Consider the following 115,343-nt stretch of genomic DNA (forward strand, 5'->3'; position numbering starts at 1 on the left):
CCTTAAAAGTCTAAAAAATAAATAATTTATTATATAATTAAAAAGTTTTTATTATTTGTGGTTAAAATCTAACTTGTTTTGCAAAATCTTTTTTCCAAGCAACATAGCCATAAATAGCCATAATCGCGAAAATGAAATATTGTACAGAAGTTATTCCCAAACCTTTATAGACCATCATTGGAACGCAAATAAAATCCCCTACAATCCAAAAAATCCAATTTTCAATTTTTCTTTTTGCCATAAAATACATTCCCACTAAAAATAATGAAGTGGTGAAAACGTCCATCCAATTTGCCCAATCTAGATGATAAAGTCCAAGATTGACGTTATTTATAGAAAAACGATTGTCTATAAAAGGTTTAAAATAATAAACTAAAGTTACTAAACCGAGACTTAGAATAAAAAGAAAAGTTACCAAATACCAATCTTTCTTGCTGGTTTTAGAAATTGAAACATGGATATTATCTTCTGAATTTTTCGACCATAAAATCCATCCATAAATACTCATTACAGTATAATAAAAATTAATCATCATGTCTCCTAAAAGCCCAAAGTCAAAGAGAATATACACATAAAGAATGGTGCTTATAATTCCAGTAGGATAGACCCAAATATTCTTTTTTACAGAAAAGTAAACACTCAATATTCCGAAAATTGCAGCTGTAGATTCTAAAAATATTTGGAAATGCGTATAACTTTCATAAGGTTTTAGGAAAAGGTCATAAAAATTCATAGCATCAAAGATAAAACTTTTAACGAATGGCAAATAAATTTTATAAATAAAGATTTTTAATTAATTAAAATTGGATAAAATTTGCAATAAATTGGTTAAAAAAAGTTAATAGTTGTAATTTTTTCCTATTTTCGTAACTTCTAAAATTAAAATAAAAACAATTATGTCGAATATCTGGAAGACAAAGCCATTATCACAATTATTAGATGAATCAGCAGAATCTGAGGAAGGATTAAAAAAAACGCTTTCAGCAGGTGCTCTTGTAGCACTTGGAATTGGTGCAATTATCGGAGCTGGATTATTTTCAATTACAGGTTTAGCTGCTGCAGATTATGCAGGACCAGGAATTATGATTTCCTTCGTAATTGCTGCAGTGGGTTGCGCATTTGCGGGATTATGTTATGCGGAATTCGCATCCATGATTCCAGTTGCAGGAAGTGCTTATACTTATTCTTACGCCACGATGGGTGAATTTATCGCTTGGATTATTGGTTGGGATTTAGTCTTAGAATATGCCGTTGGTTCCGCAACAGTTGCATCGAGTTGGTCGGGATATCTTGGTAAATTATTTAATGCTTTCGGAGTTGCACTACCACAAGAATTAATGATGACACCTTTTGATACTTACACTTTGAATGGTGTGGTTCATAGTGGATTTGTTAATTTACCAGCGGTCTTTATTGTTACAATAATGTCTTTGGTGTTAATTAAAGGAACAAGTGAATCTGCAATGGTTAACAATTTTATTGTTTTTCTGAAAGTTGGAATCGTTTTCGTATTTATTTTTGTTGGATTTAAATATGTAAAAGCAGAAAATTTAACACCACTTATTCCAGAAAATACAGGGAAATTTGGTAGTTATGGTTGGTCTGGAATAATTAGAGCAGCTGCAGTAGTCTTCTTTGCCTATATTGGTTTCGATGCGGTTTCAACTGCCGCACAAGAAACCAAAAACCCTAAAAAAGCAATGCCGATTGGAATTATGGGTTCGCTTATTATTTGTACGGTTTTGTATATTATATTCGCTTATGTAATGGTAGGTGTGGTAAATTATAAAGAATTTACTGCAGGATCTGGAGGAGATCATTTAGCGCCAGTTGCTATTGCAATTGAACACATGGGAAGTGTTGTAAATGGAACTGTAGTTCCTGAATATCCATGGTTGAATACTACTATTATTTTTGCGATTTTATTAGGATATTCATCAGTAATTTTAGTAATGTTAATGGGACAAAGTCGTGTATTTTATTCCATGAGTAAAGATGGACTTTTACCAAAAGTTTTTTCAGAAATTCACCCAAAATTTAGAACACCTTATAAATCCAATTTATTTTTCTTGGTTTTTGTAAGTCTTTTTGCAGCACTCGTTCCGGGTAGAGTTGTTGGTGAAATGACGTCCATCGGGACTTTATTTGCATTTATTTTAGTCTGTATTGGAGTTTTAGTTTTAAGAAAAACCCAACCAAATGCACCACGTGCTTTTAGAACACCTTTGGTTCCATTAATTCCAATTTTAGGAGTTTTAACTTGTCTCGGAATGATGGTTTTTTTACCAATTGATACCTGGATCCGTTTGGTTGCTTGGATGATGATTGGTTTAGATGTTTATTTATACAGAGGAATTAAAAACAGTATTTTAGGAAATGCAGATGGAAATGGAAACGATAATAAGACCTACAGAATTACATCTTATTGTGGTTTAGCTCTTACAGTTTTATTGGGAATTTTAGCTTATTTCCACCACTTAGATATTGAAGCAGGCGGTGCAGATACAGGTTTAATTGCTTTTTCAGTATTAATGGTAATTGTTCATTTGGCAATTTATATTTTCTATCTCGTTAAGAAGAATAATAATTAATATATTTAATCCCGCTTAATTGCGGGATTTTTAATTTAGAAAACTATGAAAACAAAAATTTCGATATTAATATTTTTAAGTTCGATCACTTTTTTAAAAAGTCAAACATTAAAATTTGAAACTTTACTGCAAGATAAAATCAGCATTCGAGCTCTGCAGGTTTTTAATAATAAAGTTTATTATTCGGGAACAGATTCTAAATTTGGCTTTGTAGATTTAAAAAATACTGAAAGTAAAAAACAAGTTATTTTATCCGATAAAAAACTACAGTTTAGAACTTTAGCTCAAGATAAAAATAGTTTTTACACAATAAATATAGAAAGTCCCGCGTATTTTTTTAAAATTGATAAAAAAACTTTAGACTCTAAAATTATTTTTATAGATACTACAAAAACTGCTTTTTATGATGCTTTGCAATTTGAAAATGATGGAAATGGAATTGCGCTCGGTGATCCAAATGGAAAATGCATGTCTTTAGTAAAAACAAAAAATTCAGGAAAAACTTGGGAGAAATTAAGATGTTCTGTTGTTCCGAAAGTAATTAATGGAGAAGCTGCTTTTGCGGCAAGCAATTCTAATATTTTTCTTAAAAATGGTGAGTTTTGGTTTGTGACAGGCGGAATGGTTTCCAGACAATATTATTCTCACGATTTTGGAAAAAGAATCAATGTAAAAAAATTAGATTTTGTAGATGGAACAAGTTCCACAGGAATTTATTCTTTAGATTTAAATTTTAATAATAGATTTGGAATTGCAGTTGGAGGCGATTACACCAAACAAGCCGATAATATTAATAACATTGCAACTACATTTAATGGTGGAGAAACTTGGCAAATTCAAGCTTCTGGAAAAAACGCTGGTTATATGACTTGCGTTAAAATTCGTCCAGGTTCAAATGGAAAAGAAATCATCGCAGTTGGTGATCAACATATTTCTTACTCCGATGATTTTGGAAAAACTTGGACCAAAATTTCAGATGAAAAAAATCTTTATGTTGTAGATTGGGTGGATAAAAATAATTTGGTTTTTGCGGGAAAAGACAGAATTCTAAAAGCTTATTTTAATAATTAAATTTTTCAAAACCACAAAAATCACAAAAGTTTTGGTTTTTTTTTAACTTAAATTATTTCTTATTAAAGTTGAAAAAAGTCTGAATACTTAAATAATTCTTTTTTTGAGTTTAATATTATTTGGTTAACATTTTTTTATCTTTAAAAAGTATTTTGTAATTCTTAAAACATTAAACTTTTGTTCCTTTTGACATCGTCGAATATTCGATTTGTAGTTAAAAGAATCTCCTAAAAAGTGATTTTTAACATTTAGCACCCGAAACATATTTCGTAATTTTGCTTTATGAAAAAGTCATTAGTAGATAAATATAATATTCCCGGTCCACGTTACACTTCTTATCCAACTGTTCCTTATTGGGACGAAGAAGGTTTTAGTGAAAATGCTTGGGAAAAATCAGTCATAAAATCTTTTAAAGAAAGCAATTCTGAACAAGGCATTTCAATTTACATCCATCTTCCGTTTTGTGAAGCGCTTTGTACATTTTGTGCGTGTCACAAGAGAATTACAAAGCAACATTCTGTAGAAACACCGTATCTTGAAAGTGTTATAAAAGAATGGCAACTTTATTTAAATTTATTTGATGAAAAACCGAAACTAAAAGAACTTCATTTAGGCGGTGGAACTCCAACTTTTTTTTCTCCGGCGAATTTGAAAACACTTTTAGATGCTTTATTTTCTACCGTAGAAATTGCAGAAAATCAAGAATTTAGTTTTGAAGGACATCCGAATAATACGACAAAAGAACATCTTCAAGTTTTATTTGATTTAGGATTTACGCGTGTAAGTTTTGGTGTTCAAGATTATGATCCAGTTGTTCAGAAAGCAATTAATAGAATTCAGCCCTTTGAAAATGTAAAAAATGTAACAGAATGGGCGAGAGAAATTGGTTATAAAAGCGTTTCTCACGATTTAATTTTTGGATTGCCGCACCAAAATTGGGAAAAAGTAGAATTTAGTATTAAACGAACTTTAGAATTGAAACCTGATCGTTTGGCGTTTTATTCTTACGCGCACGTTCCGTGGATAAAAGGAGTGGGACAAAGAGGTTTTGATGAAAATGATTTACCAAGTGGTGAAGAAAAAAGAATTCTTTACGAAAATGGAAAAAAATTATTAGAAGAATTAGGTTATATAGAAGTAGGAATGGATCATTTTTCTTTAGAACATGATGATCTTTATCAATCTTTAAAATCTGGAAATATACACCGGAATTTTATGGGTTATTCTTCCAGTAAAACGCAACTTATGATTGGTCTCGGAATGTCTGCAATTTCTGATTCTTGGTACGCTTTTGCGCAAAATGACAAAACCGTAGAAGCTTATCAAAATAGAGTAGAAGAAGGCAAAATCCCTGTGGTAAAAGGACATATCTTAAATGAAGAAGATTTAAAAATCAGACAACATATATTAAATTTAATGTGTAGATTAGAAACTTCTTGGGATGTACAAAGTGCGTTTCCAGAATTAACGAATGCCATAGAAAATTTAAAAGAAATGGAAAGCGATGGTTTAATAGAAATCTCCGAAAATAAAATAAAAATCACTGAAAAAGGACGCGCTTTTACCAGAAATGTAGCGATGACTTTTGACCTTAGAATGTTACGAAATAAACCAGAAACACGCATATTCTCTATGACTGTATAAAATATTAAACTTAAATACAAATGCCATGAAAAAAATTATCTATTTTCTATTCTTAATTCTTTTTACGACAAGCAAGGCGCAAACAATCGCAGAAACAGTAGATTGGTTGAATACCAAAAAAAGTGAAATTACAAGTACAGAAAGTTACACTATTGAAAAAGGAACAAGTTCTAACATTACATTTACAAAACAACATATAAAAATTGAAGGAAATTATAAAAGTACTAGTTTTAAATGGGCAACTATTGTAGATTTTAGAGTTAATGAAAATGTTGATAAACCAAGTCTTTATCTTATATCAGATGAAATGGAGAAAGGTTTACCGCTCTATATAATTTTAAAATTTGAGACAGAAGACACAAGAGATCGTTTTATAAAAGCTATAAAAAACATTACAAGAACGAATGGTAATGAACTTGTAAATCCTTATTCTGAAAATCTTGCAGAAAATATACAATGGCTTAATGCAAAAGCGATTGATGTTTTTGAAGGAAGTGTAAAACAACGAGTGAATTATAGCAATTCTGGTATAAAAATTTATAATTTGAATAATAGTGAATCTTACACAATCAATTGGGGAAATATTAAGAGTTTATCTTATAAATTATATGATAAAAATAAAAAATATTATATAATTACTTTAAAAAGTTCCGATGCATCTTCTGGTTCCGCTAAAGAGAAAAAAATATATGTTTCTAAATTTGTAGGAGAAACCTATGGACGGATTTTAAAAAATTTAGCCTTAAAGAAAGGTGCTAAATTTATTGATGAAGATTTGTTTTAAGTTAAAGTTGCTTCTTCCACTCAAAAATACTTTTTATAATTAAAAAAGGAAGTGCAGAAAGCATATAAAAGCAAATGGTATTCTGAAAAGATTCATCTAAATAATGCTTGCTTCCAAAATGTAAAACCGCACCTAATATAATAGAAACGTGTAAAATTATCATTCTGGTGGAAAAAACTCCGGTATTGTGAAATAGTGTAGTATTCAGTTTTTCAGAATTAAAATTAAGCATTGCAAAAAACAACATAAGAAATATATTTATATTAAAAGTAGTATTTCTAAATCCTAAAACTTGAAAGTTTATTATCATTATATCATCATTATTGTATGAAAATACAAAGCCGAAAAGCACGATGATAAAAACAAAATAAATCCCCATCAAAAAGAGAGAATCTGAAATTAATTTAAAAGATAAAATAAATTTCCCAGTCTTTTTCCAACTTATTGCAAAGAGCGTTAAAATTTCTACTAAAGCCTGCCACCAAAAAAGATATAACATGTAGAACACAGAAACTTCACGGTTTGCGAGTGCGTAAATTGTAAGAATCAATGTTCCTAAAAAACTAAAATGGCGAAGGTTTAAATTCTCAATTATTTTCATCAATTCATATTCTAAAACAAAATAAATACAAATATTTTTAATTAAAAATAGGGCATTTGCCGTATTCTAAAATTGAAATCTCATTTGTAAGTTTGGAATATTAAAAATGATTATTATGATACAGAAAATAATTTTTACCGCGGTATTTCTTTTAAGTTTCCAATTTCTATTGAGTGCAGTTACAGAAACAAGATATTATAATGCGGGACAGACAAAAGCACAAGTGAAAAGTGTATTAAATGAATTTGAAACTGCTTATAAAAATAATGGTAAGTACCAAGTAATTTATTTAAACAAAGTTTCTGATGATGATTACACAATTGATTATACTTTAAGTTCAAAAGGTGCGCAAACTAAATCTGTAGTGCGTTATCAGTTATTCGCTGATCGTCTTATTATATGTATTTTGGATGCTACTTTTGTTTATGAAAATGGGAAAATTATAAAATTAACCCCAAATCATGCAAATAATAATGTGGTACAACTTTATAATATTTCAAAAAGCCAGTTTATAGATGACGTTTTTAAATATTTAAAAATTTCCGAAAATAAAACAAGTAGAGGAGAAAATAATATAACTGCGCTTTCAACACAGGTATCTGTAACCAAAAAATACAGCATTGGAGAAAATATTAATAATGCAAAAGATTATTCTAAAATGTATTTTGATTATGTTTTAAAATTAAGATCTACTATAAAATATTTTGGAGATAAAAACTCCAATTCATACGACGTAGAATATACGCAAGACGAGCCAGAAGGAACTGCAACAATTTTAATGAATTTTAAATTCACACCAGAAAATTTCACTTTGACTTTAAAATCCGTCAATTATTATGATAAAGCGAGTAAAACATCATTTCCGCTTACAGAAGACAATTCTGTAGCGTGGCGAAAAAAATCTTACGAAACTGTAAAGAACTTTTATCTGGATAAACAAGCTGGTTTTATGGCACCTGCAGCAAAATAGTTAAACTTAGCTGTTTTCATAAATACTGCAAATGACGTATTGAATGGAAAGCTTTCTAATTTTAAATTTGAAAACATTAAAATTTGAAAAAAAATAATCTGAAAAAATTAAACAATGAAAAAATTAATATTTCTTTTTAGCTTCTTTGTATTTACGGTAAGTTTTGCCCAAGATTTTGCAACTAGAAATTACTTAAGTACAGATACAAGAGAAGTAGCAAAAGGTTTCGCTAAAAAATATTCTGACAATGTTTTAACAAAAAAATACACCATCAGAAATATTGGAAATCCTGAAAGTAATAATTACGATGTAGAATATAGAGTAGAAGATAAAAGTGGCTATGTTTTAACGATTGTTAATTATGATTTTAGACCCACAGATTTTACTTTAACAATGAAATCTATGAACTATCACAACAAAAAAACAGGTGATATAACTTTGGTTAAAGGTAATAATTCCATAGAATCTGTAGCAAAATATTATGCAACTACTCAAAAGCTTTTGATCACACTTCAATCGCTTTATATTTCACCAGAAATGAACAAATAAATTTTTATAATAAATCTTAACTTTAAAATAAATTATCATGAAAAAATTATTATTACTATTAATTTTAATATCCGTTACTTCTTTTGGGGCAACCAGAACCGGTTATTATACAACGGGACAAACCAAAGCACAAGTCTTGGAAAATGTAAAGACTTTTGAAAAAGATATGATAGATTATAAATACGTAAAAAATTCTGAGAACAAATCAAATCAATATGATTATACACAAACATGGTCTTATGAAAGTAAAGGTGCAGTGAGTACGGCGAGTTTACGTTATCAGTTTTTTGATGATAAAGTTTTAGTAACGATGTATGATGCCGCTTTTATCTCCAAAGAAGGGAAGAGAATTCCATTACAAGAAAATGATCCCACAGAAGCAAAAAGAAATGTTTATAATAGTTTGGAAAATATAATGATTACGGTGTTTTTTAAATATCTCAAAGTTTCTGAAACAAAAGGAGGGTCTGCAAATACTTCTGCGAGTGGAGCAACTTATGATATGATTACTAAAAATTACGCAGTGGGTGATAACAAAGAATCATCAAAAAAAGTTTCTAAACAATTTATTGATACAGTATTGAAAATTGCTTATAAAGTAACTTATTTGACTTCAGAAAATGAAGACAATCAAGAAATAAAATACACTTTAGAAGATGAAACGGGAATTGCGACAACTATTATTGATTATCAATTTAGAGATAAAGATTTTACCATTAAAATAAAATCTATTAATTATTATCATAAAGGGAACAAAAGCAATACAGTAATCTCTAAAGAAAGTAGTTCAGAAGCCACTTCAAAATTTTATAATTTAATTAAAACCTACTTCTTAGAAAAGCATTCCGATTATATCTCACCTAATATTTAAAAAATAAATTACGGTTAAAAAGTTGATTAATAAAAATTTTTCGACAATTTATAGCAATCTGCACCAAGTTTTCATCAAAGGAAACACTTAAAAGTTTGAGATTTCTCTCAAACTTTTTTAATAAAAACAAAACATAAAATAATAAATAAGATTATTTTTCAACTCAAAACATGAAAATAATTCATATTTAATAAGATTTTAAGTATATTTGCGCCCTATAATTTTTAATGTTGTAAATACAAAACAATGCAAGGAAAAGGACTTATTGTTACTATCGCGGTTATTTTGGGGCTTATTTGCTTAAGCGCACTCGCACCTACATTTTATGCAAGTAGAATAGAAAATCGCGCACAAGCAATCGCTGGAAATAATCCAATTAAATACAAAAAAACTTTAGATAGTCTTGCAAAAGACACACTAAATTTAGGTTTTAAGAAATTAGATTACAATACAGCCAAACTGAATGAAATGAAGCTTGGATTGGATTTAAAGGGAGGAATTAATGTTTTATTAGAAATTAATCAGAAAGATTTAATTAATGATTTAACAAATTATTCTGTAAATCCAGTTTTAATTGAAGCATTAGAAAAAACTGATGAGGTTCAAAAAAAATCTACCAATAATTATATTGATGATTTCTTCATAGAATTTGCGAAAGTAAATAAAGAAAAAGGAACCAATTTAAAATTAGCTGATCCAGAAATCTTTGGTAATCAAGGTTTAAGCGAAATTAAATACAATACAACAGACGATCAAGTAAAAGCGATTGTTAGAAAAAAAGTAGAAGCTTCTATTGCAACGGCTTATGAAGTTATTAGAACTAGAATTGATAAACTAGGCGCTGTTCAACCCAATGTACAAAGAGTTCCAGGAACTGCTCGTATTTTCGTGGAAATGCCAGGAATTAAAGACATTGATCGTGTTAAAAAATTATTGCAATCTTCTGCTAAACTTCAATTTTGGGAAGTTCAAACAATACAAGAGGTTGCTCCATATTTTCAACAATTAGCACAAGTTATTGCTATGAAAGGAGATTCTATGGGTGTTCCTAAAAATACAAATCTTGTTAATATTTTACAATTAAATACTTCCCGTTCTCAAGGTGCAGCAAATGTAAAATTATCAGATACAGCAATTGTAAACAAAGTTCTTAATAGTAAAATTGCACAAAATTTAAGACCTTCAAATATAAAATACACTCAATTTCTTTGGGGTTACAAACCAGAATCTAGTGATCCTAAGAATTTAGTTTTATACGCTATTCGTGGAAATATCACACAAAGAGCGCCAGTTGATGGAGCTGTAGAATCTGCACGAGTAAATTATGATGAATTAGGTAGAGTAGTTGTAGATATGCAAATGGATCCGAAAGGGTCTAAACAATGGAAAACATTAACGGAAAAAAATATTGGTAAACAAGTAGCTGTAACTTTGGATGGTAAAGTTTATACCGCACCAAATGTTCAAGGCGCAATTCCAAATGGTAGAACACAAATTTCCGGAAGTTTTTCTCCTGAAGAAGCAAAAGATTTAGTAGATGTTTTAAGCGCAGGTAAATTACCAGCAGGTGCAAAAGTTGTTCAAGCAGATGTTGTAGGACCATCTTTAGGTGCAGAATCTATTCAAGCAGGTGTACTTTCCTTTATTATTGCATTCTTTATTATTATTATTTATATCATTTTCTATTATGGCGGTGCAGGTATTTATGCTGTAATTGCGATGATTATCAATTTATTTTTCATTTTTGGAATAATGGATTCCATTGATGCGACTCTAACTTTACCCGGAATTGCAGGTATCGTTTTAACAATGGCGGTCGCCGTTGATACAAATGTGATTATTTATGAAAGAACAAAAGAAGAACTCTTTGCTGGTAAAAATATTTTAGAAGCTTATAAAGATGGTTTTAAACACGCTTTATCTGCGATTATTGATGGTCACTCTACAACTTTATTAACAGCCGCAGTTTTATTTTTCTTTGGAACTGGTCCAATTAAAGGTTTTGCTGTTACATTAGGAATAGGTTTAATTATGACTTTCTTTACTTCTGTTTTACTATCTAGAGTAATGATTTTTAATCGTTTAAATAAAGGTAAAAAACTATCTGTTTGGACTGCTGCTTCTAAAAATATCTTTAGAAATGTTTGGATTGACTTTATTGGAAAAAGAAAATACACTTATATATTTTCAATTATTTTAACAGTAGGAAGTATAGTTTCTATTTACATGAACGGTTTTAAATATGGTATTGATTTTACAGGCGGTAGAAATTATGTGGTGAAATTTGAAAAACCGGTTGAAGCTTCTTCTGTCCAAAAAAATCTTGTACAATTATTTAAAACTGAAGACGGAAAAGATAGTTCTGTAGAAGCAAAAACATTTGGTAATAATAATCAACTTAAAATTTCTACAGATTATTTAATTGATGATTCTTCATTAAAAGCAGATCAAACTATTGAAGCTAAATTATTTGAAGGTTTAAAACCAAATCTTCCAGCTAATTTAACCTTGCAAGAATTTAAAGCTGCAGATGTAGATCACGCCGGAATTATTTCTTCTACCAAAGTGGGACCAACTGTTGCAGATGATATTCGATCTGGTGGAACAAAAGCCTTCTTATTTGCAATTGTCGGAATTTTCGTTTATATTTTATTAAGATTTAAAAAATGGCAATTCTCATTAGGTGCAATTTTATCACTAATTCACGATTCAATTATTATTTTAGGAGCTTATTCTTTATTTTATAGATATGCACCATTTAATATGGAAATTAATCAAGATTTTATCGCTGCAATTTTAACAGTCATTGGTTATTCCATTAATGATACGGTAATTGTATTTGACAGGATTCGAGAATATTTGCGCGAGAAAAAATCCATTTCTTTGGCGGGATTATTTGATGATTCTATTTCAAGTACTTTGGGTAGAACTTTTAATACTTCATTTACCACTTTACTTGTGATTTTAGCCATCTTCATTTTCGGAGGTGAAAACTTACGCGGATTTATGTTTGCGTTGCTTTTAGGTATTGGTTTTGGAACTTACTCCTCAATCTTTGTGGCATCTGCAATTGCCTACGATTTATTGAAAGGAAAAGGAAAATCTTCCGATGAACATTTACACGGAATTACTACTTCTGCCAAAGAAGTTCCACTAAAAAAATAAATTAAAAAAAATCATAAATAAAAACACCATTTCAAATTTTGAAATGGTGTTTTTTTATAACTGACAACTTTACAACTTTAGAATTTCTCCCATAAATGCGTCAATTCCAAAAACTCACTCACAGAAAGTTCTTCTGCTCTTTGCTTCATAAATTTGTGATCTAGTAATATCTCTGGAATACCAATGACTTTTAAAGAATTACTTAATTTTTTTCGTCTTTGTCCGAAACCAGCTTTCACTATTTTTTTGAATAAAATTTCATTACCAGCTAAACCTTCAGTTAAATTTCGTTTAAGTTTAATAACGCCAGATTTCACTTTTGGAGGTGGATTAAACACATTTTCATGAACTGTAAATAAATATTCTACCTCGTAATAAGCTTGTACTAAAACCGACAGAATTCCATAATCTTTTGTGCGTGGGACTGCGGCAACTCTCTCCGCAACTTCTTTTTGAAACATTCCCACCATTTGCGGAACTTGCGTATAATTATCTATAATTTTAAATAAAATCTGAGAAGAAATATTATAAGGAAAATTTCCAATTACGGCGATTTGTTCTTCAATTTCAGAGAAATTAAATTTTAAAAAATCACCAATAAAATTGCTTTCATTTAAATTTAAATAATGCTGTTTTAAATAAACAATAGATTCTTCATCTATTTCTGCTAAAGCTATTTTCTGATTTTTTTTAATTAAATATTTTGTCAAAACGCCCATTCCAGGACCTACTTCTAAAATCACTTCATCTTTATTAAAATCCAAAGATTCTACAATTTGTTCCGCAATCGCTTCATCGGTTAGAAAATGTTGCCCTAAATGTTTTTTCGCTTTTACGTTCAAAATGATTTATTTTAATTAATTAAGAAATTTAGATTTCTAAAACTCAATATTTATGATTTCTTAACACTCATTTTTAGAATTCTGGCGTAAATTTCGGAAGATTTTTTCTAATTTAGCGCAAAATTCAAGATTTAATGGCAAAGACGGTTGAAGATTTTAATAAAAGCAGACTTAGATCCAGTAATATTACAGTTGTTGTAAGTATTGCATTGGTTTTATTTCTCGTAGGACTTTTTGGTTTAATTTTGTTAAATGCACAAAAATATTCAGATTACTTAAAAGAACAATTGGTTGTTAATGCCTATTTTGATCAGAATTTCAATGCAAAAGATTCTATAAAAGTTGCCGCTCAAGAACAAGAAGCTTTAAAGAAAATCGAAATTCTTCCAAGTGTAAAGAAAGCCACTTATATTTCTAGAAAAAAAGCCAGCGCAGAAGCTAAGAAAAGTTTAGGTGTTGATAGCGAAGCATTATTTGATGCCGATATTTTTCCTTCTTCCGTAGAGGTTTCTCTTAAACCAGAATATACGGATTCTTTAAATGTTAAAACAGCAATTAAACAACTCAAAAGTATTCCTGGAATTGTCGATGTAAAAAACGATTCAGACTCTGCAAAAGTGTATAGCAAATTAGACACAATCTTAAAATGGGTTTTGGCGTTATCACTTTTATTTTTAGTTTTAGCAATTGTTTTAATTAATAATTCTATCAGATTAAAAATATTTTCAAAAAGATTTATTATTAAAACTATGCAATTAGTTGGTGCAAAAAGACGTTTCATTTTAAAACCATTTATTTTAGAAGCCGCAATTTTGGGAGCGGTTGGTGCAATTTTAGGTTTATTAGCTTTATTTGGAGTTTGGTATTATTTCACAACCAATATTAAAACACCTTTCGTGCAAGAAACCAATCAATATATTTATTTAATTGCAGGCGTTTTTGTACTTGGAATTTTCATTACAGTTCTCAGTACAATTGTGGCGACTTGGCGTTTTCTTCGTTCTAATGCAGATGATTTATATTATTCATAATGGCAAAAAATAAAAAATTTTCCGCAAATCAATACGGTAAAAAAGAAGTAAATAAAGTTGAAAATCAAAACTTTTACTTTGGTACTAAAAACTTCAAATGGATGATTATTGGTTTAATTGTTACAGTTTTGGGTTTCTTATTAATGATGGGTCCAGACGCAAATACAGTTGATGGAAAATACGATCCCAATGTTTGGAACGAAGCTATTTTTTCAATCAGAAGAATTAGAATTGCACCATTATTTGTAATTGCAGGTTTTGTAATTCAAATTTTCGCTATTCTAAAAAGAAATAAAAATTAAAAACATTATTAATTAGAGACATTTCACTTTGTCAAAGTTCCAATCTTTGACAAAGTTTTTTTTCACAAGCACTTTTTTAAATAAACTATGAATACAATACAAGCAATAATTCTCGCAATCATTGAAGGATTAACAGAATTTCTTCCCATTTCTTCCACCGCACATATGGGTTTTGCAGCCAATTTAATGGGAATGCAAGAAACGGAATTTCTAAAAATGTTTCAGGTTTCAATACAATTCGGAGCAATTTTAGCCGTAGTTGCAGCATATTGGAAAAAGTTTTTTAATTTTTCTAATCTCAAATTTTACTATAAATTAGGTTTCGCAGTTTTACCCGCTCTTGGTTTAGGATTTTTATTTGATGATAAAATTGAAGCCATTTTAGGAAATCAAATTGCTATATCTTCGATGTTGGTTTTGGGCGGAATTGTGTTATTATTTGTAGATAATTGGTTTAAAAATCCAGTTGTTCACGATGAAAAAGAAATGTCCATTAAAAAAGCGGTCATTATCGGCTTTTGGCAATGTCTCGCAATGATGCCCGGAACGAGTAGAAGTGCCGCTTCAATCATCGGTGGAATGACGCAAAAATTAACTCGAAAAGCTGCCGCAGAATTTTCATTTTTTCTTGCTGTTCCTACAATGTTGGCGGTTACAGTTTATTCTGTTTTTGTAAAAACTTGGGGGAAAGAAACTTTAAATCCGATGAAGGGTTACAAAATGATAATGGCAGATAATCATCATATTTTATTATTTTTCTTGGGAAATATTATTGCATTTATTGTGGCTTTAATTGCTATCAAATCTTTCATTAGTTTACTTAATAAATACGGTTTCAAACCATGGGGATGGTACAGAATTATCGTTGGAATCACACTTTTGGTTTATTTTTATTTTTTTAATTGATCAAATCTTTTTATTGAATTTAAAAAGAAAGTTTGTCATTTCGTAGCAATTGTATAGATTTCAATGTAATGACAGAAACAAAGAAAATTGTATCATTCATAACTATTTACAATTACTTATTTGAATATTTTTAAATAATGACAAAAGAAAACATTTTAGACGGACAAATCTTTCTACTTGATAAACCTTTGGATTGGACGAGCTTTCAAGCTGTCAATAAATTAAAATATAAATTAAAACATCAATTTGATTTACCTAAAAAATTTAAAATTGGGCACGCTGGAACTTTAGATCCGAAAGCAACAGGTTTATTAATTGTTTGCACAGGGAAATTCACCAAAAAAATTTCAGAAATACAAGATGCGCCGAAAGAATACCTCACAGAAATAAAACTCGGCGTACAAACGGAAAGTTACGATTCTGAAAAACCTGAAATTTTACAAAAAGATATTTCATATTTAAATGAAGATAAAATATTAGAAATTTTAAATGATTTTGTGGGTGAAATCGAGCAAAAACCACCGGTTCATTCAGCTGTAAAAATTGAGGGAAAAAGAGCTTATAATTTGGCAAGAGCAGGTGAAGAAGTAGAAATGAAAACACGGAAAATTTCAATTACTTACATCGATGAAATTGAAATAGATTTCCCTTACGTTCGTTTTAAAGTTGGTTGTAGCAAAGGAACTTATATCAGAAGTTTGGCGCACGACATCGGACAGAAATTGGAAGTTGGTGCCTATTTAACCAATTTACGTAGAACAAAAATTGGAGATTATTTAGTAGAAAATGCAAATAAAGAATATTTGGAAAATGATTTTATTTTTAAATAACTATAAAATTTTAGATTATTAAATCTTTGTAATTCAAACGGAATTATTATAAACTATTCATTTAAAAATTGTTATTTTATAATTCTATGTCATCTCAAATTCACCATTTTAATTATAATTTACTATTATTGTATTTAATTTAAACTTATACTTATGAAAAAACTTTTATTTTCTTTATTTGCAACTGCGGGAATTGTATTTTCCGTAAATGCGCAAACTACAAAAATTTCATTTGAAAGTTCTGAAGGTTATGTTTTAGGCGAATTGGTCGGGCAAAATAATGATGTTTCTAGTTTTTATGATACTGATATTGATGTAATGGATACTGCTGAAATATCAGATGAAAAGGCTTCTGATGGGACATATTCTGTGAAAATTATCGATTATAGTGATGGCGGATTTGGTGGTATTTTTCTTACAAGTCTTAATTCTTATGATAGAACATCCATTTCTTTTAATGTATTTGTTCCATCTTTAAATGGTTCAGATAATATTTTTGACTTATATGATGAAGATGGAAATTTCGCTGTTGAGATAAATTTAGATCCAGATGGTAATTTTCAATTTGCCGGTGCGAATGATACAGATTATACCCCAATTGGAACTTATCTCGCAAATAAATGGAACAAAATTGAATTAAAAATTGATTATACTGCTTCCACAATGAAAATTCTTTTGAATGGTGTTGTAATTCATACAACTTCTTATGATTCTGGTGGAGTGGGGATTGGAGAAATTGATTTAGCAAATACTAGTGGCGGAACAGATACTTATTATGACAATATTGTAATCCAAGATTTAGACGCTCTTGCAACAAGTGAAGTTTCAAATTCTAAAAATAAAGTTAGAGTCTTTCCAAATCCGGTTTCAGATGTTTTAAATTTAGATTCTACGGATAAAGTTGAATTAATGCAATTATTTGATGCTTCAGGAAAATTGATAAAAACTTTTAGAAATCCTGAAAAATCTGCAAATGTTTCTAACCTTAAAAAAGGAATTTATGTTTTAAAAGTAAAAACAGATAAAGGAACATCTTCAACAAAAATAATTAAAAAATAAAAATTTGATTTTTCTTTAATTAAAGACACTTTATTTTCAAAATAAAGTGTCTTTTTAAATTTAAAATTATCCCGTATTTTTGCATTAATTAAATTTAATAAAATCAATTTTGGAAAAAACACGCATCAATAAATATTTATCAGAAGTTGGGTTTTGTTCCAGACGCGCCGCAGATAAACTTTTAGAAGAAGGAAAAATTACCATCAATGGAAAAATTCCAGAAATGGGATCGAAAGTTTCTGATGAAGATGAAGTACGAGTTGAAGGTAAATTAATTAAAGAAAATACTGAGAAACCAATTTATATCGCTGTTAACAAGCCCATTGGAATCGTTTGTACAACAGATCAAAAACGTGAGAAAAATAATATTGTAGATTTCGTAAATCATCCAAAAAGAATTTTTCCAATCGGAAGATTAGATAAACCGAGTGAAGGTCTAATTCTTATGACCAACGACGGCGATATTGTGAATAAAATTTTACGTGCAAGAAACAACCATGACAAAGAATATTTAGTTCGTGTAGATAAACCAATTACGCATACTTTCATTGAAAAAATGAAAAATGGCGTTCCAATTTTAGATACAATAACTAAAAAATGTGAAGTTGAAAAATTAGATACTTTCCAATTTAGAATTGTTTTAACGCAAGGTTTAAACCGACAAATTCGCAGAATGTGTGAATATCTTGGTTACGAAGTAAAAAAGCTAAAACGTTTACGTATTATGAATATTAAACTGGATTTACCTTCTGGACAATGGCGAGATTTAACAGAAGAAGAATTGCAAGAATTAAATTTACTTTTAACAGATTCTGAGAAAACTGTAAATTAATATTTATCTATTAAATATTGATACGCTTTCAAATATTTATTTAATCTTTTGAAATCTCTTTCTGTCATTAGATTTGTGAATCTCACTAAATCCATATTATCTTTCAAATCATTTATTTTTACAGCAATGGCGAGTGGAGATTGCTCCACTTTTTTCACAAAATCATCGTAATCCATTAATTCACTAGTTTTTGAAAGACATTCAATTGCAAAAATTTGATGTTCTGCAAAACCCTCTTGGCGAAGAGTTTCGGAAGTTATTTCTGGACAATCTTCCAAAACATCATGTAAAATACCCACAATTTTTTCATCAATTGTTTTTCCAGCGTTCATTACGCGCATCACATGACCAATGTATGGCGCATCAAATTTATCGGTTTGCTTTCTGTGCGCTTTTTCCGCAATTCTAATGGCTTTGTAAAGTAGTTTTTCTTTCATATATTAAAATTATTAAAAAGCTTTTAATAGAGCAAATTTTTAAAAAAATTAATGAAAATTATGCATTTTGTAATCTATTATTTCCTGTTCTTTTTAAAACGCCCCAATTTTGAATTTCACCTTTCAAAGCTTTTCTGATGGATTTAATTAAAATATAATACATCATTTGACGATAAACCAAACGCTGCGGAATCATCCAAATTAATTTTTTAAAATCTTCTCTTTCAAACGCGAATGCAATTGCAGCGCCCAAAATATCAACCAATGAGAAAATAATGTAATATAAAACAATGTGATAAGGATCTGCGACAATTAAACCAAAACCAGATAAAATTAAACTCATCACCAAAAGTAAATCTGCTAAAGGAGCCAAAAATGGCAGAAGAATTTGATAGAGAAGAATATTTGGTAAAGCAACGCGTCCGAAATTTTTAAATTCTTTTCTGAAAATCGCATCTCTATGTTTCCAGAAACTTTGTAAAATTCCAAAACTCCAACGAAATCTTTGTTTTAAAAACTGACCAATCGTTTCTGGTGCTTCGGTAAAAGAAAGTGCGTCATTACAATTTCCAATAATATATCCAGCTTTGTGCAATTTCATTGTTAAATCACAATCTTCCGCCAAAGTATCGGTTGTAAATCCGCCAGTTTCTAAAACTGCTTTTCGGCGAAATGCCCCAATTGCTCCTGGAACTACTGTGATGCAATTTAACAAACCAAAAGCGCGTCTGTCAAAATTTTGTGAGGTAATATATTCTATACTTTGCCATTTCGTAATCATATTTATTTCATTCCCAACTTTCACATTTCCTGCAATTGCGCCAGTTTCTTGCGGTTTATCTTCCAAATAAAAAGCGTCCATCAAACGAGAGACTGCATCTTCTTGCAATTGTGTATCTGCATCGATGCAAACAACAAATTCTGAATTTGTTTGGGAAATTCCATAATTTAAAGCCGAAGCTTTTCCACCATTTACTTTGGTGAAAACTTTTACTTTCTCATTTCCCTCAAAAGCATTTTTTACATTTTCAAAAGTGGAATCTTTACTTCCGTCATCTACAAAAACGATATCTAAATATTTGTAATCTTGTTTTAATAAAGAATTTACAGTTCGCACCGCATTTATTTCTTCATTATAAGCTGGAACAATCACGCTCACTTTTAAACCATCGGGAATTCCTTTAAATTTTGATTTTAATTTTTTTTCCTTTTTAGATTGTAAATAAGCCAAAACTCCCATAAAAATCATTCTTGCAATTGAAAGAAAAATACCTACTAAAAATAAAACATAAATAAATTGTCCCAACCAATAACTGGAAGAAGCGAAAATAAAATTGATATTATTTTTCCAGCTTCGTTTCACAGGCGGCATTAATTCGCTGTCTTTTACGTGCATTAAATCTGCAATCGTAGTAAATTTACAACCTTTACTTCTAAAATATTTTATAATTCTTGGAAGCGCATCTACAGTTGGTTGTCGCGTATCACCGCCAGAATCGTGGAGTAAAATGATACTTGCATTATTTTGATTTGCAAATCTTATCGTTCGGTTTACAATAGAATCTGCGTTCATTTTTGGATCCCAATCATTTGGATCTATACTTTCTCCAACTGTTATATAATTACTTTTTTTACTGCGTGCAATCGGTTCTAATTCTTCATAAGTTTGTGGTTCAGAATCAGCGTTATATGGCGCTCTAAATAAAATTGTAGATTTTCCTGTAATACATTCTAAAAGTGAACGTGTAGTTTTCAGTTCTAAATCTGCTCTTTCAGGTGACATTTTTGCTAAATTTCCGTGAGTGAAAGTGTGATTTCCAAACTCAAAACCATCTCTATTTATTCTTTGTACTAAAGGAATATTTGATTCTGCATTTTCTCCAATTAAAAAGAAAGTCGCCGGAATTTTTTCTTTTTCTAAAATATCTAAAATTTTTGGTGTCCATTCTGCACTTGGTCCATCATCAAAAGTTAAAATGATTTTATGACCAGGTCCTAATTTTGTAGTGTCTTCAGCAAATTTTTCATACAAAAATCCTGAAGGAAGTTGTGTGTAATGTTCTTCAGAAATTAAATTTTCATTTTTATCAATTTCAATTTTCGTACGTCCTTGTTCTGGAGAATAAAGAATATTTAAAATTTCACCGCTTCCAACAGAAGTTGGTTTCGCGTTGAAATTTGGCGGCATCATTGTTAAAAGTATATAATTAAACGGTTTTTTTGCAATTGCCGTAGAACTTAAATCTCGCATATAAAAATTCCAAATCCGCGGATCTTCACTTCCTAAACGCCAAAGCGCAGTTCCCGCATTTCTGTAATCATCAGAATAGCGCAAAATATTAAAAGTTGTAGCGGCATCTGTAAACCAAACAGAATTTTTCGTGGCTTCATCAGATTCACTTCCAGAGAAATTATAATCGTAATGTAAATTATAAGTATCATCATCATAATTAATATCAGATTTACTTATTTTTGCGCGATCTACCGCTTGACTGTAAGTTATATCTTCTGTGTGAGTTCCGTCGCTATCGGTAATCCATTGTCTTCCATAACCTGCAACTCCAAGAATTATTTTATTTGAGGGAACGTTTTTCGCAACATCATCCATTTGTTTTTCAATCCATTTTTGCGAACTAATTGGTCCAGCTTGTGAAGAATCATTGTATTGATCATAAGCCATAATGATGAAATAATTTGTAAAATCTTTTAGATATTTTAAATTAAAATCCGAATTATCGGGCATTACATCAATTGAAACTATTAAATTATTTTGTTTAAAAGCCAAATATAATTTTTTTTGAAATGCATTTAAATATTCATCAGAACTCTCATTCATTTCTTCAAAATCAATGTTGATTCCTTGTAAATTATTTTTTTTAATGGTATTTATTAAATCTGAAATTAATTGATCTTGAATTTTAGGATTATGCAAAATGGTTTTAATTAAATTTGCATTAAAATTCCCTTGTTTCCCAGGAATTGAAATGAAATTATTTAAAATTGGTTGAATACTCAAACCAAAATGTTTCATCACAGAAAGTGCCTCTTTGTCAATTCTACTGTCTAATCTGTAAGTTTTTGGATTGATAAAAAACCATTCTGGATAAATGGTATTTAATTTATTTCCGTTAGTTCTTAAATCTATTAATGAAAGCGGACTCCACGGAACGTAAAACGCAGCTCTAATTAATTTCGCATCTTTTATGGATGAACTTTTACTTTCTAAAGCAATTCTTTTATTTAAAAAATCTTTGAAACCTTTAAATTTTTTATTCAGTTTTGTTTCAAAAGTAAAAGGTGAGGACGGATCGAGTTTTGTTTTATATGCATTACTCACAGAATTCATTTGTGGTAAAGTGGGATTTTTCCCACGTAAAACTGTGAAAATTACCAAAATTATAGCCGTAATTAGTACGGCTGTAATAATTCTAAATGTCCATTTAGTGCGCTTATAACGCTTGTTGTTTTGAGTTTGGAATATTTGATTTCCGTTGTCTGACATTTGACGAAATTTTCTTCAAATGTAAAACAGATTTGTGAAAAAAAAATCGGTGAAAGTATTAAATATTTCACAAATTTTTAAGATTACAATAGTGTGAATTTCTGAATTTCTGGTAAGATTTTTGATTGATACAATAAAATGAGAATGAAATATTTACAACAAATATTCTTAAAATAGTGGGATAAAAAAGACTTCTCAATCCTGCTGTTTTAAAAGAAAAAGAGGGAAGTCAAAAGTTCACAATGTACACTAATATTTATGATTATGTGATGCTAATTTCTCTAATTCTATTTATTTTAGTTTTAATTTTTAGCATAATAGAAATAATAATGAGTTCTAGCTATTCAAAACCAGCAAAATTATTTTGGTTTTCTATGTGTTTGTTTATGCCTTTTTTAGGTTCAGCTTTATTTCATATTTATAGAAAAGATAAATTAGAATAAAATTGTTTCAAAATCGAGAAACTTTGGGAAGCAATTAAATTATTTCACATAGGAAATTGCGAAAATGAAAAAATGTCATTTCATCTGAAAAAGTGTCAGTTTTTTTAATATAAAAATTGAAAAAATTTCTTAATAATTTACAGTTTTTAATTTGGTATTTTATTTGTAAAATTAATAACGAATTCAGGAATGAATTTAGATTTAAAATAAAATAATTGTTTAATTTAAAATTTTGTAATTATGAACACTTTAGTAACTGTTCCTAAAAACGGAACTTTAACAAAAACAAATTCTAACGCAAATTATAGAACTTTGAGTAATTTGCTTGATGACATTTTTAATAGAGATTTACCTTCAGTTTTTAATTCAAATTTTAACACAGGTATTTCACTTCCAAAAGTTAACATCAAAGAAACAGCGAATGATTTTTCTTTAGAAATGGCTGTTCCTGGTTTTAAAAAAACCGATTTCAAAATTGACGTAGAAAATGGTATTTTATCTATTTCAACTGAAAAGACACAAAATGTAGAGGAAAATGAAGAGAATTACACATTTCAAGAATTTGGTTTTTCATCTTTCAAAAGAACGTTTACTTTACCCGAAACAGTAGAAGATGAGTTTATCAATGCAACTTATATTGATGGAATTCTTAAAATCTCATTGCCTAAAAAAGAAGAGGCCAAACAAAAACCACCAAGAAGTATTGAGATTTCGTAATACTTTTAATCACTTAAAAATTGGAAAAAGAGACTGAGAAATCAGTCTCTTTTTTATTTTGAAAAAACGCTCGCATTTAAACAAAAAAAAACGCTCCGAAAACTCAGAGCGTTTGATTAAAAGTACAGATTGTATAGCTTCTCGCAATAAATTTAATACGAACCTTTCTCCACATAATGCGCTGCAATCTTTTCAGTTAAAGCAATCACATTTGGATTATTGGTATATTTTGTAAATCTGCGTAAACCAGAAAGCATCATTCTTTGTTCATCGCCTTCAGCAAAGGAAATGATTCCTTCTTTGGCTGCTTCTATAATTTTTTCTGTGGCTTTGTAAAGATTTAATTTTGCCATTGCAGCTTGTACAGAATTGGCATCAAAACTTTTTTCTGCTCTTAAAATTGCAGATTCCGCCATATAAATTTGGTTTAAAATTTCTGAAGCGTTTAATAATAAATGTTGTTGTTTCTCAATTTCTGTCATATATTTTTGCAAAGCTGCACCAGAAACCATCATAAATACTTTTTTCAGATTTTCTAATAATGCTTTTTCTTCTGACATAAATGCAGAATAATCTGGAGCTTCAAAAGATGGAATTCCCATTAATTCTTTGCTCACCTCCATTGCAGGTCTCATTAAATCTAATTGTCCTTTCATTGCTTTTTTAATGAGCATTCCAACCGCTAAAAGTCTATTTATTTCATTTGTTCCTTCGTAGATTCTGCCAATTCTTGAATCTCGCCACGCGGCTTCCATTGGTGTATCTTCAGAAAATCCCATTCCACCGTAAATCTGAATTCCTTCATCCGCGGTATGTTGTGTAAGATCTGAAACGAAAACTTTTAGAATAGAACATTCAACCGCGAATTCTTCCACACCTTTTAATTCTGCTTCTTGATGACCCATTCCGCCCGAAATTAATTCATCAATTTTATCTTGAACATCTTTTCCAGCGCGATATGTCCCAGATTCACTTACAAAAATTCCGGTTGCCATTTCGGCAATTTTTTTTCTGATGGCACCAAAAGTTGAAATAGAAACGCCAAATTGTTTTCTCTCATTGGCATATTTAACGGCGTGACCAAAAATTCGTCTTTGTCCATCAATATTAGCTGCAGCTAATTTAATTCTACCAACATTTAAAGAATTTAAGGCGATTTTAAAACCGTTATTTCTTTCGCCTAAAAGATTTTCAACCGGCACTTTCATGTCATTGAAAAAAACCTGTCGGGTAGAAGAGGAACGAATGCCGAGTTTATGTTCTTCTTCACCAAAAGTAAGACCTTCAGTTCCTTCTTTTTCTACAATAAATGCGGTGATATTTTTATCATCATCAATTTTCGCAAAAACGATAAATATTTCAGCGAAACCTGCGTTTGAAATCCACATTTTTTGTCCGTTGATGATATAATTTTTCCCATCTTCAGATAATTTTGCTCTTGTTTTCCCTGAATTTGCATCAGAACCTGCATCTGGTTCAGTCAAACAATAAGATCCGAATTTTGTTCCCGTTGCTAAATCTGGTAAATATTTATTTTTTTGTTCTTCAGTTCCATACAATAAAATTGGTAAAGTTCCAATTCCTGTGTGCGCTCCGAAAGCCGTTGCTAAGGAACCATTTCCACCAGAAATATAATCACAAGTTAATAAGGTCGTGATGAAACCCATTCCTAGTCCGCCATATTGCTCGGGAACAGTTACGCCAAGAAAGCCCATTTCACCGAGTTTACGCATTGTTTCTTCCGTTAAAGCATAATCTTTATGTTCAAATCTGTCATGCTTTGGAACGACTTCGCGGTCGATAAATTCTTTCGCAGAATCGCGCATCATTTTTTGTTCTTCAGATAAATTTTCTAAAGTGAAAATTTCTGCTGCAGGAGTTTGCTTGATTAGAAACTCGCCGCCTTTTAAAGTTTTTGTATCGTTCATTATTTTTGTTTTAGTAATTTTAGATAAAAGAATAGAGAGAAAAGAATAAAGATTTAAAGATTCAATGTTTTTTTAAAACCAGAAATCATTCTTTGTAATTCTTCAATTTTTATTTCTAATTCTTTTAATTTTGATTCATTAAAAAAGTTTCTATTTGCTGATATAATTATTTGTGTTTGTAATTCTTAAAGTGAACCAAGACTAATTTCTAAAAATCTATTGAAATCTTTATTTGAATTTCTGCTTGAACCTTCTGCAATATTTGAAGGGACAGAAACTGCACATCTTCTAATTTGAGAGGTTAAACCGTAATTTTCTGTTTTAGGAAAATCATCAGTTATTTGATAAATCTCATTTGTTAAAGCAAGAGATAATTTCCAAATATTAAGACTTTTAAAGTTATGTTTCATAAAACTTAGATTAATAGATTAAAGAATTAATTTGGTTTTTATAATTCTTTATTCTTTTCTCTTTGTTCTTTTCTCTACAAAAGTTCAAATATGCTCGCCGCTCCTTGTCCAGTACCCACACACATTGTGACCATTCCGTATTTCATATTGCCGCGTTTTTTCATTTCATCTAAAATTTGGACGGTTAATTTTGTTCCTGTACAACCAAGCGGATGTCCGAGTGCGATTGCTCCTCCATTTACATTTAGAATATCTGGATTAAGATTTAATTCTCTTGTAACTGCAACAGATTGTGAAGCGAAAGCTTCGTTTAATTCAATTAAATCAATATCTTTTAGATTTAATCCTGCTTGTTTTAAAGCTTTTGGAATTGCATAAAGCGGTCCCATTCCCATAATTCTTGGTTCAACTCCAGCTGCTGCATAAGCAACTAATCTTGCTATAGGTTCAAGTCCTAATTCTTTAATCATTTCTTCGCTCATTACAATTACGAAAGCTGCTCCATCACTCATTTGTGAGGAATTCCCTGCTGTTACACTTCCTCCATTTGCAAAGACGGGACGCAATTTTGCCAAAGCTTCTATTGATGTTCCCGCTCTTGGACCTTCATCTACAGAAAAATCGAATTTTTTGGTTTGCATTTTTTGGTTCTCATCTAAAAAAGTATATTCTACAGTAATTGGAACAATTTGATCTTTAAATCTTCCATCAGCGTTTGCTTTCAAAGATTTTTCGTGAGAGTGAAAAGCAAATTTATCCTGATCTTCTCTGGAAACTTTATATTGTGTTGCAACAGCTTCTGCAGTATAACCCATTCCCCAATAATAATCAGGATTAGTTTTTGCCATATCCGATTGGGGAACTGGTTTGTAACCGCCCATCGGAATATAACTCATGGATTCTGTTCCACCTGCAATGATGCAATCGGCCATTCCTGCCTGGATTTTTGCTGATGCAATTGCAATCGCTTCACTTCCGGAAGCGCAATATCTGTTAACTGTAACGCCTGGAACTTTTTCGGTATTTAATCCCATTAAAGAAATTAAACGCGCGACATTTAAACCTTGTTCGGCTTCCGGCATTGCATTTCCGACGATTAAATCATCGATTCTGTTTTTGTCCAGTTGTGGAACTTCTGCCATTAATTTTTCAATGACAGTTGCCGCCATTACATCGGGTCGCGTAAATCTTAAACTTCCTTTCGGCGCTTTACCAACGGCAGTTCTAAACCCTTTTATTATATATGCTTGTTTTGACATTTTTTTACTTTTTTAATTAAATAATTCCAGATCTTATTTATTTCAAATTAGTTTCTCAAAGGTTTTCCTTTTTGAAGCATAAATTGAATACGCTCTAAAGTTTTTCTTTCTCCACACAATTGCAAGAAAGTTTCACGTTCAAGATTTAATAAATATTGTTCGGTAACTAAAGTTGGTTCGGATAAATTTCCACCAACCATCACGTAAGCCAATTTATCTGCAATTTTTTTGTCGTGTTCAGAAATATAATTTCCAGCAACCATTTGGTCTGTTCCTACATAAAACATTCCCAAAGCATCTTTTCCAACCACTTTCACTTTTTGTTCAATTGGTTGGGTGTAACTTTGTTCAGCCATTAATTTTGCAACTTTTTTGGCTTCAGCAATTTGTGTCATTTTGTTTACAACTACGATATCTTTTCCGTGTTCTAAAATTCCCATATCGTAGGCTTCGTAAGCGGAAGTCGCTACTTTTGCCATCGCAATATTCATAAAAGCATCGCGCAAACGGTTATTTTTAACATCATCATTGTGGAAATCTCTGGAAGTTCGAAGCGTCATTTCCTTCGTTCCACCACCTCCAGGAATTACACCAACGCCAACTTCTACCAATCCGATGTAAGTTTCCGCTGCTGCAACAACTCTGTCTGCGTGCATTGTCATTTCACAACCACCGCCTAAAGTCATCCCGAAAGGAGCAACAACTACTGGAATTGAAGAATATCGAACACGCATCATTGATTTTTGGAAATAAGCAATTGCCATATTCAAATCGTCCCAATCCTGGTCAACCGCCATCATCATTATCATCGCAAGATTTGCGCCGACGGAAAAATTAGTTCCCTGATTGGCGATAACTAAACCGTCGTAATCTTTTTCGGCTAAATCTATCGCTCTATTCAAACCATCTAAAACGCCGCCACCGAGGGAATTCATTTTAGATTTAATTTCAAAATTGATGATTCCGTCGCCTAAATCCTGAATTTGTGCTTCAGAATTGCTCCACAATGTTTTGTTTTTTCTAATATTATCTAAAATAATGAAAGAATCTTGCCCTGGAATTTTTGAATATTCTCCAGAATCTTTATTCACGAAAGTACTTTGACCTTCATCATTTATTTTGTAGAAAGTCTGATCTTTTGAAGCTAAATTTTTAACCCAATCCGAAACTTCATAACCTTCGGCTTTTGCGAGTTCAATTCCTTTTTCTAAACCAACGGCATCCCAAATTTCGAAAGGTCCATTTTCCCAACCGAAACCAGCGCGAAGAGCGTCATCAATTTTATAAATATCATCAGAAATTTCCGGAACTTTATGCGAAACATAAGCGAACAATGCACCTAAAGATTTTCTATAAAGTTCGCCCGCCTTATCTTTTCCGCCAATTAAAACTTTAAATCTATCTAAAGGTCGATCGATATTTTTTGTTAATTCTAAACTTGGAAAAGAATTTTTTTCCTGCAATTCATATTCTAAAGTTTCAAGATTTAAACCTCTGATTTCAGATTTTCCTAACTCATTTTTAACTTTTTTGTAGAATCCGCCGTCCGTTTTGGAACCGAGCATTTTCTTTTCCATCATTAAATTAATGTAGGACGGCATCGCAAACCCTTTCTGGAACATTTCCTGTTCTGTTCCGCTTTGTTCCACGCCATTTGCAACGTGAACCAAGGTATCTAAACCAACAACATCGGCTGTTCTAAAAGTGGCAGATTTTGGACGACCGATAATTGATCCGGTTAATTTATCTACATCGGAAACATTTAAACCTAAATCTTTTACGCTGTGAAGTAAATTCATCATTGAAAATACGCCAATTCTATTCGCAATAAACGCGGGCGTATCTTTGGCTAAAACCGTAGTTTTACCTAAAAATTTTGCGCCGTAAGACATATAAAAATCTATGACTTCTGGATCAGTATTTTTTGTTGGAATAATCTCTAAAAGTGGTAAATATCTTACCGGATTAAAGAAATGCGTTCCCGCAAAATATTTTTTAAAATCATCACTTCTTCCTTCAACCAATTGGTTAATTGGTATTCCGGAAGTGTTAGAAGAAATTAAAGTGCCCTCTTTACGCACAGTTTCAATTTTTTCATACACCGATTTTTTGATGTCTAATCTTTCAACTACCACTTCAATTATCCAATCGGTGTTTTTTATTTTCGCTAAATCATCATCAAAATTCCCTATAGAAATTCTGTCTGCAAATTTTGGCGAGTAAAGTAGAGCAGGACTGGATTTCTTCAATTTTAAAAAATTCTCCGTCGCAATTCTGTTTCTTACGATTTTATCTTCTTTTGTCAGACCTTTTTTGATTTCTGCTTCCGTTAACTCAACAGGAACAATGTCTAGCAAAAGCACTTCCACACCAATATTAGCAAAATGTGCCGCAATCCCAGAACCCATAATTCCAGAACCAAGGACGGTCACGTGTTTTATGCGTCTTTTCATTATAATATATTATTTTTTAATTATTTGAATAATGTAACCTTATGGTCTCATTCTAATTTTTTTTTATTATTAATTTCATTCGCAATATTTAAAATTTGCGACATTACTTGTTTAAAAGTTTCCAACTTTTCTGGTGATATTTTATCTATCACTTTTTTATTAAAATTTACCACGACTTCTTTGGACAAGTTTCGGCTTTCTATACCTTTTTCAGTTAATTTGATGATGACTTCTCGTTTATCAGTAGTGGTTTTTTCTTTGTATATATAGCCGTTATCTTCTAATAATTTAATAATTCTAGTTAAAGAAGTGGGTTCAATTGCCATTTTTGGACCTAAATTGGTGCTTCTTGTGCCTTCTTTTGGATCAATTTTTAATAAAGTTAATGCTTGAACAGCAGTAGAATCATAAACTTGCGCCATCTCACTGTACATTTTTGAAACAGCGAGCCAAGTAGATTTTAGAATTAAATCTACATTTTCTACCTTTTCATTATTTTTTATATCCATTGGTTTCAAAATATCTGTTTCTCAAATATACAAAATATTATGCATGCATAGTACTTATAATAAATAAAAAAAATTAAAACACTGTAAATGTGTTATTTAATTAATATGATTTGCATAATATTATGCATGCATAACAAATTAAGAAAGTACAGAGATTGTAGTATTAATGATGCTTTGAGAGTAATACGAGAATATCTTCAAAATTATTGATATTTTCTTGTTTATCTTTCAAATTTATTTCCCAAAAACCGTCTCTCCAAGTAAATTTTAAATGTTTCAAATTTTTCGGAAAGTTTTTTTGAAGAAAAGAATAGAGTAATTCTTTCTGTAATTCTGGTGCTAAAATTTGTGGTGAAACAAATTCTGAATTAATTTTGTATAGATTTGGTTGGGTTAAATCTGAATGTTGCAATAAAATATCTTCTGAAATTCCAGAAAATAATTGTTCATCTTTTAACAAACAAATTTTATCAGAAAATTCTTTTGCTAATCTCCAATCATGGGAAGAAAATAGAATAATTTTTTCTTTATTTTTAGCAATATTACGCATCAAATTTAGAATCATTAATTTATTTTTTTCATCTAAATGCGTGGTTGGTTCATCCAAAATAATCATTGGTGTATTTTGCGCTAAAGCACGACCAATAAATACTTTTTGCAAATTACCATCTGATAATTGTTTTAGTTGGAAATTTTCATATTCTTTTAAACCAAGACTTTCTATAATTTCATCAACTTCCTCTAAATCAAATTTATTTAATTTAAAATAATATGGATAATGAATGTATTTTCCGAAAGCAATTAAATCTTTAACTGTGAAATGATTTGGAACTTCAGATTTAGAAAACACTACTGAAATTTTTTTTGCAATTTCTTTAGAATTTAGTAGATTCAGATTAAAATTATCAATAAAAATTCCTCCCTTAATTAAGGAGATTTGACCTAAAATTGTTTTAATTAAAGTGGTTTTTCCTACACCATTATCACCAATAATTAAACAAACATCACCAGTTTCTAATTCCATATTTCCATCAGAAATTAAAGGTTTGGAATAGCCGATTGTAATGTTTTGTAGTTTTAAATTCATTTCAAATTAGGCTTTTGCAAATTTATTTTTACTCATCAACATCATCAAAATTACGGGAATTCCAAAGAGGGAAGTGATAATATTTAAAGGCAATTGCGACATTTCTGAAATTACAGAAAATACTTCCATAATGCAAATTCCCAGAATCATATTTAAAATCCACTGATGCCACAATTTTGACGGATTATAAAGTAATCTAGCAAAATGCGGAACTACAATTCCAATGAATAAAATTGGGCCTAAAAACGCAGTAATTGATGCAGAAAGTACAGAAGAACCTAGAATAATTAAATATTTTAAATGCTTTAAATTCACTCCAAAACTCTTTGCATAAGCCGTTCCCAAACTATTTCCAATTAAAGGTTTTAAACTTTTAAAACTTAAAATTAATCCTAAAATTATTAGAAATAATAAAACTAAAATTTGGCTAAAACTCACTTGATTATTAGCACCAAAACTCCACAAAACAAAATTTTTTAAACTTTGACTTTCTGCATAAAACTGTAGAATTGCAATTACAGCTCCCGCCAAAGCAGAAATTAAAAAACCAAAAATAATAATGAAACTTTTATCCTGAAATTTCCCAGATAATAAAAGCAAAATCAGCATTAAAATAAAACTCCCAGTAATTGCAGAAATACTTAAAAAACTATTTTGCAAAAAATCTGGAAGCAACCAATTTTGTGAGAAAAAAATATAAAAAGCAACCGATAAACTTGCCACAGAAGTTATTCCTAAAACAGAAGGTCCTGCAAGGGGATTTTGAAAATATTCTTGTAACAGAAAACCAGAAGTAGGAATAGAAATTCCTGCCAAAACCATTATGATAACTCTATTTACACGTAATTGAGCAATATCAAAATTAGGAGAGTTTGATGAAAAGAAATCTGAAAAATTTAAATTAATAAAACCCGTAAAAAGATTAATAATAATTGCACAAAAACCAATTAAAATTAAAAATAATACGAGAAATTTAAAGTTTAATTTCATCTAAAAAAAAGCTTAGAAATTAGATTTTTAAAAAATTAAAAAACCGTCTAAACTAATTTAAACGGCTTAAAATTAAAAATTATTTAAAAGAAGCCAACTTTTCTGCAAGCATTTCTTTGCTCATACTTCCTAAAGTTTCATCGCTTTTTTTACCTTTTTTCATAATGGTATATGGAATTGCGCCGCCGTCCCATTTTTCAAAGTTATTTTTAAAAAAATCTGGATTCAGTTTTGAATTATCAAGTAAAACAATATGATCTTGTAAATTATTTTTTGCTGCAAAATCTTTCACAGCTGTATTCCAATCTTCTTTTGCATCAATATCAACAAAAGTAAACTTCACCGGTTGACCTTTTAATTCTTCCATTTTTTCTTTAAAATGAGGAATTTCTGCCATGCACGGACCGCACCAAGTTGCGAAAAAATTGGTAACATACAAAGTGTCATTATCTTTACTTTTCAAATATTCTGCTGTTCGCGCTACAGAAAATTCTTTTAAATTTATAGCTTCGGGAGAAACAGTTTTTTCAGTAACTGTTGCCACAGAATCACTTTTTGTATTTTCATTTTCTACACTTTTCGTTTCTTTTTTACAAGCAGAGAGTAATGATAAAATGAGAAGTGGCAAGATTAATTTTCGCATAACTTATTTTTTACTTATTTTTGATTGATTACTATGGAGCAACTTTTAACAAAGGCAAAAAAGCCCGTTTTTCATTCGTTAAAAATAGCGAAAAAAGAAAGACTGACCAAAAATACATTTTCTTTAGAATTTGAAATTCCACTTAATTTAAAAATAAATTTTCACTATCAATCAGGACAATATGTGAGTTTTAAAAGTTATTATTTAGAAGAAGAAATTTTAAAAGATTTTTCTATCACAAGTGCACCATTTGAAGATAAAATTAGTTTGGGATTAAAAATTGGAAAAGAAAATAGTTTTACAGCTCATTTATTTGAAAATTATAATGTTGGAGATTTTTTAGAAATAAGTGAACCGCGCGGAAGATTTACTTTAAAAAGTAAACCAAATGAACACCGCACAATTTTAGGTTTTGCTGCAGGAATTGGAATAACACCAATTTTAAGTCATTTAAAAAATATTTTGAAGGAAGAAAGTAGAACGCGTTTTTTTCTGTTTTTTGGTAATGCTACTTCCACAGAAATCCCTTTTAAAAATGAACTGGATAATTTGCAAAAAAAATTCAGTAACCGACTAAATATTTACTATTTTTTTTCCCACGAATCGGTTGACTTATTGTTCCAAGGAAGATTAAATGATAAAAAATTACATCTCATTATTAATCAAATTTTACATCTAGACGAGACTGATGAAGAATCTACGATTTGGGATGCAGTTGATGAAATTTTAATTTGTGGTCCAGGCGAAATGATAAAATCTTTGGCGAATGAATCTTTTAATAGAGGAATTCCGAAAAAGAATATTCATTTTGAGTTGTTTGAAAGTTTTAATGAAGACATTTATCCGACCGAAAAAGTTTTTCCATTAATAGAAAATATTGAAGTAGAATTTAAACTTTATGGAGAGAAAATTAAAACTCAACTTCAAAATAATAAATATAAATTGTTGCAACAACTTTTAGAACAAGGTTACAAAGTGCCTTATTCTTGCAAATCCGGTATTTGTGGGATTTGCGAATGTCAATTAGAAGAAGGCGAAATAGAATTAGTAGAAAATGAATATTTAACGGAAAAAGAAGAAGCTTCAGGAAAAATTTTAGCTTGTCAAACAATGGTTTTGAGCAAGAAAATAAAAGTTAACTTTGATGTAGTTTGAGAAAAATATTCAACATAATTAAAGCTTTTTTTAATCTAATTGAACTTGGGTTATTATTAATGATTTTTGCAAATATTTGGGTTTTTGCACTCACAAACGGTAGAACTTACACCAAAGTTTCACAGATACCTGCGAGAGAAGTGGCTTTGGTTTTAGGAACATCACCGAAAACGATGTCTGGAAATGCAAATCCTTACTTTACGAAAAGAATGAACGCTGTTTCCGCTTTATACCATTATGGAAAAATAAAAAAAATAATTGTGAGTGGCGAGAAAAGTGAGCATTATGATGAACCTAATGCAATGAAACAGTTTTTAGTTTACCAAGAAGGTGTGCCAGAAAATATAATTATTGAAGATCCAAAAGGTTTTAACACTCGAAAAAGTATCTTAAGATGTAAAAACACTTATAAAAAAAACAATATAATTATTGTTTCTCAAGGTTATCATAATCTTCGCGCTTTATTTTTTGCTAGAAACCAAAATATGAATGCGCTCGGGTATGATGCACAAGATGTTTTCACAAATAAAAGTTTTTACCGCAATCAATCTCGAGAATTCTTAGCGAGAGTTCAAGCTGTGGTTTATTTTATTTTAGGAATTGCACCAAAAGAATAGAGATAATGAATGTTAAAATGTGAGAATTTGAAGATTTTAAAAATTGACTATTCACAATTATTCACTTTTAAAATTTTATATTTGTAAAAAATAATTTATGCTCGTTATAGGTATTGCAGGTGGAACTGGTTCTGGAAAAACCACCGTTGTAAATAAAATTCTTCAGCAACTCAATGCGGAAGGTGTAAATGTACTTTCTCAGGATAATTATTACTATGATAACCAACATCTTACATTATCTGAGCGCGAAATGTTAAATTATGATCATCCGAAATCTATCGATTTTGAACTACTTCTAAATCACGTTCGTTCTTTAAAAAATAATAAGGCAATTGAGCAACCTGTTTATTCTTTTGTAACCCATTCAAGATCAGGAGATTTTGTTTCAATTGAACCAAAAAATGTTTTAATTGTTGAAGGAATTTTGGTATTAACAAATCCTGAATTATTAAAAGAATATGATTTAAAAGTATTTGTTCATGCAGATTCTGATGAAAGATTAATTCGTAGAATCCGGCGTGATACGCAAGAAAGAGGAAGAGATTTGCAAGAAGTTTTGCACCGTTATCAAACGACTTTGAAACCGATGCATCAAGAATTTATAGAGCCTTCAAAAAATGAAGCAGATTTAATTGTTCCGAATATGAAAAGAAATTCGGTCGCCATTGATTTTTTAACAACAGTGATAAATAATTCACTCAAAAAAACGCAATAATGGAAAATCTTATAAAAAAAATTAAAAAACCAAGTAAAATTCTCAGATTTTTAAAAAAATATGTGATAAATAAATATGTTATAACCATATTTTTATTTTTAATTTGGATGATATTTTTTGACAGTACTTCATTTTTAGTTATTAATGAATTGGATTCTAATATTAGTAAAAACGAAAAACAATTAGCACATTACAAAAGCGAATACGAGAAAAACAATTCTTTTTATGAGAAATTGATGAACAATAAATCTGAAAAAGAAAAATTTGCACGAGAAAATTATTTTATGAAAAAACCAAATGAGGAAATTTTCATCATCGTTGTAGATAGTTCTAATGTTGCAGATAAATCTAAACCTTAATTCTTCTTTAATTTAAAATTCATAAATCTTGGGAAATTCCTCAAATTCAGATTGGGAAAATCTGGTAAAAAAGCAATTGAAAACGGAAGAAATTTATAGTATTCTGCAGGTAGAGAATTTGGAAAATTTGGATGTAAAACCTTATTATTCTGAAATTAGAGTCCCTATTAAAAATTTGCCCAAAGTAGAAGAAAATACACATTTAGTAGCAAATTACGAGGAGTCTTTAGAAGAAGATGTTTTTGCTTTTTTATTAGAGAAAAATATCCCAAATCTTACTGAAAAGGTTTTGTTTATTGATGATAAAGATTTAGCAGAATATATTAAAATAGAAGATGAAGATATTTATTTTTCCTTAATTGATGTTTTTGATGACCTAGAAAATACAGGTTTTTTAAATAAACAATTAGCTAAAGAATTAATTCAGAAAAATTTTAAAAGAAATATTTGCATTGATATAAGTTTTCATCAAAATTGTGGTGCAGGAATTTTACAAGAATTAGCAATTGCACTTTCAAAAACAAAAGATTTAGTTGAAATTTTTGGTTCAGATATTTTAAATAAATTAATTTTTAGAATTGCAGTTGGTGGAAATTATTTTTTTCAAATCTCAAAAATCAGAGCATTTAAATTAGCTTTTAACCAATTGTCCAAAGAATTTGGAAAAGATGAAATTCCTTATATTTTTGCTGAAACATCTCTCAGAAATAAATCAAAAAACAATCCTGAAAACAATTTAATTCGCTCCACGTTAGAACTTTCTGCAGCAATGATTGGCGGTGCAGATGCTGTTTTTTCTAATAATTATTTAATAGAAAATAGCACAAAACTTTCGGAAGAAATTTCTTTTAAACAACAAATTGTTTTAGCGTATGAAAGTTTAATAAATATTTTTGAAGATGCTTCAAATGGAAGTTTTTACATTGAAAATCTTACCCAACAAATCGCGGAAAAATCATGGAAATTATTTTTAGATTTTGAAAAAAAAGGGGGTTATTCTGAAATGATGAAAAATGGCGAACTTCAAGAACTAATTTATAATCATGCAATTGCAGAACAAAATTGGGTAAAAGAAGGAAAGATAAAATTAATTGGCGTTAATCTTTATCCAAAATTAAATCAGACGAAAGAGATTTCAGATTTGTATGATGAAAGAGTTTTAAAACCGGTTCGATGGTCGGAAATGTTTGAGTAAAAAAGCGCTGAAATTTATAGTAAAGACGCAAATTTTTCTTAAAAGCAAGAAAATAAATTTTGCGCCTTTGCGTTAAAACTCAAATGATAAAAAATTTACTGCATAAAGAAACTCAAAACTTCATCAATGCAAATCTAAAGACAGATTTACATTCTTTATTATTAAAAAAATCACCGTTTCCAGAAGTTTCAATGTTGGAAATTGTGGAACAAATAAAAGGAAAAAATGTAGCTACAAAGAAATTTCCATTTTTACTAACAGACAAAATTATTTTTCCACCTCATTTAAATTTAGAACAAAGTTCTTCAGAATCCACTTCAAAATATAAAGCGAAACTTTTTAAAGGTGAAAAATTTCTGGATTTAACCGCAGGTTTCGGAATTGATGCTTATTTTCTTTCTCAAAATTTTAAGCAAACGACATTAATTGAAATAAATTCAGGACTTTTAGAGATTGTAGAACACAACTGGAAAATTTTAAATAAAAAAGCCACTTTTAAAAATCAAAATTTAGAAGATTTTTTAGATAAAAAAGAAGAAAAATTTGATTTAATTTATCTTGATCCAGCAAGACGAGATTCGCAAAAAAAGAAAGTCTTTCTCTTAGAAGATTTGTCACCAAATATTCTGGAAATTCAAGAAAAATTATTAGAGATTTCAACAAAAGTTTTAATTAAATTATCGCCTTTAATTGATTTATCTTATTTAATTTCAGTTTTAAAAAATGTAACTAAAATTTACATTATTGCTCTTAAAAATGAAGTAAAAGAAGTAGCAATTCTTTTAGATAAAAATAATTCAGAAGAAAAAGTAAAATGCATTTGTACCAATTTGGAAAGTGAAGAAGCAGATTTTGAATTTAATTTTGAAGAAGAAAAAAATGCAAATGCTGAATTTTCAGATGTACTTCAATATCTTTATATTCCGAATAATTCTGTGTTGAAATCGGGTGCATTTAATTTAATTTCACAGCAATTTAATTTAAAAAAAATTCATCCAAATTCACATTTTTACACCTCAGAATTTAAAATTTCTAAATTTCCAGGGCGAGTTTTGAAAGTAAAAAAAGTAGATTCAAAAGAAATTAAAAAAGGAGAATATTTTAATATAGTTAGTAAAAACTATCCACTGAAACCCGATGATATTAAGAAGAAATATAAAATAAAAGACGGTGGAGAAAACTATCTCATATTTACTCAAAGTATTAATTCTAAAATTATTTTAAAATCTTTCTAAAAATAAAATTTAAAAATTTTGTTAAAATCTTAATATTTCCTACTTTTGATGCATTAAATAATCTTATGAAAAAATATATTTTATTGCTTGCAGTTGCTGCATTTGTTACGTCTTGCCAAAAAATTCAACCAGGTGGTAATAAAGATGTCTTAAAAAAAACAGACGATATTGTGAGATACAATGATGAAAATGCGCCGAAACCAACTTATGTAGCGACGCCAGATTCTATAAAAAACGCAAAACCAGTGTTAGTTGAGCCAGTTGTAGAAGTGAAAAAAGAAGCAGTTGCAGAACCAAAAGTAAGTGAATAATCAAATCATATTTATTAAATAAACTATGAAATGTCTTGTGTTTGCAGGGCATTTTTTTTATTTTTACCAATAATAATTATAAAATTTAAAATGAAAAATACTTTAGAATACATTGAGGAAAATAAACCACGTTTTGTAGAAGAATTAATTTCTCTTTTAAAAATTGCTTCAGTAAGTGCAGATCCCGCTTTCAAAAATGAAGTTTTAAAATGTGCAGATGAAGTGGCGAAATTTTTAAAAAGCGCCGGTGCAGATTCTGTTGAAGTTTGTAAAACTGCTGGAAATCCAATTGTTTATGGAGAAAAATTTTTAAATAAAGATCTCCCTACAATTTTAGTTTACGGTCATTATGACGTTCAACCAGCCGATCCAATTGAATTGTGGACTTCGCCGCCGTTTGAACCAGTCATTAAAAAAACGGAATTACACCCAGAAGGTGCCATTTTTGCACGTGGTTCTGCAGATGATAAAGGACAATTTTTCATGCATTTAAAAGCTTTTGAAGCAATGATGCAAACCGATTCCTTACCTTGCAATGTGAAATTTATTATTGAAGGTGAAGAAGAAGTTGGTTCAGAAAACTTAGGCGTTTTTGTGAATGAAAATAAAGAAAAATTATCTTGTGATGTTATTTTAATTTCAGATACTCACATTTATTCAAATGATCAACCAACTGTCACCACCGGTTTAAGAGGACTAAGTTACGTGGAAGTTGAAGTAGAAGGACCAAATAGAGATTTACATTCCGGACTTTACGGCGGATCAGTTCCAAATCCAATTCACGTTTTATCACGAATGATTGCAAAATTAATTGATGAAAATGGCAGAATTACCATCGACGGATTTTATGATAATGTAGAAGAAGTTTCGCTTGAAGAGCGCGGAAAAATGAATGAATTAAGAGATGATCAAGAACATTTTAAAAAGTCAATTGGTTTAAATGGAGTAGAAGGTGAAAATGGTTTTACAACTTTAGAAAGAACTTCTATTCGTCCCACTTTAGACGCTAACGGAATTTGGGGTGGTTATATTGGTGAAGGTGCAAAAACGGTAATTCCAAGTAAAGCTTATGCGAAAATTTCTATGAGATTAGTTCCGTATCAAACTCCAGAAGAAATTACTGAAAAATTCACAACTTATTTTAAAAAAATTGCACCAGAAAATGTGAAAGTAAAAGTTACGCCACACCACGGTGGAATGCCTTACGTTTTGCCGAGCGACACAAAAGAATTTTTAGCAGCTAAAAAAGCAATGGAAGAAGCTTTTGGAAAAGAAGTTTTACCTTATAGAAGTGGCGGAAGTATTCCAATAACTTCAATGTTTGAAAAAGTTTTAAATGCAAAATCAGTTTTAATGGGATTTGGTTTAGATTCAGATGCAATTCATTCGCCAAATGAACATTATGGTTTATTTAATTTTTATAAAGGAATCCAAAGTATTCCACTCTTTTTTGAATATTATACCAAAGGTTAAAGTTTTCCTAAAACTAAATAAAACGCTTCTTTTTGGAGCGTTTTTTATTAAATTAGAGCAAATAAATATTTAAAAAATGAAAGATAAAAAAACAGCATATATTACTGGTGGAAGTAAAGGAATTGGTTTTGGTGTTGCAAAAATATTGTTAGAAAATGGCTACAATGTCGCTATAAGTGGTAGAAAAGAAAAAGATTTAGAAGATGCACTTCTTCAACTTTCAGATTATAAAGATTCTGTTGCAGGAATTGTTTCAGATGTTCAGAATTTTAAAGACGAAGAAAAAACGGTTTCTAAAATTGTAAAACACTTTGGGAGTTTAGATATTGTAGTAGCAAATGCGGGTTTAGGGCATTTTGAATCCATCGACAAAATGAGTATAGAAAATTGGAATGATATGATTGAAACCAATCTTACAGGTGCTTTTCACACATTAAAAGCAAGTGTAGAAGAATTAAAAAAATCTGAAGGTTATTATATCACAATTTCTAGTTTAGCAGGAACTAATTTTTTTGAAAATGGCGCTGGTTACAACGCCTCAAAATTTGGCGTTGTAGGTTTCACACAAGCTGCAATGATTGATTTACGAAAATTTAATATTAAAGTTTCTACAATAATGCCTGGTTCAGTTTCTACAAATTTTAACGGAAACAAACCTTCTAAAAAAGATGCTTGGAAAATTCAACCAGAAGATATTGGTAATTTAGTTTTAGATTTATTAAATATGAATCCAAGAACATTACCAAGTAAAATAGAAGTTCGACCATCAAAACCAAATAGTTAAATATTATGCAAAAAATATATTTTTCTTAAAATATGTTATGCATGCATAGTAAATTATTATTAACTTAGCAAAAATTAAAAATATTATTTAATATGAAAATATTAGTTTGTATAAACAGTGTTCCAGACACTACTTCAAAAATTAATTTCACTGCAGACAAATCTGCTTTTGACAAAACAGGAATTCAATGGGTAATTAATCCATTAGACGAATTCGCTTTAAGCAAAGCTGTGAAATTACAAGAATCTCAAGGCGCAACAGTTACGGTTGTAAATGTAGGAGATGCAACAACTGAACCTGTAATTAGAAAAGCACTTGCAATTGGAGCAAATGATGCAATCCGAGTAAATACAGAAGCAAAAGATAGTTTTTCTGTGGCAAAAGAAATTGCCACAGTTGCACAAAACGGAAATTATGATTTAATTCTTTGTGGAAAAGAATCCATCGATTATAATGGAGGTTCAGTTCCGGGAATGGTTGCTCAACTTTTAAATCAACCTTTTATAAATGCTTGTGTCGGTTTAGATGTAAATGGTGAAGAAATTAGCGCAATCCGTGAAATAGAAGGCGGAAAAGAAACGGTTTCTGTAAAATTACCTTTAGTAATCGCAGGGCAAAAAGGTTTAGTTGATGAGAAAGAATTAATTATTCCAAATATGCGCGGAATTATGTCCGCAAGAACAAAAACTCTAAATGTTGTAGAACCTACAAATTCGGATGTAAAAGTAGATTCAATCTCTTTTGAAAGTGTTCCTGCGAGAGCCGCTGTAAAAATGGTGAGTCCAGATAATCTGGATGAATTGGTAAGACTTCTTCACGAGGAAGCAAAAGTAATTTAATTCATTATTTAATTTTAAAATTTAAAAAAAATGGCAATATTCGTATATGCAGAAAATATAAACGGAGTCTATAAAAAAGCGGCGTTTGAAGCGGTTGCTTACGCAAAATCAATCGCAGAAAATGCGGGTGATTCTGTAACGGCAATTTCAGTAAATCCAACAGATTCTTCAGATTTACTTTATAAATATGGCGCTGAAAAAGTAATTAATATTAAAGATGAAGGTTTAAAAAACTTTAGCGCAAAAGCTTTTGCACAAGCCGTAAATGAAGTATTCGAGGGTAAAATAATCGTTTTTCCACACACCACAGATGCTTCTTCAGTTGCACCCATGCTTTCAATTTTAAAGAATTATTCTTTAATCACCAATGTTTTAGAAACTCCAGAAAATCTTTCACCATTTCAAGTAAAAAGAAAAGCGTTTTCAGGAAAAGGATTTATGCATGCAAAATCTGAAACTGAAGGTGTAATTTTAACCGTTTCACAAAATTCTTTTGGTGCAAAAGAAAATCCAGTTTCTGGAACTGAAGAAATTAAAAATTTATCTGTTTCCAATGATGATACTAAAGTTTTATCACACGAACAATCCACTGGAAAATTAGATTTAAAAGAAGCTGAAATTGTAGTTTCAGCTGGCCGTGGAATGAAAGCTGCAGAAAACTGGGGAATGATTGAAGATTTAGCTAATGTTTTAGGCGCTGCAACAGCTTGTTCTAAACCGGTTTCAGATATTGGTTGGAGACCTCACTCAGAACACGTTGGACAAACTGGAAAAGCAATTGCACCAAATTTATATGTAGCAGTCGGAATTTCTGGCGCAATTCAGCATTTAGCCGGAGTGAATTCTTCCAAAACAATTGTTGTAATTAATAATGATCCAGAAGCACCTTTTTTCAAATCTGCAGATTATGGCGTAGTTGGAGATGCTTTCCAAATTATTCCTGCTTTAACAGAAAAAATAAAAGCTTTAAAAGGAGCTTAATTTTTAATAATAAATCTTAAAAACCTGAAATTAATTTCAGGTTTTTTTATTTTCATTTTTTAAAACTCAAATATTTTTTATAATTTTAATAAAAATAAATATAAAACTATGAAATTCATAATTCGTCTTTTAGTAACTGCAGCTGTTGCTTTTGTACTTTCAAAATATTTTTTGTCAGGCGTTCACATTGCAAGTTTCGGAACTGCAGTTATTTTTGCAATCGTTTTAGCATTGTTAAATATTTTTGTAAAACCAATTTTGTCCATTTTAGGATTGCCTTTAACTATTATTACTTTCGGACTTTTTTCTTTTGTAATTAATGCATTAATTATACTTTTAGCAGGACATTTTGTAACAGGTATGATCGTCGATGGTTTTTGGTGGGCTTTAATTTTTAGTATTGCACTTTCCATTGTCACTTCACTATTAGATGGTTTAATTTCTTCAAAGGAATAATCTTTTTTAAATATTTAAATAAATGGCTTTCTTCGGAGAGTCTTTTTTTTAATTAAATTCATAATTTAATGGATTTTGATATTTTAATTTTTAAATTTGAATAAAATATTTTTAAAATGAAAAATTTCCTTTTTGTAGCCGCAATTTTATTCTCACTTCAAGCGTATTCCCAGAAAATATATACGCCAAGAAACATTAAAAATGCAATTGAAAAAGGAACAAGGACAGAAAATGGAACTCCCGGCAAAAATTATTGGCAAAATACAGGGAATTATGTTATGAAATTAAGTCTGAATCCCGATACTAAAATAATTTCAGGCGCAGAAACAATTGAGTATTTCAATAATTCACCAGATAGTTTGAAAACTGCAGTCATTCGTTTTGTAAATAACGTGCACAAACCAACTTCAGCACGTGCAAGTGACACTTCAAAAGATTTTTTAGACAAAGGTTTAACAATAAAGTCATTTAAAGTAAACGGTGAAACTTACAATGTAAATAGTGAAAATTGGGGAACTGTCGGAAACGTAAAGTTAAAAAGTCCAATGCTTCCAAAATCAAAAACTACGTTTGAAATTGTTTGGGAATATCCGTTATCAAAAGAAAGCGGAAGAGAAGGACAAATCAACGAAACTACTTTTTTTGCTGCTTATTCTTACCCAAGAATTTCCGTTTATGACGATTATAACGGTTGGGACAGAATTCCGCACACAGGAAGAAATGAATTTTATCATGATTTTAATAATTACAATGTGGCAATCACAGTTCCGAAAAATTACGTGGTTTACGCAACTGGTGTGATGCAAAATCCACAAGAAGTTTTACAAGCAAATGCTTTAAATGATTTTAAAAAATCTCTCATAAGTACGGACATAATTCACATTGCAAAAGAAGGCGAAATTGCAGCGGGAAAAATCACACAGCAAAACGACCAAAATACTTTCAAATTTAAAGCAGAAAATATCACGGATTTTTGTTGGGCGGCAAGTTCCACTTATGTTTGGGATGCTTCAAGTGTGCAATTAGATTCAAAAAAAGTGAGCGTTCAAGCGGCTTATGAAAGTGGAGCGAAAGATTTCGAACATTACACTGAATGGGAACAATATAATATCGCTTGGTTTTCTAAAAATTGGCCGGGAATAGAATATCCATTTCCAACTATGACGGCTTTTCAAGGTTTTGCAGATATGGAATATCCGATGATGGTAAATGATTCTACAATTCCGAATGATTTAAATGATTCCAGACTAACCGTGGATCACGAAATTGCGCATACTTATTTTCCGTTTTATATGGGAATTAATGAAAAACGTTACGCTTATATGGATGAAGGTTGGGCAACAACTTTTGAATATTTAATTGGAACCGCAGAACACGGAAAAGAATACGCTGATAAATTTTACAAAGATTTCCGCGTAAAACGCTGGATTTTTGATCCTTCTTCGGACGAAGATCAACCTGTGATTTCTGAAAGTACGCAAGTTTCTGGCGCAGGTTATGGAAATAATTCTTATGTGAAAGCAAGTTTATCCTATTTGGCTTTGAAAGATTATTTGGGCGATGCGTTATTTAAAAAAGCACTTCATCATTATATGGAAACTTGGCACGGAAAACACCCAATTCCGTGGGATTATTTTTACGCGATGGAAGCGGGAAGTGGTAAAGATTTAACTTGGTTTTGGAAAAACTGGTTTTATAGCAATAATTACATCGATTTAAAATTGAGTTCCGCGAAGATGAACGGAAAAAATTTAAGTTTAAATATTGAAAATTTGGGCGGTTTTGCGATTCCGTTTGATGTGGTTACAGAATTCTCTGACGGTACAAAATCCACCAAACATTTCACGCCAGAAGTTTGGAAAGTAAATGAAAAAGAATTTAAAACCAATATTTCATCTTCAAAAAGAGTAAAATCTGTAACTTTGGATAACGGCATTTATATGGATTATAAACCAAAAGATAATACTTTAAATCTCTAAAAAATAGATATGAAAATAAAACATACATTTCTCGCAATTGCAGCACCCTTTCTTATGAATGCACAAAACCTAATGACACCCGAAACACTTTGGACGCTCAATAAAATGTCTGTTTCTGCCGTTTCTCCCGATCAATCTTCATTGATTTACAAAGTCGGAAAAGTCGATTTAAAAACGGAAAAAACAAATTCTAAATCCTACTTTTTAAATTTAAAAACTTCTGCTGCAGAAAATTTAGATTTAGGCAAAAAATCAATCGTTCAATGGGATAAAAATGGGATTTACGCACAAGAAGGCGAAATGATTTATCTTTCAAAAGATGGCGGAAAAACCTGGACAGATTTTTACAAATTTGGCGAAGTAGATAATATCAGAATTTCTCCTGACGGTAAAAAAGTCGCTTTTAGCAAAAATGTGCATTTAGAAAATATTTTAGGAAAAGACTTATATAAAGACACGCCAAAATCTACTGCACAAGTTTACACAGATTTAGATATAAGACATTGGGACACGTGGAATGAAGGGAGTTTTGATCACGTTTTTGTTGCAAATATTTCAGAAGATTTTTCGAAAGCAACAGATTTGCTTAAAAATGAAAAATTTTATTCTCCACAAAAACCATTTGGTGGAACAGAAGATTTTATTTGGAGTCCAGATTCTATGAGTATAATTTATGTTTGTAAGAAAAAAACTGGGGCAGAATACGCACTTTCTACCAATACAGATTTATATTCTTATGATTTAAAATCCGGGAAAACCACTAATCTAACGGAAGATAATAAAGGTTACGATGTTAATCCAAAATTTTCTCCAAACGGACAATTTCTTACATGGCAAAGTATGGAACGTGACGGTTATGAAGCGGATAAAAACCGTTTGATGGTGATGAATTTAAAAACAATGCAAAAAACTGATTTAACAAAAAACTGGGATGAAAGTGTTGCAGGTTCTATTTTTTGGAGTTCAGATTCTAAAACTATTTATTTCAGCACGGCATTTCATGGTACTTCACAATTGTTTTCAGCGGATTTAAAATCCTCTAAAATTACTCAAATTACAAATGGTGATTTTGATGTTAACGATATTATTGCTCAAAACCAAAATCAATTATTTGTTACAAGAACAGATTTTAATCATAATGCAGACTTGTTTTCCGTAGATCCAAAATCTGGAAAAATGTCGCAAATTACAGAAGTAAATAAAGACAATTACGCAAAAATTACTCCATCCAAATCTGAACTAAAAATGGTGAAAACCACCGATGGTAAAGAAATGGGCGTTTGGTTTATTTATCCACCAAATTTTGATCCTGCTAAAAAATACCCAACATTATTATATTGTCAAGGTGGTCCACAATCTGCTTTAACACAATTTTTTAGTACCCGATGGAATTTCGCTTTAATGGCAGCAAATGGCTATATTATTGTTGCACCAAACCGTCGCGGAATGCCCGGTTGGGGAACGAAATGGAATGAAGCTATTTCCAAAGATTGGGGCGGTCAACCGATGAAAGATTATCTTTCTGCGGCAGATTTCGCAAAAACTTTACCTTATGTGGACGGCGACAGAATGGGCGCGGTTGGCGCAAGTTATGGCGGTTACAGCGTTTATATGCTCGCAGGAATTCATCAAAATCGTTTCAAAACTTTCATCGCGCACGACGGGCTTTATGATATGAAATCTTGGTACGGAACCACAGAAGAACTTTGGTTTGCAAATTGGGATTTAGGAGGTGCGCCGTGGGACAAACCAACGCCAAAATCTTACACAGAATATAATCCAAGTAATTACGTGCAAAATTGGAATAAACCAATTATGATTGTGCAAGGTGGAATAGATTTCCGCGTTCCTTACGAGCAAGGTCAGGAAGCATTTCAATCAGCGAAATTACGTGGTTTGAAAACTAAATTTCTCTATTTTCCAAATGAAAACCATTGGGTTTTACATCCTCAAAATGGTTTGGTTTGGCAACGAGAATTTTTCAGCTGGTTGAAGGAAACTTTGTAGATTTTTTAGGAGCAAGACGGTTTTGTTTTTTTCGAAATTTCGTCTCCGTCTTACACTATATCTTTTCACAGGAAATGTGCCTTTCGGCGCATTCCCTATGAAAAAGGATGCCGTTTCAACCGGGGCTAAAAAGACGTTTTATTTTTTCTTTCAATTGTTGCTCACAATACGTAAGAACGCGCCTCAAGGCAGTTCAGATTTATAAAACATTGGTTACATTTTATAAAACAAAAAACTATGAAAAAAGTAATTGGAATTGGCGGAATTTTTTTCAAAACAAAAAATCCAGAAACTTTAAGAGAATGGTACAAAATACATCTTGGTTTTGATATAAACGATTATGGCGCAACTTTCGATTGGAAAGAATGCTCAGATTCAGCAAAAAATGGCGCCACACAATGGAGTCCTTTTAAAGAGGATACAAAATATTTTGAACCTTCCAACAAAGAATTTATGATTAATTACATCGTAGAGAATCTGGAAAAATTAGTAGAAGAATTAAAAAAATCTGATGTCATTATTTTAGATGATATAGATGATTCGGATTACGGAAAATTTATCCATATTTTAGATTGCGAAGAAAATAAAATCGAGCTTTGGGAACCCAGTAAATAATTACAAAAATAGTTTTTAAACTAATTTGCTCATTTACTTGACAAACGCCTTTTCAAAATCGTATATTTGCACCCCGAAACAGAAAAACTGTATCGTTTAATTATTTTTAAATAAAACTATGTCGAAATTAAAAACTTCAGACTTCAATTTTCACTTACCAGAACATCTTTTAGCAGAACATCCTTCTGCAAACCGCGATGAGGCGAAATTGATGGTTCTTCATCGTAAAACACAAACCATTGAACACAAGCTTTTTAAAGATGTGATTAATTATTTTGAAGAAAAAGATTTATTTATTTTTAATAATACAAAAGTTTTTCCTGCACGTCTTTATGGAAATAAAGAAAAAACAGGAGCGAAAATTGAAGTTTTTTTACTTCGAGAATTAGATAAAGAAACACGTGTCTGGGACGTTTTAGTGGATCCAGCTAGAAAAATAAGAATCGGAAATAAATTATTTTTCAATGAAGATGAAAGTTTAGTAGCAGAAGTAATTGATAATACAACTTCCCGCGGAAGAACTTTAAGATTTTTATACGATGGTTCTTATGAAGAATTCCGTGCAAAACTGAAAGAATTAGGAGAAACGCCGCTTCCAAAATATATTAAAAGAGAAGTAGAGCCAGAAGACGCAGAACGGTATCAAACGATTTATGCAAAAAACGAAGGTGCTGTTGCAGCGCCAACTGCAGGTTTGCATTTCTCCAAACATTTAATGAAAAGATTAGAAATTAAAGGAATTGATTTCGCAGAAGTAACTTTGCACATTGGTTTAGGAACTTTTAATCCTATTGAAGTGGAAGATCTTTCTAAACATAAAATGGAATCTGAAGAAGCTATTATTGATCAAATTAATGCAGATAAAATAAATTTAGCAGTAGAACAAGGTCGCCAAATTTGCGCTGTTGGAACAACAACAATGCGTGCCATTGAAACTTCCGTTTCTTCTAATAAAAAAATTGGACCTTATACTGGTTGGACAAATAAATTTATTTTTCCACCACACGATTTTGGTGTTGCAACTTCTATGATTACCAATTTCCATATGCCCAAATCTACATTAATGATGATGATTGCTGCATTTGCAGGTAAAGATTTTCTGATGCATGCTTATGAAGAAGCTGTGAAAAACGAGTATAAATTTTATTCTTACGGAGATGCGATGTTAATACTCTAAACAATTTTAAAATAGTAATTTTAAATTTTAGATTAATATCTTTTTAAAGTTATTAAACTAAAATTTTTTATTTAAGCTTAAATCAAAAAATAATTAAAATCTAAATTTTTGCGCGATTTACGAACTTTATCACTTTCAGAACTTCAAGATTATTTTTTAAGCTTAGGTGAAAAACCATTTCGTGCGAAACAGGTTTATGATTGGTTGTGGTCAAAAAACCTTCATTCTATTGAGGAAATGAACAATCTTTCAAAAGAATTAAGAGAGAAAATTTCTAAAGATTTTATAATAAAACCAATTTCTGTTGATCAATTACAAAGAAGTTCTGATGGAACTATTAAAAATGGTGTAAAATTACACGACGGACTTTTAGTAGAATCTGTTTTAATTCCTACAGAAACTCGAACTACAGCGTGTGTTTCTTCCCAAGTTGGTTGTTCTTTAAATTGTGAATTTTGTGCAACTGCACGTTTAAAACGAATGCGAAATTTAGAAGTTGCAGAAATTGTAGATCAAGTTGCATTAATTGATCAGCAAAGTAAAATGTATTTTGATAGACCGCTTTCAAACATCGTTTTCATGGGAATGGGAGAACCAATGATGAATTATAAAAACGTAGTAGAAGCCATCAGAAAAATTACCGAACCAGAAGGTTTAGGAATGTCTCCGAAAAGAATTACAGTTTCAACTTCGGGAATTCCGAAAATGATAAAAATGTTGGCTGATGAAAATATTAAAGTAAAATTAGCACTTTCTCTTCATTCTGCAATTGAAAAAAAGCGAAATGAAATCATGCCTTTTTCAGATAAATTTCCTTTGACAGATATTTTGGATTCATTAAAATATTGGTATCAAAAAACGGGAAATATCGTCACTTTTGAATACTGCGTTTGGAAAGGAATTAATGATGAAGATGAAGATATTAAAGCTTTAATAAAATATTGTAAACAAATTCCAAGCAAAGTCAATTTAATTCAGTACAATCCAATTGGTGACGGAAAATTTGATCAATGTAATAAAGCTGCGGAAGAAAATTACGTTCGTCAATTAGAGAAAAGTGGAATTACAGTTATGATTCGGCGAAGTAGAGGAGGCGATATTGATGCAGCTTGCGGACAATTAGCCAATAAAGCAGCAGAATAATTTATTATTTTTTACTAAGTTCTTAATGCATTAACTTTGCAATAAATTAAATTTCTATGAGTATTTTTATTGGCGAAGATGGCCTTCAAAATATTTATACATGGGCAATCCCGCTTCATGCAACTGTTATTTTATCAGAAATGATTTACAGTCATTATTCTGAAAGTAAATTATACAGCGGCAAAGATTTAGCTCAAAATATTTATTTGGCTCTCGCTAATTTTGGTTTGGATCTCGCAATGAAAGTTACGGCAATGTTCGTGATGTTTTTCTTTTATTCTTATCGTTTATTTACTTGGGAATTTACTTTATTTTATTGGGTAATTTGCTTTGTTATAACTGATTTAGCTTATTACGTTTTACATTATGTAGATCACCATTCGCGTGCGTTTTGGGCAGTTCATATCACACATCACAATTCAGAATATTTTAATTTAACCACCGGTTTTAGAAGTTCAGTTTTAGAACCACTTTATAGATATTTATATTTTGCGCCACTCGCTTTTTTAGGATTTAATCCGTGGCATATAATGGTGGTTTATGCAATCGGACAAGTTTATGGAACTTGGGTACATACACAAACGGTAAAAAAAATGGGATTTTTAGAACATATTTTAATTACGCCTTCTCATCACAGAGTTCATCATGCATGTAACATTAAATATTTAGATAGAAATATGGGAATGGTGCTCGTTTTTTGGGATAAAATATTTGGTACTTTTGAAAAAGAAGATGAAAAAGTTCCTGTAAAATATGGAATTTATCCGAAAATGCCGGATGATAAACCTTTAACAGTTTTTGCTTATGAATGGCGAAAAATTTGGAAAGATTTAAAACAACCTAATTTAAAATTTACCGATAGAATTAATTACATTTTTAATTCTCCTGGTTGGAAACATGATGGAACAGGAAAAACTGTGAAACAATACCAAAAAGAATATTTTGAGAAAATGAAACTTAAAACTTAGATAATTCTATAAAATTTTCAATGAAACAATTATTATTAGTTTTTACAATTCTATTTTCTCCAAGTTTTTCAGCACAAAAAACGGAAACTTTTAAAATTAAAAAATACCAAATTGCCATTTTGGGAGATAGTTTAAAAGAAAGTTCTGGACTTAATTTTTTTAATGGAAAACTTTACACTTTCAATGATAGTGGGAATTCTGCGGAATTATTTCAAATAAGTTTAGATAGTGCGAAAATTCAAAAGAAATTAAATACAAAACTTCGGAACGAAGATTGGGAATCTTTGACAAATGATGGTGAAAACTTTTACATAGGAGATTTTGGAAATAATTTAGGAAGTAGAAAAGATTTAAAAATTTACAAAATTCCGTTTCGTGATTCTTTGGTTTTAGATTCTACAAAAACCATTTCATTTTATTATCCTGAGCAAAAAGATTTTACGCCAAAAAATTTAAATAATGATTTTGATGGCGAAGCAATGATATTTTTAAATGGAAAAATTCACATTTTTACCAAAGAATGGAAATCAAAAGAAACCACTCATTATATAATTAATCCTGAAAATTTTGAAAATCAAGCAGCTGAAAAGATTGAAACTTTTAAAACTGATTTTGTAGTAACAGATGCTTCTTACTTTGAAGATAAACTCTATTTAATTGGCTATACAAAATTGGCAAAAGTGTATTTAATAGTATTTAAAAAATCTGAAAATGATACTTTTTTTAGAGAAACGCCAAAAAAATATTATTTGGGAAGTGCATTTTCATTGAGCCAAATAGAAGGAATTGCAGTAAATAAAGACGGAATATATATTTCAGGTGAAGAATTTCACTCACCTTTAGGAATTAAAAAAGGACAATTCTTTTTCATTCCTTTTTCTGATTTTGATTAATTTTCCTGCTTTTTCTCAGCTTATTTCTACGCAAAAAATAGCTTATATTTGCTTATCATTAAATTCTAACTTTTTAGTTCTGTGTCTCAGATTGTAGAAGAAATAAAAAAACCAATTATGGAAGAAATGAAACTTTTCGAGCAAAAGTTTTATGAATCTATGACCACAAAAGTGGCGTTATTAGACAAAGTAACGCGTTTTATTGTAACTACAAAAGGAAAACAAATGCGCCCAATGTTTGTTTTTTTGTGCGCAAAATTAGTGGGTAAAGTGAATGAAAAGACTTTTCGAGGTGCTTCAATGATTGAGTTAATTCACACCGCAACTTTAGTACATGACGATGTTGTAGATGAAAGTTTCAAACGTAGAAATTTTTTTTCAATTAATGCTTTATGGAAAAATAAAATTGCAGTTTTAGTAGGTGATTTTTTACTCTCAAAATCTGTTTTACTTTCTACTGATTTTAAAGATTATGATTTACTTTCGGTGATTGCGAGAACCATCAGAGAAATGTCTGAAGGTGAATTGTTGCAATTAGAAAAAGCCAGAAAACTAGATATTACAGAAGATGTTTATTATGAAATTATTCGCCAAAAAACGGCAACTTTAATTGCAGCTTGTTGTGAAATTGGCGTTTTATCTAATGATGTAAATGAAGATTTAGCTAAAAAAATGCAGAGTTTCGGAACATTAACTGGAATGGCTTTCCAAATAAAAGATGATCTGTTTGATTATTTAAGTGAAAATTTCATTGGAAAACCTGTTGGAATTGATATTAAAGAACAGAAAATGACTTTGCCGTTAATTTATTCTTTAAAAAATGCTTCAGAAAAAGACCGAAAATATCATTTCCAGACGATTAAAAGATTTAAAGAAGATAAAAAAAGAGTGAAAGAATTAATAGCTTTTGTGAAAAAAACTGGTGGTTTAGATTACGCTATTTCTGTGATGAAAAATTATCAGCAAAAAGCAAAATTAATTTTAAATGAATTTCCAGATAATGAAGCAAAATATTCTTTAAATTTAATGCTTGATTATGTTATAGAGCGGAAGTTTTAATTTGTTCTTTCATTAATTTTATAAAAACACTTGGTTTCATATCAAATTTTCTTTGAAAGTTTTTACTAAAACTATCCGTACTACTAAAACCTGCAATTAGAGCCAATTCTTTAACATCTTTATGTAAATATTTTCTTTGAGATTTAAGTTGAGAAAGAATATAATCTACTCTTAAATCATTAATATAATGATTGAAATTTTTATCTTTATAAACATTAATAACTCTCGAAAGATAGCTGGAATTTGTACCAAAAGTTTCACTTAAAGATTTTTGAGAAATTTGAGGATCTAAATACAATTTATTAGTCTCTAAATTTTCCAACTCTTTTACAATATGTTCTACAATTTGTGGATTTATACCGGGAATATCATCATAAAAAATTTCTTCAACTTCAGGACTGTCTAATCTTGAATTTGTTTTTAAGTTGAAATTACTTTTATTTCCATCGAAATGAATAATGTTTTCAAACCTTTCTCTATATTGTTTTTTCAATTTCAAAAAACGGTAAACAAAAAATAAAGCACCAAATAATACTAAAATAATTAAAATACTGTAAAATATCTGCTGTTGTAAAAGAGAATCTTCTAAGCGGTCTTTTTCTTGTTGAAGTTTCTTTGTGTCGTACTCTTTATTTATAGTAGTGTAGAGATATTTATAATTTTTCTCATAATTCCGATCAAGATTCATTAACTTTTTTACATATTGTAATTGTAAATTTTTGTTTCCTGAATTTTGATAATATTTAATTAAATATTCATAGGTAGGTCGGAAATGAGGATCGAGTTTTCCAGTTTTAGAATATTCTGTATCTATTAATTTAAAAAAATAGATTGCTTTCTCTTGATTACCTTCTTCCCAATAAGAAAGACCTAAATAAAAATTCTCTGTAAAATGAAAACCTTTATCCTTATATAAATTTAACGCTTGATTTAATTTTAAAATTGCAATGTTATAATTTTTTTCAAAATAAGCATCTGTTCCTTCTGAAGATATGAAATAAGGTAAATATTGTTTTAAATTATTTTTTTTTATATAATTGAATGCTTCAGCGAGTAATGTTTTATTTTCTTTTTGTTTATATAGTTTCGTATTTGTATCTATATAACTCATTAAAGAATAGAGATAAAACATTTCATTATCCTTACCAAGAATATTAGAATTTATATTTTTCTTAAAATAACTAATACATTGTTTTAACTCTTCTTGAGCTTCACTGTAAAGTCCTAAATAAATTTTATTTTGTGCAATATAATATTTGATTTTATAGGTAGTATAATCATCTCCGGTTTTATTAGAAAATTTTATAGCCTGTAAAAAATCATTTAAAGATTTCTGATATTTTATTTCTTCCATCCAAGTCTTGCCTCGATTAATATAAGCGCTACTCAAAAGGCTTGCTTTGCCACTTTTTTTTGCAATATTTAAAGCGCTATCCGCAAAAGCAATATTTTTCGGAAATTTTGAATTTGTTGTGGAATATCTGTAAGCATAAATAAGTGTTTCGTAATTTTTTTCTTTTTTAGATTTCTGAATATAAAGATTAATCATTTTCCACATTTTTGTAGAATCTGAATGTAAATGATCTATCTTTTCTTCTATTTGTTTGTAAGTTAAATCACTATTAGAAGCTTTTTGGGCTTCAATATTTGGTAATAAACAGAAAAGAAAAAATAGAAAAAGAAAATATTTAGAGTTAATCATAAGTTCTTGAAAATCAAACAAATATCAATTTATTTTTTGTTTTTAAAATTGAGATTTACAAAATTAATGCTTTTATTTTTAAAATGAAGTTCTTTTTTTTTGATATAAGAGTCATTTTTTATGATATAGCAGTTCAAACTGGTCTTGTCATTTGGAAGCAATAATGTAATGTTTATAGATTTGGCATAAGTTAAAATAACAACATAACAATTTAACACTTATTTATTATGAAAAAAATTATTTACCTAAGTATCGTTTTAGTTACTTTATCATTAACATCTTGTAGAGATCAAGAAGATATGGTACAATTAAACGATGTAAAACCTACCAATGTTGCAGCAAAAAATGCAACAAATAATGATTCTACTAATTATACAGAATTCAATTCTTCATCTGAAGAGCAAGGGGATCCAACCAAACCACCAAAATTGTAAAATTTCATTAGTTAAATTATTTAATAAAATAAAACAGTTAAAATATAATAATCATTATGAAAAAATTTATTTATCTATGTATTGTATTAGCAACTTTATCATTAAGTTCATTCAGAACACAAGAAGAAATAGTACAATTAAAGGACATAAAATCAGTTGCAAAAACTTTAAATGAATTTACAAGTAATAAAATTGATTCTAAAAATTATGCTGCTTTTGATTCTTCTTCTACGGAACTAGATAATCCTACAAGCCCACCAAGAGACTAAAGTTTGTTAGAAGTGAACTGTAATTATTCTTCACTTTTTAAAATAAGAAATTTTTTTTCATCATTTGTGTTGATCTCTTCCGTTTCTAAACGGACGGAAGGGATTTTTTTAAAATCATGAAAAACTTTAGAGCAATCTAAAAAACGACTTTTTTTTCATCATTTGTGTTGATCTCTTCCGTTCATTCGGATGGAAGAGATTTTTTTTAAAATTATGAAAAACTTTAGAGCAATCTAAAAAACGACTTTTTTTTCATCATTTGTGTTGATCTCCTTTGCAAATTGTAAAGGGGATTTTTTAGTGAAATAATTTTATAAATAACATTCCTATAGCAAGAAAAATACAAATCAAAGCACCTAAAAACAAAAAATCCGCAAAAGATTCATACTTTATTTTATACTTTTCATTTTCACTTCGGATAGCTAAGAAAGAAAAAATACAGCTCATTGTGAAAAGCAGAGCTGCAATTCCCACAAATTCATCTAAATAAGTAGATTTATCAGTATTGGTAATTTTGAGAGAAGTAATTATCAATAAACAAAATCCTAATAAATTAGAAGAAGCGTTCAAAATATGTGGAGATTTCTCTCTCATTTTTATATTTTTTATACAAATTAAGAACTTGTATTGCAGTTATAAAAATTTGATTTTATAAAATTCTATTAATTATAATATTTTAATATTCTTTAGTAATTAATTATCTTTGTAGAAATCCATTGTATTATGCAAAACACCTATATAGAAACGCAGCAAATCTCTTTTCAAGATTTTAAAAATAATATTTTAGAAGATTATAAATTAGGTAGGATTTCCCGAGAAATGTCTTATTTAGGAAGAAAAGAAGTTTTAACAGGCAAAGCAAAATTCGGTATTTTTGGTGATGGAAAAGAATTACCTCAATTAGCAATGGCTAAAGTTTTTAAAAATGGAGATTTTCGTTCTGGTTATTATAGAGATCAAACTTTTGCTTTAGCGATTGATGCTGTTTCTATAGAAAGTTTTTTCGCACAACTTTACGCCGATACAAATACAGAAAGAGAACCAGCTTCTGCAGGAAGACAAATGAATGGTCATTATGGAACCCGAAGTTTAAACGAAGATGGAAGTTGGAAAAATTTAACAGAACAAAAAAATAGTTCACCAGATATTTCTCCAACTGCAGGACAAATGCCGCGATTATTAGGTTTGGCTCTTGCTTCTAAAATATATAAAAAAGTAAAATTTGAAGGTTCAGAAAAATTTTCTAACAACGGGCAAGAAGTTGCTTTTGGGACAATTGGCGACGCTTCAACAGCAGAAGGACATTTTTTTGAAACATTAAATGCAGCTTGTGCGCTGCAAGTTCCGATGGTCATTTCTATTTGGGACGATGGTTACGGAATCTCCGTTCCTACAGGTCAACAAAGAGCAAAAGCAGATATTTCAGAAATGCTTTCTGGTTTTCAAAGAAAAGAGGGAGAAAATCAAGGGTGTGAAATTATACAAGTTCAAGCCTGGAATTATCCACAGCTTTTAGAAGCTTACGCAAAAGCAGAACATTATGCGAGAACGGAAAGTGTCCCTGTAATTATTCATGTAATAGAAGTAACGCAACCGCAAGGACATTCTACTTCTGGCTCTCACGAAAGATATAAAAATGAACAAAGATTAAACTGGGAAAAAGATTTTGATTGTCTTAATAAATTCCGAGAATGGATTTTAAATTATTCTATTGAAATTGAAAATAATGAACAACTTCTGGCAAGTGTGGAAGAGTTAGATTCAATTGATTTAATGGCAAAAAAATTAGTAAAAGAAGGTCAAAAAAAAGCATGGGAAAATTATCAAAGGAGCATTAATGATTTAAAATTAGAAGTATTTCCTTTAATAAAAATTTTAAGTGAAAATAATTCAAAAGTTGCTTCTTTATTAGAAATATTTGATAAAAAGGTAACTGTTAGTAAAAAGGATATTTTCCATTTAGTACGACAAAGTTTATTAGTAACAAGAACTGAGAATTCTGAAAATAGAAATAATTTATTAAAAAGATATTCTCAAATATTTGGTCAAGAAAAAGATAATTATTCTTCACATTTATATTCTCAATCTCAATGGAAAGCAACGAATGTAAAAGAAATTGCACCTATTTTTTCAGACAATTCTGAAACGGTTGATGGAAGAGTAGTGGTGCGAAATAATTTCGATAAAATTTTTGAAAAATATTCAGAAGCTTTGGTTTTTGGTGAAGACGCTGGAAATATTGGAGATGTAAACCAAGGATTAGAAGGTTTGCAGGAAAAATATGGAGATTTAAGAATTGCAGATACAGGAATTCGTGAAGCAACGATTCTTGGACAAGGAATTGGTTTGGCTTTACGCGGATTAAGACCAATTGCAGAAATACAATATTTAGATTACGTCTTGTATTGTTTGCAAGGAATGAGCGACGATTTAGCGACCGTTCAATACAGAACAAAAGGCGGACAAAAAGCGCCGGTAATTATTAGAACTCGAGGTCATAGATTAGAAGGAATTTGGCATTCTGGTTCTCCGATGGCAGGAATTTTAAATCTATGTAAAGGAATTTTAGTTTTAACTCCAAGAAATTTGACAAAAGCCGCAGGTTTTTACAATACAATGTTGCAAAGTGACGAACCTTGCATTATTATTGAGCCTTTAAACGGTTACAGATTAAAAGAAAAACAGCCCGATAATTTGGGCGAATTCACTTTACCAGTTGGGCAAATTGAAGTAACAAAAGAAGGAAAAGATGTGACTTTAATTTCTTATGGTTCCACTTGGAGATTAGTTATGGATGCAGCAGAACAATTAGAAAAATTAGGAATTTCTGCAGAAGTGATCGATGTTCAATCTTTAATTCCATTTGATTTAGAAAAAAATATTTTAAAAAGTCTTCAAAAAACAAATCGTTTGGTTATTATTGACGAAGACGTTGAAGGCGGTGCATCGGCGTTTATTTTGCAACAAATTTTAGAAGTTCAAAAAGCTTTTAAATATTTAGATTCAGAGCCAATCACTTTAACAGCAAAAAATCATCGTCCTGCTTACGGAAGTGATGGTGATTATTTTAGTAAACCTTCTGTAGATGATATAATAGAAACTATTTATAATTTATTTAATGAAGTAAATCCAGATAAATTTCCGACGATTTATTAGAGTTTATAAATGGAATATGTAAACTTTCAAAATCAGATTTGAAAGGTCTTTTTTGATGTTTTTGTTAAGAATTAGAAGGTTTAATTCTAATTTTTAAAATCATTATTTTTCACTAAATTTGCTTAAATTTTTTTACAACATTATGAACTACGATATTATTGTTATTGGAAGCGGTCCGGGAGGATATGTTGCAGCAATTAGAGCAGCACAATTAGGTTTTAAAACTGCAATTATTGAACGCGAAAGTTTGGGTGGAATTTGCCTTAATTGGGGTTGTATTCCAACGAAAGCACTTTTAAAATCTGGGCAGGTTTTTCATTACATAAATCACGCAGAAGAATTTGGTTTAAATAAAGTGGAAGCCAGTTTTGAATTTCCGAATATCATTAAAAGAAGTAGAGGCGTAGCTAATAAAATGAGCAAAGGCATTGAATTTTTAATGAAAAAAAATAAAATCGATGTTATTTTTGGAACAGCAAAAATTGCAAAAGGGAAAAAAGTAAATGTTACAGATAAAGATGGAAAAACTACCGAATATTCTGCTACAAATATTATTTTAGCAACTGGCGCAAGATCACGAGAACTACCAAATATTCCCCAAGATGGCAAGAAAGTAATTGGTTATAGACAAGCAATGTCACTTCCAGAACAACCAAAATCTATGATTGTAGTGGGTTCTGGTGCAATAGGTGTGGAATTCGCAGATTTTTATAATTCTATTGGAACTAAAGTTACAATTGTAGAATTCATGCCAAATGTGGTTCCTGTGGAAGATGAAGAAGTTTCTAAACAATTAGAAAAATCTTTAAAAAAATCAGGAATTGATATCATGCTAAATTCTTCTGTAGATTCAATCGACACTTCTGAAAACGGAGTTAAAGCAAATGTAAAAACCGAAAAAGGAAATATTACTTTAGAAGCTGATATTTTACTTTCCGCTGTGGGAATTGCTTCAAATCTTGAAGGACAAGGTTTAGAAGAAGTAGGAATTAAAACAGATAAAGGTAAAGTTTTGGTTAATGAATGGTATGAAACTTCTGTTCCTGGTTATTATGCAATTGGAGATTTACTACCTACACAGGCTTTGGCGCATGTTGCAAGCGCAGAAGGAATTACTTGTGTTGAAAAAATTAAAGGTTTGCATGTAGAAGCAATCGATTATGGAAATATTCCTGGTTGCACTTATTGTCATCCAGAAGTGGCAAGCGTCGGAATGACGGAAAAACAAGCCAAAGAAAAAGGTTACGAATTAAAAATTGGAAAATTTCCTTTCTCCGCAAATGGAAAAGCCACTGCAAATGGTGATACAGAAGGTTTTATTAAAGTAATTTTCGATGCAAAATACGGCGAATTTTTAGGTTGTCACATGATCGGAACTGGGGTTACCGAAATGATTGCCGAAGCTGTAGTTGCAAGAAAATTAGAAACTACAGGACACGCTTTGTTAAAAGCAATTCATCCACATCCAACATTATCCGAAGCAATGACAGAAGCAGTTGCTGCAGCTTATGGTGAAGTAATTCACATTTAAGAAATATTCAAATTACTAAAAGGCGGTTTTATAACCGCTTTTTTTATAAATTTATTCAATGGAAAAAGAAATAAAATTTGAAGACCATTTTATCAACCGAAGCAACTGGATTCGCGCTGCAGTTTTAGGCGCAAATGACGGGATTGTTTCAGTTGCAAGTATTGCAGTAGGAGTTTCAGCTGCAGGTTCAAGCAGAGAAATTTTAATTTTAGCAACTTTGGCAGGTTTAGTTGCAGGTGTTTTTGCAATGGCTGCAGGAGAATTTGTTTCCGTAAGTTCACAAGCCGATATTGAAGCTGCAGATTTAAAAAGAGAAGCCAAAGAATTAGAAGAAATGCCAGAACATGAAATGCACGAATTGGCAAAAATTTATCAAAAACGAGGTTTAACTGAAAAATTATCTTTAGAAGTTGCACATCAATTACACGAACACGATGCTTTAGGAGCGCACGCAAGAGATGAATTGGGCATTAATGAAATTATGAAAGCGCAACCTTTTCAAGCCGCATTTGCAAGTGGTGCTGCATTTGTCGCAGGTGGAATTCTACCACTTTTAGTGAGTGTATTTTTACCTTTAAAGGAAATGATGTATTATCAATACGGTTTTACGATTATATTTTTAATTATTTTGGGTTACCTTTCCGCTCGTGGCGGCGGTTCACATATTTTTAAAGCCATTGTTAGAATTACCATTTGGGGAACTTTAGCAATGATTGCTTCTGCTTTTGTTGGATATTTATTCGGAGTTAATGTAAATTAAATGAAAAATTTAGGCTTGGTTTTATCCGGAGGCGGAACGAAAGGAGTTGCTCATGCGGGTGTTTTAAAATTTTTAGAAGAGAAAAATATAATTCCAGAAATTTTGGCTTGTTGTAGCGCAGGTTCTATTGTCGGAAGTTTATATGCCGTTGGAAAAAAACCAGAAGAGATTTTAGAATTTTTTAAATCTGTTTATTTTTTTAATTGGCGACATTTTACCATTAATAAACCGGGTCTGGTTTCATCCTCGATTTTTAGTGAATATTTATTACCTGTTTTTGGAGAACTTACTTTGGGAGAATTAGAAAAGGATGTTCGCATTATTGCTACAGAATTAATTACCGGTGAGCAAAGAATTTTTGGTAGAGATTTCAAAATTGTTGATGCCATTATTGCGTCGTGTTGCATTCCAGGAATAACAACACCTTACATTGTAGGAGATGAAATGTTTAGCGATGGTGGAGTTTTAAATAATTTCCCTGCAGATATTATAAAAGCAGACTGCGAAAAAATGATTGGCGTTTACGTTTCAATGCCAGAAGACGCTTCAATGGAAAGTCTTTCTACCATTAGATCTGTAACTACGCGAGCTTACGAATTGCTTTCACATCGTACAGAAATTCACAAATTTGCCTATTGTGATTGGTTTATTACTTCAAAAAAACTAGCATCTTACGGTACTTTTGAAAGAAAAGCACATCGATTAGAAGAAATTTTTGATATCGGTTATCAAGCTGCGAAAGAAAGTTATGAAGACAGTATTTTTTCTAAATAAGGCCAATAAATTATTGCACCAATTACAATTGCAAAAATTGTAGATAAAAGAACTGCGCCTGCCGAAATATCTTTTATAATTCCAATTTTTTTATTAAAACTGGGTTCTACAAAATCACATAATTTCTCAATTGTAGTATTTATAATTTCGGTTACTAAAACAAAAGCAGAAACTAGAAGTATTAAAACGGCATCAATTAAATTTAATCTTAAAAATAATATCAAAAATAAATTTAAAAATAAAGCTGCAATTTCCAATTGAAAATTGCGCTCATTTCTAAAAATCCATTTTAAACCTTTTAAGGAAAATAATAAACTATTGTAAAACGGTTCTTTCGCCATTACCAATATTTATCAATCATATAAAGCAATTGCGTTTCAGCGGAAGCTCCAGAAAGTAATTCTCGTCGGTTAACTTTTTCAAAAATATCTTCTGTGGTGTGATGAATATCAAAATAACGCGCAGAATCTGGTGATAATTCGCCCGTTGCAGATCCTAATTCTTGCAAAGGTTGTACATCGGTTCCGGCATAATTTTTATCAAAATCATAAATTCCATAAGGCAAGAATAAATTGGACCAAGATTTTACTTCATTTCTTTTTCCATCACTCATTACCAAACCAAAACCGCGTGGTGCAAAACCACCAGAATCACTTTCCAAAGCAAATAGATGTTTTTCATTTTTTCGTTTGGCTTCTTCTGCATATTTTTTTGCACCTTTTGCGCCGTTTTCTTCATTCGCAAAACAAATAACTCTAATTGTATGATTGTTTGGAATATTTAATTTTTTAAATGTTCTTAAAACTTCAATTGCTTGTACAACGCCCGCTCCGTCGTCAGTTGCTCCTTCTCCTACGTCCCAAGAATCCAAATGTCCACCAACTGCGATTACCGATTGGTCTTTTTTTCCCGTAATTTCTCCAATTACAGAATGCGTGAGTCTTTCGCCTTTCATTCCACAATTTGAATTTAATTTCGCAAAAACTTTTTCAGATTCTAAAGTTTTTTCTAATTCATCTGCACTTTTTACACCAATGCAAACTGCAGGAATTTTTGGATATCTTTCGTCGTAACGCTGAGTTCCAGTATGTGGAACATCATCAAAAGCCGAAGAAAGAGAACGAATGATCATTGCTTTTCCACCTTTTTTTGCAACAAAAGAAGCGGCTACAAATCTGTATTTTCCAGCGTCGCCATAAGCTTGTCCCGTAGAAATGAAAGTTTGGTTAAAAGGATAATTAAAAAAAACAATTTTATCTTTTACTTCGGAATCTTTCATTTTATCTAAATCTTCCAAACTTTTTACATAAATAATTTCACCTTCTAAATCTTTTCCGTTCGTTCCTTCCGTATTTCCGATAGAAAGCATATTTAAAGATTTCCAAGAATTTGTTCCAGATTTAATTTGCAAAGATTCTTTTCCTCTTTCCCAAACAGGAACCATCACCTCTTGATACCAAACCTTATCTGCACCTGCTTCTTTCAATTTTTTATATGCCCATTTTGTTGCTTTTTCATAAGCTTCAGAACCGCTTAATCTGTGACCAATATCTTTTGCTAATTGGTGCAAATTATTATACGCTTGTCCATTCGTTAAAATTTCATCGGAGATATTTTTAAATTCTATGGAATCTGATTTGGATTGGGAAAAAAATAATCCGCCCCAAAAGAGCGGAAGAAGTAGGGTGAGTTTTTTCATTTAAATAGTTTTTGTTTGTCTTTCAAAATTAATTATTATTTTTTGAAAACAGAGAAATAGAAGTATAAAATTTTAATAAAAAAGTTCTTTCAAAAATTGAAAGAACTAAAATGAAAATAATGGTTAAATTTTATTATTTCATATCATACATCACCAAAGCCGTCACCAATTTTGGTTCAATGTAAGTGCATTTTGGCGGCATAATGAGTTTTTCATCGGAGATTTTTAGCATATCAGAAAAACTAACGGGATAAATACCGAATCCCACTTTATATTTGCCGGAATCTACTTCTTCTTTTATCTTTAAAATCCCTTCGATGCTGGAATTTCCTTTGATATAAGTAATTTCATCAGAAGTTTTAGGATCAAAAATATCAAAAATATCTTTGAAAATATATTTCCGCATTAATTTGTGATCTAAATCATTTGTATCTGCAGATTTACGAACGTCGTGCTTTACGTGTAAACTGTAAAATTTTCCATCCAAATACATACTAAAATGGAATTTCTGAGAAGGGAAATAAGGATTTTCACCTTTCTCATGAATTAGAAAATTAGTTTCTAATTTCTTTAAAAACTCTTCAGAAGTTAATCCGTTTAAGTTTTTTAAAAGCCGATTATAATCGTTTATTTTAATTGATTGGTTGGAAACAATATAACTGAAAACGTAGTTGTAATGTTCTGTACCATTGTGTTTTTTATTTTTTTCTTTCTGGTTTTTTGCGTTTAAAGCTGCGGAACCAATTCTGTGATGTCCATCTGCGATGTAAAAAGAATCAATTTGTTCTAAAACATCTTTTAATTCTTTCATTTTTAGACGGTTGTCTATTTTCCAGATTTTATGGCGCGTTCCTAAATCATCTACATAATTTAAAATCGGAATGTTTTTTTCTTCATAATTCATCAATAATTCTACTTTAGAATTTGATGGATAAGTGAGCAAAACGGGTTCTGCTTGAAGATTAACTTTCTCTAAATAATGTGCTAATTTTTCTTTTTTTGCTGTTAAAGTAGATTCGTGTTTTTTAATTTTTCCTTCCCAAAATTCTTCCACACTTACCAAACCAAGCAATCCACGAAACACTTTTTTATTTGGATAAGTTTGAGAATATAAATAAAAAGAAGCGTCATCTTGCACCAATTTATGATCGGCTAAAAGTTCTTCATAATTGGTTCGAATTTTTCGTAAATTTCTGTCGATATCCTTTGATTTGCTCACTACGTAAGGTTTTATCATTTGAATATAGGAAGAATCTATGGCAGATTTTTCATTAATTTCTTCTTGTGAAAAATTATCTAAAGGATGTGTAGGAAAAATTTCTACAAAATCTTTTGTAGGTCTTACACCACGGAAAGGTTTAAAATTTGGCATTTATTAAAAATCTTTTTTTAGAGCAATTAGTTGTTCAGCAAGTTCAATTCCTATTTTATTTTGTGCATCAACTGTACTTCCTGCAATATGAGGAGAAAGTGAAATCGCAGGATTCATTAACAAAGCAAGTTCCGGAGTAGGTTCATTTTCAAAAACATCTAAAGCTGCGCCTGCAATCTTTTTATTTTCAATAAAATTTACCATTGCAACTTCATCTAAAACGCCACCTCTTGCAGTATTTACAATGAAAACTCCATCTTTCATTTTTTCAAATTCAGATGTTGATAAAATATATTCTGTAGTTTTTGGCGTATTGATACTTATAAAATCACAATCAGACAAAAATTCTTCTATATTATTAGTGGAAGTTATTTTAAAATTTACGGTTTGTCCATCAAAAAAATGAAGTTCTAAATTTTCAGTTTTTGGTTTTCTAGTACATACTTTTACTTTCATTCCCAAAGCTATTCCCATTTTTATAACTTCTTGACCAATAGAACCAAAACCAATAACGCCTAAAGTTTTACCTGAAATTTCAAATGCGTTTTTAAAATCTTTTTTTAAGTCTTTAAATCTTGTGTCTCCTTCAAGCGGCATTAATCGATTGGATTCATGAAGAAATCTTGCCATTGTAAAGAAATGTCCGAAAACCAATTCTGCGACAGATTTGGAAGAAGCAGTTGGTGTATTTATAACTTTTATGCCTTTTTCTTTTGCGTAATCTACCGCAATATTGTCCATTCCAATTCCGCCACGACCGATAATTTTAAGAGAAGAACAAGCGTCAATTAATTCTTTGGAAACTTTCGTTGCACTTCTAACTAAAAGAACATCGACTTTATTTTCATTTATAAAATTCGCTAATTGTTCTGGCGCTACACGTTGATTTAAAAATTCTATTCCAGCTTCTTCAATCGCTTTTATGCCATTTTCCGAAATGCCGTCGTTTGCTAAAACTTTCATTCAATCTATTTAAAATTTTTCATTACATCCACCAAAACTTGAACGCTTTCTAAAGGCAAAGCGTTGTACATACTTGCTCTGTAACCGCCTAAACTCCGATGTCCATTTAATCCATTTATTCCTGCTGCTTTCCAAGCCGAATCAAATTCTTCTTTTTTGGATTCATCTTTTAATTTGAAAGCGGCGTTCATATTTGAACGGTCTTCTTTTTTACAAAAAGTTTCAAACAAAGGATTTCTATCAATTTCATCATAAAGCAAACTTGCTTTTTGATTATTTACTTTTTCAGCTGCAGCAATTCCACCATTTTTTTCTAAATGTTGAAGCGTTAAAAGTGACGCATAAACTGCAAAAACTGGCGGTGTATTAAACATCGACTCTTTTGCGATATGCAAAGAATAATCGAGCATTGAAGGAATATCACGTCCAGTTTTGCCTAAAATTTCTTTTTTAACTACCACTAAAGTTGTTCCCGCTGGTCCCATATTTTTTTGTGCTCCGGCGTAAATTAAATCAAATTGACTGAAATCAATGACGCGGCTAAAAATATCTGAACTCATATCACAAACCATTAACGTTTCAACATTTGGGAAAGTTTTAATTTGAGTTCCATAAATGGTATTATTAGAAGTGCAATGAAAATAATCACAAGCGGAATCTACTTTAAAATCTTTTGGAATAAAAGAGTAATTTTCATCTTTGGAAGATGCAACAACATCTACATTTCCTAATTTTTTTGCTTCTTTAATTGCATTTGAAGACCAAGTTCCAGTATCTAAATAAGCCGCTTTTCCGTTTAATTTTAAAAAATTAAATGGAACCATCAAAAATTGTAAACTCGCACCACCTTGTAAATAAAGCACTTCATATTCATCTCCCAAATTCAATAAGCGCTTTACAATTGATCTCGCTTCATCCATCACAGCTACAAAATCTTTACTTCTGTGAGAAATTTCTAACAAGGAAAGTCCAAGATTATTGAAATTTAATATTGCTTCTGCAGATTTTTGGAAAACTTCCTGCGGTAAAATGCAAGGACCTGCGCTGAAATTATGTTTTTTAACCATTTTTTTTAATTTATCCTAAAAAGGTTTAAGTGAATTCATTAATGAGATTTTTTAAAAGTTTATTTAAAAATATTTTATTCGCCATGTAAAAAGGCTTTTTTTGCCAATAAACTTTCTTCAGATTCTACATGATCTTCATCTGGAATACAACAGTCAACGGGGCAAACTGCGGCGCATTGAGGTTCTTCGTGAAATCCCATACATTCTGTACATTTATCAGTAACAATAAAATAAATATCATCACTTACCGGTTCTTGAGGTGCGTCTGCATCCAAAGTAAGACCCGAAGTTAAAGTAACTTTTCCCTTCAAAGCTGTTCCATCAGAAGCTTTCCAATCTACAGCGCCTTCATATATTGCATTATTTGGACATTCGGGTTCACAAGCGCCACAATTTATACATTCATCAGTTATTCTGATTGCCATTTCTAATTTTTTTAAATTTGTACAAATTTAACAATTTTTTAGCACAACAAAAAGTATATGACAACAAGATATATCATATTTGGACTTTCTAAATTAGGCACATTTTTAACAGAATTTTTATCTAAAAGTCCCGAGAATTTTAACGAGTTAGATAATGAATTTGCAAACCTCATTAGAATTTCGGAAAATGAAAATCCCTGGTTTACAGAAAACTATCAGAAATTAGCCTTAAAAGATTGGGCAAGTTTACTCATAGAAGAAAATTTAAATGAATGGTTATCAAAATATAATTTTTCAGAGAGTCGAAAAAGAGTAGGATTAATTTTAGCTGGAAATATTCCTTTGGTTGGTTTTCACGATATTGTTTGTGTGATTTTGAGTGGAAATATTCCTTTAATTAAATTATCTTCAAAAGATAAAAGATTGATTCCATTTTTATTAAAATTATGGAAAGTTTTTTCTGAAAATGAAATTGAATACGAATTCGTAGAAAAATTAGAAAATCTTGATTCTGTAATTGCAACTGGTAGTAATAATACTGCAAGATATTTGGAATATTATTTTAAAGATTATGACAGAATTATCCGGAAAAATAGAACATCAATCGCAGTAATAAAAGGAGATGAAACAGATGAAGAATTGCAACTTTTAGCAAAAGATATTTTCACATATTTTGGTTTGGGTTGTAGAAATGTAACGCGACTTTTTATTCCAAAAGATTTTGAATTAGAAAGATTATTTTTAAATTTTCTTAATTTTAAAAATGTGATTAATCATCATAAATACGCAAATAATTATGATTACAATAAAGCAATTTATTTACTTAATCAAGAATTATTTTGGGATAATAATTTTGTAATGTTGAAAGAAGATGAAGCTCTTTTTTCTCCGCTTTCTGTGGTTAATTTTTCTATATATGAAAACATTAATGAAGTGAAAGATTTCATTGAAAAAAATGAGCAGGAAATTCAATGTGTGGTTGGGAAAAGTGGTTTTAATTTTAAAACAATTCCATTCGGTGAAGCGCAACATCCAAATTTAAATACTTTTGCCGACAATGTAAATACTTTAAAATTTTTGAGTTTAATTTAGAATTTTTGCGCACAGATTCCACAGAATCTCACGGATTTTGAAGAAATATTTTCTCGCAGATTTTTAAAAAGAGTGTTTGTCATTCCGTAGGAATTTTAGTAGTTTTTAGAAGTTTTTTTTCCGTTGCCGAGATTCCTACGGAATGACAAAATTATGTTGAAATTCATGTAGCTTTTAATTAAAAAATAATTCTTAAATTCGTTTTTTTAAAATAAAAAAAGCATGAATCCATCCGTACAAATATCACACGCTGCAGCCGAAGAAAGAGCTGAATTTTACAAGAAAACTTATATGCACGTTGCACTTGCAATTTTAGCTTTTATGCTTGTAGAAAGTCTTTTGCTAAAATATATTCCAGAGGAACTCATTATGAAAATGCTTGGAGGAAGATTTATTTGGTTGGGAATTTTGGGTTTATTTTGGCTTGGTTCTGTAGTTTCAGAAAAATGGACTTTGTCGCAAGATAGAAATGTGCAATATGCAGGTTTAAGTTTTTACGTCATTTTAGAATCAATTATATTTTTACCACTAATTTATATCGCTTCACGTTACGCTGGAATTGAAATTATTCAACAAGCGGGATTGATAACTGTTGCGCTTTTTGCAGGATTAACTGCAGTTGTTTTTATGACAAATACGGATTTTTCTTTTCTGAGAACTGCAATAGTTGTGGGTGGTTTCATTGCTTTGGGATTAATTGTAGTAGGTGCAATTTTTGGCTTTAATCTCGGACTTTGGTTCTCTGTGGGAATGGTTGTTTTAGCAAGTGCAACTATTTTATACCAAACCAGTAAATTGAAAGATACTTATTCTACCGACCAATATGTAGGTGCCTCTTTACTTTTATTTTCTTCAATAATGTTATTGTTTTGGTATGTTTTGAGGATTTTGATGAGCAGAAGAAGTTAAAAATTTAAATTATTTTAAAAATTATTTAATATAACCCGAATTTTAAATTCGGGTTTTTCTTTCATTTAAATAGGTCTTAAAAACCATCACTTCTTCCCCAAATTCCTTTTCAATATGATGTTGAAGGTTCAATAATTCGCTTTCCACAAATTCTTCACGCAAATTTTCGTCATCAAAAAATAAAAGTAGATTGGTGTTTTTTCCTTCGTGAAGCATATCACTTTCAACTTCAGATAAAATAAATTGTTCTACTTGAATTAGGTTTTCGATTAAATTTTCCAAAGAATTTTCTTGAAATTTTTCCCATTCTAAAAGTAGGTGTTCTGGTGTGTGAAAAGTGATACTTAGAATGCTCATTTTTTTATAATTTTTACTAAAATATTGACTGCAAAAATCGGTAATTTTTCGTAAATTAGCCCGTTATTAAAATTAGAAATTTAGAAGAATCAAATTTGTAATGTAACAAACTGATTCTCATTTTATTAAAATTTATTTATGCATAAAGAAGGAGAAAGGTTAATTCCTATCAACATTGTTGATGAAATGAAGTCTTCGTACATTGATTATTCAATGTCTGTTATTGTTTCCAGAGCTTTACCTGATGTAAGAGATGGTTTAAAACCTGTTCACAGAAGAGTTTTATACGGAATGTATGGTTTAAATGTTTTTTCTAATAGAAAGCATTTAAAATCTGCAAGAATTGTAGGTGATGTTTTAGGTAAATATCATCCACACGGAGATTTTTCCGTTTATGACGCAATGGTGAGAATGGCGCAACCTTGGAGTTTAAGATATCCACAAGTGGACGGACAAGGAAATTTTGGTTCTATGGACGGAGATCCGCCTGCAGCAATGCGTTATACAGAAGCAAGATTACAGAAAATCTCCGACGAAATTTTATCAGATTTAGATAAAGATACGGTTGATTTTCAATTTAATTTTGATGACAGTTTAACAGAACCAAAAGTTTTACCCACAAGAATTCCAAATCTTTTGGTAAATGGAACTTCTGGAATTGCAGTTGGAATGGCGACTAATATGGCGCCGCATAATTTAACAGAAAGTATAAACGCAATTACCGCATACATCGATAATAATGAAATTACAATTGATGAATTAATGCAACATATTACTGCGCCAGATTTCCCAACAGGTGGAATTATTTATGGTTATGACGGTGTTCGTGATGCTTTTCATACAGGAAGAGGCAGAATTGTTCTTCGTGCAAAAGTGGGTTTTGAAGAAATTGGAAACAGAAATGCAATAATCGTAACTGAAGTTCCTTATCAAGTGAACAAAGCAGATATGATTGCGAGAACGGCAGAATTAGTGAAGGATGAAAAAATTCCTGGTATAAATGAAATTCGTGATGAATCTGATAGAAATGGTTTGCGAGTAGTTTATGAACTTAAAAATGACGCCATTCCAAATGTGGTTTTAAATTTACTTTATAAATATACCGCGCTCCAAACTTCTTTTAGTTGTAATAACATTGCTTTAGTTGCAGGACGACCAGTTCAACTAAATTTAAAAGATATAATTCATCATTTTGTAGATCACAGACATGAAGTAATTGTTCGCAGAACTGAATTTGAAATTAAAAAAGCAAAAGAAAGAGCCCATATTTTAGAGGGCTTTATGAAAGTTATCGGAACGCAAGATGATTTAGATAAAGCTATTAAAATCATACGAAATAGTTCTAATCCTGCAGATGCAAAACAAGGTTTAATTACGGAATTTGAACTTTCAGACATTCAAGCGCAAGCAATTTTAGATATGCGTTTGGCTCGTTTAACCGGCATGGAATTGGATAAAATCCGCGCAGAATACGAGGAAATTATGAAGTTGATTAATGATTTACAGGATATTTTAGATAATGAACCAAGACGTTTTGAAATTATTAAAGAAGAACTTTTAGAAATAAAAGAAAAATATGGCGACGAACGCAGAACAGAAATAGATTACAGCGGTGGAGAAATGTCTATTGAAGATATTATTCCAAATGAAAAAGTTGTTTTAACAATTTCTCACGCAGGTTACATTAAAAGAACTTCTTTATCAGAATACAAAATTCAAAGTAGAGGGGGAGTCGGAAATCGTGCTGCAACAACAAGAGATGAAGATTTCTTAGAGTATATTGTTACAGCAACCAATCACCAATATATGATGTTTTTCACAGAAAAAGGAAAATGTTATTGGTTACGAGTTTTTGAAATCCCAGAAGGTTCTAAAACTTCAAAAGGTAGAGCCGTTCAAAATTTAATAAATATTGAACCAGATGATAAAATTAAAGCTTACATCAGAACCAATGATTTAAAAGACAAAGAATACATTCAAAAAATGAATGTTGTGATGATTACTAAAAATGGAACGATTAAGAAAACATCTTTAGAAGCTTATTCTAGACCAAGAGTAAATGGAATTAATGCCATAGAAATTCGGGAAGATGATGTTCTTTTAGGCGCAAGATTAACAGATGGAAATTCTGAAATTATGATTGCAACTAAAAATGGTAAATGTATTCGATTCCCAGAAGCAAAAGCAAGAGCAGTCGGAAGAGGTTCTATCGGAGTTCGTGGTATTTCCTTATCAGATAATGATGAAGTAATTGGAATGATTGTGGTAAATGATTTAGAAAATGATACCGTTTTAGTTGTTTCCGAAAAAGGATACGGAAAAAGAACTGCAGTTGAAGATTACAGAGTTACAAACCGTGGCGGAAAAGGTGTAATTACTTTAAATATTACAGAAAAAACTGGAAATCTTATCGCCATTCAAAGTGTTACAGATGAAGATGGTTTAATGATTATCAATAAATCTGGTGTTGCAATCCGAATGAATATGGATAATATGAGAGTGATGGGTAGAAACACACAAGGTGTAAAAATGATTAATCTTCGTAAAGAAGACGAAATTGCAGCTATTGCAAAAGTAGAAATGGATAAAGAAGTGGAAGAAGTGGAGGATGAAATTATTGATAGTAATCATCCAGAAACTTCAATTGCTCCGCAAACCGGCGATAATGTTTTAAACATTGGAGATCCAGAAGTTTTGAAAAAAATTGAAGCGGAAGAAGCCCAAAAAAATAGAGAAATAGAAGAAAATAATGACGAAGAAAATAATGACGAAAAATAAATTAAAATAAATATAAATTATAATATTAAATTAAAATGCGAAAAATAATTTTAAGTTTAGCCTTGGTCTCGATTACTTTCGCGACGGCGCAGAAAAAAGAGATTTCAAGTGCTTATAAAGCCATTGAAAGCGGAGATAATGCAACTGCTGTTTCACAACTTTCTGCCGCAGAAAGTTTGATGGGAGATAAAACCTATCTTTTGGAACCAGAAATTTTGGAGCAATATTATTATACAAAAGGTTTAACTTTAATGAATGCAGGAAAAACGCAAGAAGGAGCTGCATTTTTAGCGAAAATAAATGATCTGGGTAAAACCAAAATTTACACCGGCAAAAATGAAAATAGAGATAGAGTTTATTACGTGGGTAAAGAAGCCGCAGATAAATCTGGAATAAGCAATCTTAAAGAAGAAACTTACACTCCAACAACTTCTGCAAAATTAGGACAAAAAATTAACCCAGTTTTACAGGCAACTAATAAAGAAGCTGTAGATGCTTATAATTCTAAAGATTATGCACTTGCGGGAGATAAGTTTAAAGAAACGTATTATCTTTTAAAAGCAGCAGGAACTGATGATAAATCTATTTTAAAAAATGCTGCAATTTCTTATGCCGCTGCAAATAAATTAGATGAGTCTATTATTTTATACAATGATTTAATAGATTCTGGTTACACCGGTGTTGAAACTACTTATCTTGCCACTAATAAAAAAGATGGCAAACAAGAGAAGTTAGACAAAAATACTTATGAGATTTTCAAAAAAGCTGGAGCTGCATCTGAGTATAAAGATTTCACAACTGAAACTTCGCCAAGTATTGAAAAAGAATTATATCAATTAAATGCAAGAAATCTTTATAACGCAAAAAGATATGATGAAGCAATTGCTTTGTCAGAAAAAGGATTGAAAAAATTTCCTGGAGATGCAACTTTAATGAATATCGTCGGTTTATCTTATTTTGGTTCGGGGAAATCTGAACAATTTATTGCAATATTAAGAAAGCAATTAGAAGCAAATCCGAAAGATTATGAAAGTTGGTATAATTTAGGAGTAATGTTAAAATCTGATCCTTCAAAAGTTTCTGAAGCAGAAGACGCATTTAATAAAGCTTTAGAAATTAAACCAAATTACGTTTCTGCTCTTCAAAATCTTACATTTCTAAAAATGGGAGATGATCAAAAAATGATTGATAATTATAATGCGAAAAGAAAAGCTGGGAAAATAGAAGAAGCCAATAAAATTCTTGCAGAGCGAAGAGCAAAATTATTAAGTGCGCTTCCTTATGCGGAAAAATGGTATGCTGCAGATCCAAATAATGTAGATGTTGTAACTTTATTAAAAGGACTTTATCTTACAGCTAAAAATGATGCAAAAGCTGCAGAATTTAAAGCTAAAGAAGAAGCTTTAAGAGCAAAAGAAGGAAAATAAATAATTTAGAATATAGTAAAAAAAAACAGAGTTTTAGCTCTGTTTTTTTTATGATTTTACTAAAAGTTTATCACAAATAATTTTACTTAAAACTTCTGTTTTATTTAAAAATTTCACCGTCATAGTTGCGTCGATATTTTCTATTTTAATAATTTGTAATTCCATTTCTAAAATTAAATTTCTTTCATTTAAAAAACTCAGAAAATCTTCTGTATCTAAAGTAACAGCTTTTAAAACTACTTTTTCATTCAATTTACACGTGCTTAATTTTTTTAAATCTTGCTCTATAATATTCCCATCTTTATCAGGAATGGGTTCTCCATGCGGATCTATCTTTGGAAAATTTAATAATTCATCCATTTTCTCAAAAAATTCATCAGAATGAATGTGTTCCAATTGTTCCGCAATATCATGCACATTTTCCCAACCAATATTCATTTTCTTTACTAAAAACATTTCTGTTAATCGGTGTTTTCTTACAATTAAAGCCGCTTCTTTTTTACAACTTTCAGTAACTTCTAAAGGTTTGTAATTTTCATATCTTACCCAATTTTTTTTAGCAAATTTTTTCATCATGCTATTTACACTCGGCATTTTAATATTTAAAAATTTACTTAAATCCGCTACAGTTACTGTATTATCTGGCTTTATTAAATGAAATATAGCTTTCAAATAATTTTCTTCCGTTAAAGTTTTCATAGAAATGTTAGAAATAATATTATACAAATCTAACATTATATTTTAAACATTTTAATAATCAAAATTTCAAATAATTTTCTTAATGAAAATCGTGGTATTTTTAAAATTTAAAAACTATAATTTAAAATTAAAAATATTAATTTAGTAGAATGAAATATTCTTTTAAAAATGATTATTCTGAAGCTTGTCATCCTTTGATTTTAGAGAAACTTTTAGAAACCAATTTAGTTCAGCAAAACGGTTACGGATTAGATGATTATTGTAAAAGTGCAGAAGAAAAAATTTTAAATTTAATTAATTCTCCAAACTCAAAAGTTTATTTTGTTTCGGGTGGAACACAAGCCAATTTAATTTTAATTTCCGCATTTCTTCGTCCCCACGAAAGCGTTGTTTCGGCTTCAACCGGTCATATTTTCACGAATGAAAGTGGCGCAATTGAGTCAACTGGTCATAAAGTTCATGCTGTAGAAACGCTTGATGGAAAACTTCGTCCAGAAGCCATTCAAAAAGTGATTGATGTTCATCAAAATAAACCACATCAAGTAAAACAAAAATTAGTTTACATTTCCAATTCTACTGAAATCGGAACTATTTATTCTAAACAAGAATTAAAAAATTTGTCAGAATTTTGTAAAAAAAATCATTTGTATTTAATGATGGACGGTGCAAGATTAGGACACGCTTTAACAGCAGAAACCAATGATTTAAAACCAGAAGACGTTGCAAAATACACCGATGCTTTTTATTTAGGCGGTACAAAAAATGGTGCTTTAATCGGCGAAGCCATTGTAATTAATAATCCAGAATTACAGACAGAATTTGGTTTTCACATAAAACAGAAAGGTGGAATGCTCGCAAAAGGGAGACTTTTGGGAATTCAGTTTGAGGTTTTATTTACAAAAAATTTATATTTTGATTTAGCAAAACACGCCAATTCTCAAGCAATGAAAATTAAAAAATCCTTTGTTGAAAAAGGTTTTAAATTTCTCTCAGACACTTTTAGCAATCAAATTTTTCCTATTTTAAATCAAAATCAAATTGCTCAACTTTCTGAGAATTTTGATTTTTATGTTTGGAAAAAAATAGATTCAGAAAAAGCAGCCATTCGTTTAATTACCTCTTGGGCGACTCCTGATTCTATTGTTGATGAATTTTGTGAGACTATTAAAAATTTAAAAAATTAATTATGAAAAAATACATTTTACTAATTCTAATTTCTGTTTCATTTTCCGCGCAAACCGCTATTAATAGAGATTCTGAAATTTCAAATTATGTTTCATTAGTCAATTCAGATTCTTTAAAATCTAATGTAGAAAAATTAGTGAGTTTCGGAACGCGACAAACTTTAAGTTCAACCTCTGATAAAAAAAGAGGAATTGGAGCTGCGAGAAATTGGGTTTTAAATCAATTTAAAAATTATGCTAAAAATTCTGACGGAAGAATGAGCGTAGAATTGCAAAATGAAGATTTGCAACCCGATGGAAAAAGAATTAATCAAGTTACAAATTTGGGAAATCCAACTGCAATTTTAAAAGGAACAAACCCAAATGATACTAGAATTTTTATTATTTCCGAACATTTAGATTCACGCGTTACAGATATTTTTAATTTTAAAAGTGATGCGCCCGGAGCGAATGACGATGCAAGTGGAGTAGCTGCAGTTTTAGAGTGCGCAAGAATTTTATCAAAATCAAATTTCCCTTCAACTGTAATTTTTGTGGCAGTTTCTGGAGAAGAACAAGGATTATTAGGTTCCAAAATGTTGGCTGAAAGAGCCGTTAAAGAAAAATGGAATGTACTGCAATGTTGAATAATGATATGATTGGAAATAATGAAGCAATCGACACGCATAATATTTCAAATATGCAATTGCGCGTTTTCAGTAAAGGTTTGCCTTTTTATGATTTGGATAAAAAAGCAAAATATATCCGAGCTTTTGGACTTGAAAATGACGGTGCTGCAAGACAATTAGCAAGGTATTCAAAAGAAATTGGCGAGAGATATGTGGATAATTTAGAAATAAAATTAATGTACAGAAACGATCGTTTTCTTCGTGGTGGAGATCATTCTCCTTTTGTAGAATCTGGTTTTCCTGCAGTTCGATTTACGGATATGAATGAAAATTTTAATCATCAACATCAAGATTTAAGAACTGAAAATAAAACGGAATTTGGAGATTTGGTAAAATTTATGGATTTTGAATATTTAAGAAAAAATACCGCCGTTAATCTTTCCATTTTATCAAATTTAGCAAAAGCACCATATTCTCCTCAAAATGTAAAAATGGATGTAAAAGAATTAACCAATTTTACAAGTTTAAGTTGGGAAAAACCAGCAGTTGGAAATGTTTCAGGTTATTATATTTTAATCCGCGAAACTGATCAAAGTATGTGGCAAAAGAAAATCTTTACTAAAGATTTATCAGTAAAATTGCCTTATTCTAAAGATAATTATTTTTTCGCAGTGCAAAGTGTTTCAACTGAAGGAAATGAGAGTTTACCAGTTGTTCCGTCTGTTGGAAGATAAATAATTTTAATATTTCTAAAATTATTTAATAAAAAAAATACGCTCCAGAAATGAAGCGTATTTTTTATTTTAATAAATATTTTTAATCAAATCTATCCACTACTTTTTGAGTCACGCCACTTGAACTGAAACCACCGTCATGAAATAAATTTTGCATCGTTACTTTTTTGGTTAAATCTGAAAACATTGCAATACAATAATTTGCACAATCATTTGCATCTGCATTTCCCAGTGGCGACATGGCTTCTGCGTAACCTAAAAATCCACCAAATCCTTTTACGCCACTTCCCGCGGTTGTTACAGTTGGAGATTGTGAAATTGTATTTACTCGCACTTTTCTTTCACCCCAATAATATCCAAAACTTCTTGCAATTCCTTCCAAATACGCTTTATTATCCGCCATATCATTATAATCTGGGAAAGTTCTTTGCGCCGCAATATAAGTTAACGCCAAAATAGAACCCCATTCATTCATGCAATCTTTTTCCCACGCAACGCGCATTACTTTATGGAAAGAAACTGCTGAAACATCCCATCCTTTTTGCAACCAATCGTAATTTAAATCGGTATAATGTTTTCCTTTTCGCACATTTACAGACATTCCGATGGAGTGTAAAATAAAATCTAATTTCCCAAATTTTTCAATTGCGAAATTAAATAATTTTTCTAAATCTTCTAGTGAAGTTGCATCTGCACCCATAACTTCAGAACCAGTTTTTTTTGCTAATTCATCCATTTCTCCCATTCTCATTGCAATTGGAGCATTTGATAAAATAAATTCTGCGCCTTCTTCATGACATCTTTCTGCAACTTTCCAAGCGATTGATTGGTTATTAAGCGCACCAAAAATAATTCCCTTTTTTCCTTTGAGTAATCCGTTTGACATAATTCTTGTTTTGTACAAATTTAAAATATTTTATGACTTAAACATAAAAAAAAGGAACTGAATTTTTCAGCTCCCTTTATAATCTTAACTTTTTGGTTAATTGGTTTTTTTTCTAATTTCTGCTTTTGCGTCTTCAGACATGTCTTTTACATTTTCCCATGCTTCACTTGCTGCATCTTTTGTGTCTTCCCAAGCGTCAAAAATATTATTTTTTAACCTGATCCAACCAGCCTTCTTTTGTAGCTTCTTCGTCTTTATCTCTTTGTTCTCTAATATAAGCTTTTGCTTTTTCCGCCATATTATCTAAATGAGAATTTACATTTTCTGTAGCATCTTTAAGATTATTCTTTACATTATCTACTGTATTATCTGCTTTTTTATAATCTGAATTGTTCATAATTTTTTTTTAATGTTAATATTTATTGATTTTGGTTGGTAATAAGGATTCAAAAGCTATTCCACAAAATGTTAAGTTATTGTTAAAGTCAAAAAAGTATCTTTTATTTTAATTAAATTTAAAAAAATAAAATAGTTGAAATGGAAAAAATAAGATGTGGTTGGTCAGAAAAAGATGATCTCTATAGAAAATACCACGATGAAGAATGGGGAAAACCAGTATATAATGATGATAAATTTTTTGAATTTTTAATTCTAGAAAGTTTTCAAGCGGGACTTTCTTGGCACACAATCTTAAAGAAACGTGAGAGTTTTAAATTGGCTTTGGATAATTATAATTATAAAAAAATTGCAAAATATAATGAAGCAAAAATTGAGGATTTACTTTCCAATGAAGGAATTATAAGAAATAAATTAAAAATTTTTGCGACAATAAATAATGCTAAAAAGTTTCAAGAAATTCAAAAAGAATATGGAAGCTTTTCAAATTATATTTGGAATTTTGTTGATGGAAAACCACTTTTAAATTCTCCAAAAACATTGCAAGATGTTCCTGCAACTACAGAAATTTCCGATAAAATCTCAAAAGATTTGAAAAAACGTGGCTTTAAATTTATGGGTTCAACTGTGGTTTATGCTTTTATGCAAGCAACTGGTTTGGTAAATGACCATTTAGATTCTTGTTATGTAAAATAAAAGTCTTCCACTTCGCTCAGACGGACAATTGAAAACAAATGTTTTATATCAATTCAAAATGGGCGAAGTCGAAGTATTACTTTCTAAATTTTTCAATAAAATATCTTACAATAAAAACAATTCCCATCGCTAGAAGAAATCCACGCAGAAAACTTAGAATTTCTCCTTCACCATAAATGAAAAGTAAAACGCTCGCCAAAAAAGCAAATATTCCTATATATAATTTGAAAATTTGTGGCATTTTTATTTAATAATTCTTTCTAAAACGTACTCAATCATCATTTGTTCTGATTTTTTATGATCAGCTGAAAATTCTCCACGTCTTCTGTTCGCAATGATTGCAGCAATAGTTGTAGCTTCGTGACCTAATAATTTAGAAAGTCCATAAATAGCGGAAGTTTCCATTTCAAAATTAGAAATTCCAAGATTATTTAATTGCTCTAAAAACTGATCATCTAAAGCTTTTAAACGCAATTGTCTTCCTTGTGGCGCATAAAATCCAGGAAAAGTGGCTGTGTTTCCGATATATTTTGCATCACTAAATAATTCAGAATTTTTCTTAGACCAATCGGAAAAATAAAGCATTCCTTTTATTTTTTCATATGGAAAACCAGCCATAAATTTTTTAGAAAAATCATTTTCAAAATGATAATCTTGGTAAAAATGGAGGAGTCCGTCTAAACCAACCACATTTTCTGTGACCATTAAACTATCCACTTCAATGTCTGGATTAACACTACCACAAGTTCCCAATCTAAAAAGATTTAAACTTTTATGTTCTGTTTTAATTTCTTTTTTCTGTAAATCAATATTTACAAGCGCATCTAATTCATTTAATACAATATCAATATTTTCAGTGCCAATTCCGGTGGACATTACAGTAATTCTTTCACCACGCAAAGTTCCCGTGTGCGTGTAAAATTCGCGTTTATTTTTGCGAACTTCTATAATATCAAAATATTTTGAAACTTTTGGAACACGATCTGGATCACCAACTAAAATAATTTTTTCTGCCAAATCTTCTGGCAATAAATTTAAGTGATATACACTTCCGTCTTCATTTAACACCAATTCTGATGCAGCTAATTTATTTATCATAATTTTTTATTTATTTAATTTTTAAAAGAGACAAAAAGATAATCGATTTTTAAATTACTCATACTTATTTTTACCCTCCAACTCGTTTCACTTTATAACCCATTTCCTGCAACATTTTCATTATTTTATCTCGGTTATCGCCTTGTATAATTATGGTTCCGTCTTTTTCAGAACCACCAATTCCCAATTTAATTTTAATTTTTTTAGAAATAATTTTTAAATCTGCGTCGCTTCCTTCAAAACCTTCTATTAAAGTAACAGGTTTTCCGTGTCTTCCTTTTTTTTCAAATTTACAAATAAGTGGTTCTATTTGTACAAATTTTTCTTCAGGCATTTCAAATTCCTGTTCTTCGTGTTCTGGGAATAGATTTTTTAATTGATCTCTTAAATCCATTATAATTTTTGGTTAAAGAATGTAAATTTAGTAATAAAAAATATCGTAGCGAAATCTGTATCTTTGCAAAAATATTCAGACAATGAGCAGAGAACGCAAAACAGGATCAAACAACCGAAAGCCAGCCAAAACTTCTAAACCAAAATCATCGGAACGTCCTGCGAAACCAAGAACTGAAAAAAAAATAGAGAAAAGAGAACCAAGACTTTTAAATAACTCAGAAGTAAACTCTTTTGAGAAATCATTTACAGCAAAACCTAGCCGCTCTTCGGGAAAAAGAGTAGGAAAATCCTTTGACAGTAGTGCGAAATTTGAAAAAGGCAATTACCAAGCAGGTTCCAAAAAAGTTTTCAAGAATTTTGATAAAAACTTTGGAAAAGATATGAGTGCTGAAAAAACCAAATCTTTTGTATTAAAAAGAAGATTTGATAAAATCGCAAATGAAATTCCAAAAGACACAATCCGACTGAATAAATATATTGCAAATTCTGGAATTTGCAGTAGAAGAGAAGCAGATGAATTAATCACGCAAGGTTTAGTAGAAGTCAACGGAAAAGTAACTACAGAAATGGGTTATCAAGTGGAGAAAACAGATAGAGTTGTTTTTGATGGAAATAGCATCACGCCAGAAAAACCAGTTTATGTTTTATTAAATAAACCAAAAGGTTACATTTCTACAACAAAAGATGAAAAAGCGAGAAAAACTGTAATGGATTTGGTTGCAAATGCATCGCCTTACAGAACTTTCCCAGTTGGAAGATTAGACAGACAAACAACTGGCGTAATTTTACTAACGAATGACGGACATATTACTAAAAAATTAACACATCCTTCATTTAATTTAAAGAAAATATACCACGTAACTTTAGATAGAAAACTAACCAATGCAGATTTGCAACAGATAAAAGACGGCGTTCGTTTGGAAGAAGGTGTTGCAGAAGTTGATAGTATTTCTTTTATCGAAGGAAAACCAAAAAATGAAGTAGGAATAGAACTTCACATCGGTTGGAATAGAGTAGTGCGAAGAATTTTTAGAAAATTAGGTTACGAAGTTGAAGGTTTAGATCGCGTAATGTTTGCGGGTTTAACTAAGAAAAATATCAAACGTGGACATTGGAGAATTTTAACGGAATTAGAAGTTAATACTTTGAAAATGCTTTAAAGTTTATGAAGAAACTGTTCTTATTAATTTTGTTTATTTCTAACGTCTTCTTTTTTGCACAACAGAAAAAGAAAACAAGGAATAATAAGCCATTTTCTACGGAAAAAAAGATAGAAAACAATGGTTATAATATTAATATCATTACAGAAAACACCGAAAATACAACCTTATATTTAAAAATTTTCAAAGGAAATACTAAAACTACTTTTGTTTTAGATAGCGCTAAAATAGTAGAAAACAATCATAAAATTGTTTTAAAAAATCCAAATTCCCTTATAAGTTTTCCTGCACTTTTATCTTCAAAAGATAAAAACAATTCGGTAATGCTTTTTGTGCAAAATGGTGTAAAAATAGATTTAATTTTAAAAGATAAAATTTTAAATGATATTATAGCAAAAGATTCTTTAAATAAAGATTTCATTGCATATCAAAAGGAAAATGATGCTCAAAGAAAGATACTTTTAGCAAAAAAAATGTTGAAAATTTATCCCGATGATGCAGTAAAAACTTTCTTCAATTTTGAGCTGGTTCGATTGCAAGCAAATAATAAAAATGAAAGAGAAAAAACGATAAAAAATGTAGAAAAAGAATTAAATTTTTCAAATAAAAATATTCCCATAATGCCCAATTCTTATGTGTTTTTAAATGAATATTTTAAAGCATCAAGTAATTATTTTACGAGTGTAGATAATATTTTTAAAGGAATAAATTGTGAGAATGGAAATTATACATTTTACATAAATTGGATGCTAAAAAATTTAGAATTTAGAAATTCTAAAGGTGAAGATGTAAAATCCAATTATCTTTATTTGCTTAATAATTATCTGCAAAAACCCAATTGTGAAAAAAAATTAGAAGCAGAAGTTACTATTGTAAAAAATAATTTGAATGAATTTAAATCAGTTCGTTTAGGGAATCCACTTCCGGATTTTAAAGTTAAAGATATTTCAGGTAAAATATTTGATTTTAATCAATATTTAAAAGACAATAAAAACATTACTATCTTAATATTTTTTGATCCAAATTGTGAACATTGTATTGAATCCGTTCCCGAAAGAGTAAAAAGAATTGATGAAATAGAGTCTCAATTAAAAGTAAAATTTAATAAAATCGCAGTTATGTACATTGGTGTGGAAAGTGAATGGAAAGGTTTTATAAATAATGCGCATTTAGAAAATTGGTTAAATGTAACTTCTGGAGATCAAAAAAAATCAATCCCAAGTTTAATACCAATTTCAGGAACTCCCACATATTTTATTTTAGATAAAGATGGAAACCTTTTGGCGAAAAATTATAATGAACCATTATTATTAAATGAAGTAGAGAAAGATTAAATATCCAGATAATCGCTTAGCCTAAAATAGTAACTGTATTTTTTGCCAATTCATAAATTGTATTTTTAGCACTTTCTGGTTTTAAGTTTACAGCTTTAGTTCCGTTAAAATGTAAACAAGTGATAAAGCCTTCTTTTACAGCGTCTAAACAAGTATATTTCACACAATAATCTAAAGCCAAACCTACAATTTCTACCAATTCAATATCGTGGTATTTTAAAAAATCTGACAATCCCGTTTTTACGAAATGATTGTTGTCTTGAAATCCACTATAACTATCAAATTCAGGATTTTTACCTTTCTGAATAATGTGCGTTACTTTTTCCCGATTTAAATCCTTATGAAATTCTGCACCAAAACTTCCTTGAACGCAATGATCTGGCCACATAAATTGTGGAATTCCATTTAGAATAATAGTATCTCCAACTTTTTTTCCATTATTACTTGCAAAACTTTTATGATTTTGTGGATGCCAATCTTGAGTTAAAACAATTTGCTCATATTTATTTTCTTCCATTAAAAGATTAATGTATGGAATAATAGAATTGGCTTCTGGAACAGCTAAAGCACCATTTTCGCAAAAATCATTTTGAACATCTACAATTATCAAGGCTTTTTTCATAACTATTTTTTATATTTTATCTTCTGCAAAATTAAATCCATTAAGTATAAATATGACAAATCGGCAAGAAATAGATATAAATCCTTTTTAAATTTAATATTATGAAGTTTGCCATAATTTAAAATTAAAAATACTAACAGAAATTATTTAAATTTCATTAAATTAGAGCTTTTAAAAATAAAATTTAAAATTATGGGCTTTTTTAATCAGTTTTTCGGAGATAATGGTGAATCAAAAATTGAAAAAAATTTGTGGCAGGACATTGAAAGTGTAGATGAATATCGTGAAGCGAAAAATAAATCTTTTGAAAAACCGGTATTATTTTTTAAACACTCTACAACTTGCTTTATCAGCAAAGCGGTTAAGAAGAATTTAGAAAAGCAAATTGATCAATCTGAAGATAAAAATAAAGTGGATTTATATTATTTAGATTTATTGCATTTCCGACCTATTTCTAATTTAATGGCAAATGATTTAAACGTTGTTCATCAAAGTCCGCAAGCAATATTAATTAAAAATGGCGAAGTAAAATATAATGCGTCTCATGAAAATATAGATTTCCAAGATATAATAAAAACTTTAGAATAATTGGAAAATTTTCAGTCTTATTTAGTCAAAATTTTAGCAGTTTCTTCAGAAGATGTTGAAAATTGCGAGCAGTTTTATTCGAAAAAAAAAGTTGAAAAAGGTGAGTTTTTACTTCGTGAAGGCGAAGCATGTAATGATACTTTTTATGTAGAAAAAGGTTTGCTCCGAATGTTTTCTATTGATAAAAATGGTAAAGAACACATCATCCAATTTGCTCCAGAAAGTTGGATAATTGCAGATAGAACTAGCCAAATTTTTCGAGAAGAATCTCATTATTACATTGATGCTGTAGAAGAAAGTGAAATTGCAATTTTGCCGCCAGATTTCTTTTTCAATATTTTTAAAAATAATCCAGAAGTTTCTGGTAATAATTATAAATTAATGAGCAATCACATTCGTTCGCTTCAAAAAAGAATTAATCAATTACTCGGTGCAACTGCAGAAGAACGCTATTTGGATTTTCTAAAAATGTATCCAAATGTTTTTCAACGTGTTCCACAATGGATGGTTGCAAGTTATCTTGGAATTACACCCGAAAGTTTGAGCAGAGTACGAAAAGAATTAACAAAGAAAAAATCTTAAAATTGAATAATAAGAAAGCAGAATATCTAAAAAAAGTAGATGATTTTGTAAATAATTTTGAGGCTTAAAAGGCAGTTTTTGTTTTTCAGTGAAGATCTAAATTTATTGAATTTTCGTAAATACTGTTACAAGTAAAATTTGTTATACCTTTGTAATTGTAAAATTAAATTTTTGAAAAAATTTCTTGTCATATTGCTCACTTTCTTCTATTTCGGAACTTCTTCCGGAATGGTTTTTAAGTTGCATCAATGTTTAGAAAGTATTTCAATTTTTACTGGAAATTCTGATAAGACTTGTGACTTATGTAAATCTGAAAAGAAAAAAGATTGCTGTAAAACTCATTTTAAAATTTTAAAAACAAGCGATGCTCAAAAAGCCGATTTGCTACAGATTAATTTTTTAAAATATATTGCACTTCTTCCTAAAACTGAATTTTCAGAACCTTTTTCAAAAATTTTAACATCGAACTTTTCTTCTGTTCGTATTAATGCACCGCCCGAAAATAGGGAAGTCGCACTTTTTATTCGCCATCGTAATTTTAGAATTTAGAATAATTTCGTCCCATTTTTAAATAATTTGGGATGTAAAATCATGTCTCGGAATTTCTATTTCCGACAAAAAAATAATTCTAAACAATCTAAAATTTATTACAATGAAAAAATTAATTTTCACTACACTTTTTACAGTTTTATCTGTATTTACTATTTCTGCACAAAAAAATGATGCTTCAATAACTAAACTTTTTCAAAATTATTTGAGTATTAAAAATGCCTTGGTTGCAGATAATTCTGACGACGCTTCAAAAGCAGCCAATGAATTTATAAAATCTGCTTCTATGATTGATTTTAAAATCCTTTCTGAAGGAAATATAAACGTACTCAGAAAAGACGCTTCCCAAATTGCAGATAGTAGAAGTATAGATTCTCAACGTGAATCTTTTGATCATTTATCTCAAAATATGATTAATATTTCGCAGAAATTTAAACTGTCAGATAAATCAATTTTTGTACAATATTGTCCGATGGCAAAAGCAAGTTGGTTAAGTTCTGAAAAAGTTATTAAAAATCCTTTTTATGGAAGTTCTATGTTGTCTTGTGGAAGTGTAAAATCTGAAATTAAATAATTATGAAAAATATACTTTTAACAACATTATTGCTTTTAAGTTTTATTTCTTGCGATAATAAAAAGAATTCAGAAAAAACGGTTTCAGAAAAAATGGAATCCAATCAACCGGAAAAAAATAATTCTTTTGAATCTTTAGTTAATAATTATCTTTCGATGAAAGACGCATTAACAGAAGGTGATGCGAATAAAACGGCAGATTTTGGCAAGAAAATGTTTGCAAATTCTAAAGTTTTGCTTAATGATCCACAAAATAAAAATGGAGATGTTTCTGATATTTTAAGCGATATAGAAGAAAATGCAGAACATATTTCAGAAAGTGCGGATAAAATACACCACCAAAGAGAACATTTTTCAATTTTGACAAAAGATTTTGAAGATTTAGTAGCACTAAAACCTTATGCAAAAACCTTGTATAAAGATTTCTGTCCGATGTATAACGACAATAAAGGCGCTTATTGGTTGAGTGACCAAAAGGAAATTAACAATCCTTATGATCCTACAATGAAAAATTGTGGTGAAGTGAAACAAGTGATTTCAGCAAAATGAAAAAGTTGAAATATGCAATAATCTTTTTTGTGTTATTATTTATCTCACTACAGTTCATCCCTTTTTCTTTTAAAAATAGTGGCGTTGCAACAAACAGTTTTGAAAAAAAATTAAATGTACCGCCACTTATTTTAAATCAGTTGAAAACTTCGTGTTTTGATTGTCATAGTAATAATACAAATTATCCAATTTATTCAAAATTTCAGCCTTTTAACTATTATTTAAATAGTCATATTAAAGAAGGAAAAGATAAGCTGAATTTTGATGAATTCTCTGATTATTCTATCCGAAAGTTGAATACAAAATTGGGTGAAATAACTTCACAATTAGAGAAAAACAAAATGCCTTTAAGCAGTTATACTTTTATTCATCAAAGTGCGAAATTGTCTTCTGAAAAAAATCAAGAACTAATAAACTGGTTCAAATTAAAACAAAATCAATTAAAATTTTAAAATTATGAATTCACATACAGAAAATAAAAAAGAAAATCACAATCCATATCCAAAGTTTTTACTGATGCTTGCTGCGTCTTTTATCATAATGTACGTTGTGATGTATTTAAATACTTATGAATTAGACCACGTTTATTTTAGTCTTACCAGATTTTATATGACTTGTTTAATGATTGCGTGTATGGCAATTTTAATGTTGGTTTTTATGCTAAAAATGTATCAAAATAAAACAAAAAATTCAGCCATAATAATAGGAAGTTTATTACTTTTTTTTGGTTCACTTTATTTGGTTCGAGAGCAAAAACCAATTGGTGATGTACTTTGGATGAAAGCGATGATTCCGCATCATTCCATTGCAATTTTAACAAGTGAAAGAGCCGATATAAAAGATCCCGAAGTTAAAAAATTAGCAAATAGTATTATTACAGCACAGAAAAGAGAAATTCTTGAAATGAAAGCAATGATTAAAAGACTTGAAAATGAGAAATAAAAATATTATAAAATTAGCTTTTGCTTTAATTATATTTATTTTTGCTAAAGGTTTTTCTCAAAATATGGATATGAAAATGTCCAAAAAAACAGTGGCGAAAAGCGAAAATAACGGTGAAATTTCTTTCGGTGGAAAAACCGTTCGCTATGATTTATATGTAAAAGATACTTTGGTAAATTTTACAGGAAAACCAGCGAGAGCAATTGCGATTAATGGAAAGTTGCAAGCGCCGACTTTATATTTCACAGAAGGCGATACGGCGGAGATTTATTTGCATAATCAACTCAAAGAAAACACAGGTCTTCATTGGCACGGAGTGATTTTACCTAATGAAATGGACGGCGTTCCTTATCTCACAACCAAAGAAGTGAAACCCGGTGAAACGCATTTGTATAAATTCAGAGTTTCACAAAACGGCACTTATTGGTATCATTCTCACGAAGGAACGCAGGAACAAATTGGGATGAATGGTATTTTGGTTTTTAAGAAAAGAGAAAATCAAAATGAGAAACAATTTGCTGCAGATATCCCTGTGCTTTTAGGAGAGTGGACAGATGAAAATCCTAAAGAAATTATGCGAAGATTGCACATGGACGAAACCGATTGGTACGCTATAAAAAAAGGCGCTGTTCAAAGTTATTCTGAAGCAATAAATTCTGGAAATTTCGGTACAAAACTTCTCAATGAATGGAAACGAATGGAAGCGATGGATGTAAGTGATGTTTATTATAATAATTTTTTAATAAATGGCAAAGTTTCTTCTGACTATTCAAATTTAAAAGCAGGTGATAAAGTTCATTTGAGAGTTGTAAACGGTGGTTCTTCGTCTTATTTTTGGTTAAATTTTGGTGGAGGAAAAATCACAATTATTGGAAATGATGGAAATGAAGTTCAACCGGTAGAAGTGGACCGATTAATTGTCGGCGTTTCTGAAACTTATGATATTGAAGTCACAATTCCTGAAAATAAAAGTTTTGAATTCCGATCTACATCAGAAGACAGACAAGGTTTTGCATCGCTTTGGTTGGGTTCTGGAGAAAAAATTAGCGCGCCAAATTTGCCTAAATTAAATTTTTTTGAAGGAATGAAAATGATGAATGGAATGATGAAAATGAACGGCGATATGAAACCGATGAACATGAAAATGGGAAATCAAATGATGGATATGAATGAAGTAATGTATCCCGAAATTCCTGAAAGCGAGAAAAAGGCAACAATGGAACATATGCAAGAAATGATGGGCGGAAAATCTATGAAAATGGATGAAATGAATCACGACAATCATCAAATGTCTGAAATGAAAATGGATGATAAAAATCCAATTGTAAGATTAAATTACAACATGTTAAAATCAACAGAAAAAACCATTTTACCACAAGGTAATGTTAAAGAATTGCATTTCACTTTAGAAGGAAATATGAGAAATTATCTTTGGACTTTGGATAATAAAACCGTTGCAGAATCTGATAAAATTTTAATAAAAAAGGGACAAGTTGTAAGAATTGTGATGTATAATAATTCTATGATGCGCCATCCGATGCATCTTCACGGTCATGATTTTAGACTCATAAATTCCAAAGGAGATTATGCGCCGCTGAAAACTGTTTTAGATATGATGCCGATGGAAACCAATACCATAGAATTTGCCGCAAACCAAGATGGAGATTGGTTTTTTCACTGTCATATTTTGTATCACATGATGACCGGAATGGGACGCGTTTTTTCTTATGAAAATTCAGCACCAAATCCGCAAATTCCAGATAAAGAAGCATCTTATACAAAGTTTTTAAAAACTAATAGTATGATCAGTACAAAAGCAATGCTTGATGTTTCTTCTAACAAATTACATTTTGAAAATATGACGATGATTGGATCACGTTGGATGAATGTGAATGAATTTCATTCTAATTACAATTTCAATCATTATGAAGGCACTGTAAAAGTCGGGCGGTTCTTAGGAAAATATCAATGGGCAATGCCGTATGTTGGTTTTAGAACTAATAAAACCCATGAAATGTCCAAAACTTGGTTCGAACAAAATGTGATGCCAAAAAATCAAAATGTAGCAATTATTGGTATGAAATACATTCTTCCAATGTTAATTATTGCAGATGCAAATGTGGATCAAAATGGAAAAGTTCGTTTAGAATTAAGCAGAGAAGGAATTCGTATTTCTCCAAGAATTAGAGGAAATTTTGCAGTAAATTCTGATAAAGAATTTGATTTTGGATTAAAATATGTTTTGCAAAAATGGCTTTCAGTTTCTTCCAATTATGATAGTGAATTTGGATTTGGTGCAGGTTTGACTTTTATGTATTAGAAATAATAGATAATTTAGAATTAAAAAATCCTCTTAATAAAATTTAAGAGGATTTTATTTAATTAAATATTGGAAATTTATTTACCCAAATAAGATTTCAAAATCTTACTTCTGGTATTGTGTTTCAAACGTTTGATCGCTTTTTCTTTAATCTGACGAACGCGTTCTCTTGTAAGATCAAAAGTTTCACCAATTTCTTCCAAAGTCATCGGATGTTTTCCATTTAAACCAAAATAAAGACGAACCAAATCTGCTTCTCTCGGCGTTAAAGTTTGCAAAGCTCTTTCAATTTCAATTTGTAGAGATTCCAACATTAAATCTTTATCTGGACTTGGAGATTCTCCAGAACGTAAAACGTCATACAAATTCGAATCTTCTCCTTCAACTAACGGCGCATCCATCGATAAATGACGCCCAGAATTTTTCATTGATTCTTTAATATCTTCTTCGCTCATATCCAAAACTTCCGCCAATTCTTCCGGAGAAGGTGGTCTTTCATTTTGTTGTTCTAAATGCGCATAAGCTTTGTTGATTTTATTTATCGAACCAATTTTATTTAAAGGCAAACGTACAATTCTAGATTGTTCCGCTAAAGCTTGTAAAATTGATTGGCGAATCCACCAAACTGCGTAAGAAATAAATTTAAAACCTCTGGTTTCATCATATCTTTTTGCAGCTTTCATCAAACCTAAATTTCCTTCATTAATTAAATCGGGAAGAGAAAGTCCTTGGTTTTGATATTGTTTAGAAACTGAAACTACGAAACGAAGATTGGCTTTTATTAATTTATTTAAGGCGATTGTGTCTCCTGCTCGAATTTTTTGTGCTAAATTAACTTCTTCATCAGCTGTGATTAAATCTACTTTACCGATTTCTTGTAAATATTTGTCTAATGACGCGGTTTCTCTATTAGTAACCTGCTTCGTAATTTTTAATTGTCTCATTTTATAAGTCTCATTTTTTTTGAGTACTAAATGATTATACGTTTCAATATATAAAAAGGTTACAAAGATTTTAATATTTTGTGAAAAAGGTTAAATGAAGAGGCGCAAGATTTAACATAAACACTTTTGATATGCACAAAGGAAATAGTAATTAAAAATCTTATAAGAAGTTCATTTCAAAATTTCATTCAATAAAAAAGAATAATAATGCAATATTAACTTTGCAACTTAAATATTTTCAAAGAAAAATTACGCCTTTGCGATAAACAAATAGATTTTTCTAAAAATTAAATTATATTTGTAGTTATGGATTATAAAAAATTAATCATCAGAGGAATTTCTTACAGCCAAACACAATCTGGTGCTTATGCGCTGCTGTTGGAACATGAAGAAACTGCCGTTAAATTACCGGTTGTAATTGGAAATTTTGAAGCGCAATCAATTTCATTAGGTTTAGAAAAAGACATTCATCCACCGAGACCATTAACACACGATTTATTTTCAAAATTTATAAAATCTTCTGGTTATACTTTAAATTCAGTTATAATTTATCAAATTATTGACGGTGTATTTTTTTCAAATCTAAATTTTAAATGTTTAGCGACAGAAGAAGAGTTGATTTTAGATGCAAGAACTTCCGATGCTGTTGCAATGGCGGTTCGTTTTGAAGCGCCAATTTACACAACAGAACAAGTATTAAGCGAAGCTGGAATTCTTTTAGAACTCGATATTCCACCCGTTGTAAAAGAAGCATTCTCAGATTTAGAAAGTGAAAGCCAAAGTGGTTCTCTAAGAAATTTAAGTTCTGAAAATTTACAAAATCTATTAGAAACTGCAGTTAAAGATGAAGATTTTGATGCTGCATTAGAAATTCAGCAAGAAATAAAAAGACGTAATAAAAAAATAGACTAAAACTATGAACATTAAATTTAAACTTACTATTATAAGTTTCTTGCAATTTTTTGTATGGGGAGCTTGGCTGATTACAATTGGCGTTTATTGGTTTGGAACCAAACAATGGAGCGGTGAAGATTTTGGAAAAGTATTTGCAACTTTAGGTATTGCTTCTATAATAATGCCCGCTCTTACTGGGATTATTGCAGATCGATGGATAAATGCAGAGAAATTATACGGTATTTTACATATTTGTTATGGTATAACTTTGCTCTTTTTACCAAATATTGTTTCTCCAGAAAATTTCTTTTATGTGATGCTTGTTGCAATGATTTTTTATATGCCGACAATTTCACTTTCTAATTCAATCGCGTATTACATTTTAAAAAATAATAATTATGATGTAGTGAAAGTTTTTCCTCCAATTAGAGTTTGGGGAACAATCGGTTTTATAGTTGCGATGTGGATTACGAATTTAACAGGTAACAAAGCTTCGGGAAATCAATTTTATATTGCAGCTGCAATTGCATTTTTTCTCGGGATTTATGCTTTCACTTTGCCAAAATGTCCACCACAGAATTTAATTCCAAAAGATGCTTCGTTATCAGAAAAGTTAGGTTTAAATGCATTTTCTCTTTTTAAAGATTATAAAATGGCACTTTTCTTTTTTTTCTCAATGTTTCTTGGCGCAGCTTTACAATTAACCAATATGTATGGTGATACTTTTTTATCAGATTTTGGAAAAATCCCCGCTTATGCAGATAGTTTTGTAGTAACAAGATCTACAATAATAATGTCCATTTCACAGATTTCTGAGACTTTATTTATTCTTGCAATTCCTTTTTTCTTAATTAAATTTGGAATAAAAAAAGTAATGTTAATTTCAATGTTTGCATGGGTTTTAAGATTTGGTTTTTTCGCATATGGAGAACCACAAGGAGGAGGTTTAGTTCTAATAATTTTATCTTGTGTTGTTTACGGAATGGCATTTGATTTTTTCAATATTTCGGGTTCACTTTTTGTAGAAACAACTACCGATTATAAAATTCGTTCTTCTGCGCAAGGTTTATTTATGATGATGACAAACGGATTTGGAGCAATTATGGGAAGCTTATTAAGTGGATATTTAATTACAGAATATTTCACCTTACCAAATGGCGATAAAATGTGGCACGAAATATGGCTTACTTTCGCAGGTTATGCTTTTGTAATTGCCATTTTATTTGCAATAATGTTTAAACACAAACACAATCCAGAGTTAATAGAAAATATAACACATTAAAAATTTTTAAATAAATATTTTAAAACACATTTTTATAAAATGTGTTTTTTTTGTACTTTGGCGAAAGAGATTTTAAAATGAAAATTAGTCAGTTTATCGCTTTGTTTTTGGTTGTAGCAGGAAGTTTTCTTCCTTTAGTGCACATTCCAATTATCGGCAATTGGAATTATTTTAAAATAGATTCTAATATTGCGTACTCAGTTTGGGGATTTTCTTTGCTTGCTTTTTTAGGAATAGTTTTTGACAAAATAAATTTAGTACGCGTTGCAGCCATAATTCTACTTGTTTTATTTGTATTTACAATTATCGCTATAAAATTTAAATCTCTAGATTATTTTAGCTTTTTACCATTTAAATCTTGGCAAGAATCTTTTGCAGGAATTGTAAAATTGAGTTGGGGCTGGTTTTTAGAATTCGCAGGTGCAATTTTGTTATTGGTTTTAAAAGAACGAAAATTAAAAATAAAATAAATTAATATAAAAATGAAAGAGGTATTTATTGTTTCTGCAGTTAGAACTCCAATTGGAAGCTTTTTAGGAAGTTTATCTGGAATTCCTGCTACAGAATTAGGTTCAATCGCCATAAAAGGCGCTTTAGATAAAATAAATTTAAATCCAGAAGAAGTTCAGGAAGTTTATATAGGAAATGTTTTGCAAGCAAATGTTGGACAAGCTCCTGCGAGACAAGCTGCACTTGGTGCAAATTTAAAAAATTCTACGCCTTCTACAACAATTAATAAAGTTTGCGCTTCAGGTATGAAAGCAGTAATGTTAGCTGCTCAATCCATAAAATGTGGCGACGCAGAAATTATTGTTGCTGGTGGAATGGAAAATATGTCTAGAACACCGCATTATTTAGAAGGCAGAAATGGACAAAAATTAGGTGATATTAAATTAATTGATGGAATTGTAAAAGATGGATTAACTGATGTTTATAATAAACAACACATGGGAAGTTGTGCAGAAATGTGTGCAAAAGAATATCATTTTTCTCGTGAAGATCAAGATCAGTTTGCAATCGAATCTTACAAACGTGTTGCAAAAGCTTCAGAAAATGGAAAATTTAAAGATGAAATTGTTTCTGTAGAAATTCCACAAAGAAAAGGTGATCCCATTATTTTTAGTGAAGATGAAGAATTTAAAAAAGTAAATTTTGAAAAGATGCCTTCGTTGAAACCTGTTTTCCAAAAAGAAAATGGAACAATTACGGCTGCAAATGCTTCACCAATAAATGATGGTGCTTCTGTATTGGTTTTAATGTCTAAAGAAAAAATGGAAGAATTAAATTTAAAACCACTAGCAAAAATAATTTCTTACGCAGATGCTGCACAAGAACCAGAGTTTTTTACAACTGCACCTTCAAAAGCACTTCCAAAAGCTTTAGCAAAAGCAAATTTAGAAATTTCCGATGTTGATTTTTTTGAACTTAATGAAGCGTTTTCTGTTGTTGGTTTGGCAAATATCAAAATTTTAGGATTAGACCCCGCAAAAGTAAATGTGAACGGCGGCGCAGTTGCACTCGGACATCCACTTGGAAATTCTGGCTCAAGAATTTTAGTTACTTTGATTAATGTGTTAAAACAAAATAACGGAAAAATTGGCGCAGCTGCAATTTGCAATGGAGGAGGAGGCGCTTCTGCAATGGTAATTGAGTTGTGTTAATTACTGTGAGAATTTAAACGCAAAGGCATAAATTCATTTTCTTTGAAAATATTTAAGGCGCAAAGTAAATATTGGTCTTTAAAGTCTTTTGAAATATTCCGAATTTGAATCCGCATAATTTTCCAATATTTACCTTGCGTTTTAATCTAAAGTTTTTTTATAAATTTTTGTGTCTTTGCGTTAAACCAAAGCAAACTTTTAACAAATTTAAATCAGAATTCAAACAAATCTTATATATTTGTCTGAATTCTGATTTATTGATTTAAAAAATAAACTAAACCATTGGAACAACAAATTAAAAATAATCCGAAAATAATGAAAGCTTGGGCGCTTTATGACTGGGCAAACTCAGTTTATTCGCTCGTAATTACTTCTACAATTTTCCCCATTTATTACACCAATCTAACCACAGCTTACAAGAAAAAAGAATTTATAGAAAGTTCTGGTTTATGGAAGGAAGTTCCCATTCCGCATTTAATTAAAATTATGGGAACGTCTTACGAACCCGCTGCTTTATTCAGTTTTTCATTGACTTTATCATTCTTAATAGTTGTAATTATTTCGCCAATTTTATCTTCTTTAGCCGATACAATTGGAAATAAAAAATCTTTTTTACAATTTTTCTGTTATCTCGGCGCAACTTCTTGTATGGGTTTAGCAATGTTTACAAGTATTGATAATGTATTTCTGGGATTATTATTTAGCGTAACCGCAAGTGTTGGTTTTTGGGGAAGTTTGGTTTTTTACAATTCCTTTTTACCCGATATTGCAACGCCAGATAAACAAGATTCTCTCTCTGCAAAAGGCTATGTTTATGGTTATATTGGTTCAGTAATTTTATTAATTATTTGTTTATTATTAATTCAAGTGGTAGCAAAAACACCAAATGAAACGGCGATTTATACAAGAGTTACATTCTTATTAACCGGCGCATGGTGGTTTGGTTTTTCTCAATATACATTTAAACATTTGCCACAATTTGGTTTAATTAAAGACAATTTACCAAAAGATTTAGTGCTTTTAAATTATAAAAATATTTTCCAAAAACATGAAGAGCACGGCGGAGTTTTTGAAGTTTTAAAAGATAATATTTCTTTTTACGGAGATATTGCGAAAGAAAGTTTTCGAGAATTATTTAAAGTGGGAAATCATTTATTTAAAAACCGAAATTTAAAATTCTTTTTATCCTCATTTTTCTTTTACAGCATTGGAATGCAAACTATTTTTTTGATGGCAACTTTGTTCGGAACTTCCGAAATTTTCACAAGAGATGAAGATCAATATAAATTAATTATTACTATTCTTGTCATTCAAATTGTGGCGATTTTTGGGGCGCTCGCTTTTTCAAGATTATCTAAATCTATTGGAAATAAAAACGTCATAAGTATTGCGGTTTTTATTTGGATTATTTGCTGTCTTTCAGCCTATTTTTTAAACAAAGAAAATCCAAATGTAGAAATGCAATTTTATGTATTAGCTGCAATAATTGGTTTGGTTATGGGCGGTTTACAAGCAATGTCGCGATCCACATATTCTAAATTATTGCCAGAAGATTCTATGGATAATACGACGTATTTTAGTTTTTATGATGTTTTAGAAAAATTAGCAATAATTTTGGGATCTTTAATTTTTGGTATCGTGATTCAGAAATTTCACAATATGCATTATGCATTTATAGGAATGTCGTTTTTCTTTGCGATTGGTCTGGTTTTAATTCGATTTTTGAAGACGAAAAAGGAGGTTTTGGAGTAAGATTGTTTTTAAAAGTAAATTTTAATAATTTAACTATTCTAAAAATATTTTAAATTCATCTATGAAAACATTTCTTTTTTCAATATTAATTTTTTTTGGAGTTTATTCAAATGCACAAACTTATTCACAAAATTTCAATGTAGATATTGAAAATAAAGATGTTAAAAATATTGTTGATTTATGGCAATCTTATTTAAAAACAAATTCTAGAGATGATTGGGATAAAAGTGAAGTCAAAGATTTAAAAAACTTTAATATTTTAGATATAGACGGAGTTATCAATCCATCTTTAATGAATTGGCACTTTAATAATAGAATTTTAAGTGTAAATCCTATTTCAGAAAATACTTATTTAATAAAATCAATGTTCCAAACTGATGCTAATGAAGTATTTGCAATTACAAATGTTCTTGCAAAAAAAATTGGAAGTCAATTCAAACTTTCAAATTATATTTTTGAATATACAAAAGATTGGAAAACTGATCAAGAATTAAATATAAAATACATTCATCGTGCAGAATACAATTTAAATAAAAATGAAATTAATGAGACTGAAGAATTTTATTCTCAATTATGTCAAATTTTCGATGTTAAGCCAGAAAAATTAACTTATTTCATTGCAAAAGATTGCGATAATATCTTTGATATACTCGGGTTTGAATATATTTTTCAAAAGGGTGGGCAAAAAGAATGTGGTTATTTTGAATCTAAAAATAATTTCATTTTTGCAACAGAAAAAGCAGGAGCAAATCATTACCACGAGATTACACATTTCATTAATGATTTTTATCCTAATGCTAATCAACTTTTATTAGTAGGAATTTCAGCATACCTAGGAAAAGATAAAGCACATTTTGGTAAACCTTTAATTTTCCACACAAAAAGAGTTGATGCCTATTTAAAAGAAAATATAGGAATCAATTTATCAAAACCTTTTGATTTTTATAAATTAGATGAAAAAACCAATCCACAATACGTAATTGGTGCAGTTATTTGCGAATTAATTTTAGAAAAAGGGGGTAAAAAAGAATTGATTAATGCGTTTAGAAATACAAAAACCGATGAAGATTTAATAAAATATTTAAAAACTAATATTTTACGAGAAAATGAAAATTTAAATACAGTTTTGAGAAATAAAATTAGTGAAATTTCAAAATTAGATGAATTTCCAGACTTTTTCAAAAATTCAATTCAATGAAACAATCATTATTTCCCCACATATTTCGTATCTTTGCCACGGAAATTACAATAAATGACGAATCCTTTATTTTATGCTAAAATACTTCTCTTCGGAGAATACGGAATTATTGAAGACTCACAAGGTCTTACTTTGCCGTATAGCTTTTATAAAGGTGCTTTAAAGTTTTCTGATTTGAATTCTGATTTCGAAAAAAAATCCAATTCTTCTCTCAAAAAATATCTTGAATATTTAGAGAAAACAGAATTGCCAGAAGAATTTAAACTCAATCTTTCTGCTTTAAAAAGAGACATTTCAAAAGGTTTATTTTTCGATTCTAATATTCCGCAAGGTTATGGCGTTGGAAGTTCTGGTGCATTGGTTGCCGCAATTTTCGAGCGTTATTCTGTCATTAAAAGAAATCCAGAAAGCATTAGTAAAGAAGGATTAAAAAATTTAAAAGTTGTTTTCGGACAATTAGAAAGTTATTTCCATGGAAAAAGTTCTGGAATTGATCCTTTAATTTGTTACATGAATTTGCCGATTTTAATTGAAAATCGAGATAATGTTGATAAAGTTTCACTTCCAAAAGAAAAAGCGGGAAAAGGCGCAATTTTCTTAATAGATTCTGGCTCAACTGGAGAAACTGGACCAATGGTACAGATTTTTTTCGAAAAATTAAAAAACGAAGGTTTCCGTAAAACTTTAAAAGAAGAATTTATCCGTTATAATAATGCGTGCATTGATACTTTCTTGAAAAAAGAAATGAATCCATTCTTTAAAAATTTAAAAAAATTATCTTTTTGGGCTTTTGAACATTTCAAACCAATGATACCAGAAAATATTTGGATGGCTTGGAAAAAAGGTTTAGAATCCAACGCTTATTATTTGAAACTTTGTGGCAGCGGAGGAGGCGGTTATATTTTAGGCTTTGCTAAAGATTATCCAAAAGCAGAAAAAATGCTTCAAGCTTTTGACAAGGAGGTTATTTATAGGTTTTAATTTTTAAATTTCTGTAAGTTGAATAAAAGTCTTTTCTACAGAATTTCTCAATTTTTCGGTTTTCTTCTCGGTGCAAAAGTTTTTATAACTGCACTTTTAGCATTTGCACTTTACGTTTCTGCTTACTTTCTTTTTAATCAGGAAGAATCCTTTAGAAATTTCGTTTTTGATTATAAAGTTCATGGTTTAATTTTTTGTTCACTTTTCAGTATTTTGGCGGGCGGCATTATCAATCAATTTTATGATAAAGAAAAAGATACGCTTACAAAACCTTTTCGCAGCAGAATTCAGAATTTTTTAAAACAAAAATATTTTCTTTACGCATATCTTTTTTTCAATTCATTATCACTTGGGATTGCGGGACTTTTATCTTTCAGAATATTTTTATTTTTTTTAATTTATCAATTTTTGATGTGGTTTTACAGCCATAAACTCAGCAAAATTTTATTTTTAAATAATCTCAGTTTTGTTATTTTAACATTATATCCATTTTTTGGAATTTTGGTTTATTATCGTACTTTTTCTAAAGAGATTATATTTTTAGCAATTTTTTTATTTTTAATGCTTCTCATTTTAGATATTTTAAAAGATACTTTAACTAAAAACGCTGATAAAATCTTTAATTATTCTACCATTCCAAATGTATTTGGAGACAGAGTAGCCATTAATAATTTAATTTTTTTAATTATTACTAATATTTTAATCTCCATGAAAATCATTTCTCATAATGGTTTACATAACATTTGGTCATATTATTTTGCTGTAGGGCTTTTTGTTTTTATTTTTTGTATTTATTTCTTGCTTCAGAATTTTAAAAATTCAAAATTTTTTACTCTAAATTTCTTGAGATTGTGGCTTTTCATTGGCATTTGCGCAATGCTTTTGAACGGTATTTTCCATTAATTTTTTTTGAATTTTTATCATTACCATTTTCAATTTTGTAAATTTGTGTAATAAAATAGAAAAAAAATGTCAAAAAAAGCTATACTTGCCATTCTTGACGGATGGGGTTTAGGAACAAATCCCGAAATTTCGGCACTCGCAAAAGCAAACACTCCTTTTATAGATTCCTGTTTAAAAAAATTCCCTAATACAACGCTTGAAGCGAGCGGAATTGCAGTCGGTTTACCGGTTGGTCAAATGGGAAATTCCGAAGTTGGACACATGAATTTGGGTGCTGGAAGAATAGTTTACCAAAATTTGGTAAAACTAAATATGGCCGTTGAAAATAATACTTTAGGAAAAGAAGAAGTTATTGTAGATGCTTTTCGATATGCGAAAGAAAATTCTAGAAAAATTCATTTTATAGGTTTAGTTTCAAATGGCGGCGTTCATTCGCACATTAATCATTTAAAGGGATTATTGACGGCTGCAGCAGAATTTGGTTTAGATAAAAATGTCTTTGTTCATGCTTTCACAGATGGTCGAGATTGCGATCCGCATTCTGGAAAAGATTTTATTGCAGATCTTTTAAATCACATGAAAACGACGACTGGAAAATTAGCATCAGTTGTTGGAAGATATTATGCGATGGATCGTGATAAACGATGGGAAAGAGTAAAATTAGCTTATGATGCAATGGTAAATGGAGTAGGATTTCAGACTAAAAATGTTTTAGAAAGTATTCAAAAATCTTATAACGAAGGAATTACAGATGAATTTTTAAAACCAATTATAATAAATGGTGATAATCATCTCCCGTTAACAAAAATAGAAAATGATGATGTCGTTTTATGTTTTAATTTTAGAACCGATCGAGGTAGAGAAATTACGGAAGTTCTTACCCAGCAAGATTTTCCGGATTATGAAATGCATAAATTGAGCTTGTATTATATTACCATGACTAATTATGAAAAAGATTTTAAAAATATTAATGTAGTTTTTGATGAAAAAGTTCTGACTGAAACTATGGGTGAAATTTTAGAAAAAAATCATAAATCGCAAATTCGTGTCGCTGAAACTGAAAAATATCCGCACGTAACTTTTTTCTTTTCTGGTGGAAGAGAAGCGCAGTTTGAAGGTGAAAGTAGAATTCTTTGTCCAAGTCCAAAAGATGTTCCGACTTATGATTTTAAACCAGAAATGTCGGCTTATGATATTACAGCAAAAATAGTCCCAGAAATAGAAAATGAAACGGCAGATTTTATTTGCTTAAATTTCGCAAACACAGATATGGTAGGACATACAGGTGTTTTTTCAGCTGCTGTAAAAGCAGCCGAAGTTGTAGATTCTTGTATTCAAAAAGTAGCAACAGCAGCTTATGAGCACGGTTATGCGGTTTTTATTTTAGCAGATCATGGGAATTCTGATTTTATGATAAATCCAGACGGAAGTCCAAACACACAACATTCTACTAATTTAGTTCCTTTAATTGTGATGGATAAAGATAGAACTTGGAATTTAAAACCAGGAAAATTAGGTGATGTTGCACCAAGTATTTTAAAAGTTATGGGAATAGAAATTCCTGAAATAATGACGGGCGAAATTTTGGTAAGCTAATTGATTAAGTTAAATAAAGTATAAATAAAAATACTATGCTAAAAATAATATTTAAAATATTACTTTTGCAAAATCCTTTAAAATAAATAAATGTACAATAAATTAGTTAGGTTAGAAGTAATGAAAAATTTGGGTAAAGAAGTAGAAGATTTCAAAGCTTCTTATCTTACACCAGTGGAAAAAATTTGGCAGCCTGCTGATTTTTTACCAGATTCTTCATCAGATAATTTTAAATATGAAGTGGAAGAATTGCAAAGTTTTGCAAGAGAAATGGATTATGATTTATTCGTAACTTTAATAGGAGACTGTATTACAGAAGAAGCACTTCCCACATACGAATCTTGGTTAATGGGAGTGGATGGAATTGATCAGGAAGAAAATTCTGGATGGGCAAGTTGGATTAGAAGTTGGACTGCAGAAGAAAATAGACACGGAGATTTGCTTAATAAATATCTGTATTTATGCGGAAGAGTAAATATGAGAGAAGTTGAAATTACCACACATTATTTAATACAAGACGGTTTAGATATTGGAACAACAATGGATCCTTATAGAAATTTCGTTTACACCAGTTTTCAAGAAACTGCCACCAATGTTTCTCACAGAAGAGTGGGAACTTTCGCAAAACAATGTGGAAATAAAAAATTAGCGCAAATGTGTGGAATGATTGCTGCAGATGAAGCGAGACACGCAAAAGCTTACAAAAATTTTGTAACTAGAATTTTAGAATTAGATCCATCGGAAATGGTATTGGCTTTTGAAGATATGATGCGTAAAAAAATCGTCATGCCTGCTCATTTAATGCGAGAATCTGGACAACAAGCAGGTGAACTTTGGAGTCATTTTTCAGATGCAGCGCAACGTTGCATGGTTTATACAGGACAAGATTATATTGATATTTTAGCAGATTTATTAGATGAATGGAAAATTGAACATCTAACTAATTTGACGGAAAAAGCACAAAAAGCACAAGAATATTTAATGAAATTGCCTTCAAGATTACAAAAAATTACGGAGAGAATTGCCACTCCAGATTTGGAATATCAATTTAAATGGATTAAATCCTAAAAAGAATTAGATAAAATAAAGTGTTGATTTTTCAGCACTTTTTTTATTTCTTATATTTGCATACTTAAATTCTTTAATGACAAATAACAAAAAATTAGCAATTGATTTTGACGGTACTATTGTAGAAGATGCATATCCTAAAATCGGGAAAGCTAAAACATTTGCTTTTGATACTTTAAAAAAATTGCAAAGTGAAGGATATCGTTTAATTTTATGGACTTACCGACACGGAAAAACTCTTGATGAAGCTGTAGAATTTTGTAAAAAAAATGGCGTAGAATTTTATGCAGTAAATTCTAGTTTTGAAGGTGAAATTTTTGAACTTCAAACACAATCTAGAAAAATAGATGCAGATTTATTTATCGACGATAGAAATCTTGGTGGTTTTCCAGGATGGGGAGAAATTTATAGAATTGTAACTGAAAGAATTGAATTCCGAGTGAGTGGAACTGAAGTTTTAGCTTATTCTAAAATGAAACGGGATAAGAAAAAAGGACTCTTTTGGTAAAAATAGAGAAATTAGAATTTAGATTTAAAATATGAAACTTTACCGAAATTTTTAAATCTAAATTTTATAACATCTCAAATCTAATATCTTAAATTAATGATTCAATTAAAAACAATAGAAGAACTTAGGTTGATGCGCGAAAGTGCACAATTGGTTTCCAAAACATTAGGACTTTTAGCTAAAGAAATAAAACCTGGCACAACCACTCTGCACTTAGATAAATTAGGTGGCGAATTCATTCGTGATAATGGAGGAGAACCAGCTTTTTTAGGAATGTATGGTTTTCCAAATAATTTATGTATTTCTCCCAATGCGGAAGTTGTTCACGGAATTCCTAACGAAAAACCTTTAGAAGAAGGTGATATTTTGTCCGTTGATTGCGGCGTTTTTATGAATGGTTTTTACGGTGATCACGCTTATTCTTTTCAAGTAGGAGAAGTTGCGCCAGAAACTAAAAAGCTTTTAAAAATTACCAAAGAATCTTTATACAAAGGAATTGAGCAATGTGTTCGTGGAAAAAGAATTGGAGATATTTCTTTTGCAATTCAAAATTATTGTGAAAAAGCTGGTTATGGCGTTGTGCGAGAATTAGTTGGTCATGGTCTAGGGAGAAAAATGCACGAAGATCCGCAAGTTCCAAATTATGGAAGAAAGGGAAGTGGTAAAGTTATAAAAGATGGAATTGCACTCGCAATTGAACCAATGATAAATTTGGGAACAGAAAAAGTAAAATTTCACAAAGATGGTTGGACAGTTACGAGTTTAGATATGTCACCTTCTGCACATTTTGAGCACGATGTTTGTGTAATTGACGGAAAGCCAGTTTTACTTTCCACTTACAAATATATTTATGAGGCTCTTGGAATTACTTCTGATGAAGAAAAACCTTTCACGAGAGATTTTTAAAACTAAAAAAGGCTTCAAAACATGAAGCCTTTTTATATAATTTCAAGAAATTTTTCTAATTTTTATCAATCGATCCTAAAACTTTTTGAGCAAAACCATTCAACGCATCTCTTTCAGCCATTCCATTTTTTACATTTTCGTGAACTTCCAAAGCGCCACAAATATTAGTAATTAATTCTCCGGCAACATTTAAATCTTCGTCTGTAGTTCCTCTAAATTCTGTGAAACTTTCTAAAACTTCTAAAGTTTTTTCCAAATTTTCCACGCTTTGATTTTGATAAAATTGTCTGATAACGGGTAGTTTCATTTGTAATTTTTTTATTTTTTTAATTTGTCAAATGCAATCGCCAAATTTCTCCACTATTTTTTTTGCGGAGTTTTAATAGCTATTTCATAACTTTTAATTTAATTCATTAAATAATTCCGTTAAACTTTCCGCTTTATTACTTTGCACTTGATTTACCTTTTCACCATTTTTAAAAATAGCAAATGTTGGTAAATTATCAACTTGTGCTAATTTTCTACTTTCTGGCAATTTTTCTGCATCAACGTAATAGAAAGGAATGGCATCATTTTCAGCCGCTAATTTTTTAAATTTTGGCTTCATGATTCTGCAGTTTCCACACCAACTTGCACCATATTGAACAACTACTTTGTCGTTGTTTTTTACTATTTCCTGTAAATTATCTTCTGTTAATTCTGTGTACATTTTAATATTTTTTTATAAAAAAAACTCGAAAGGCTACTTAAAACAATTCGAGTCTTTTTGAATTTTAAATTTAATATTTAGTGTTTTGCTAAATAATCTGCGGTCGATTTTCTATCTGCATGCATTGCATCTTTTCCTTCTTCCCAATTTGCAGGGCAAACTTCACCATGTTTTTGAACGTGTGTATAAGCATCTACCATTCTTAAAAATTCTTTTACATTTCTTCCAAGAGGCATATCATTTACACTTTCGTGGAAAATTTTTCCCGTTTCATCGATTAAATAAGTGGCTCTGTAAGTAACATTTGAACCTGTAAATGATTCTTGTCCTTCATCATCGTAATCAAAATCTTGATCCACAATTCCTAATAAATTGGCCAATTGACGGTGTGTATCAGATAAGATTGGATAAGTTATTCCTTCAATTCCACCGTTATCTTTTGCAGTATTTAACCATGCAAAATGAACTTCATTACTATCGCAAGAGGCTCCAATAATTATGGTGTTTCTTTTTTTAAACTCTTCTTGAGCTTCTTGAAAAGCGTGAAGTTCTGTTGGACAAACAAATGTAAAATCTTTTGGATACCAAAATAACAATACTTTTTGTTGATTTTTAGTTGCTTCTTCTAAAACATTTATTCTCAAATCATCACCCATTTCAGACATTGCGTCGATGGTAACATTTGGAAATTTTCTTCCTACTAATGACATATCTTTATATTTTTTAATTATTTATAGTACAAATTTACAATACTTTTGTCTATTAAAAAATTAATATTGATTAATAAAATCTATTTACAATATTTTTTTAATTTAAATTAACTCTCATTTCGCAGAATAAAAAATGGGAATTTCTATTCTTAAAAAAAATTTATAAAATTAATTTACTTCAATATTATTTAATAATTCTCTTATTCTTTTCATCGCTTCAATAAGATTTTTTTCTGATGTTGCATACGAAAAGCGCAAACATTCTGGACTTCCGAAGGAAACACCACCAACGGTTGCTACATTGGCTTTTTCTAATAAAAACATGGCAAAATCATCAGAATTATTTATTTTAATTCCATCTAAAGTTTTTCCAATATAATAAGAAATATCCGGGAAAAAATAAAATGCAGATTTTGGTAAAAATATTTTAAAACCTTTAATTTTTTTTAATAAATCAAAAACCAAATCACGTCTCTTTTGAAAAGCTTCAATCATAAAATGAAATTCTGCAGGATTAGTTTGCAAAGCAGTAATTGCAGCTTGTTGTGCAATTGTATTTGCGCCGCTTGTCATTTGTCCCTGAATTTTTTCACAAGCTTTTGCCAACCAATCAGGACACGCAGAATAACCAATTCTCCATCCCGTCATAGCGTAAGCTTTTGACATTCCATTGATTACTGCAACTTGCTCTTTAATTTCCGGAAACTGTGCAATTGAAGTATGTTTGGTTTCGTAATTAATAAATTCATAAATTTCATCTGAAATTACCGTCACGTGTGGATATTTTGCAATCACTTTTGCTAAAGACTTTAATTCTTCATAAGTGTAATAACTTCCAGAGGGATTGCAAGGTGAACTGTATAAAATTGCTTTTGTTTTGGGAGTAATTGCATTTTCCAATTGTTCTGCTGTCATTTTAAAATCAGTGGTATAATCGGTTTTAATAAAAACTGATTTCCCATCCATCATTTTTACCATTTCATCGTAACTAACCCAATAAGGCGCTGGTAAAATTACTTCATCACCTTCATTTAGAAGTGCTGCTAAAACATTTATAATAGATTGTTTTGCTCCATTAGAAACGCATATTTGTGTAGGTTTAAAATCTAAATTATTATCTCTTTTAAGTTTAAGACAAATTGCTTCTCTAAGTTCTAAAAATCCAGGAACAGGAGAGTAATGACTAAAATTTTCTTCGATGGCTTTAAATGCGGCTTTTTTAATACTTTCAGGAACATCAAAATCGGGTTCTCCTAAAGTTAAACTAATGACGTCAAAACCTTCGGCTTTCATTTCCCGCGCTTTATTAGACATTACAAATGTTTGCGAAAAGCTCAATCGCTTTAATCTGTCAGATAATAAATCCATGTATTATTAAGTTTTAACAAATATAAAAATTTGATTTGAGTTAAGCACTTTCATTTCAATCTTAAAACCTTTATTTTTGCATTTATATTCTAAATTATGTCCAAAAATATCATTTCCAAATATTTTCCAAATATTACAGAAAATCAAAAAAAACAATTTGATTTATTGCAAGAATTATACAGCGATTGGAATGAAAAAATCAACGTAATTTCTCGGAAAGACATGGACGCATTATATGAAAAACATATTTTACATTCTCTAGGAATTGCAAAAGTAATGACATTTTCTAAAGGAACAAGAGTTTTAGATGTTGGTACAGGTGGGGGATTTCCTGGAATTCCACTTGCAATATTATTTCCCGAAACGCATTTTACGTTAGTGGATTCTATAGGTAAAAAAATTACTGTTGTGAAAAACATTGCAGAAAGTTTAGATTTAAAAAATTTAGAAGCATATCATGAAAGAGCGGAAAATATAAAAGGAAAATTTCATTTTGTAGTAAGTAGAGCAGTAACACAAATGCCCGTTTTCTTGCGTTGGTTAAAAGGGAAATTTGAAAAAGAACAAATTAATACAAAACACAACGGCGTTTTATATTTAAAAGGTGGTGATTTAGGAGAAGAATTGCAAGGCATAAAAGCAGAAATTTTTCAATTAAAAAATTATTTTGAAGAAGAGTTTTTTGAAACTAAAAAAGTGGTTTATATTTCTAAAGGACATTTTAATTCTTGAGTTGTTATTTTAAAAATATTTTTTAGACCAAAGTTTATTTTAAGTTCACGGAATCTGCGATTTTTTTTAAATATTCTAAAAAAATAAATTGAGATTACTTTCATTTTCGTTAAATTTAAAACTCTTTTATAAACTAAGACTATTTTAATGAAATTTTTAAATAAAATCATCGACGATTTACTCGAAAAAAGTGAAGATCTTTCCAACTTTAATCTTGTTTTACCTGGAAAAAGACCTGTTGTTTTTATCAAAAGAATTTTGTCAGAGAAAGGTTATAGTGGATTTTTACCACAGTTTTTTACAATAGAAGAACTTTTAAAAAGCATTGCACAAACACAACATATTAAAGGAATTGCACTTTGGCTTTTTGCTTACGAAGTCTATAAAACACAGCAAGATGAAGATTTTTCTAATTTCTTAAAATGGTTTCCGACGGTTTTAAAAGATTGGGACGATATACTAAAATTTTCAAATGATTTTGAAAAGATTTTAGTGGTAATGGCTGACGAAGAAAATATTAAAAATTGGGCTAAAAACTTAGATCCAGAGGAAGAAAATCCAAGAAATAAATTTTTAAATTTCTGGCGTAAACAAAGAAATTTTATTCCACTCTTAAAATTAAAATTACAAGAAAAAAATTACGCAACAAGCGGAATGTTGCACGAAATAGTTAGAAATAAAATTAAAGATTTTGCTTTAGAAACTAGTAGTGAATTTGTATTTTGTGGTTTTAATGCTTTCACGCCAACTGAAAAAAAATTGGTGAAAGAACTTTTAAAATGGGACAAAGGAATTTGCTATTTTCAAGCAGATGATTATTACATAAAAGATTTTCGGCAAGAATCTGGTAAATTTTTAAGAGAACATAAAACCTGGTCAGAATTTAATGACAGCCGAAAATTCAATTGGATTGAAGATGATTTTAAAAAAGAAAAAAATATAAAAATATTTGAAGTTTCGGGTAATATTTCACAGACAAAATTATTACCAGAAATTTTTTCTGAATTATCAAATGGAAATATTGAGCAATTTGATTTTAGCAAAACTGCAATAATTTTGCTTGATGAAAATTTGCTACCACCAACTTTAGATTCTTTAGCTGCGATTGAAAGAATTAATATTACGATGGGTTTTCCATTGAAAAATCTCGGTTTTTCTAATGCGATGAAGAAATTATTTCACCTTCAAAAACAACTTCAAAAGCAAAGTTCCACTTATTATTACAAAGACGTTTTACCGATTTTAGATGAATTGCCAAAAGCAGAAAATGATAATTCAATTATTCTCAATTTTAAAAAATTATTGCAAGAAAGAAACATTATTTATATTTCTAAAAAGTTATTAGAACAAGAACTTTTTGAGTTGTCATATTTTAATTTATTTCAGAAACAATCAGCAAAAGAATTTTTAAAAAAATTAATTAATTACTGTTTTCAGTTGAAATTTTTAGATTTAGACGATATTCTTTTTGAAAATATTTCACACTTTGAAACTGCGTTTAAGACTTTAGAAAACCAATTAAAAGATTACAATTTTGAAATGGAAATTGAAAGTCTGGAAATTTTAATTAATCATTTAGTAAACACAGAAAGTATTGATTTTAAAGGAGAACCATTGCAAGGTCTACAAGTTATGGGACTTTTAGAAACACGGCTTTTAAATTTTGAAAATATTATTTTACTTTCAGTAAACGAAGGGAAATTACCGCTTGGAAATTCGCAAAATACTTATTTGCCTTTTGATGTTCGGCGCGAATTTGATTTGCATACTTATTTAGAAAATGATAGTATCTATGCATATCACTTTTACAGATTATTACAAGATTCTAAAAATATTTATTTGCTTTATAATGCTTTGAGTTCGGGCGTAAATACAGGTGAAAAAAGCAGATTTATTACACAGTTAGAAATTGAAAGTGGTCATAATATTGAACATTTTGTGGTTGAAAATACAATTCAACCAGTTAACCAAGATCTGATGATAATTGAAAAAACAGATGATGTTTTAGATAAATTAAAACAATGGAAAAATCGTGTTTCTGCTTCACATTTAAATAGTTTTTTATACAATCCAATTGATTTCTACTTATCAAAAATTTTAAATACTTATTCTGAAGATGAAGTAGAAGAGGAGCTTTCACAAAGAAATTATGGAAATTTAGTGCATTATTCTCTACAATTTTTATATAACAAAATATTAAGTAAAGTATTAATAAATAAAGATTTAGAGGATTTACTTTTACAAGTAGATGAAGCTTTAGAACACGCTATTAAAATTTTAAATCATGAAAAAGAATTTTATTTAAAAGGAATGAATTTCGTTCATAAATCGATTGCGAGTAGAGTAGTGACAGATATTTTGACTTACGATTTAAATTTAATAAAAAAAGGAAACAAACTTGAGATTTTTGCCTTAGAAATGAAAGTTGAAAATATAGAATTTCCTATTTCTGATTCTGAAAATGTTAAACTTTATGGCTTTATTGACAGAATTGACCGCTTAAATGGAACTTTAAGAATTATTGATTATAAAACTTCTAAGACCAAAAAGTTATTAATTTCAGCTCCTAAAAAAATAGAAGACGAAGAAAAATTAAAACAATTATTTTTCAACAGCGATTATAAGCAAGCAATGCAATTATGTTTTTACGCTTTTTCAATTTTATCTGCAAAATTATTTCCCGATACTCAATTAGAATGTGGAATTTGGAGTTTTGCAGAAACTGGAAAAGGCGTTCAAAGTTTGAAAATATTTGATGAAAAAGAATTAAATCTAAATAATCTAGAAATGCCTTTAATTAGTATAAGAAATTTAATTTTAGAAATTCTAAATCCAGAAATTCCTTTTACAGAAAATATTCCAGCAAGTTACTCTAACTAAAAGCGTTAATTCCTGTAATATCCATTCCTGTAATCAGTAAATGAACATCGTGCGTTCCTTCGTAAGTGATTACAGATTCAAGATTTGCGGCATGTCTCATCATCGGAAATTCTCCCATAATTCCCATTCCGCCGAGAATTTGTCGGGATTCTCTTGCAATTTCAATCGCCATTTTTACATTATTTCTTTTAGCCATAGAAATTTGTGCAGGTGTTGCTTTATGATCATTTTTAAGATTTCCCAATTGCCAACAAAGTAATTGAGATTTTGTAATTTCTGTTAAAAATTCTGCTAATTTTTTCTGTTGAAGTTGAAATCCAGCAATTGCTTTTCCAAATTGTTTTCTTTCTTTGGAATATTGCAAAGCGGTGCAATAACAATCAATTGCAGCACCAATAACGCCCCAAGAAATTCCATATCGCGCAGAATTTAAACAAGATAAAGGTCCTTTCAATCCCGAAACATTTGGTAATATATTTTCTTTAGGAACTTTTACATTTGAGAAAACCAATTCACCAGTTTTGGAAGCGCGAAGACTCCATTTATTATGAGTTTCTGGTGTAGAAAATCCTTCAAAACCACGTTCAACAATTAATCCGCAAACTTTTCCATTTTCATCTTTTGCCCAAACTACGGCAATATCACAAATTGGTGCATTTGTAATCCACATTTTTGCACCATTTAATAAGTAATAATCGCCTTCATCGGTAAAATGACTTTCCATAGAACCCGGATCTGAACCGTGATTTGGCTCTGTTAATCCAAAAGAACCAATTAATTCTCCAGTTGCTAATTTTGGTAAAAATTTCTTTTTTTGTTGTTCACTTCCAAATTCGTTTATAGGAAACATAACTAAAGAAGATTGCACAGAAGCCGCTGAACGAACAGCAGAATCGCCACGTTCTAATTCCTGCATAATTATTCCGTAAGAAATTTGATCTAATCCAGAACCGCCATATTCTTCGGGAATATATGGTCCTAAAGCACCAATTGCACCTAATTCTTTCATCAAATTTGGTAAATCTTTGTGATTTTGCGCAGCTTCGTCAATTTTTGGCATCACGAAACTTTCCACCCAATCTCGAACTGATTGACGAATTAATTTATGTTCTTCAGTAAGTAGTTGATCAATTCCAAAATAATCAGGAATTGTGGAAATCGAGTAGTAGGACATGCTTTTTTAAATTTTGTCTAAAGTAAGATTTTTAAAAATTTTGAGGAAATTTATCGGGAATTATTTGTTTAAAAATTTATACAGATAAGGTGCTTTATTTGCAGAACCTGTATATCTTTTTTCTAAACGTTGCAAAATATTTAAACTCAATATTTTACGCTGAAAATTATTTCTTCGGAATTTTTCATCTAAAATAGTTTCATATAAAGTTTGTAATTCTTTCATTGTAAATTTCTCGGGTAAAAGATTACTTCCGACAATATTGTAATCTAGATTTTTACGTAAAAAATCAAGTCCTTTTTTAATAATTTTCTCATGATCAAAAGCCATTTGTGGCAATTCATTTACAGAAAACCAAGCGCAAGTTTCATTGAAAGTGTCGGGGAAAGTGTGTGAAATTGTGAAATCTATTAAAGCAAAATAGGCTGTTGAAATAAAACGTTGATAAATCCAGTGAGTTGCATCTACACTAATATTTCTACTTTTGAGCAATTCTCTGTGCGGATTATTTTCTTCAGTTCTTTCCACCTCACCAAATGTGTAAAATTGCTGTAAAAATAAATTTTCTAAGTGTGTTCTTTCATACAAAGTTCTTGTAGCTGCATCATCTAAACTTTCATTTTTAAATACAAAACCTCCTGGAACTGACCATTTATCAACTTCATGGTATTTTAAAAGTAAAACTTTTAATTCATTTTTATTGAAACCAAAAATCACACAATCTACGGAAACGTGTTCTACGAATCCTTTTGTATTAAGCAATTCTGAAAGGCTTAATTTATTTTTAGAATCATCAATTTTTTTAATCATTCTTAAATATTATTTTAGCAGATTATTAATTTGGTTACAATTTACTTTTTTAAAAGCATTTTTAGCATCAAATTTTAAACTTTTTGTATCATTAAAATCCCCGAAACCTTGTATTAACTCATCATTTTTCTCAATAAAATAAATGGGTGTCTCTGAAGTAACACCTTCACTTTGAAATGTATAAGTTAATTGTAAAGTATCTCCATTTTTAAAGCCAGATAAATCTCCAAAAGAAGAGTCTTTTTCTGAATTTCTTACAGCCATTTTCCCGCTAAAAGTTCCTAAATTGTCTATAATATGAACTGCAGTAGAATCTTTCCCAATAACTTGTAAGTAACAATTCTCTGGAATTTTCTCTATATTAAAGTTTGAATCATTAGAAGTTATTAGAGAATCTGGGACATCCAATTTTTTTATTTGAGACTCTTCTTTTTTAGAACAACTTAAAACGGAAAGAATTAGTACTGAATAAATAAATAATTTCATTATATAATAATTTAAAAACATTTAAAAATACAAAATCCAAATATTATTTACAAATTATTGATGTGGGAAATTTAAATAATATTTTTGCCTATAATTTATATTATGTTAAATAGAATATTTTTGAAAACATTCAACTTAGAAAATATTAATCAGTAATTAATATCTTTTCTTCTACTCATCAATGCATCAATAGACAGATTGCCTCCTCCTAAAACAAATATTAAAGCATAAATGGCTAAGTAAAGAAAAGCCAATTCTCTATCTGCAAAAACATCTGGTGAATGAATAACAAATCCAGCAATAATCATTGTTAAAATTAAAGGTAAGCAAAAACTTCTAGTAAATAATCCAAGTATAATAAATATAGAACTTACAAATTCTGCTAAAACAGCTAAAATTAAAGTAAACTTTTCGTTAAATCCAAATAAACTAACAAATTGAATTTCTTCACCAGACAGCAATTTTTGTAATTTTGGATAGCCATGTGTAAGCATTGCAAAACCAACAAATATGCGTACCAAAGATAGTATAATTCCTACTGCATTCTTATTATAAGAAATACTATTAATTTTCATAATTATTAGAGTTTAAACAAAATTATACAAATTTTAATAAATTTCCTAAATATATTTTTTGCTAAAGCTTATCTATAACCGAATCCTTTTAAATCTTTTTCATTTTTTCGCCAATCTTTTCTAACTTTTACAAATAAACTTAAATGTATTTTTTTATCGAAAAACTTCTCTAAATCTAATCTAGCTTCAGTTCCAACTTTTTTTATCATTTCACCTTTATGACCGATAATAATTCCTTTTTGGCTGTCGCGCTCAACATAAATTACGGCGTCAATTACGATTGCTGTTTCTTTCTCCACAAACTGCTTCGTTACAACTTCCACAGAATATGGGATTTCTTTTTCATAATTTAATAAGATTTTCTCACGAATAGTTTCATTTACAAAAAAGCGTTCTGGCTTATCCGTTATTTGATCTTTTCCATAATAAGGCGGATTTTCTGGTAAAAGTTCTTTTAATTTGGGCAAAATATATTCAGTGTTGTATGCTTTCAAGGCAGAAATGGGTAAAATTTCAGCTTTTGGAATTTGCTCATGCCAAAAAGCAACGGCTTCTTCCATTTTTTCTTGTGTAGTTTCATCCACTTTATTCAGCAAAAGTAAAACGGGAACAGGGATTTTATTTAATTTTTCAATTAAATATTCCGATGGTTTGTCTTGATCTTTGATGTCTGTAATAAAAAGAAAAACATCGGCGTCTTGTAAAGAATCTTTCACAAAATCCATCATTTTTTCTTGCAATTGATATTTTGGTTCTAAAACTCCGGGCGTATCAGAAAATACAATTTGAAGATCGTCTTCATTATAAATTCCAAAAATTCTGTGTCTTGTAGTTTGCGCTTTCTGGGTTACAATTGCGAGCTTCTCACCCATCAATTGATTTAGCAATGTTGATTTTCCGGCATTTGGCTTTCCTACAATATTTACAAATCCTGCTTTGTGCATTAATATTATTTAAAAATTATGTTATTAAAAATCACTTAAATTTTTACTTAGCAAATTTACTGATTTTTACTTAGTTTAAATTTCTAATTTTTTTCAAATCTATTTTATTCACTTCTCTCCCATTTTGAAACTCTTTTTATTCTTTCTACAAGCATTTTTTTAAATCTAAAAAAAATTAAAATTAAAATTGCACGTTTTTTGAAGTTGAATTTCTGTCTTACAATATTTTAAAAATAAAAGTATGAAAGCAATTTGGAACGGCGCGATTGGATTTGGCCTTGTAAATATTCCCATCAAAATGTATTCTGCAACAGATGACAGTAATTTAGATTTAGATATGCTTGATTCGCATGATTTAGAGAATATTAAATTTAAGCGTGTAAATGAAAAAACTGGAAAAGAAGTATCATATTCCGATATTGTAAAAGGCTATTTAATTGATGATCATTATGTAGTTTTAAAAAAAGAAGACTTTGAAGCAGCAAGTCCAGAAAAAACCAAAATTTTTTCTATAGAACAATTTGTTAAAGAAGAAGAAATAGATTCCGTTTATTTTGAAAAACCTTATTTTTTAGAGCCTCAAAAAAATGGAGAAAATCCTTATCGTCTTTTAATTAAAGCTTTACAAAAAACAAAAATGGTAGGTGTGGGAACTTTTGTAATGCGAGAAAAAGAAGCTCTAGCTTTAGTTAGACCTTATAATGACTCTATATTAATTTTAAATAAATTACGTTTCCCGCAGGAAATTCGTGATTCTAAAGATTTAAAAGTTCCCACTAAAAAAGATCCAAAACCTGCAGAATTGAAAATGGCCATTTCTTTGATTGAACAATTATCAGATAAATTTAAACCAGAAGAGTTTAAAGATACTTATGCCGAAAAACTTTTAAAAATCATAAAACAAAAAGCCAAAGGAAAAACTGTGAAAAAAGTTGAAGTAAAAGAAGATTCAGGCAAAGTTGTTGATTTAATGGCGCAATTAAAAGCAAGTTTAGAACAACCAAAAAAAGTAAAAAAAGCGTCTTGATATGAGCCTAAAAGAGTACAAAAAAAAACGAGATTTTAAAGAAACTTCAGAACCAAAAGGTAAAAAAGAAAGTAGCGAAAAGAAATTAATTTTTGTCGTTCAAAGACACGCTGCATCACGTTTACATTACGATTTTCGCTTAGAAATGGACGGTGTTTTAAAAAGTTGGGCAGTTCCAAAAGGTCCTTCATTAAATCCAGAAGACAAACGTTTGGCTATGAAGGTAGAAGATCATCCTTATTCTTACCGAACATTTGAAGGTTCCATTCCAAAAGGTAATTATGGTGCAGGAGAAGTTGAAATTTGGGATTCTGGGACTTACGAAGCAATGCAAAAAGTGGAAGGAAAAGAAGATGATTTGGTTTTAAGAAGTGAACTTCACAAAGGTTCATTAAAATTTATTCTTCACGGCAAAAAATTGAAGGGCGAATTTGCTTTAGTAAAAATTAAAAATTCTAAAGATGAAAATGCTTGGTTGTTAATAAAACACAAAGATCAATTTGCTAAAACAAATTATGATGCAGAAGAACATATTGCGAAAAATTCTAATGTTTCAAAATTTTTAGAAGAAAAAAATTCTATTAAAAAAAAAGTTGAAACTGTAAAGAAATTTAAAAATTATACACCCTCTTTAAGCAATGAGAAAAAATTAAAAGATTTTATTAAGCCTATGCTTGCAAAAACTGCAGAAGATGCTTTTGACAGAAAAGACTGGCTTTTTGAAATAAAATGGGATGGTTACCGCGCCATTGCAGATTTAAGCAAAGATATTCCTTTACTCTATTCTCGAAATGGTTTGTCATTTAAAGAAAAATTTTTCAAAATTTCAGAAGCTTTAGAAATACAAAAACATAAAATGATTTTAGATGGTGAAATTGTTGCTTTTAATTCTAAAGGAAAACCAGATTTTCAAAACTTGCAGCAATTTGGTGATAATCCAAATATGGCTTTAACATATCAAGTTTTTGATCTTCTTTGGCTCAATGGTCATTCTACTGAAAATTTGACTTTACTTGAAAGAAAAGAGTTATTAAAAAAAGCTTTAGAAGAAAATGAGGTAATAAAATATTGCGATCACGTTTCTGAAAAAGGCAAAGAATTTTTTAAACAAATTAAAGAAATGCATTTAGAAGGCATGATGGCGAAAAAATCTGATAGTAAATATGTGGAAAACAGCCGTTCTGATTCTTGGTTAAAAATAAAATTTCAGCAAACTG

114 protein-coding genes and 1 pseudogene (1 of these 115 running past the window's edge) are annotated in these 115,343 nt (G+C 29.9%); 76 read left to right on the plus strand and 39 right to left on the minus strand.

Going from position 1 to position 115,343, the window contains the following annotated elements:
• Positions 1 to 61 precede the first annotated feature (61 nt).
• Complete coding sequence (gene pnuC / locus ACN0WB_RS03150) at positions 62 to 733, minus strand: nicotinamide riboside transporter PnuC (protein WP_417428762.1); 672 nt, start codon at positions 731 to 733, stop codon at positions 62 to 64.
• 163 nt (positions 734 to 896) lie between these two features.
• Between pnuC and ACN0WB_RS03155 the strand changes: the two genes are divergently transcribed.
• The 4 genes from ACN0WB_RS03155 to ACN0WB_RS03170 all read left to right on the plus strand — a co-directional run bounded on the left by ACN0WB_RS03155 (position 897) and on the right by ACN0WB_RS03170 (position 6,090).
• Entirely contained in the window at positions 897 to 2,591 is a 1,695-nt protein-coding gene (locus ACN0WB_RS03155) for an amino acid permease (protein ID WP_417428764.1), read from the plus strand.
• A gap of 45 nt (positions 2,592 to 2,636) precedes the next feature.
• A complete protein-coding gene (locus ACN0WB_RS03160; protein ID WP_417428766.1) occupies positions 2,637 to 3,662 on the plus strand; it encodes a glycosyl hydrolase in 1,026 nt (341 codons plus the stop codon).
• 282 nt (positions 3,663 to 3,944) lie between these two features.
• Positions 3,945 to 5,306: an oxygen-independent coproporphyrinogen III oxidase gene (gene hemN, locus ACN0WB_RS03165; protein ID WP_417428768.1), complete on the plus strand. Its 1,362-nt coding sequence runs from the start codon at positions 3,945 to 3,947 to the stop codon at positions 5,304 to 5,306.
• A 25-nt stretch (positions 5,307 to 5,331) separates the two neighbouring features.
• Positions 5,332 to 6,090 (plus strand): hypothetical protein, encoded by a 759-nt coding sequence (locus tag ACN0WB_RS03170; protein WP_417428770.1) that lies wholly within the window; start codon positions 5,332 to 5,334, stop codon positions 6,088 to 6,090.
• Position 6,091: 1 nt separating this feature from the next.
• Here the strand turns inward: ACN0WB_RS03170 and ACN0WB_RS03175 are convergent, their stop codons facing one another.
• Positions 6,092 to 6,691, minus strand: a complete 600-nt coding sequence (locus ACN0WB_RS03175) for a hypothetical protein (RefSeq protein WP_417428772.1) — start codon at positions 6,689 to 6,691, stop codon at positions 6,092 to 6,094.
• 115 nt (positions 6,692 to 6,806) lie between these two features.
• On the opposite strand from ACN0WB_RS03175, the gene ACN0WB_RS03180 reads away from it, so the two are divergent.
• From ACN0WB_RS03180 to secD, 4 genes are all read left to right on the plus strand, one after another.
• On the plus strand, positions 6,807 to 7,661 hold the full coding sequence (locus tag ACN0WB_RS03180; RefSeq protein WP_417428774.1) for a hypothetical protein: 855 nt from the start codon (positions 6,807 to 6,809) through the stop codon (positions 7,659 to 7,661).
• A 114-nt stretch (positions 7,662 to 7,775) separates the two neighbouring features.
• Positions 7,776 to 8,210 carry a hypothetical protein gene (locus ACN0WB_RS03185; RefSeq protein ID WP_417428776.1) on the plus strand — a complete coding sequence of 145 codons (435 nt, stop codon included), beginning with the start codon at positions 7,776 to 7,778 and terminating at the stop codon, positions 8,208 to 8,210.
• A gap of 37 nt (positions 8,211 to 8,247) precedes the next feature.
• Entirely contained in the window at positions 8,248 to 9,081 is an 834-nt protein-coding gene (locus tag ACN0WB_RS03190; protein ID WP_417428778.1) for a hypothetical protein, read from the plus strand.
• A 246-nt stretch (positions 9,082 to 9,327) separates the two neighbouring features.
• Complete coding sequence (gene secD / locus ACN0WB_RS03195; RefSeq protein ID WP_417428780.1) at positions 9,328 to 12,246, plus strand: protein translocase subunit SecD; 2,919 nt, start codon at positions 9,328 to 9,330, stop codon at positions 12,244 to 12,246.
• Positions 12,247 to 12,323: 77 nt separating this feature from the next.
• Here the strand turns inward: secD and rsmA are convergent, their stop codons facing one another.
• Entirely contained in the window at positions 12,324 to 13,088 is a 765-nt protein-coding gene (gene rsmA, locus ACN0WB_RS03200) for a 16S rRNA (adenine(1518)-N(6)/adenine(1519)-N(6))-dimethyltransferase RsmA (protein WP_417428782.1), read from the minus strand.
• 134 nt (positions 13,089 to 13,222) lie between these two features.
• Between rsmA and ACN0WB_RS03205 the strand changes: the two genes are divergently transcribed.
• From ACN0WB_RS03205 to rluF, 6 genes are all read left to right on the plus strand, one after another.
• Complete coding sequence (locus ACN0WB_RS03205) at positions 13,223 to 14,119, plus strand: cell division protein FtsX (RefSeq protein WP_417428784.1); 897 nt, start codon at positions 13,223 to 13,225, stop codon at positions 14,117 to 14,119.
• Entirely contained in the window at positions 14,119 to 14,421 is a 303-nt protein-coding gene (locus ACN0WB_RS03210; RefSeq protein ID WP_417428786.1) for a DUF3098 domain-containing protein, read from the plus strand. The genes ACN0WB_RS03205 and ACN0WB_RS03210 overlap by 1 nt, the downstream gene beginning before the upstream one ends.
• Positions 14,422 to 14,508: 87 nt before the next feature.
• On the plus strand, positions 14,509 to 15,327 hold the full coding sequence (locus tag ACN0WB_RS03215; protein ID WP_417428788.1) for an undecaprenyl-diphosphate phosphatase: 819 nt from the start codon (positions 14,509 to 14,511) through the stop codon (positions 15,325 to 15,327).
• 137 nt (positions 15,328 to 15,464) lie between these two features.
• A complete protein-coding gene (truB, locus tag ACN0WB_RS03220; RefSeq protein WP_417428790.1) occupies positions 15,465 to 16,157 on the plus strand; it encodes a tRNA pseudouridine(55) synthase TruB in 693 nt (230 codons plus the stop codon).
• A gap of 153 nt (positions 16,158 to 16,310) precedes the next feature.
• Positions 16,311 to 17,216 (plus strand): T9SS type A sorting domain-containing protein, encoded by a 906-nt coding sequence (locus tag ACN0WB_RS03225; RefSeq protein ID WP_417428792.1) that lies wholly within the window; start codon positions 16,311 to 16,313, stop codon positions 17,214 to 17,216.
• A gap of 109 nt (positions 17,217 to 17,325) precedes the next feature.
• Positions 17,326 to 18,048, plus strand: coding sequence for a 23S rRNA pseudouridine(2604) synthase RluF (rluF, locus tag ACN0WB_RS03230; RefSeq protein WP_417428794.1), 723 nt, complete (start codon positions 17,326 to 17,328; stop codon positions 18,046 to 18,048).
• On the opposite strand, the gene ACN0WB_RS03235 is transcribed toward rluF, so the two are convergent.
• Together ACN0WB_RS03235 and ACN0WB_RS03240 are read right to left on the minus strand one after the other, a co-directional pair.
• Positions 18,045 to 18,485: a phosphohydrolase gene (locus tag ACN0WB_RS03235; protein WP_417428796.1), complete on the minus strand. Its 441-nt coding sequence runs from the start codon at positions 18,483 to 18,485 to the stop codon at positions 18,045 to 18,047. The two genes, rluF and ACN0WB_RS03235, sit on opposite strands and share 4 nt — an antisense overlap.
• 58 nt (positions 18,486 to 18,543) lie before the next feature.
• Positions 18,544 to 21,987, minus strand: a complete 3,444-nt coding sequence (locus tag ACN0WB_RS03240) for a polysaccharide deacetylase family protein (protein ID WP_417428798.1) — start codon at positions 21,985 to 21,987, stop codon at positions 18,544 to 18,546.
• Positions 21,988 to 22,229: 242 nt separating this feature from the next.
• Between ACN0WB_RS03240 and ACN0WB_RS03245 the strand changes: the two genes are divergently transcribed.
• Complete coding sequence (locus ACN0WB_RS03245; RefSeq protein WP_417428800.1) at positions 22,230 to 22,430, plus strand: hypothetical protein; 201 nt, start codon at positions 22,230 to 22,232, stop codon at positions 22,428 to 22,430.
• 240 nt (positions 22,431 to 22,670) lie between these two features.
• Positions 22,671 to 23,147 (plus strand): Hsp20/alpha crystallin family protein, encoded by a 477-nt coding sequence (locus ACN0WB_RS03250; protein WP_417428802.1) that lies wholly within the window; start codon positions 22,671 to 22,673, stop codon positions 23,145 to 23,147.
• A gap of 152 nt (positions 23,148 to 23,299) precedes the next feature.
• Here the strand turns inward: ACN0WB_RS03250 and ACN0WB_RS03255 are convergent, their stop codons facing one another.
• The 8 genes and pseudogenes from ACN0WB_RS03255 to ACN0WB_RS03290 form a co-directional block, all read right to left on the minus strand.
• On the minus strand, positions 23,300 to 25,075 hold the full coding sequence (locus tag ACN0WB_RS03255; protein ID WP_417428804.1) for an acyl-CoA dehydrogenase family protein: 1,776 nt from the start codon (positions 25,073 to 25,075) through the stop codon (positions 23,300 to 23,302).
• 53 nt (positions 25,076 to 25,128) lie between these two features.
• Positions 25,129 to 25,485: pseudogene (locus ACN0WB_RS03260) on the minus strand (four helix bundle protein).
• Between the two features lie 74 nt (positions 25,486 to 25,559).
• Entirely contained in the window at positions 25,560 to 26,744 is a 1,185-nt protein-coding gene (locus ACN0WB_RS03265; RefSeq protein WP_417428806.1) for an acetyl-CoA C-acyltransferase, read from the minus strand.
• Positions 26,745 to 26,791: 47 nt separating this feature from the next.
• Entirely contained in the window at positions 26,792 to 29,197 is a 2,406-nt protein-coding gene (locus ACN0WB_RS03270; RefSeq protein WP_417428808.1) for a 3-hydroxyacyl-CoA dehydrogenase NAD-binding domain-containing protein, read from the minus strand.
• A 47-nt stretch (positions 29,198 to 29,244) separates the two neighbouring features.
• Positions 29,245 to 29,706: a MarR family winged helix-turn-helix transcriptional regulator gene (locus tag ACN0WB_RS03275; RefSeq protein WP_417428810.1), complete on the minus strand. Its 462-nt coding sequence runs from the start codon at positions 29,704 to 29,706 to the stop codon at positions 29,245 to 29,247.
• A gap of 163 nt (positions 29,707 to 29,869) precedes the next feature.
• Positions 29,870 to 30,793 (minus strand): ABC transporter ATP-binding protein, encoded by a 924-nt coding sequence (locus ACN0WB_RS03280; RefSeq protein ID WP_417428811.1) that lies wholly within the window; start codon positions 30,791 to 30,793, stop codon positions 29,870 to 29,872.
• A 6-nt stretch (positions 30,794 to 30,799) separates the two neighbouring features.
• Positions 30,800 to 31,783, minus strand: coding sequence for an iron chelate uptake ABC transporter family permease subunit (locus ACN0WB_RS03285; RefSeq protein WP_417428813.1), 984 nt, complete (start codon positions 31,781 to 31,783; stop codon positions 30,800 to 30,802).
• Between the two features lie 79 nt (positions 31,784 to 31,862).
• Positions 31,863 to 32,426: a TlpA family protein disulfide reductase gene (locus tag ACN0WB_RS03290; RefSeq protein ID WP_417428815.1), complete on the minus strand. Its 564-nt coding sequence runs from the start codon at positions 32,424 to 32,426 to the stop codon at positions 31,863 to 31,865.
• Positions 32,427 to 32,459: 33 nt separating this feature from the next.
• On the opposite strand from ACN0WB_RS03290, the gene ACN0WB_RS03295 reads away from it, so the two are divergent.
• From ACN0WB_RS03295 to ACN0WB_RS03390, 20 genes are all read left to right on the plus strand, one after another.
• On the plus strand, positions 32,460 to 33,581 hold the full coding sequence (locus ACN0WB_RS03295) for a flavin reductase family protein (protein WP_417428817.1): 1,122 nt from the start codon (positions 32,460 to 32,462) through the stop codon (positions 33,579 to 33,581).
• 59 nt (positions 33,582 to 33,640) lie between these two features.
• On the plus strand, positions 33,641 to 34,198 hold the full coding sequence (locus tag ACN0WB_RS03300) for a SanA/YdcF family protein (protein WP_417428819.1): 558 nt from the start codon (positions 33,641 to 33,643) through the stop codon (positions 34,196 to 34,198).
• 97 nt (positions 34,199 to 34,295) lie between these two features.
• A complete protein-coding gene (gene udk / locus ACN0WB_RS03305; protein WP_417428821.1) occupies positions 34,296 to 34,913 on the plus strand; it encodes a uridine kinase in 618 nt (205 codons plus the stop codon).
• Complete coding sequence (locus tag ACN0WB_RS03310) at positions 34,913 to 35,272, plus strand: FtsB family cell division protein (RefSeq protein ID WP_417428823.1); 360 nt, start codon at positions 34,913 to 34,915, stop codon at positions 35,270 to 35,272. Before udk ends, ACN0WB_RS03310 begins: the two co-directional genes overlap by 1 nt.
• Positions 35,273 to 35,300: 28 nt before the next feature.
• On the plus strand, positions 35,301 to 36,467 hold the full coding sequence (locus tag ACN0WB_RS03315) for a methylmalonyl-CoA mutase family protein (RefSeq protein WP_417428825.1): 1,167 nt from the start codon (positions 35,301 to 35,303) through the stop codon (positions 36,465 to 36,467).
• A gap of 83 nt (positions 36,468 to 36,550) precedes the next feature.
• Positions 36,551 to 37,702 (plus strand): THUMP-like domain-containing protein, encoded by a 1,152-nt coding sequence (locus tag ACN0WB_RS03320; RefSeq protein WP_417428827.1) that lies wholly within the window; start codon positions 36,551 to 36,553, stop codon positions 37,700 to 37,702.
• Positions 37,703 to 37,767: 65 nt separating this feature from the next.
• The gene (locus tag ACN0WB_RS03325) at positions 37,768 to 38,013 is read left to right on the plus strand and encodes a hypothetical protein (RefSeq protein ID WP_417428829.1); all 246 of its coding nucleotides are present in this window, start codon (positions 37,768 to 37,770) and stop codon (positions 38,011 to 38,013) included.
• Between the two features lie 90 nt (positions 38,014 to 38,103).
• Positions 38,104 to 39,486, plus strand: a complete 1,383-nt coding sequence (locus ACN0WB_RS03330; RefSeq protein WP_417428831.1) for a dipeptidase — start codon at positions 38,104 to 38,106, stop codon at positions 39,484 to 39,486.
• Positions 39,487 to 39,562: 76 nt separating this feature from the next.
• Positions 39,563 to 40,270, plus strand: coding sequence for an SDR family oxidoreductase (locus ACN0WB_RS03335; RefSeq protein WP_417428832.1), 708 nt, complete (start codon positions 39,563 to 39,565; stop codon positions 40,268 to 40,270).
• A gap of 92 nt (positions 40,271 to 40,362) precedes the next feature.
• Positions 40,363 to 41,109, plus strand: a complete 747-nt coding sequence (locus ACN0WB_RS03340) for an electron transfer flavoprotein subunit beta/FixA family protein (protein ID WP_417428834.1) — start codon at positions 40,363 to 40,365, stop codon at positions 41,107 to 41,109.
• A 30-nt stretch (positions 41,110 to 41,139) separates the two neighbouring features.
• A complete protein-coding gene (locus ACN0WB_RS03345) occupies positions 41,140 to 42,090 on the plus strand; it encodes an electron transfer flavoprotein subunit alpha/FixB family protein (protein WP_417428836.1) in 951 nt (316 codons plus the stop codon).
• 108 nt (positions 42,091 to 42,198) lie between these two features.
• Complete coding sequence (locus tag ACN0WB_RS03350) at positions 42,199 to 42,546, plus strand: phage holin family protein (RefSeq protein ID WP_417428837.1); 348 nt, start codon at positions 42,199 to 42,201, stop codon at positions 42,544 to 42,546.
• Between the two features lie 116 nt (positions 42,547 to 42,662).
• A complete protein-coding gene (locus ACN0WB_RS03355) occupies positions 42,663 to 44,525 on the plus strand; it encodes a M1 family metallopeptidase (protein ID WP_417428839.1) in 1,863 nt (620 codons plus the stop codon).
• Positions 44,526 to 44,534: 9 nt separating this feature from the next.
• On the plus strand, positions 44,535 to 46,532 hold the full coding sequence (locus ACN0WB_RS03360; RefSeq protein WP_417428841.1) for a prolyl oligopeptidase family serine peptidase: 1,998 nt from the start codon (positions 44,535 to 44,537) through the stop codon (positions 46,530 to 46,532).
• Between the two features lie 237 nt (positions 46,533 to 46,769).
• Positions 46,770 to 47,147 carry a VOC family protein gene (locus tag ACN0WB_RS03365; RefSeq protein ID WP_417428843.1) on the plus strand — a complete coding sequence of 126 codons (378 nt, stop codon included), beginning with the start codon at positions 46,770 to 46,772 and terminating at the stop codon, positions 47,145 to 47,147.
• Between the two features lie 118 nt (positions 47,148 to 47,265).
• A complete protein-coding gene (gene queA / locus ACN0WB_RS03370; RefSeq protein WP_417428845.1) occupies positions 47,266 to 48,324 on the plus strand; it encodes a tRNA preQ1(34) S-adenosylmethionine ribosyltransferase-isomerase QueA in 1,059 nt (352 codons plus the stop codon).
• A gap of 108 nt (positions 48,325 to 48,432) precedes the next feature.
• Positions 48,433 to 49,467 carry a 23S rRNA (adenine(2503)-C(2))-methyltransferase RlmN gene (gene rlmN / locus ACN0WB_RS03375; RefSeq protein WP_417428847.1) on the plus strand — a complete coding sequence of 345 codons (1,035 nt, stop codon included), beginning with the start codon at positions 48,433 to 48,435 and terminating at the stop codon, positions 49,465 to 49,467.
• 56 nt (positions 49,468 to 49,523) lie between these two features.
• A complete protein-coding gene (locus ACN0WB_RS03380) occupies positions 49,524 to 50,435 on the plus strand; it encodes a sterol desaturase family protein (RefSeq protein ID WP_417428849.1) in 912 nt (303 codons plus the stop codon).
• Positions 50,436 to 50,455: 20 nt separating this feature from the next.
• Positions 50,456 to 51,328, plus strand: coding sequence for a hypothetical protein (locus tag ACN0WB_RS03385; protein WP_417428851.1), 873 nt, complete (start codon positions 50,456 to 50,458; stop codon positions 51,326 to 51,328).
• 81 nt (positions 51,329 to 51,409) lie between these two features.
• Complete coding sequence (locus ACN0WB_RS03390) at positions 51,410 to 52,387, plus strand: polyprenyl synthetase family protein (protein ID WP_417428853.1); 978 nt, start codon at positions 51,410 to 51,412, stop codon at positions 52,385 to 52,387.
• Here ACN0WB_RS03390 and ACN0WB_RS03395 read toward each other — a convergent pair.
• A complete protein-coding gene (locus tag ACN0WB_RS03395; RefSeq protein ID WP_417428855.1) occupies positions 52,368 to 54,089 on the minus strand; it encodes a helix-turn-helix domain-containing protein in 1,722 nt (573 codons plus the stop codon). The two genes, ACN0WB_RS03390 and ACN0WB_RS03395, sit on opposite strands and share 20 nt — an antisense overlap.
• Positions 54,090 to 54,316: 227 nt before the next feature.
• Here ACN0WB_RS03395 and ACN0WB_RS03400 point away from each other — a divergent pair, with 227 nt between their 5' ends.
• Entirely contained in the window at positions 54,317 to 54,523 is a 207-nt protein-coding gene (locus ACN0WB_RS03400; RefSeq protein ID WP_417428857.1) for a hypothetical protein, read from the plus strand.
• 56 nt (positions 54,524 to 54,579) lie between these two features.
• Positions 54,580 to 54,792 (plus strand): hypothetical protein, encoded by a 213-nt coding sequence (locus ACN0WB_RS03405; RefSeq protein WP_417428859.1) that lies wholly within the window; start codon positions 54,580 to 54,582, stop codon positions 54,790 to 54,792.
• 297 nt (positions 54,793 to 55,089) lie between these two features.
• On the opposite strand, the gene ACN0WB_RS03410 is transcribed toward ACN0WB_RS03405, so the two are convergent.
• Positions 55,090 to 55,386 (minus strand): hypothetical protein, encoded by a 297-nt coding sequence (locus ACN0WB_RS03410; protein WP_417428861.1) that lies wholly within the window; start codon positions 55,384 to 55,386, stop codon positions 55,090 to 55,092.
• A 129-nt stretch (positions 55,387 to 55,515) separates the two neighbouring features.
• On the opposite strand from ACN0WB_RS03410, the gene ACN0WB_RS03415 reads away from it, so the two are divergent.
• From ACN0WB_RS03415 to ACN0WB_RS03430, 4 genes are all read left to right on the plus strand, one after another.
• On the plus strand, positions 55,516 to 57,948 hold the full coding sequence (locus ACN0WB_RS03415; RefSeq protein ID WP_417428863.1) for an alpha-ketoacid dehydrogenase subunit alpha/beta: 2,433 nt from the start codon (positions 55,516 to 55,518) through the stop codon (positions 57,946 to 57,948).
• Between the two features lie 142 nt (positions 57,949 to 58,090).
• A complete protein-coding gene (gene lpdA, locus ACN0WB_RS03420) occupies positions 58,091 to 59,479 on the plus strand; it encodes a dihydrolipoyl dehydrogenase (RefSeq protein ID WP_417428865.1) in 1,389 nt (462 codons plus the stop codon).
• A gap of 58 nt (positions 59,480 to 59,537) precedes the next feature.
• On the plus strand, positions 59,538 to 60,239 hold the full coding sequence (locus ACN0WB_RS03425) for a VIT1/CCC1 transporter family protein (RefSeq protein WP_417428867.1): 702 nt from the start codon (positions 59,538 to 59,540) through the stop codon (positions 60,237 to 60,239).
• Positions 60,240 to 61,013: a patatin-like phospholipase family protein gene (locus tag ACN0WB_RS03430; RefSeq protein WP_417428869.1), complete on the plus strand. Its 774-nt coding sequence runs from the start codon at positions 60,240 to 60,242 to the stop codon at positions 61,011 to 61,013. It begins immediately after the preceding gene.
• On the opposite strand, the gene ACN0WB_RS03435 is transcribed toward ACN0WB_RS03430, so the two are convergent.
• The 6 genes from ACN0WB_RS03435 to ACN0WB_RS03460 all read right to left on the minus strand — a co-directional run bounded on the left by ACN0WB_RS03435 (position 60,986) and on the right by ACN0WB_RS03460 (position 66,539).
• Positions 60,986 to 61,354: a diacylglycerol kinase gene (locus tag ACN0WB_RS03435; protein WP_417428871.1), complete on the minus strand. Its 369-nt coding sequence runs from the start codon at positions 61,352 to 61,354 to the stop codon at positions 60,986 to 60,988. The two genes, ACN0WB_RS03430 and ACN0WB_RS03435, sit on opposite strands and share 28 nt — an antisense overlap.
• Entirely contained in the window at positions 61,354 to 62,712 is a 1,359-nt protein-coding gene (locus ACN0WB_RS03440) for a M20/M25/M40 family metallo-hydrolase (protein WP_417428873.1), read from the minus strand. The genes ACN0WB_RS03435 and ACN0WB_RS03440 overlap by 1 nt, the downstream gene beginning before the upstream one ends.
• Positions 62,713 to 62,845: 133 nt before the next feature.
• The gene (locus ACN0WB_RS03445; protein WP_417428875.1) at positions 62,846 to 64,084 is read right to left on the minus strand and encodes a DUF1015 domain-containing protein; all 1,239 of its coding nucleotides are present in this window, start codon (positions 64,082 to 64,084) and stop codon (positions 62,846 to 62,848) included.
• Positions 64,085 to 64,087: 3 nt separating this feature from the next.
• Positions 64,088 to 65,047 carry a D-2-hydroxyacid dehydrogenase gene (locus ACN0WB_RS03450; RefSeq protein WP_417428876.1) on the minus strand — a complete coding sequence of 320 codons (960 nt, stop codon included), beginning with the start codon at positions 65,045 to 65,047 and terminating at the stop codon, positions 64,088 to 64,090.
• A 5-nt stretch (positions 65,048 to 65,052) separates the two neighbouring features.
• Positions 65,053 to 66,114 (minus strand): 3-phosphoserine/phosphohydroxythreonine transaminase, encoded by a 1,062-nt coding sequence (gene serC, locus ACN0WB_RS03455; RefSeq protein WP_417428878.1) that lies wholly within the window; start codon positions 66,112 to 66,114, stop codon positions 65,053 to 65,055.
• Between the two features lie 74 nt (positions 66,115 to 66,188).
• A complete protein-coding gene (locus ACN0WB_RS03460; RefSeq protein ID WP_417428880.1) occupies positions 66,189 to 66,539 on the minus strand; it encodes a 4Fe-4S dicluster domain-containing protein in 351 nt (116 codons plus the stop codon).
• 57 nt (positions 66,540 to 66,596) lie between these two features.
• On the opposite strand from ACN0WB_RS03460, the gene ACN0WB_RS03465 reads away from it, so the two are divergent.
• Together ACN0WB_RS03465 and ACN0WB_RS03470 are read left to right on the plus strand one after the other, a co-directional pair.
• Complete coding sequence (locus ACN0WB_RS03465; RefSeq protein WP_417428882.1) at positions 66,597 to 67,631, plus strand: acyl-CoA reductase; 1,035 nt, start codon at positions 66,597 to 66,599, stop codon at positions 67,629 to 67,631.
• Positions 67,632 to 67,853: 222 nt separating this feature from the next.
• A complete protein-coding gene (locus ACN0WB_RS03470) occupies positions 67,854 to 68,540 on the plus strand; it encodes a Bax inhibitor-1 family protein (protein WP_417428884.1) in 687 nt (228 codons plus the stop codon).
• A 42-nt stretch (positions 68,541 to 68,582) separates the two neighbouring features.
• On the opposite strand, the gene ACN0WB_RS03475 is transcribed toward ACN0WB_RS03470, so the two are convergent.
• Positions 68,583 to 68,897 carry a DUF4286 family protein gene (locus tag ACN0WB_RS03475; protein WP_417428886.1) on the minus strand — a complete coding sequence of 105 codons (315 nt, stop codon included), beginning with the start codon at positions 68,895 to 68,897 and terminating at the stop codon, positions 68,583 to 68,585.
• 138 nt (positions 68,898 to 69,035) lie between these two features.
• Between ACN0WB_RS03475 and gyrA the strand changes: the two genes are divergently transcribed.
• On the plus strand, positions 69,036 to 71,675 hold the full coding sequence (gene gyrA / locus ACN0WB_RS03480) for a DNA gyrase subunit A (RefSeq protein WP_417428888.1): 2,640 nt from the start codon (positions 69,036 to 69,038) through the stop codon (positions 71,673 to 71,675).
• A 35-nt stretch (positions 71,676 to 71,710) separates the two neighbouring features.
• Entirely contained in the window at positions 71,711 to 73,102 is a 1,392-nt protein-coding gene (locus ACN0WB_RS03485) for a hypothetical protein (RefSeq protein ID WP_417428890.1), read from the plus strand.
• Positions 73,103 to 73,150: 48 nt separating this feature from the next.
• On the opposite strand, the gene ACN0WB_RS03490 is transcribed toward ACN0WB_RS03485, so the two are convergent.
• Complete coding sequence (locus tag ACN0WB_RS03490) at positions 73,151 to 73,801, minus strand: metal-dependent transcriptional regulator (protein WP_417429732.1); 651 nt, start codon at positions 73,799 to 73,801, stop codon at positions 73,151 to 73,153.
• A 149-nt stretch (positions 73,802 to 73,950) separates the two neighbouring features.
• Between ACN0WB_RS03490 and ACN0WB_RS03495 the strand changes: the two genes are divergently transcribed.
• From ACN0WB_RS03495 to ACN0WB_RS03505, 3 genes are read left to right on the plus strand one after another with little or no spacing between them, the layout of a single operon-like run.
• The gene (locus tag ACN0WB_RS03495; RefSeq protein ID WP_417428892.1) at positions 73,951 to 74,985 is read left to right on the plus strand and encodes a threonine aldolase family protein; all 1,035 of its coding nucleotides are present in this window, start codon (positions 73,951 to 73,953) and stop codon (positions 74,983 to 74,985) included.
• 2 nt (positions 74,986 to 74,987) lie between these two features.
• Positions 74,988 to 75,611, plus strand: a complete 624-nt coding sequence (locus ACN0WB_RS03500) for a M20/M25/M40 family metallo-hydrolase (RefSeq protein WP_417428894.1) — start codon at positions 74,988 to 74,990, stop codon at positions 75,609 to 75,611.
• Positions 75,590 to 76,327 carry a hypothetical protein gene (locus ACN0WB_RS03505; RefSeq protein ID WP_417428896.1) on the plus strand — a complete coding sequence of 246 codons (738 nt, stop codon included), beginning with the start codon at positions 75,590 to 75,592 and terminating at the stop codon, positions 76,325 to 76,327. Before ACN0WB_RS03500 ends, ACN0WB_RS03505 begins: the two co-directional genes overlap by 22 nt.
• An 82-nt stretch (positions 76,328 to 76,409) precedes the next feature.
• On the opposite strand, the gene ACN0WB_RS03510 is transcribed toward ACN0WB_RS03505, so the two are convergent.
• Positions 76,410 to 77,213, minus strand: a complete 804-nt coding sequence (locus tag ACN0WB_RS03510; protein ID WP_417428898.1) for an enoyl-ACP reductase FabI — start codon at positions 77,211 to 77,213, stop codon at positions 76,410 to 76,412.
• Positions 77,214 to 77,418: 205 nt separating this feature from the next.
• The gene (locus ACN0WB_RS03515) at positions 77,419 to 77,610 is read right to left on the minus strand and encodes a hypothetical protein (RefSeq protein ID WP_417428900.1); all 192 of its coding nucleotides are present in this window, start codon (positions 77,608 to 77,610) and stop codon (positions 77,419 to 77,421) included.
• Between the two features lie 140 nt (positions 77,611 to 77,750).
• On the opposite strand from ACN0WB_RS03515, the gene ACN0WB_RS03520 reads away from it, so the two are divergent.
• Positions 77,751 to 78,305, plus strand: a complete 555-nt coding sequence (locus tag ACN0WB_RS03520) for a DNA-3-methyladenine glycosylase I (RefSeq protein WP_417428902.1) — start codon at positions 77,751 to 77,753, stop codon at positions 78,303 to 78,305.
• A gap of 76 nt (positions 78,306 to 78,381) precedes the next feature.
• Here the strand turns inward: ACN0WB_RS03520 and ACN0WB_RS03525 are convergent, their stop codons facing one another.
• From ACN0WB_RS03525 to ACN0WB_RS03535, 3 genes are all read right to left on the minus strand, one after another.
• Positions 78,382 to 78,546, minus strand: a complete 165-nt coding sequence (locus ACN0WB_RS03525) for a hypothetical protein (protein WP_417428904.1) — start codon at positions 78,544 to 78,546, stop codon at positions 78,382 to 78,384.
• 2 nt (positions 78,547 to 78,548) lie between these two features.
• Positions 78,549 to 79,403: a nucleoside phosphorylase gene (locus ACN0WB_RS03530; protein ID WP_417428906.1), complete on the minus strand. Its 855-nt coding sequence runs from the start codon at positions 79,401 to 79,403 to the stop codon at positions 78,549 to 78,551.
• A 70-nt stretch (positions 79,404 to 79,473) separates the two neighbouring features.
• Positions 79,474 to 79,797, minus strand: a complete 324-nt coding sequence (locus tag ACN0WB_RS03535) for a translation initiation factor (protein ID WP_417428908.1) — start codon at positions 79,795 to 79,797, stop codon at positions 79,474 to 79,476.
• A gap of 82 nt (positions 79,798 to 79,879) precedes the next feature.
• Here ACN0WB_RS03535 and ACN0WB_RS03540 point away from each other — a divergent pair, with 82 nt between their 5' ends.
• Positions 79,880 to 80,959, plus strand: a complete 1,080-nt coding sequence (locus ACN0WB_RS03540; protein ID WP_417428910.1) for a pseudouridine synthase — start codon at positions 79,880 to 79,882, stop codon at positions 80,957 to 80,959.
• A gap of 5 nt (positions 80,960 to 80,964) precedes the next feature.
• Complete coding sequence (locus tag ACN0WB_RS03545) at positions 80,965 to 82,293, plus strand: TlpA family protein disulfide reductase (RefSeq protein ID WP_417428912.1); 1,329 nt, start codon at positions 80,965 to 80,967, stop codon at positions 82,291 to 82,293.
• Positions 82,294 to 82,309: 16 nt separating this feature from the next.
• On the opposite strand, the gene pncA is transcribed toward ACN0WB_RS03545, so the two are convergent.
• Positions 82,310 to 82,915 carry a bifunctional nicotinamidase/pyrazinamidase gene (gene pncA, locus ACN0WB_RS03550; RefSeq protein ID WP_417428915.1) on the minus strand — a complete coding sequence of 202 codons (606 nt, stop codon included), beginning with the start codon at positions 82,913 to 82,915 and terminating at the stop codon, positions 82,310 to 82,312.
• A 192-nt stretch (positions 82,916 to 83,107) separates the two neighbouring features.
• Here pncA and ytxJ point away from each other — a divergent pair, with 192 nt between their 5' ends.
• From ytxJ to ACN0WB_RS03590, 8 genes are all read left to right on the plus strand, one after another.
• On the plus strand, positions 83,108 to 83,503 hold the full coding sequence (ytxJ, locus tag ACN0WB_RS03555; protein WP_417428916.1) for a bacillithiol system redox-active protein YtxJ: 396 nt from the start codon (positions 83,108 to 83,110) through the stop codon (positions 83,501 to 83,503).
• Positions 83,504 to 84,085 (plus strand): Crp/Fnr family transcriptional regulator, encoded by a 582-nt coding sequence (locus ACN0WB_RS03560; RefSeq protein ID WP_417428918.1) that lies wholly within the window; start codon positions 83,504 to 83,506, stop codon positions 84,083 to 84,085.
• Between the two features lie 171 nt (positions 84,086 to 84,256).
• Positions 84,257 to 84,634: a hypothetical protein gene (locus ACN0WB_RS03565; RefSeq protein WP_417428920.1), complete on the plus strand. Its 378-nt coding sequence runs from the start codon at positions 84,257 to 84,259 to the stop codon at positions 84,632 to 84,634.
• 103 nt (positions 84,635 to 84,737) lie between these two features.
• A complete protein-coding gene (locus tag ACN0WB_RS03570) occupies positions 84,738 to 85,208 on the plus strand; it encodes a DUF3347 domain-containing protein (protein ID WP_417428922.1) in 471 nt (156 codons plus the stop codon).
• Between the two features lie 2 nt (positions 85,209 to 85,210).
• Positions 85,211 to 85,756: a DUF3347 domain-containing protein gene (locus ACN0WB_RS03575; RefSeq protein WP_417428924.1), complete on the plus strand. Its 546-nt coding sequence runs from the start codon at positions 85,211 to 85,213 to the stop codon at positions 85,754 to 85,756.
• Positions 85,753 to 86,208 carry a heme-binding domain-containing protein gene (locus tag ACN0WB_RS03580; protein WP_417428926.1) on the plus strand — a complete coding sequence of 152 codons (456 nt, stop codon included), beginning with the start codon at positions 85,753 to 85,755 and terminating at the stop codon, positions 86,206 to 86,208. Before ACN0WB_RS03575 ends, ACN0WB_RS03580 begins: the two co-directional genes overlap by 4 nt.
• A gap of 4 nt (positions 86,209 to 86,212) precedes the next feature.
• Positions 86,213 to 86,698, plus strand: a complete 486-nt coding sequence (locus tag ACN0WB_RS03585; protein ID WP_417428928.1) for a DUF305 domain-containing protein — start codon at positions 86,213 to 86,215, stop codon at positions 86,696 to 86,698.
• Positions 86,688 to 89,018: a multicopper oxidase domain-containing protein gene (locus ACN0WB_RS03590; RefSeq protein ID WP_417428930.1), complete on the plus strand. Its 2,331-nt coding sequence runs from the start codon at positions 86,688 to 86,690 to the stop codon at positions 89,016 to 89,018. The genes ACN0WB_RS03585 and ACN0WB_RS03590 overlap by 11 nt, the downstream gene beginning before the upstream one ends.
• Before the next feature lie 77 nt (positions 89,019 to 89,095).
• Here ACN0WB_RS03590 and ACN0WB_RS03595 read toward each other — a convergent pair whose 3' ends face one another.
• A complete protein-coding gene (locus tag ACN0WB_RS03595; RefSeq protein WP_090078757.1) occupies positions 89,096 to 89,962 on the minus strand; it encodes a sigma-70 family RNA polymerase sigma factor in 867 nt (288 codons plus the stop codon).
• 306 nt (positions 89,963 to 90,268) lie between these two features.
• Here ACN0WB_RS03595 and ACN0WB_RS03600 point away from each other — a divergent pair, with 306 nt between their 5' ends.
• The 12 genes from ACN0WB_RS03600 (at position 90,269) to map (ending at position 102,711) form a co-directional block, all read left to right on the plus strand.
• Positions 90,269 to 90,874, plus strand: coding sequence for a bifunctional nuclease family protein (locus ACN0WB_RS03600; protein WP_417428932.1), 606 nt, complete (start codon positions 90,269 to 90,271; stop codon positions 90,872 to 90,874).
• Positions 90,875 to 90,878: 4 nt separating this feature from the next.
• Entirely contained in the window at positions 90,879 to 92,138 is a 1,260-nt protein-coding gene (locus ACN0WB_RS03605) for a nucleoside permease (protein ID WP_417428934.1), read from the plus strand.
• 77 nt (positions 92,139 to 92,215) lie between these two features.
• Entirely contained in the window at positions 92,216 to 92,608 is a 393-nt protein-coding gene (locus tag ACN0WB_RS03610; RefSeq protein WP_417428936.1) for a hypothetical protein, read from the plus strand.
• Positions 92,609 to 92,620: 12 nt separating this feature from the next.
• Complete coding sequence (locus ACN0WB_RS03615) at positions 92,621 to 93,799, plus strand: acetyl-CoA C-acyltransferase (protein ID WP_417428938.1); 1,179 nt, start codon at positions 92,621 to 92,623, stop codon at positions 93,797 to 93,799.
• A gap of 315 nt (positions 93,800 to 94,114) precedes the next feature.
• Positions 94,115 to 95,551 (plus strand): MFS transporter, encoded by a 1,437-nt coding sequence (locus ACN0WB_RS03620; RefSeq protein ID WP_417429734.1) that lies wholly within the window; start codon positions 94,115 to 94,117, stop codon positions 95,549 to 95,551.
• A 61-nt stretch (positions 95,552 to 95,612) separates the two neighbouring features.
• On the plus strand, positions 95,613 to 96,749 hold the full coding sequence (locus tag ACN0WB_RS03625) for a hypothetical protein (protein ID WP_417428940.1): 1,137 nt from the start codon (positions 95,613 to 95,615) through the stop codon (positions 96,747 to 96,749).
• Between the two features lie 54 nt (positions 96,750 to 96,803).
• Positions 96,804 to 97,730 carry a mevalonate kinase gene (locus tag ACN0WB_RS03630; RefSeq protein ID WP_417428942.1) on the plus strand — a complete coding sequence of 309 codons (927 nt, stop codon included), beginning with the start codon at positions 96,804 to 96,806 and terminating at the stop codon, positions 97,728 to 97,730.
• 18 nt (positions 97,731 to 97,748) lie between these two features.
• Entirely contained in the window at positions 97,749 to 98,633 is an 885-nt protein-coding gene (locus tag ACN0WB_RS03635; RefSeq protein WP_417428944.1) for a UbiA family prenyltransferase, read from the plus strand.
• A 66-nt stretch (positions 98,634 to 98,699) separates the two neighbouring features.
• Complete coding sequence (gpmI, locus tag ACN0WB_RS03640; protein WP_417428946.1) at positions 98,700 to 100,229, plus strand: 2,3-bisphosphoglycerate-independent phosphoglycerate mutase; 1,530 nt, start codon at positions 98,700 to 98,702, stop codon at positions 100,227 to 100,229.
• A 90-nt stretch (positions 100,230 to 100,319) separates the two neighbouring features.
• The gene (locus ACN0WB_RS03645) at positions 100,320 to 101,297 is read left to right on the plus strand and encodes an acyl-ACP desaturase (RefSeq protein ID WP_417428948.1); all 978 of its coding nucleotides are present in this window, start codon (positions 100,320 to 100,322) and stop codon (positions 101,295 to 101,297) included.
• 76 nt (positions 101,298 to 101,373) lie between these two features.
• Positions 101,374 to 101,805 carry a BT0820 family HAD-type phosphatase gene (locus tag ACN0WB_RS03650; RefSeq protein WP_417428950.1) on the plus strand — a complete coding sequence of 144 codons (432 nt, stop codon included), beginning with the start codon at positions 101,374 to 101,376 and terminating at the stop codon, positions 101,803 to 101,805.
• Between the two features lie 96 nt (positions 101,806 to 101,901).
• On the plus strand, positions 101,902 to 102,711 hold the full coding sequence (map, locus tag ACN0WB_RS03655) for a type I methionyl aminopeptidase (RefSeq protein WP_417428952.1): 810 nt from the start codon (positions 101,902 to 101,904) through the stop codon (positions 102,709 to 102,711).
• 55 nt (positions 102,712 to 102,766) lie between these two features.
• Here the strand turns inward: map and ACN0WB_RS03660 are convergent, their stop codons facing one another.
• The 4 genes from ACN0WB_RS03660 to ACN0WB_RS03675 all read right to left on the minus strand — a co-directional run bounded on the left by ACN0WB_RS03660 (position 102,767) and on the right by ACN0WB_RS03675 (position 105,498).
• Positions 102,767 to 103,018 (minus strand): DUF6952 family protein, encoded by a 252-nt coding sequence (locus tag ACN0WB_RS03660; RefSeq protein WP_417428954.1) that lies wholly within the window; start codon positions 103,016 to 103,018, stop codon positions 102,767 to 102,769.
• Positions 103,019 to 103,111: 93 nt separating this feature from the next.
• Positions 103,112 to 103,420: a thioredoxin family protein gene (locus ACN0WB_RS03665; protein ID WP_417428956.1), complete on the minus strand. Its 309-nt coding sequence runs from the start codon at positions 103,418 to 103,420 to the stop codon at positions 103,112 to 103,114.
• 77 nt (positions 103,421 to 103,497) lie between these two features.
• Positions 103,498 to 104,130, minus strand: coding sequence for a peroxiredoxin (locus ACN0WB_RS03670; protein ID WP_417428958.1), 633 nt, complete (start codon positions 104,128 to 104,130; stop codon positions 103,498 to 103,500).
• A gap of 168 nt (positions 104,131 to 104,298) precedes the next feature.
• Positions 104,299 to 105,498 carry a pyridoxal phosphate-dependent aminotransferase gene (locus ACN0WB_RS03675; protein WP_417428960.1) on the minus strand — a complete coding sequence of 400 codons (1,200 nt, stop codon included), beginning with the start codon at positions 105,496 to 105,498 and terminating at the stop codon, positions 104,299 to 104,301.
• Between the two features lie 96 nt (positions 105,499 to 105,594).
• Between ACN0WB_RS03675 and rsmG the strand changes: the two genes are divergently transcribed.
• The gene (gene rsmG, locus ACN0WB_RS03680) at positions 105,595 to 106,230 is read left to right on the plus strand and encodes a 16S rRNA (guanine(527)-N(7))-methyltransferase RsmG (RefSeq protein WP_417428962.1); all 636 of its coding nucleotides are present in this window, start codon (positions 105,595 to 105,597) and stop codon (positions 106,228 to 106,230) included.
• Positions 106,231 to 106,377: 147 nt separating this feature from the next.
• Positions 106,378 to 109,110: a PD-(D/E)XK nuclease family protein gene (locus ACN0WB_RS03685; protein ID WP_417428964.1), complete on the plus strand. Its 2,733-nt coding sequence runs from the start codon at positions 106,378 to 106,380 to the stop codon at positions 109,108 to 109,110.
• On the opposite strand, the gene ACN0WB_RS03690 is transcribed toward ACN0WB_RS03685, so the two are convergent.
• The 5 genes from ACN0WB_RS03690 to era all read right to left on the minus strand — a co-directional run bounded on the left by ACN0WB_RS03690 (position 109,103) and on the right by era (position 113,099).
• Complete coding sequence (locus ACN0WB_RS03690; protein ID WP_417428967.1) at positions 109,103 to 110,284, minus strand: acyl-CoA dehydrogenase family protein; 1,182 nt, start codon at positions 110,282 to 110,284, stop codon at positions 109,103 to 109,105. The genes ACN0WB_RS03685 and ACN0WB_RS03690 overlap by 8 nt on opposite strands.
• A gap of 60 nt (positions 110,285 to 110,344) precedes the next feature.
• Positions 110,345 to 111,094, minus strand: a complete 750-nt coding sequence (locus tag ACN0WB_RS03695; protein ID WP_417428969.1) for an NUDIX hydrolase — start codon at positions 111,092 to 111,094, stop codon at positions 110,345 to 110,347.
• 9 nt (positions 111,095 to 111,103) lie between these two features.
• The gene (locus ACN0WB_RS03700; protein ID WP_417428971.1) at positions 111,104 to 111,580 is read right to left on the minus strand and encodes a hypothetical protein; all 477 of its coding nucleotides are present in this window, start codon (positions 111,578 to 111,580) and stop codon (positions 111,104 to 111,106) included.
• 149 nt (positions 111,581 to 111,729) lie between these two features.
• On the minus strand, positions 111,730 to 112,155 hold the full coding sequence (locus ACN0WB_RS03705; protein ID WP_417428973.1) for a DoxX family protein: 426 nt from the start codon (positions 112,153 to 112,155) through the stop codon (positions 111,730 to 111,732).
• Between the two features lie 68 nt (positions 112,156 to 112,223).
• Complete coding sequence (era, locus tag ACN0WB_RS03710; RefSeq protein WP_417428975.1) at positions 112,224 to 113,099, minus strand: GTPase Era; 876 nt, start codon at positions 113,097 to 113,099, stop codon at positions 112,224 to 112,226.
• A gap of 241 nt (positions 113,100 to 113,340) precedes the next feature.
• Between era and ACN0WB_RS03715 the strand changes: the two genes are divergently transcribed.
• Both ACN0WB_RS03715 and ligD read left to right on the plus strand, forming a co-directional pair.
• Entirely contained in the window at positions 113,341 to 114,126 is a 786-nt protein-coding gene (locus ACN0WB_RS03715) for a Ku protein (protein WP_417428977.1), read from the plus strand.
• A gap of 1 nt (position 114,127) precedes the next feature.
• A protein-coding gene (ligD, locus tag ACN0WB_RS03720) for a DNA ligase D (RefSeq protein ID WP_417428979.1) crosses the window boundary here: on the plus strand, positions 114,128 to 115,343 show its 5' portion. The gene runs 1,310 nt beyond the window's last position; 1,216 of the gene's 2,526 nt are visible here — the first part of the coding sequence; its start codon is at positions 114,128 to 114,130; its stop codon lies off the right edge, out of view.

This window comes from Halpernia sp. (genome assembly GCF_048269545.1).
Lineage (GTDB): Bacteria > Bacteroidota > Bacteroidia > Flavobacteriales > Weeksellaceae > Halpernia.

Bases quoted from the DNA above. Each gene is read 5' to 3' on its own strand.
- pnuC (WP_417428762.1), bottom strand. From the start codon at position 733: ATGAATTTTTATGACCTTTTCCTAAAACCTTATGAAAGTTATACGCAT.
- ACN0WB_RS03155 (WP_417428764.1), top strand. From the start codon at position 897: ATGTCGAATATCTGGAAGACAAAGCCATTATCACAATTATTAGATGAA.
- ACN0WB_RS03160 (WP_417428766.1), top strand. From the start codon at position 2,637: ATGAAAACAAAAATTTCGATATTAATATTTTTAAGTTCGATCACTTTT.
- hemN (WP_417428768.1), top strand. From the start codon at position 3,945: ATGAAAAAGTCATTAGTAGATAAATATAATATTCCCGGTCCACGTTAC.
- ACN0WB_RS03170 (WP_417428770.1), top strand. From the start codon at position 5,332: ATGAAAAAAATTATCTATTTTCTATTCTTAATTCTTTTTACGACAAGC.
- ACN0WB_RS03175 (WP_417428772.1), bottom strand. From the start codon at position 6,691: ATGAAAATAATTGAGAATTTAAACCTTCGCCATTTTAGTTTTTTAGGA.
- ACN0WB_RS03180 (WP_417428774.1), top strand. From the start codon at position 6,807: ATGATACAGAAAATAATTTTTACCGCGGTATTTCTTTTAAGTTTCCAA.
- ACN0WB_RS03185 (WP_417428776.1), top strand. From the start codon at position 7,776: ATGAAAAAATTAATATTTCTTTTTAGCTTCTTTGTATTTACGGTAAGT.
- ACN0WB_RS03190 (WP_417428778.1), top strand. From the start codon at position 8,248: ATGAAAAAATTATTATTACTATTAATTTTAATATCCGTTACTTCTTTT.
- secD (WP_417428780.1), top strand. From the start codon at position 9,328: ATGCAAGGAAAAGGACTTATTGTTACTATCGCGGTTATTTTGGGGCTT.
- ACN0WB_RS03205 (WP_417428784.1), top strand. From the start codon at position 13,223: ATGGCAAAGACGGTTGAAGATTTTAATAAAAGCAGACTTAGATCCAGT.
- ACN0WB_RS03210 (WP_417428786.1), top strand. From the start codon at position 14,119: ATGGCAAAAAATAAAAAATTTTCCGCAAATCAATACGGTAAAAAAGAA.
- ACN0WB_RS03215 (WP_417428788.1), top strand. From the start codon at position 14,509: ATGAATACAATACAAGCAATAATTCTCGCAATCATTGAAGGATTAACA.
- truB (WP_417428790.1), top strand. From the start codon at position 15,465: ATGACAAAAGAAAACATTTTAGACGGACAAATCTTTCTACTTGATAAA.
- ACN0WB_RS03225 (WP_417428792.1), top strand. From the start codon at position 16,311: ATGAAAAAACTTTTATTTTCTTTATTTGCAACTGCGGGAATTGTATTT.
- ACN0WB_RS03235 (WP_417428796.1), bottom strand. From the start codon at position 18,485: ATGAAAGAAAAACTACTTTACAAAGCCATTAGAATTGCGGAAAAAGCG.
- ACN0WB_RS03240 (WP_417428798.1), bottom strand. From the start codon at position 21,987: ATGTCAGACAACGGAAATCAAATATTCCAAACTCAAAACAACAAGCGT.
- ACN0WB_RS03245 (WP_417428800.1), top strand. From the start codon at position 22,230: ATGTACACTAATATTTATGATTATGTGATGCTAATTTCTCTAATTCTA.
- ACN0WB_RS03250 (WP_417428802.1), top strand. From the start codon at position 22,671: ATGAACACTTTAGTAACTGTTCCTAAAAACGGAACTTTAACAAAAACA.
- ACN0WB_RS03255 (WP_417428804.1), bottom strand. From the start codon at position 25,075: ATGAACGATACAAAAACTTTAAAAGGCGGCGAGTTTCTAATCAAGCAA.
- ACN0WB_RS03265 (WP_417428806.1), bottom strand. From the start codon at position 26,744: ATGTCAAAACAAGCATATATAATAAAAGGGTTTAGAACTGCCGTTGGT.
- ACN0WB_RS03270 (WP_417428808.1), bottom strand. From the start codon at position 29,197: ATGAAAAGACGCATAAAACACGTGACCGTCCTTGGTTCTGGAATTATG.
- ACN0WB_RS03275 (WP_417428810.1), bottom strand. From the start codon at position 29,706: ATGGATATAAAAAATAATGAAAAGGTAGAAAATGTAGATTTAATTCTA.
- ACN0WB_RS03280 (WP_417428811.1), bottom strand. From the start codon at position 30,793: ATGAATTTAAAACTACAAAACATTACAATCGGCTATTCCAAACCTTTA.
- ACN0WB_RS03285 (WP_417428813.1), bottom strand. From the start codon at position 31,783: ATGAAATTAAACTTTAAATTTCTCGTATTATTTTTAATTTTAATTGGT.
- ACN0WB_RS03290 (WP_417428815.1), bottom strand. From the start codon at position 32,426: ATGCGAAAATTAATCTTGCCACTTCTCATTTTATCATTACTCTCTGCT.
- ACN0WB_RS03295 (WP_417428817.1), top strand. From the start codon at position 32,460: ATGGAGCAACTTTTAACAAAGGCAAAAAAGCCCGTTTTTCATTCGTTA.
- ACN0WB_RS03300 (WP_417428819.1), top strand. From the start codon at position 33,641: ATGATTTTTGCAAATATTTGGGTTTTTGCACTCACAAACGGTAGAACT.
- udk (WP_417428821.1), top strand. From the start codon at position 34,296: ATGCTCGTTATAGGTATTGCAGGTGGAACTGGTTCTGGAAAAACCACC.
- ACN0WB_RS03310 (WP_417428823.1), top strand. From the start codon at position 34,913: ATGGAAAATCTTATAAAAAAAATTAAAAAACCAAGTAAAATTCTCAGA.
- ACN0WB_RS03320 (WP_417428827.1), top strand. From the start codon at position 36,551: ATGATAAAAAATTTACTGCATAAAGAAACTCAAAACTTCATCAATGCA.
- ACN0WB_RS03325 (WP_417428829.1), top strand. From the start codon at position 37,768: ATGAAAAAATATATTTTATTGCTTGCAGTTGCTGCATTTGTTACGTCT.
- ACN0WB_RS03330 (WP_417428831.1), top strand. From the start codon at position 38,104: ATGAAAAATACTTTAGAATACATTGAGGAAAATAAACCACGTTTTGTA.
- ACN0WB_RS03335 (WP_417428832.1), top strand. From the start codon at position 39,563: ATGAAAGATAAAAAAACAGCATATATTACTGGTGGAAGTAAAGGAATT.
- ACN0WB_RS03340 (WP_417428834.1), top strand. From the start codon at position 40,363: ATGAAAATATTAGTTTGTATAAACAGTGTTCCAGACACTACTTCAAAA.
- ACN0WB_RS03345 (WP_417428836.1), top strand. From the start codon at position 41,140: ATGGCAATATTCGTATATGCAGAAAATATAAACGGAGTCTATAAAAAA.
- ACN0WB_RS03350 (WP_417428837.1), top strand. From the start codon at position 42,199: ATGAAATTCATAATTCGTCTTTTAGTAACTGCAGCTGTTGCTTTTGTA.
- ACN0WB_RS03355 (WP_417428839.1), top strand. From the start codon at position 42,663: ATGAAAAATTTCCTTTTTGTAGCCGCAATTTTATTCTCACTTCAAGCG.
- ACN0WB_RS03360 (WP_417428841.1), top strand. From the start codon at position 44,535: ATGAAAATAAAACATACATTTCTCGCAATTGCAGCACCCTTTCTTATG.
- ACN0WB_RS03365 (WP_417428843.1), top strand. From the start codon at position 46,770: ATGAAAAAAGTAATTGGAATTGGCGGAATTTTTTTCAAAACAAAAAAT.
- queA (WP_417428845.1), top strand. From the start codon at position 47,266: ATGTCGAAATTAAAAACTTCAGACTTCAATTTTCACTTACCAGAACAT.
- ACN0WB_RS03380 (WP_417428849.1), top strand. From the start codon at position 49,524: ATGAGTATTTTTATTGGCGAAGATGGCCTTCAAAATATTTATACATGG.
- ACN0WB_RS03385 (WP_417428851.1), top strand. From the start codon at position 50,456: ATGAAACAATTATTATTAGTTTTTACAATTCTATTTTCTCCAAGTTTT.
- ACN0WB_RS03395 (WP_417428855.1), bottom strand. From the start codon at position 54,089: ATGATTAACTCTAAATATTTTCTTTTTCTATTTTTTCTTTTCTGTTTA.
- ACN0WB_RS03400 (WP_417428857.1), top strand. From the start codon at position 54,317: ATGAAAAAAATTATTTACCTAAGTATCGTTTTAGTTACTTTATCATTA.
- ACN0WB_RS03405 (WP_417428859.1), top strand. From the start codon at position 54,580: ATGAAAAAATTTATTTATCTATGTATTGTATTAGCAACTTTATCATTA.
- ACN0WB_RS03410 (WP_417428861.1), bottom strand. From the start codon at position 55,386: ATGAGAGAGAAATCTCCACATATTTTGAACGCTTCTTCTAATTTATTA.
- ACN0WB_RS03415 (WP_417428863.1), top strand. From the start codon at position 55,516: ATGCAAAACACCTATATAGAAACGCAGCAAATCTCTTTTCAAGATTTT.
- lpdA (WP_417428865.1), top strand. From the start codon at position 58,091: ATGAACTACGATATTATTGTTATTGGAAGCGGTCCGGGAGGATATGTT.
- ACN0WB_RS03425 (WP_417428867.1), top strand. From the start codon at position 59,538: ATGGAAAAAGAAATAAAATTTGAAGACCATTTTATCAACCGAAGCAAC.
- ACN0WB_RS03430 (WP_417428869.1), top strand. From the start codon at position 60,240: ATGAAAAATTTAGGCTTGGTTTTATCCGGAGGCGGAACGAAAGGAGTT.
- ACN0WB_RS03435 (WP_417428871.1), bottom strand. From the start codon at position 61,354: ATGGCGAAAGAACCGTTTTACAATAGTTTATTATTTTCCTTAAAAGGT.
- ACN0WB_RS03440 (WP_417428873.1), bottom strand. From the start codon at position 62,712: ATGAAAAAACTCACCCTACTTCTTCCGCTCTTTTGGGGCGGATTATTT.
- ACN0WB_RS03445 (WP_417428875.1), bottom strand. From the start codon at position 64,084: ATGCCAAATTTTAAACCTTTCCGTGGTGTAAGACCTACAAAAGATTTT.
- ACN0WB_RS03450 (WP_417428876.1), bottom strand. From the start codon at position 65,047: ATGAAAGTTTTAGCAAACGACGGCATTTCGGAAAATGGCATAAAAGCG.
- serC (WP_417428878.1), bottom strand. From the start codon at position 66,114: ATGGTTAAAAAACATAATTTCAGCGCAGGTCCTTGCATTTTACCGCAG.
- ACN0WB_RS03460 (WP_417428880.1), bottom strand. From the start codon at position 66,539: ATGGCAATCAGAATAACTGATGAATGTATAAATTGTGGCGCTTGTGAA.
- ACN0WB_RS03465 (WP_417428882.1), top strand. From the start codon at position 66,597: ATGACAACAAGATATATCATATTTGGACTTTCTAAATTAGGCACATTT.
- ACN0WB_RS03470 (WP_417428884.1), top strand. From the start codon at position 67,854: ATGAATCCATCCGTACAAATATCACACGCTGCAGCCGAAGAAAGAGCT.
- ACN0WB_RS03475 (WP_417428886.1), bottom strand. From the start codon at position 68,897: ATGAGCATTCTAAGTATCACTTTTCACACACCAGAACACCTACTTTTA.
- gyrA (WP_417428888.1), top strand. From the start codon at position 69,036: ATGCATAAAGAAGGAGAAAGGTTAATTCCTATCAACATTGTTGATGAA.
- ACN0WB_RS03485 (WP_417428890.1), top strand. From the start codon at position 71,711: ATGCGAAAAATAATTTTAAGTTTAGCCTTGGTCTCGATTACTTTCGCG.
- ACN0WB_RS03490 (WP_417429732.1), bottom strand. From the start codon at position 73,801: ATGAAAACTTTAACGGAAGAAAATTATTTGAAAGCTATATTTCATTTA.
- ACN0WB_RS03495 (WP_417428892.1), top strand. From the start codon at position 73,951: ATGAAATATTCTTTTAAAAATGATTATTCTGAAGCTTGTCATCCTTTG.
- ACN0WB_RS03500 (WP_417428894.1), top strand. From the start codon at position 74,988: ATGAAAAAATACATTTTACTAATTCTAATTTCTGTTTCATTTTCCGCG.
- ACN0WB_RS03505 (WP_417428896.1), top strand. From the start codon at position 75,590: ATGGAATGTACTGCAATGTTGAATAATGATATGATTGGAAATAATGAA.
- ACN0WB_RS03510 (WP_417428898.1), bottom strand. From the start codon at position 77,213: ATGTCAAACGGATTACTCAAAGGAAAAAAGGGAATTATTTTTGGTGCG.
- ACN0WB_RS03515 (WP_417428900.1), bottom strand. From the start codon at position 77,610: ATGAACAATTCAGATTATAAAAAAGCAGATAATACAGTAGATAATGTA.
- ACN0WB_RS03520 (WP_417428902.1), top strand. From the start codon at position 77,751: ATGGAAAAAATAAGATGTGGTTGGTCAGAAAAAGATGATCTCTATAGA.
- ACN0WB_RS03525 (WP_417428904.1), bottom strand. From the start codon at position 78,546: ATGCCACAAATTTTCAAATTATATATAGGAATATTTGCTTTTTTGGCG.
- ACN0WB_RS03530 (WP_417428906.1), bottom strand. From the start codon at position 79,403: ATGATAAATAAATTAGCTGCATCAGAATTGGTGTTAAATGAAGACGGA.
- ACN0WB_RS03535 (WP_417428908.1), bottom strand. From the start codon at position 79,797: ATGGATTTAAGAGATCAATTAAAAAATCTATTCCCAGAACACGAAGAA.
- ACN0WB_RS03540 (WP_417428910.1), top strand. From the start codon at position 79,880: ATGAGCAGAGAACGCAAAACAGGATCAAACAACCGAAAGCCAGCCAAA.
- ACN0WB_RS03545 (WP_417428912.1), top strand. From the start codon at position 80,965: ATGAAGAAACTGTTCTTATTAATTTTGTTTATTTCTAACGTCTTCTTT.
- pncA (WP_417428915.1), bottom strand. From the start codon at position 82,915: ATGAAAAAAGCCTTGATAATTGTAGATGTTCAAAATGATTTTTGCGAA.
- ytxJ (WP_417428916.1), top strand. From the start codon at position 83,108: ATGGGCTTTTTTAATCAGTTTTTCGGAGATAATGGTGAATCAAAAATT.
- ACN0WB_RS03570 (WP_417428922.1), top strand. From the start codon at position 84,738: ATGAAAAAATTAATTTTCACTACACTTTTTACAGTTTTATCTGTATTT.
- ACN0WB_RS03575 (WP_417428924.1), top strand. From the start codon at position 85,211: ATGAAAAATATACTTTTAACAACATTATTGCTTTTAAGTTTTATTTCT.
- ACN0WB_RS03580 (WP_417428926.1), top strand. From the start codon at position 85,753: ATGAAAAAGTTGAAATATGCAATAATCTTTTTTGTGTTATTATTTATC.
- ACN0WB_RS03585 (WP_417428928.1), top strand. From the start codon at position 86,213: ATGAATTCACATACAGAAAATAAAAAAGAAAATCACAATCCATATCCA.
- ACN0WB_RS03590 (WP_417428930.1), top strand. From the start codon at position 86,688: ATGAGAAATAAAAATATTATAAAATTAGCTTTTGCTTTAATTATATTT.
- ACN0WB_RS03595 (WP_090078757.1), bottom strand. From the start codon at position 89,962: ATGAGACAATTAAAAATTACGAAGCAGGTTACTAATAGAGAAACCGCG.
- ACN0WB_RS03600 (WP_417428932.1), top strand. From the start codon at position 90,269: ATGGATTATAAAAAATTAATCATCAGAGGAATTTCTTACAGCCAAACA.
- ACN0WB_RS03605 (WP_417428934.1), top strand. From the start codon at position 90,879: ATGAACATTAAATTTAAACTTACTATTATAAGTTTCTTGCAATTTTTT.
- ACN0WB_RS03610 (WP_417428936.1), top strand. From the start codon at position 92,216: ATGAAAATTAGTCAGTTTATCGCTTTGTTTTTGGTTGTAGCAGGAAGT.
- ACN0WB_RS03615 (WP_417428938.1), top strand. From the start codon at position 92,621: ATGAAAGAGGTATTTATTGTTTCTGCAGTTAGAACTCCAATTGGAAGC.
- ACN0WB_RS03620 (WP_417429734.1), top strand. From the start codon at position 94,115: ATGAAAGCTTGGGCGCTTTATGACTGGGCAAACTCAGTTTATTCGCTC.
- ACN0WB_RS03625 (WP_417428940.1), top strand. From the start codon at position 95,613: ATGAAAACATTTCTTTTTTCAATATTAATTTTTTTTGGAGTTTATTCA.
- ACN0WB_RS03630 (WP_417428942.1), top strand. From the start codon at position 96,804: ATGACGAATCCTTTATTTTATGCTAAAATACTTCTCTTCGGAGAATAC.
- gpmI (WP_417428946.1), top strand. From the start codon at position 98,700: ATGTCAAAAAAAGCTATACTTGCCATTCTTGACGGATGGGGTTTAGGA.
- ACN0WB_RS03645 (WP_417428948.1), top strand. From the start codon at position 100,320: ATGTACAATAAATTAGTTAGGTTAGAAGTAATGAAAAATTTGGGTAAA.
- ACN0WB_RS03650 (WP_417428950.1), top strand. From the start codon at position 101,374: ATGACAAATAACAAAAAATTAGCAATTGATTTTGACGGTACTATTGTA.
- map (WP_417428952.1), top strand. From the start codon at position 101,902: ATGATTCAATTAAAAACAATAGAAGAACTTAGGTTGATGCGCGAAAGT.
- ACN0WB_RS03660 (WP_417428954.1), bottom strand. From the start codon at position 103,018: ATGAAACTACCCGTTATCAGACAATTTTATCAAAATCAAAGCGTGGAA.
- ACN0WB_RS03665 (WP_417428956.1), bottom strand. From the start codon at position 103,420: ATGTACACAGAATTAACAGAAGATAATTTACAGGAAATAGTAAAAAAC.
- ACN0WB_RS03670 (WP_417428958.1), bottom strand. From the start codon at position 104,130: ATGTCATTAGTAGGAAGAAAATTTCCAAATGTTACCATCGACGCAATG.
- ACN0WB_RS03675 (WP_417428960.1), bottom strand. From the start codon at position 105,498: ATGGATTTATTATCTGACAGATTAAAGCGATTGAGCTTTTCGCAAACA.
- rsmG (WP_417428962.1), top strand. From the start codon at position 105,595: ATGTCCAAAAATATCATTTCCAAATATTTTCCAAATATTACAGAAAAT.
- ACN0WB_RS03685 (WP_417428964.1), top strand. From the start codon at position 106,378: ATGAAATTTTTAAATAAAATCATCGACGATTTACTCGAAAAAAGTGAA.
- ACN0WB_RS03690 (WP_417428967.1), bottom strand. From the start codon at position 110,284: ATGTCCTACTACTCGATTTCCACAATTCCTGATTATTTTGGAATTGAT.
- ACN0WB_RS03695 (WP_417428969.1), bottom strand. From the start codon at position 111,094: ATGATTAAAAAAATTGATGATTCTAAAAATAAATTAAGCCTTTCAGAA.
- ACN0WB_RS03700 (WP_417428971.1), bottom strand. From the start codon at position 111,580: ATGAAATTATTTATTTATTCAGTACTAATTCTTTCCGTTTTAAGTTGT.
- ACN0WB_RS03705 (WP_417428973.1), bottom strand. From the start codon at position 112,155: ATGAAAATTAATAGTATTTCTTATAATAAGAATGCAGTAGGAATTATA.
- era (WP_417428975.1), bottom strand. From the start codon at position 113,099: ATGCACAAAGCAGGATTTGTAAATATTGTAGGAAAGCCAAATGCCGGA.
- ACN0WB_RS03715 (WP_417428977.1), top strand. From the start codon at position 113,341: ATGAAAGCAATTTGGAACGGCGCGATTGGATTTGGCCTTGTAAATATT.